Source organism: Enterobacter cloacae complex sp. IR5459, assembly GCF_049238005.1.
Classification (GTDB): domain Bacteria; phylum Pseudomonadota; class Gammaproteobacteria; order Enterobacterales; family Enterobacteriaceae; genus Enterobacter; species Enterobacter hormaechei_C.
In genome coordinates this window covers 56,064-145,566 of record NZ_JBMKIG010000012.1, presented here as the reverse complement: position 1 = coordinate 145,566, position 89,503 = coordinate 56,064, and the positions used below count along the sequence as shown (strand labels likewise).

Below are 89,503 nucleotides of genomic sequence, written 5' to 3'. Positions count from 1 at the left end.
ACCTGACCCCATGCCGAACTCAGAAGTGAAACGCCGTAGCGCCGATGGTAGTGTGGGGTCTCCCCATGTGAGAGTAGGGAACTGCCAGGCATCAATTAAAGAAACCCCGTACCGTAAGGTGCGGGGTTTTTTGCTTTTGTTTTTCTCCCTCTCCCTGTGGGAGAGGGCCGGGGTGAGGGCATCAAACCGCACCGTCCCCTCCTTGAAACTTTCTCACCTTATGCTTGCAGGCTCGACATTAACCCCGTTTCTGGGTATCGTTAGCTGTCTGGATGTCTAAACGTTTATACGTATGCTGTGAGGATTTAAGGTTATGCCGATTCGGGTGCAGGACGAGCTACCAGCCGTCAATTTCTTGCGTGAAGAGAATGTCTTCGTAATGACTACTTCGCGTGCTTCTGGTCAGGAAATTCGCCCGCTGAAGGTGCTGATCCTTAATTTGATGCCAAAGAAGATCGAAACAGAGAACCAGTTCTTGCGTTTGCTCTCCAACTCTCCGCTTCAGGTTGATATCCAGTTGCTGCGCATTGACGCGCGTGAGTCACGCAACACGCCTGCTGAGCATCTGAATAACTTCTACTGTAATTTTGAAGATATTCGCGATGAGAATTTCGATGGGCTGATCGTCACCGGCGCACCGCTGGGTCTGGTGGAATTTAATGACGTTGCCTACTGGCCACAGATCAGGCAGGTGCTGGAGTGGGCAAAAGATCACGTCACGTCCACCTTGTTTGTCTGTTGGGCGGTACAGGCCGCATTGAATATCCTGTATGGTATTCCCAAGCAAACCCGCAGCGACAAACTTTCTGGCGTATACGAACACCACATCCTTCACCCGCATGCGCTGCTGACGCGTGGTTTCGATGACACTTTCCTGGCCCCGCATTCTCGCTACGCCGATTTTCCGGCACAGCTGATCCGAGATTACACCGACCTGGAAATCCTGGCCGAAACGGAAGACGGCGATGCCTACCTGTTCGCCAGTAAAGACAAACGCATCGCGTTCGTTACCGGCCATCCTGAGTACGATCCGCATACCCTCGCGGCAGAGTATTTTCGTGACGTTGAAGCGGGTCTGAATCCGGATGTCCCGTACAACTATTTCCCGAAAAACGATCCACAAAACACGCCTCGGGCAACCTGGCGTAGTCATGGAAATTTGCTGTTTACCAACTGGCTCAACTATTACGTCTACCAGATTACGCCGTACGATCTTCGCCACATGAATCCGACGCTGGAGTAATCGTCTGCATTAAACGATCCTAAAGCGTTTCAGCTATTCAGATCAGGCACCTTCGGGTGCCTTTTTTATTTCCGAAATCCTGTTCAACATACCAGGAAACTTTAACTCTATAGTAATCATGAAGTTGCGTTGCAATTAAAATTAAAATGGAAATTGTTTTTGATTTTGGAAAAATTATAGATAGTCTTAATTCTGCTGAGCGAAAACTACACAACGATCTTTCGCTCGCGTCGGGGGCGTGATTTGGATCTTTGATGAGGAGCAGAACGATGACTCAACAGGCAACAACGGTCGATGAACTGACCTTTACCCAGCCGAATGGTGAGCAAGAACAGCAAGTTTTGACGGCAGAAGCGGTAGAGTTTCTGACTGAACTGGTGACTCGCTTTACGCCACAGCGTAATAAACTGCTGGCGGCGCGCATTCACCAACAGCAGGGGATCGATAACGGCAAGTTGCCAGGATTTATTTCGGAAACTGCTTCCATTCGTCATGGTGATTGGAAAATCCGCGGAATCCCTGAAGATTTACAGGATCGTCGTGTGGAGATCACCGGCCCGGTAGAGCGCAAAATGGTGATCAACGCCATGAATGCCAACGTCAAAGTCTTTATGGCCGATTTTGAAGACTCGCTGGCACCGGACTGGCAGAAAGTTATCGACGGGCAGATCAACCTGCGCGACGCCGTCAATGGCACCATCAGCTATACCAACGAAGCCGGTAAAATTTACCAGCTCAAACCGAATCCGGCGGTGCTGATCTGTCGCGTACGCGGTCTGCATTTGCCAGAAAAACACGTCACCTGGCGCGGAGAAGCGATTCCGGGCAGCCTGTTCGACTTTGCGCTGTACTTCTTCCACAACCATAAGAACCTGCTGGCGAAAGGCAGCGGCCCCTATTTCTATCTGCCGAAAACCCAGTCCTGGCAGGAAGCGGCGTGGTGGAGTGAAGTTTTCAGCTACGCAGAAGACCGCTTCAGCCTGCCGCGCGGCACCATTAAGGCCACGCTGCTGATTGAAACCCTGCCTGCCGTATTCCAGATGCATGAGATCCTCCATGCGCTGCGTGACCATATTGTGGGCCTGAACTGCGGCCGTTGGGATTACATCTTCAGCTACATCAAAACCCTGAAAAACCATGCCGACCGGGTATTGCCGGATCGTCAGGTTGTCACCATGGATAAACCGTTCCTCAGCGCCTACTCGCGCCTGCTGATTAAGACCTGCCACAAACGCGGCGCCTTTGCGATGGGCGGTATGGCGGCGTTTATCCCGAGCAAAGACGCAGAGCGTAACAATCAGGTGCTCAACAAGGTGAAAGCCGATAAAGAGCTGGAAGCCCGTAATGGCCACGACGGGACGTGGATTGCCCATCCTGGTCTGGCCGATACGGCGATGGAAGTCTTTAACCGCGTACTCGGCGACAACAAAAACCAGCTGTTTGTCACCCGTGAAGACGATGCGCCAATCGCAGAAGAACAGTTGCTGGCGCCGTGTGCGGGCGAACGCACGGAAGAGGGGATGCGCGCCAACATTCGCGTCGCCGTGCAGTACATCGAGGCATGGATCTCAGGCAACGGCTGCGTGCCGATCTACGGCCTGATGGAAGATGCCGCCACGGCGGAAATTTCACGTACCTCCATCTGGCAGTGGATCCACCATCAAAAAACGCTCAGCAACGGCAAACCGGTAACCAAAGCCCTGTTCCGTCAGATGCTGGCCGAAGAGATGCGGGTCATCCAGGACGAACTGGGCGAGCACCGCTTCAGCAGTGGGCGTTTTGACGATGCTGCACGTCTGATGGAGCAAATCACCACCTCTGATGACTTAATCGACTTCCTGACCCTGCCGGGCTACCGCTTCCTGGCGTAATTCACCACATAACAATATGGAGCATCTGCACATGAAAACCCGTACCCAACAGATCGAAGAGTTACAAAAAGAGTGGACCCAACCGCGCTGGGAAGGCATTCGCCGTCCGTACAGCGCAGAAGAAGTGGTGAAGTTACGCGGCTCGGTTAATCCGGAATGTACGCTGGCGCAGAACGGCGCGGCGAAAATGTGGGATCTGCTGCATGGGGGAGCTAAAAAAGGCTATATCAACAGCCTCGGCGCACTGACTGGCGGTCAGGCATTGCAGCAGGCGAAGGCCGGCATTGAAGCTATCTATCTTTCCGGCTGGCAGGTCGCGGCGGATGCTAACCTTGCCTCCAGCATGTATCCGGATCAATCTCTTTATCCGGCGAACTCGGTGCCGTCAGTGGTGGATCGGATCAACAATACCTTCCGCCGTGCGGATCAGATCCAGTGGGCCGCGGGTATCGAACCCCACGATCCGCGTTTTATAGACTATTTCCTGCCGATCGTCGCCGATGCGGAAGCCGGTTTCGGCGGCGTGCTGAACGCCTTTGAGCTGATGAAATCCATGATTGAGGCCGGTGCAGCGGCCGTTCACTTTGAAGATCAACTGGCGTCGGTCAAGAAGTGCGGGCATATGGGCGGGAAAGTGCTGGTACCAACCCAGGAAGCGATCCAAAAGCTGGTTGCCGCGCGTCTGGCTGCTGACGTGCTCGGCGTGCCGACGCTGGTGATTGCCCGTACCGATGCTGATGCGGCGGACCTGATCACCTCTGACTGCGATCCGTACGACAGCGAATTTATTACCGGCGAGCGCACCAGCGAGGGGTTCTATCGCACGCATGCCGGTATCGAACAGGCCATCAGCCGCGGTCTGGCCTATGCCCCTTACGCTGACCTGGTCTGGTGTGAAACCTCCACGCCGGATCTGGCGCTGGCGAAGCGTTTTGCCGATGCGATTCATGCGAAGTATCCGGGCAAGCTGCTGGCCTATAACTGTTCGCCGTCCTTCAACTGGCAAAAGAATCTGGACGATACCACCATCGCCAGCTTCCAGCAGCAGCTGTCGGATATGGGCTACAAGTACCAGTTCATCACCCTGGCGGGTATCCACAGCATGTGGTTCAACATGTTCGACCTGGCGCACGCCTACGCGCAGGGCGAAGGCATGAAGCACTATGTTGAGAAGGTGCAGCAGCCAGAATTTGCGGCAGGCAAAGAGGGATATACCTTCGTTTCGCACCAGCAGGAAGTGGGAACCGGCTACTTCGATAATGTGACCACGATTATTCAGGGCGGGGCCTCCTCCGTCACGGCATTAACGGGCTCAACGGAAGAAGCACAGTTCTAATCTTTTCCCCCTCTCCCCCCTCGGGGAGAGGGTTGGGGTGAGGGGGAATATATGTCGCGTGGTCTGGAATTACTGATTGCCCAAACTATTTTGCAGGGCTTCGATGCCCAATATGGCCGCTTTCTGGAAGTCACCTCCGGCGCGCAACAGCGTTTTGAGCACGCCGACTGGCATGCGGTTCAGCAGGCCATGAAGCAGCGTATCCATCTTTATGATCACCATGTAGGTCTGGTGGTGGAGCAACTGCGCTGTATCACCGACGGTAAAAGCCCGGATGCGGATTTTTTACTGCGCGTGAAAGAGCATTACACCCATCTGTTACCCGACTACCCGCGCTTCGAGATTGCGGAGAGCTTTTTCAACTCCGTCTATTGCCGGTTATTTGACCACCGCTCATTATCTCCTGAGCGGTTATTTATCTTCAGCTCCCAGCCGGAGCGCCGCTTCCGTACCATTCCGCGTCCGCTGGCGAAAGATTTCTTTCCCGATCGCGGCTGGGAAAAGCTCCTGCACCGTGTCTTAACGGATTTGCCGCTGCGCCTGCCGTGGGAGAATAAACCCCGGGATATCGGCTATATCCACGCGTATCTCAGTGAAACCTTCGGCGAGGAGGTGCTCAGCCGCAGCCATTTGCAGGTTGCCAACGAGCTTTTCTACCGGAATAAGGCCGCCTGGCTGGTGGGCAAACTGGTTACGCCGACAGCCATCGTGCCGTTTCTGCTGCCCATTCACCGTACCGACGACGGCGAACTGTTTGTCGATACCTGCCTGACTACCAGCGCTGAGGCCAGTATCGTATTTGGCTTCGCCCGTTCCTATTTTATGGTGTACGCTCCGCTGCCTGCCGCCCTGGTGGAGTGGCTGCGCGAGATCCTGCCGGGCAAAACCACCGCCGAGCTGTACATGGCGATTGGCTGTCAGAAGCATGCCAAAACGGAAAGTTATCGGGAATACCTGCGTTATGTCACCACGGCTGATGAGCAGTTTATCGAAGCGCCGGGGATCCGCGGCATGGTGATGCTGGTTTTCACACTGCCGGGCTTCGACCGCGTGTTTAAGGTGATTAAGGATAAATTCGCCCCGCAGAAGGAGATGAGCGCCGCGCACGTTCGCGCCTGCTATCAGCTGGTTAAAGAGCACGATCGTGTCGGGCGAATGGCCGATACCCAGGAGTTTGAAAACTTTGTGCTGGATAAGCAGCAGATCGATCCGTCGCTGATGTCGCTGCTAATGCAGGAAGCGCCGACGAAAATTACCGATCTTGGCGATAAGATTGCGATTAGCCATCTCTATATCGAACGCCGGATGGTGCCGCTAAATATCTGGCTGGAGCAGTCCGAAGGCCAGGCTTTACGAGACGCCATTGAAGAGTACGGCAATGCGATTCGCCAGCTTGCCGCCGCCAATATCTTCCCGGGCGATATGCTGTTTAAAAACTTCGGCGTCACCCGTCACGGGCGGGTGGTGTTCTACGATTACGACGAAATTTGCTACATGACCGAGGTGAACTTCCGCGATATCCCACCGCCCCGCTACCCGGAAGATGAGCTTTCCAGCGAGCCGTGGTACAGCGTTTCGCCGGGCGATGTGTTTCCCGAAGAGTTTCGACACTGGCTGTGCGCCGATCCGCGCATCGGGCCGCTATTCGAAGAGATGCATGCTGATCTGTTCCGCGCCAGCTACTGGCGGGGACTGCAAACGCGGATCAAAAACGGGCACGTGGAAGATGTGTACGCTTACCGCCGTAAGCAGCGGTTTTGCATCCGGTTTTCAGAGGGCATCATGTAGGCCGGGTAAGGCGAAGCCGCCACCCGGCAATGCATGCTTAACGAATCCCACCGTACGCCAGCGTCACCTCTTTCGCCGCCTTAATCACCAGCGCACCCAACTCAGTGACCCGATCGTCGGTCATACGTGAAATCGGCCCGGAGATAGAGATGGCGGCAAACGGCTCGCGGTGCTCGTCAAAAATGCAGGCTGCGATACAGCGCAGGCCGAGGGCGTGCTCCTCGTCGTCAAACGAATAGCCGCGCTTGCGGGTCAGGGCCAAATCTTCTTTCAGATGCACCGGCGAAACCAGCGTGGCGTGGGTATAGGCATGCAGTCCTTTACGGTGCAGCAGCCCCGTCACCTGCTCCTCGGTCAGCTGCGAGAGGAACGCTTTACCCGCCCCTGAGGCATGCATCGGCAGCTTGCCGCCAATCGGCGCGGACATGCGCATCAGCTGCGTGCATTGCACCTGGTCGATGATAATCGCCTGATGGTCGCTCTGGTCGAGCACGGCCAGATTCACGGTCTCGCCCGACTCTTCCATCAATTTGCGCAGAATCGGGTGCACAATCGCCAGCAGGTTACGGCTCTGCAGGAAGCTGCTGCCCACGATAAACGCATGCGCGCCCACCGCCCAGTGCCCCAGCTCGCCTACCTGGCGGACAAAGCCCAGCTGCTGCATGGTGGTCAGCAGGCGGTGCGTCGTGGAGTTCGGCAGGCCAGCCTGCTGGGCCAGCTCCGTCAGGGCCACGCTGCTGTGCGACTCGGCTATCCACTCCAGCAGCTTCAGACCGCGCGTGAGCGATTGAACCTGTCCACCCTGTTGTGCGGCAGCGGTGGTGGCAGCAGGTTTTCTGCCGCGTTTAGCGGGAACGGTCGCGACCATGACGATCTCCTTTTTCTGTATCGTGGAAATCATTTTCGTTTTATTTGGTGAATTTGCAACCGTTATCCTGACTGATCGGAGGAGTAATAGTGAACATGTCTCATGTTACCGCTGAGCGACTTTTCCACCCTGCGAGATTGTGCCAGTATGGAACGCAGCCTTTTGGCCTTGTTGAGCGTTGTCGGGAGCAAGTGTGAGCAGCAAAGTAGAGCAACTGCGTGCGCAGTTAAATGAACGAATTCTGGTGCTGGACGGCGGCATGGGCACCATGATCCAGGGTTATCGCCTGAGCGAAGACGATTTCCGCGGCGAGCGCTTTGCCGACTGGCCTTGTGACCTGAAAGGGAACAACGACCTGCTGGTGCTCAGCAAGCCGTCCGTGATCAAGGATATCCACAACGCCTACTTCGAAGCGGGTGCGGATATCGTTGAAACCAACACCTTTAACTCGACAACCATCGCCATGGCGGATTACCAGATGGAATCCCTGTCGGCGGAGATCAACTTTGAAGCCGCAAAGCTTGCGCGCGCCTGCGCCGACGAGTGGACGGCCCGCACGCCGGACAAGCCGCGCTACGTTGCCGGGGTGCTTGGCCCAACCAACCGCACCGCGTCGATTTCACCGGACGTCAACGACCCGGCGTTTCGTAATATCACCTTTGACCAGCTGGTTGTTGCCTACCGTGAATCGACCAGAGCGCTGGTGGAAGGCGGTTCCGATCTGATCCTGATTGAAACGGTATTCGACACTCTCAACGCCAAGGCCGCGGTTTACGCGGTGAAAGAGGAGTTCGAGGCGCTGGGCGTCGACCTGCCGATCATGATTTCCGGTACCATCACCGATGCCTCGGGGCGCACGCTTTCCGGCCAGACAACCGAAGCGTTTTATAACTCTCTGCGCCATGCCGAAGCGCTCTGCTTCGGCCTGAACTGCGCGCTGGGGCCGGACGAGCTGCGCCAGTACGTGCAGGAGCTTTCGCGCATCGCAGAGTGCTACGTCACCGCCCACCCGAACGCCGGTCTGCCGAACGCGTTCGGTGAGTATGATCTGGATGCCGACACCATGGCGGCGCAAATCCGCGAGTGGGCCGAATCTGGCTTCCTCAACATCGTCGGCGGCTGCTGCGGCACCACGCCGGAGCATATCGCCGCCATGAGCCGCGCCGTCGCCGGGCTTCCACCGCGCAAGCTACCCGAGCTTCCGGTAGCCTGTCGTCTGTCCGGCCTGGAGCCGTTGACCATCGGCGACGACAGCCTGTTTGTGAACGTGGGTGAGCGTACAAACGTCACCGGCTCCGCGAAGTTCAAGCGTCTGATCAAAGAAGAGAAGTACAGCGAAGCGCTGGACGTTGCCCGCCAGCAGGTGGAAAGCGGCGCGCAGATTATCGATATCAACATGGACGAGGGGATGCTCGACGCCGAAGCGGCGATGGTGCGTTTCCTCAACCTGATTGCCGGTGAGCCGGATATCGCCCGCGTGCCGATCATGATTGACTCTTCTAAATGGGACGTCATCGAAAAAGGGCTGAAATGCATTCAGGGCAAAGGCATCGTTAACTCCATCTCGATGAAAGAGGGGGTCGATACCTTTATCCACCACGCGAAGCTGGTGCGTCGCTACGGGGCCGCCGTGGTGGTGATGGCCTTCGATGAAGTGGGTCAGGCCGATACCCGCGAGCGCAAGATTGAGATTTGCCGCCGCGCGTACAAAATTTTGACCGAAGAGGTGGGCTTCCCGCCGGAAGACATCATCTTCGACCCGAACATCTTCGCCGTCGCGACCGGCATCGAAGAGCACAACAACTACGCCCAGGACTTCATCGGCGCGTGTGAAGACATTAAACGCGAACTGCCGCATGCGCTGATCTCCGGCGGCGTGTCAAACGTCTCGTTCTCGTTCCGCGGCAACGACCCGGTTCGTGAGGCGATCCACGCCGTGTTCCTCTACTATGCCATCCGCAACGGGATGGACATGGGGATCGTCAACGCCGGCCAGCTGGCAATTTACGACGATCTGCCAGCCGAGCTGCGCGACGCCGTAGAAGACGTGATCCTCAATCGTCGTGACGACGCCACCGAACGCATGCTGGATCTGGCGGAAAAATACCGCGGCAGTAAATCTGACGAATCAGCCAACGTTCAACAGGCCGAATGGCGCTCCTGGGATGTGAATAAGCGTCTGGAATACTCGCTGGTAAAAGGCATTACCGAGTTTATCGAGCAGGATACTGAGGAAGCGCGTCAGCAGGCCGCCCGTCCGATTGAAGTGATCGAAGGGCCGCTGATGGACGGCATGAACGTGGTCGGCGATCTGTTTGGCGAGGGCAAAATGTTCCTGCCGCAGGTGGTGAAATCCGCCCGCGTCATGAAACAGGCGGTGGCGTATCTGGAACCCTTTATCGAAGCCAGCAAAGAGAAGGGCTCCAGTAACGGTAAAATGGTCATCGCCACCGTGAAGGGCGACGTACACGACATCGGCAAAAACATCGTTGGCGTGGTGTTGCAGTGTAATAACTACGAAATTATCGATCTTGGCGTGATGGTCCCGGCGGATAAAATCCTCAGGACCGCGCGCGAAGTGAATGCGGATTTGATTGGTCTTTCCGGGCTGATTACGCCGTCGCTGGACGAAATGGTCAACGTGGCAAAAGAGATGGAGCGCCAGGGCTTCACCATTCCACTGCTGATTGGCGGGGCAACCACCTCGAAAGCCCACACGGCGGTGAAAATCGAGCAGAACTACAGCGGGCCGACGGTGTATGTCCAAAACGCCTCGCGCACCGTGGGCGTGGTCTCCGCGCTGCTGTCCGACACCCAGCGCGATGACTTTGTCGCCCGCACCCGCAAAGAGTATGAAACCGTCCGCATTCAGCATGGACGTAAGAAACCGCGCACGCCGCCGGTTTCGCTTCAGGCGGCGCGCGAAAACGATCTGGCGTTCGACTGGTCCAGCTATACGCCGCCGGTCGCACACCGTCTGGGCGTGCAGGACGTGACGGCCAGCATCGAAACGCTGCGTAACTACATCGACTGGACGCCGTTCTTCATGACCTGGTCGCTGGCGGGCAAATATCCGCGCATTCTTGAAGATGAGGTGGTGGGCGAAGAGGCGAAGCGCCTGTTTAAAGATGCTAACGACATGCTCGACAGGCTGAGCGCAGAGAAAGCCCTCAACCCGCGCGGCGTGGTGGGGCTGTTCCCGGCGAACCGCGTGGGCGACGACGTGGAAATCTACCGCGATGAAACCCGCACCCATGTGCTGGCCGTGAGCCACCATCTGCGCCAGCAAACCGAGAAAGTGGGCTTTGCCAACTACTGCCTGGCGGATTTCGTCGCACCGAAACTCTCCGGTAAAGCCGACTATATCGGCGCCTTTGCCGTAACCGGCGGTCTGGAAGAAGACGCGCTGGCGGATGCGTACGACGGGCAGCACGATGATTACAACAAAATCATGGTGAAAGCGATTGCCGATCGCCTGGCGGAAGCCTTTGCCGAGTATCTGCACGAGCGCGTACGTAAGGTGCACTGGGGCTACGCGGCGAATGAGAACCTCAGCAACGAGGAGCTGATCCGCGAAAACTACCAGGGCATTCGTCCGGCACCGGGGTATCCGGCGTGTCCGGAACATACCGAGAAGGGCACTATCTGGAAACTGCTGGACGTAGAAGCGCATACGGGCATGAAGCTCACCGAGTCATTTGCCATGTGGCCGGGCGCGTCCGTTTCCGGCTGGTACTTCAGCCATCCGGACAGCAAGTACTTCGCCGTGGCACAGCTTCAGCGCGATCAGATTGAGGATTACGCTCTGCGTAAAGGCATGAGCGTGTCAGAGGTGGAACGCTGGCTGGCGCCGAATTTAGGCTACGACGCAGACTAACGTCACTTTTCCTTACAACAAACAGGGCACCGCTATGGTGCCTTGTCTCTTTCTTACGTTTAAACCCTTATACTGAACCTCAGGAAAACGAATAACGATAAGGAGGAATGCCTACCGTGTTGACGTTGTTACACCTGCTCTCCGCAGTCGCACTGCTGGTATGGGGCACCCATATCGTTCGTACCGGCGTGATGCGTGTGTTTGGCGCACGTTTACGTACCGTTCTCAGCGGCAGCGTTGAGAAGAAGCCGCTCGCCTTCTGCGCGGGTATTGGCGTCACGGCGCTGGTGCAAAGCAGCAACGCCACCACCATGCTCGTCACCTCGTTCGTGGCGCAGGATCTGGTGGCGCTCGCCCCGGCGCTGGTGATTGTCCTGGGCGCCGACGTCGGTACCGCGCTGATGGCGCGTATCCTGACGTTCGATCTCTCCTGGCTGTCGCCGCTGCTGATTTTTATCGGCGTCATTTTCTTCCTCGGCCGTAAGCAAAGCCGTGCCGGGCAGCTTGGCCGCGTCGGTATTGGCCTCGGGCTGATCCTGCTGGCGCTGGAGTTGATTGTGCAGGCTGTCACGCCGATCACCCAGGCCAACGGTGTACAGGTCATCTTCGCCTCGTTAACCGGCGATATTATGCTGGATGCGCTGATCGGCGCAGTATTCGCCATCGTCAGCTACTCCAGCCTGGCAGCGGTCCTGCTGACGGCGACCTTAACCGCCGCAGGGGTCATTTCCTTCCCGGTGGCGCTGTGCCTGGTGATCGGTGCCAACCTCGGCTCTGGCCTGCTGGCGATGCTCAACAACAGCGCCGCCAACGCGGCCGCCCGCCGGGTGGCGCTGGGGAGTTTGCTCTTCAAGCTGGTGGGCAGCCTGATCATTCTGCCGTTTGTACACCCGCTGGCGAACCTGATGGACAATCTCTCTCTGCCGAAAGCGGAACTGGTGATCTACTTCCACGTCTTCTACAACCTGGTGCGCTGTCTGGCGATGGTGCCGTTTGCCGCGCCGATGGCCCGCTTCTGCGAGCGGCTAATTCGTGATGAACCGGAGCTGGACGCGCGCCTTAAACCGAAGCATCTGGACACCTCTGTGCTGGACACGCCCGCACTGGCCATCGCCAATGCCGCCCGCGAAACGCTGCGCATGGGTGACGCGATGGAAACCATGCTGGAAGGGTTGCAAAAGGTGATGCACGGCGAGCCGCGCGAAGAAAAAGAGCTGCGCAGGCTGGCGGACGATATCAACGTGCTGTATACCGCCATCAAGCTCTATCTGGCGCGGATCCCCCAGGACGAGCTGGCGGAAGAGGAATCCCGCCGCTGGGCGGAAATTATTGAGATGTCGCTTAACCTGGAGCAGGCTTCGGATATTGTCGAGCGTATGGGCAGTGAAATCGCGGATAAATCCCTGGCCGCACGTCGGGCGTTTTCTGTGGAAGGGCTGAAAGAGCTGGAAGCGCTGCACGAACAGCTGGTCAGCAACCTGAAGCTGGCGATGTCGGTCTTCTTCTCCAGCGACGTGCCGAGCGCGCGCCGCCTGCGCCGCAACAAGCATCGTTTCCGCATCCTTAATCGCCGCTACTCGCACGCCCACGTTGAGCGTCTGCATCAGCAGAACGTGCAGAGTATCGAAACCAGCTCGCTCCATCTGGGGCTGCTGGGCGATATGAAACGTCTCAACTCGTTGTTCTGCGCGGTGGCGTACAGCGTGATGGAGCAACCGGATGAAGATGACGAGCGGGATGAGTATTAATCCCCAGAGGGTTTGATTGTTAACCCAAGGCCCAATGCTTTCATGACCGCCAGCGTGGTTTTGAGCGTTGGGTTCCCCTTATCACTGAATGATCGATACAGTTGTTCTCGTGACAGGCCCGTTTGCTGGGAAATGGTCGACATCCCTTTCGCTCGGGCGATGACGCCCAGCGCTTTAGCAATGTACGCTGAGTCACCCGTCTCTAATGCATCAGCCATAAACACAGCGATTTCCTCGTCATCCACCAGTGCGTTGGCTGGATCGTAGGGTGTTAATTTATGCATGCTCATTCACTCCTGCCATTGGGATACATTGCTCAGCATTTTTGCCATAAGTATGTCTCTGGCCTGGCTGCTTTTGTCACCACCACATAACAGCACGATGATGCAATTGCCCTGGTCCTTAAAATAGACTCTGTAGCCCGGGCCCAAGTGGATCCTCAGTTCACTGATACCTTCCCCCACGGGTCTAATGTCGCCCGCTAATCCATTTGCCAGCCTAAAGAGGCGGGAAGCGATAATCGTCTTTGCCCGCCTGTCCTTTAAATTTTGCTCCCAGCGTCGGAAGGATTCTGTCTGAACGATCTCCTTCATATTACTCCCTGTGATTTATAAACTACAAGCAATTGTCTCTGGAGAGTAAAGCTAAAAGGAGTTAGCTCAAGGATAAATAGCCTGACGCTAAATCCTGAAAGCGTCTCGCAAACTAAAAAACCCGTCTCAGTAACCGTCGGCTAATCTTTTTTTCCAGCCCAAACCTAAGGTATATTTCGCCCTTCACAGGAGAAACTATGCTGCCAACTCAATCAACCCGATTAAACAAATACATTAGCGAGAGCGGGATCTGCTCACGTCGCGAGGCTGACCGTTACATTGAACAGGGTAACGTGTTTCTTAACGGCAAACGCGCCACCATTGGTGATCAGGTGGTACCTGGCGATGTGGTGAAAGTGAATGGTCAGGTCATCGAACCGCGTGATGCCGAAGACCTGGTGTTTATCGCGTTGAACAAACCGGTTGGGATTGTCAGCACCACGGAAGATGGCGAGCGGGACAACATTGTTGATTTCGTGAACCACAGTAGCCGCATTTTCCCGATTGGCCGTCTGGATAAAGACTCTCAGGGGCTGATTTTCCTCACCAACCACGGCGATCTGGTGAACAAAATTCTGCGTGCCGGTAACGACCACGAGAAAGAGTACATCGTGACGGTGAACAAGCCGGTGACGGACGAGTTCATTCGCGGGATGGGCGCAGGCGTGCCGATTCTGGGTACCGTGACGAAGAAGTGTAAAGTCAGAAAAGAGGCGCCGTTTGCGTTTCGTATCACGCTGGTGCAGGGCCTGAACCGCCAGATCCGCCGCATGTGCGAGTACTTCGGTTACGAAGTGACGAAGCTGGAACGCACGCGCATCATGAACGTCAGCCTGTCCGGGATCCCGTTGGGCGAGTGGCGTGACTTAACGGACGACGAGCTGATCGAGCTGTTCAAACTTATCGAAAACTCCTCGTCCGAAGCGAAGCCGAAAGCCAAAGCCAAACCGAAAACGCAGGCGATTAAACGTCCGGTGGTGAAGGCACCGCAGGCAGAAGAGAAAGGGCGGGGCAAGCCGGGTAACGGAAAACGCTTTACCCAGCCGGGGCGCAAAAAGAAAGGGCGCTAATTAGCGCCTTCCACGGGTTGATGTATTGGCGGACCAGGAAAAGGTCGCCTCTGCATCCGGCTTATAAGCCTGCTCTTTTTTCAGCTTGCGGGCTTTTTTCGCCGCAGCTTCACGTTGCGCCATCAGCTTGTCGATGTACTCTTTTTTAACCTGATTGGTTTCGGCGTTCGTCAGCGTGCGGCCATGCGCGATGCGGGCGCGGTCGAGAAGCGTTTTAAGTTCGCGCTGCTCGGCTTCGGTCATGTCTTTCTGGGTCAAACGTGGTGTAGCCATTGCTGAAGCCTCCTGATGGGGAGGCTTCAGTGTAAAGCAAGCCGGGACAATTAACCCTGTTTCACCGCATCTTTTTTCGGTTGGTCATCAATCGGCTTACCGGACCAGTACCCTGCTAACAGCGAACCGGACAGATTATGCCAGACGGAGAACAGCGCCCCCGGTAGCGCTGCCAGCGGTGAGAAGTAAATTTTACCCAGCGCCGCCGCCAGGCCGGAGTTCTGCATCCCCACTTCGATCGCCAGCGTGCGGCAGGTGGATTCGTCAAAGCCAAACAGCTTCCCGCCCCAGTAACCGCCCAGCAGACCAATAGTGTTATGCAGCACAACCGCGACGATCACCACAAAGCCCACCGAAGCAATGTGCGATGCGGAACCGGCTACCACGGCGCTGATAATGGCCAGTATGCAGATCATCGAAAACGCGGGCAGATACGGCTCAACCGCTTTTACCACCCGCGGGAAGAGATGGTGGATCACCAGCCCCAGCGCAATCGGGATCACCACGATTTGCAGGATGCTGAGCAGCATGCCCATCACGTCCACCTGGATATGTGCGTCCACGTACAGGCGGGTTAACAGCGGCGTGGCAATCACGCCCACCAGCGTGGAAACCGACGAGATGGTGACGGAGAGCGCCACGTCGCCTTTCGCCAGATAGATCATGACGTTAGATGCCGTGCCGCTGGCGACGCTCCCCACCAGCACCATCCCGGCGGAAAGGTCGGGCGGCATCTTAAAGGCCATCGCCAGCAGCCAGGCCGCGAGCGGCATCACCAGGTAGTGCAGAAAAATCCCTGCGGCAACCGGCGCCGGGCGAGACAGCACGCGTTTGAAATCGTCAATTTTCAGATGCACGCCCATGCCGAACATAATCAGCATCAGCAGCGTGGTGACCCACGGACCAATGCCCGTGAACGTGGTGGGAGTGTAATACGCGAGTACAGAGAGCAGCAGCGCCCATAACGGGAACAGCCGGGTGATAGCGGAGAGCATAGTGAATTCCTTGCAGTATTGTCGTGTTGTTTTGTTATAAAAAAGCCGGGTCTGTGCCCGGCTTATTGATATTGTTTATCGTGCTAACGAATTTTATTCAAACAAATTCTGATGAAGTTTCTGCACGACCTGCTCGGCCTGATCGGCAGGGACCAGGAAGCAGAGGTTGTAGCTGGACGCGCCGTAGCAAATCATGCGGATATTGAACGGGTCGAGCACGCCGAACACCTCTTTACCCACGCCACAGGCGCGCGACAGCTTGTTGCCGATGATGGCCACCAGCGCCAGGTCTTCTTCCACTTCCACACGGCACAACTCGGAAAGCTCAATCAGCAGCGACTGCGTCAGCAGGGTATCACCCGTTGAGGTTGAACCGGTGGTGTCCAGCGTCAGCGCAATACTCACTTCGGAAGTGGTAATCAAATCTACAGAGATATTGTGGCGCGCCAGGATGCCAAACACTTCTGCCAGGAAGCCGCGGGAATGCAGCATATTATGGCTGTGCAGGGTAACCAGCGTCTGCTTACGACGCAGGGCCAGCGCGCGGAACAGCGGCGGGTTCTCGGTTTTCTTGCAGACCAGCGTCCCGCCCGCCTTTGGATCTTTACTTGAGCCAACGAAGACCGGAATGTCGCTGCGCACGGCGGGCAGCAGCGTGGCCGGGTGCAGCACTTTCGCGCCGAAAGTCGCCATTTCAGCCGCTTCTTCAAAGGCGATCACGTCAATACGTTTTGCCGCAGAGACCACGCGCGGGTCGGTGGTGTAGATTCCCGGCACGTCCGTCCAGATATCCACGCGGGTGGCGTGCAGGGCTTCACCCAGCAGGGCGGCGGTGTAGTCGCTACCGCCACGGCCCAGCGTGGTTGTGCGCCCTTTGGCTTCGCTGCCGATAAAGCCCTGGGTGATCACTATGCCTTCATTCAGGCGCGGGGCAAGCTGCTGGTTAGTCAGCTCAGCCAGGACTTCCACGTCCGGCTCGGCGCGGCCAAAGCGGTCGCTGGTGCGCATGACTTTACGCACGTCGAACCACTGCGCCTGAATATTGCGCTCGCGCATGATCTCAACGAACAGCAGGGTAGACATTAGTTCACCGTGGCTGACCAGCTCATCGGTCAGGGCGGTAGAGGTTGCCAGCGACGCGGCTTCGGCCAGAGTGGTGATATTTTCCAGCAGGCGTTCCACTTCCTCACGAATGACGTTCGGGTTTTGCAGACGCTCGAGAATGTCGAACTGAATTTTGCGCAGTGCATCCAGCTTCACGAAACGCTCGGTCGCTTCCAGTCCTTCAGACAGAGAAACCAGCAGGTTCGTCACGCCGGCTGAGGCGGAAAGTACCACCAGGCGGGTATTCGGATCGGCCAGCACCACATCGGCGCTGCGGTTCATGGCATCGTAGTCTGCCACACTGGTGCCGCCAAACTTGGCGACCACAAAACTCGTCATAACAACCTCGTGTCAGGGAATGAATAGAGCGACCTTGGCACAAGAATGAAGCGAGAACAGGTGCAGGCGCAAAATACGGCCCTATAAATAAAATGCGGGGGAGGTCCTGTCAATGCTGGGATTATGCGGATTTTTCATGGGGGGGTACCCCTCAGAAACAGGACTTATAACAGGCCCATATTTTATGCTCCTTTTTACCCCTTTTTGACCAACATTTCGCCACGCCGGAAGGGCGCGACAGCAGCTATACTTTTCGGGTCTTTTCACCTGCGTTTGATGCAGACCAGGGCAATGGCATAAAAACCATCACAATTTTTATTTGCAGGCGCTACAATCGACCGCAGTCACAATTCTCAAATCAGAAGAGTATTGCTATGAAAAACATCAACCCAACGCAGACCGCTGCATGGCAGGCACTACAGAAACATTTTGATGAAATGAAAGACGTCACCATCGCGGATCTGTTCGCGAAAGATGCCGATCGTTTCAGCAAGTTTTCCGCCACCTTCGATGACCTGATGCTGGTGGATTTCTCCAAGAACCGTATCACCGAAGAGACGCTGGCGAAGCTGCAAGATCTGGCGAAAGAGACTGAACTGGCAGATGCCATCAAATCCATGTTCTCCGGTGAGAAGATCAACCGCACCGAAGACCGTGCCGTGCTGCACGTGGCGCTGCGCAACCGTAGCAATACTCCAATTATCGTTGACGGCAAAGATGTGATGCCGGAAGTGAACGCGGTGCTGGAAAAGATGAAAACCTTCTCCGAAGCGATCATCTCAGGTAGCTGGAAAGGCTACACCGGCAAAGCGATCACCGACGTCGTAAACATCGGTATCGGCGGCTCTGACCTCGGCCCGTTCATGGTGACCGAGGCGCTGCGCCCGTACAAAAACCACCTCAACATGCACTTCGTGTCCAACGTCGATGGGACCCACATCGCTGAAGTGCTGAAAAAGGTGAACCCGGAAACCACGCTGTTCCTGGTGGCGTCTAAAACCTTCACCACTCAGGAAACCATGACCAACGCCCACAGCGCGCGCGACTGGTTCCTGAAAACCGCGGGCGACGAAAAGCACGTGGCGAAACACTTTGCGGCGCTGTCCACCAACGGTAAAGCGGTAGGCGAGTTCGGCATTGATACGGCGAACATGTTCGAGTTCTGGGACTGGGTTGGCGGCCGCTACTCTCTGTGGTCTGCAATCGGCCTGTCCATCATTCTGTCCGTCGGCTTCGACAACTTCGTTGAGCTGCTCTCCGGTGCGCACGCGATGGACAAACACTTCTCCACCACCGCGCCTGAGAAAAACCTGCCGGTGCTGCTGGCGCTGATCGGGATCTGGTACAACAACTTCTTCGGCGCTGAAACCGAAGCGATTCTGCCGTACGACCAGTACATGCACCGCTTTGCGGCCTACTTCCAGCAGGGCAACATGGAATCCAACGGCAAGTACGTTGACCGTAACGGCAACGCGGTGGATTACCAGACTGGCCCAATCATCTGGGGCGAGCCGGGCACCAACGGTCAGCACGCGTTCTACCAGCTGATCCACCAGGGCACCAAAATGGTACCGTGCGATTTCATTGCCCCGGCGATTACGCACAACCCACTGTCCGACCACCATCCGAAGCTGCTGTCTAACTTCTTCGCCCAGACCGAAGCGCTGGCGTTCGGTAAATCCCGCGAGGTGGTTGAGCAGGAGTACCGTGATCAGGGTAAAGATCCGGCAACGCTGGAGCACGTGGTGCCGTTTAAAGTGTTCGAAGGCAACCGTCCAACTAACTCCATCCTGCTGCGCGAAATCACGCCGTTCAGCCTGGGGGCGCTGATTGCCCTCTACGAGCACAAAATCTTCACTCAGGGCGCTATTCTGAACATCTTCACCTTTGACCAGTGGGGCGTAGAGCTGGGCAAACAGCTGGCAAACCGCATTCTGCCAGAGCTGGGTGACGATAAAGCGATCGACAGCCACGACAGCTCCACCAATGGTCTGATTAACCGTTATAAAGCCTGGCGTGCGTAATAAATATGTCATGAACAATGCCGGCGATATGCCGGCATTTTTTATCGGATAATTCCTGATGTCTGTTAGTTATCTCAAATTCTGAATCTGAGTTTAATCCGAAAAAGACAGTAACCCCGTTAATTGCTGAGGTTTATTTTAAGAAAATACGGAGTGATGCTTTAATGTTCTTATATTATAAATTATTGATTTATATTGATTATATATTTACTTGATTCTTTTCTCCTTCCATTTTTAACCATTAGTCTGAAAACCTCATCCCTATTTACCCCCACGGTAAACCCACTGCTTTAGTTGTGTATACTCGAATCCGCCTGAATTTCTTTTCGGGCAAATCTCCATTCATTCATTGAAGGGAAATTGTTATGAAGAAAGTACTGTATGGCATTTTTGCCATATCTGCGCTTGCGGCGACGTCTGTCTATGCAGCTCCGGTCCAGGTCGGGGAAGCAGCAGGGTCGGCAGCGACGTCTGCGTCTGCGGGGAGTTCTACCGCAGCCAGCACCAGCGCCGTAAGTTCAGCCGTGGGTGTCGCGCTGGCGGCAACCGGTGGCGGTGATGGCTCCAATACCGGAACCACGACCACTACGACGACCAGCACCCAGTAATACCGGGTGTTTTAATCATAACCACACTTCGGTGTGGTTATTTCGCCCCTTCGGAGAAGAGTCGTGAAGCGACCTGCAATCATCCTGATTTGCCTGCTGTTGCAGGCGTGCTCAGCTACCACCAAAGGGCTGGGCCACTCACTGTGGGACAGCATGTTCGGCACGCCGGGCGTGCATCTGACCGATGACGAACTTCAGAACATGCCGTATGCCAGCCAGTACATGCAGCTAAACGATGGTCCGCAACTGTTTGTGGTGCTCGCTTTCGATGAAAACGGGCAGCAGAAATGGGTGACGCAGGATCAGGCCACCATCGTGACGCAGCATTCCCGCATCGTGAAAACGTTGCTCGGCGGCGACAACCTGCTTGAGGTGAACAACCTGGCTGAAGATCCGCTCATCAAGCCGAATCAGATTGTCGATGGCGCAAGCTGGACGCGCACGATGGGCTGGACCGAGCACAAACAGGTGCGCTACGCCACGGCCCGCTCCACCTTCCGCTGGGACGGTACGGATAGTGTCAAAGTGGGCAGCGACGAAACGCAGGTGCGCGTGCTGGATGAAGAGGTGACAACCGATCAGGCCACCTGGCATAACCGCTTCTGGGTGGACGAAGAGGGGCAAATCCGCCAGTCCTTACAGTATCTCGGTGCCGGATTCTTCCCGGTGAAGACCACCCTGATCAAGGCGGCGAAATCATGAAAATGTTCATCCACATTGCGTTTCTCGCCAGCCTGGCCTCGCCGCTGGCGTGGTCTGCGGGAACGGTACAGGTCTACACCCCGGACAGCGAAAAACCTAAAACCTTAACCAATGCCGGGCATCTGCTCGATCTGGTGGGGCAGCCGAGGCTGGCGAAAAGCTGGTGGACCGGGGCGGTTATCAGCGAGCGTCAGGCGACGATTGTAGCGGAACAAAAACATCAGGCGCTGCTCGCCCGACTGAGCGGGCTGGCACAACAGGAAGATGCCGACGATGCCGCGGCTATTACTAGCCTGCGTCAGCAGCTTCAGGCGGTTAAGGTGACGGGGCGCCAGAAGGTGAATCTCGATCCCGACGAAGTGCGTGTCGCGGAAAACGGCAATCCGTCGCTGGAAGGGGACTATACCCTGTGGCTTCCGGCTCAGCCTTCCACCGTCACCGTGATGGGGCTTCTCAGCAGCCCTGGCAAAAAGCCGTTTACGCCGGGCCGGGACGTGGCGAGCTATCTCGACGAGCAAAGTCTGCTCAGCGGAGCGGATAAAAGCTATGCCTGGGTGGTCTATCCGGACGGGCATACGCAGAAAGCGCCGGTGGCTTACTGGAATAAACGCCATATCGAACCTATGCCGGGCAGCATCATTTTTGTCGGTTTTGCCGACCATTTCTGGACGAAAGCGTATGACGGGCTTAATGCCGATATCCTTCGCTCCCTGATACAGCGGATACCGGAATAATGAAAAAAACCTATCTCTACAGCATGCTTGCACTGTGCGTGAGTGCCGCCTGTCATGCAGAAACGTATCCGGCACCCATCGGCCCGTCGCAGTCCGATTTTGGCGGCGTGGGCTTACTGCAAACCCCAACCGCGCGTATGGCCCGCGAGGGGGAAATCAGCCTTAACTATCGCGATAACGATCAGTACCGTTACTACTCTGCGTCCGTGCAGCTGTTCCCCTGGCTGGAGACCACGCTGCGCTACACCGACGTGCGTACAAAACAGTACAGCAGCGTAGACGCTTTCTCCGGCGATCAGACCTACAAAGACAAAGCCTTCGACGTGAAGCTGCGTCTGTGGGAAGAGAGTTACTGGATGCCGCAGGTCTCCGTTGGTGCGAAAGACATTGGCGGGACCGGCCTGTTTGACGCGGAATACATCGTGGCCAGCAAAGCCTGGGGACCGTTTGATTTCTCACTCGGTCTGGGATGGGGCTATCTGGGTACCAGCGGCAACGTCAAAAATCCGTTCTGCTCCTACAGTGATAAATACTGCTACCGTGATAACAGCTACCAGAAAGCGGGCTCCATCAACGGCGACCAGATGTTCCACGGCCCGGCCTCGCTGTTTGGTGGTGTAGAGTATCAAACGCCATGGCAGCCGCTGCGCCTGAAGCTGGAGTACGAAGGTAATAACTACAGCGAAGATTTTGCCGGCAAAATTGAGCAGAAGAGCAAGTTTAACGTCGGCGCCATTTACCGCATCACCGACTGGGCCGACGTTAACCTCAGCTATGAGCGCGGTAATACCCTGATGTTTGGCTTTACCCTGCGCACTAACTTTAACGACATGCGGCCGCACTATAATGACAACCCGCGGCCAAAATATCAGCCGGAGCCGCAGGATGCGATCATTCAGCACTCCGTGGTAGCGAACCAGCTGACGCTGCTGAAATATAACGCGGGCCTGGCGGATCCGAAGATCCAGACCAAAGGCGATACGCTGTATGTTACCGGCGAGCAGGTGAAATACCGCGACTCCCGCGAAGGGATCGAGCGCGCCAACCGGATCGTCATGAACGATCTGCCGGAGGGGATCCGCACGATCCGCGTGACGGAGAACCGCCTGAATCTGCCGCAGGTCACCACCGAAACCGATGTTGCCAGCCTTAAGCGTCATCTTGAAGGCGAACCGCTCGGGCATGAAACCGAGCTGGTGCAAAAACGCGTTGAGCCGGTGGTGCCGGAAACCACCGAGCAGGGCTGGTATATCGATAAATCGCGCTTCGATTTCCATATCGATCCGGTGCTGAACCAGTCCGTGGGTGGGCCGGAAAACTTCTATATGTATCAGCTGGGCGCGATGGCGACGGCGGATCTGTGGGTGACCGACCACCTGTTGACCACCGGTAGTCTGTTCGGCAACATTGCCAACAACTACGACAAATTTAACTACACCAACCCGCCGAACGATTCAAAACTGCCGCGCGTGCGTACCCGCGTTCGTGAATACGTGCAGAACGATATCTACGTGAATAACCTCCAGGCCAACTACTTCCAGTACTTCGGCAATGGCTTCTACGGCCAGGTTTACGGTGGCTATCTGGAAACCATGTTCGGCGGCGCCGGGGCAGAAGTGCTTTATCGTCCTGTCGACAGCAACTGGGCGTTTGGGGTTGATGCCAACTACGTGAAACAGCGTGACTGGCGCAGCGCGCAGGACATGATGAAGTTCACCGACTACAGCGTCAAAACCGGCCACCTGACCGCCTACTGGACGCCGTCATTCGCGCAGGACGTGCTGGTAAAAGCCAGCGTCGGCCAGTATCTGGCGGGCGATAAGGGCGGTACGCTGGATATCTCCAAACACTTTGACAGCGGCGTTGTGGTGGGCGGCTATGCCACCATCACCAACGTTTCGCCAGACGAGTACGGGGAAGGGGACTTCACCAAAGGGGTGTACGTGTCGATTCCGCTGGATCTGTTCTCATCAGGCCCAACCCGCAGCCGTGCGGCAGTGGGCTGGACGCCGCTGACGCGCGACGGCGGTCAGCAGCTTGGACGTAAATTCCAGCTGTATGATATGACCAGCGATAAGAACATTAACTTCCGCTGATGCTTCACGCCGGGCGGCACTGCGTTTGCCCGGCCTACGGTTTTTGTAGGCCCGGTAAGCGCAGCGCCACCGGGCGAATGCGCCAAACATAAACAAAAAATATAGATCCCCGTCACATTTTTGCGTTATACAGGAACCTCGCCCTGGAGAATGAGGTGCTGTATGACATCCCTGACTCGTCCGCGCGTTGAGTTTATCTCAACGATACTCCAGACCGTACTGAACCTCGGTCTGCTGAGCCTTGGCCTGATCCTGGTCGTTTTTCTGGGTAAAGAGACGGTGCATCTGGCGGATGTGCTCTTCGCTCCTGAGCAAACCAGCAAATACGCACTGGTGGAAGGCCTGGTGGTCTACTTTCTCTACTTTGAATTTATCGCCCTGATTGTGAAGTACTTTCAGTCCGGCTTTCACTTCCCGCTGCGCTATTTTGTCTACATTGGCATCACCGCCATTGTGCGGCTGATCATCGTCGATCATAAATCCCCGCTCGACGTGCTGATCTACTCGGCGGCGATCCTGCTGCTGGTGATCACCCTCTGGCTGTGCAACTCAAAGCGGCTAAAACGCGAATAAAAAAAGGGCGCTCCGAAGAGCGCCTAACAACAGTCACAAGTTGGTTCAATACAATACGTCTAAAGTTGAGGGTTGCAGTGGCATAACAAATGAAACTTAACCTTTCACACCGCCCGCCGTCAGGCCGTTGACCAGCCAGCGCTGGGCCAGCAGGAACACCACGGTAATCGGGATGGCAGAGAGGACGGCCGCCGCGGCAAAGTCGCCCCACAGGTAGTTTTGCGGGTTGAGATACTGCTGCATACCGACGGCCAGGGTGTAGCTGTTTACATCGCGCAGTAACAGAGAGGCGACCGGTACTTCGGTGATCGCCGCGATAAACGACAGAATAAACACCACCGCCAGAATCGGCACCGACAACGGCAGCAGCACCAGGCGGAACGCCTGCCACGGTGTCGCGCCATCCAGTGCCGCCGCTTCTTCCAGCGAGCCGTCGATGGTTTCGAAATAGCCTTTAATGGTCCACACGTGCAGGGCGATACCGCCGAGATAGGCGAAGATCACGCCGCCGTGAGTGTTCAGGCCGATGAACGGCACGTACTGGCCCAGACGGTCAAACAAGGCATATAACGCCACCAGCGACAGTACGGCCGGGAACATCTGGAAAATCAGCATCCCTTTCAGCAGGGTCGCTTTGCCCGGAAAACGCATACGGGCGAAGGCGTAAGCACAGGTGGTGGAGAGCGTCACGATGCCGATGGCTGTGATGGTTGCCACCTTCACCGAGTTCCACAGCCACAGCAGCACCGGGAACGGCGGCGGCGTGACGCGGCCATCCGCGTGTTCCACGCTGAAGCCCAGCGCGAGCTTCCAGTGCTCCCAGGAGATTTCGTCCGGGATCAGGCTCCCGGTGGCGAAGTTCCCCGAACGCAGGGAGATGGCGATAACCATCAGCAGCGGGAACATGATCGCCGCGATGAAAATCAGCAGGCCTAAGTGCGTCGCGAGGAGGCGCAGTTTCTGAGATTTGGGTTGTACCATTGCCATGTTCAGTGCCCTCCTTAGTCAAATTTCATACGTGTGGCTTTCAGGTTCACAATCGCCAGGGCGCCCACCAGCAGGAAGATCAGGGTGGCAATCGCCGCCGCCAGGCCGAAGTCCTGACCGCCGCCGCCCTCGAAGGCGATGCGGTAGGTGTAGCTCACGAGCAGGTCGGTATAGCCTGCCGGCGTGGTGGTGCCGAGACGGTCCGGGCCACCGTTAGTCAACAGCTGAATCAGCACGAAGTTGTTAAAGTTAAAGGCGAAGCTGGCGATCATCAGCGGCGTCAGCGGCTTAATGAGCAGCGGCAGGGTAATTTTGAAGAAGTTCTGGAACGGACCCGCGCCGTCCATCGCCGAGGCTTCGTAAAGGTCGTCCGGGATGGCCTTCAGCAGCCCCATGCACAGGATCATCATGTACGGATAGCCCAGCCAGGTGTTCACGATGATAATCATCGAGCGAGCGGTGGTCGGGTCGCTGAACCAGGCCGGTTTAATGCCGAACAGCGCGCTCAGCATCATGTTGATTTCACCGAAGCTCTGGTTAAACAGCCCTTTGAAAATCAGAATCGAGATGAACGACGGCACGGCGTACGGCAGAATCAGCAGCACGCGGTAAATCGCTTTGCCCTTCAGGGACTCCCACTGCACGAGGCAGGCCAGCACCATGCCCACGGCCACGGTCAGGATCACGGTCAGCACCGAGAAGACCACCGTCCAGACGAAGATGGCGAAGAACGGTTTCTGGATGCCTTCGTCGGTAAACACGCGGGTAAAGTTGTCCCAGCCGATGGTGACGGTATAGCCCGGGCTGAGTTTGTCATCCCCCCAGCTGCCGTCGGCATTCACAGACTGATAGAAACCGATATCGTTGTTCGGGCGGTACTTCACGCCGCTCTGGTTGTTGGTCAGCGTGCCGTCATCCGCCAGGGTATAGAGCGGTTGGGTGCCGGAGAACTGGCGCAGCGAGCTCATGATCACTTTGCTTTCGTCTGGCAGTACGGCGGTGAGCTGAGTCAGTGCCTGGCGATTCTGGGTGATGATACGCAGGTTGGCACGTTCACCTTCCGGCAGGGCCGCAGCCTCTTTTAAGGTCAGCTTCTGCTCACCGCCAAATTTGAACGCGTCGGAAAGATAGGTTTTGCCGCTCTCACCGTCAGTGAGCGCTAACTTCCACTCATCACCCGCAGGATACAGGCCGAAGTTAAAGGTTTTACCCGCCTGATAAGAACGGTCCAGAAGCACCTGGGTGGCACGCTCCTGCGCGAGCTGGTTGGTGCTGCTGTAGTTGGTAAAGGCAATCGCGATGGTGCAGATCAGCGGAAAGAGGACAAACAGCCCCATCCCGGCAACGCCCGGGTAAACATAGCGCCAGGCATACGCTTTACGGTTGGCGAAAATATACAGGCCAACCGAGCTTAAAATCAGCGTCATGATGGCGAATAGGTATTCCCCTTGCACGTACATTAAAACAACAAGGTAACCCACCAGCAGACACAGCAGACCTATCACTGACCACTTCAGTGCGTCGCTTTGCCACCAGTGTTTCTTTTTAATGACATCCATGGGGTTCTTCCTCTACAACGGTGGAAACTTATCGTCAGGTGGCGCTGCGCTTACCTGACCTACGGATCGTGCCGTAGTCGTAGGGCGGGTAAGCGCATGCGCCACCCGCCGTTTTTCAGACTTACTTAGTAATACGACCCTGAGCATCTTTCAGCGCGGCATCGACAGTCTGGCGACCGCTTGCAGCGTTGATGACGGCGGTACGGGTGGCGTACCAGAATGCAGCCATCTGAGGGATGTTCGGCATGATTTCGCCTTTCTGGGCGTTATCCATGGTGGCCGCAATACGTGGATCTTTCGCCAGCTGATCCTGGAAGGATTTCAGCGCAACGGCGCCCAGCGGTTTGTCCTTGTTCACTTCATCCAGACCCTGATCGGTCAGCAGGTAGTTTTCGAGGAACTCTTTCGCCAGCTCTTTGTTCGGGCTGGCGGCGTTGATGCCTGCGCTCAGCACGCCCACGAACGGTTTAGACGGTTTGCCGTTGAAGGTTGGCAGCAGGGTCACGCCGTAGTTGATTTTGCTCTTGTCGATGTTGGTCCAGGCCCACGGACCGTTGATGGTCATCGCGGTTTCGCCTTTGTTGAACGCCGCTTCCGCGATGGAGTAGTCAGTATCCGCGTTCATGTGTTTGTTCTTAATCAGGTCAACCAGGAAGGTCAGACCTTTTTTCGCGCCCGCACTGTCCACCCCCACGTCTTTCACGTCATATTTGCCGTTTTCAAACTTGAACGCGTAGCCGCCGTCGGCAGCAATCAGCGGCCAGGTGAAATACGGTTCTTGCAGGTTGAACATCAGAGCGGATTTACCCTTCGCCTTCAGCTCTTTATCCAGAGCAGGGATCTCTTCCCAGGTTTTCGGTGGGTTTGGCACCAGGTCTTTGTTGTAAATCAGTGACAGGGCTTCAACCGCGATTGGGTAAGCGATCAGCTTGCCGTTATAGCGAACGGCGTCCCAGGTGAACGGGAACAGTTTGTCCTGGAAGGCTTTGTCTGGCGTAACTTCTGCCAGCAGGCCAGACTGCGCGTAGCCCCCGAAACGGTCATGCGCCCAGAAGATAATGTCCGGACCATCGCCCGTTGCCGCAACCTGCGGGAACTTCTCTTCCAGTTTGTCCGGGTGCTCTACGGTGACTTTGATACCGGTGTCTTTCTCGAATTTTTTGCCCACTTCGGCCAGACCGTTATAGCCCTTGTCGCCGTTAATCCAGATAACCAGCTTACCTTCTTCAATTTTGGCGAGAGCCGGTGCGGAAATCATCATTGCTGCGAGGGCGGACAATGCGAAAACGCGTGCGCCAGTCTTGATCTTCATATCTGCCATCCTTTATTGGTGATGTGCTCGTGGATACATAAGGTGGTTCAACGTGACTCAGTCTCCTTATTTGACATCCTCTTTCCATCCTCCCAGTCCCTACGCCCCACCCCCTGTTTGTGTGATCCCTGTAACATAAATTTAAGTTATGAGTGCTGGCGCACATAAAAACCCACTGAATTTTGCAGGCCGCTTCACGATTTTCGCCTCGGCCCCTCAGCTGCGGTCGCAGAGCCTGCTCTCTCATCCTCCCGCCTCCTCCCCCATAAAAAAGCCGGGGGGTGGAGGATTCACGAAAGTAATGGAACACGCATAGTGAACTTATCTTGAATGTTTCTGTCGGTGACAGGTTGTAACGAAGGGAGAAGGGCATGGCGAGCGTACAGCTGCGTAATGTAACGAAAGCCTGGGGCGACGTAGTGGTGTCAAAAGACATCAATCTGGACATCCACGAAGGTGAATTTGTGGTGTTCGTGGGTCCATCAGGCTGTGGTAAATCGACTCTGCTGCGTATGATTGCCGGTCTTGAAACCATCACCAGTGGCGATTTATTTATTGGTGATACCCGAATGAACGACATCCCGCCAGCAGAACGCGGCGTGGGCATGGTGTTCCAGTCTTATGCGCTTTATCCGCATCTTTCCGTTGCCGAGAACATGTCCTTTGGCCTGAAGCTGGCCGGCGCGAAAAAAGAGACCATTAACCAGCGCGTCACCCAGGTGGCGGAAGTGCTTCAGCTGGCACATCTGCTGGAGCGTAAACCGAAGGCGCTCTCCGGCGGTCAGCGTCAGCGTGTGGCGATCGGCCGTACGCTGGTGGCCGAGCCGCGCGTGTTCCTGCTCGATGAACCTCTCTCTAACCTGGATGCCGCCCTGCGCGTCCAGATGCGTATCGAAATCTCCCGTCTGCACAAACGCCTTGGACGCACGATGATTTACGTCACCCACGATCAGGTCGAAGCGATGACGCTGGCCGACAAAATCGTGGTGCTGGATGCCGGTCGCGTGGCGCAGGTGGGCAAACCGCTGGAGCTGTATCACTACCCGGCAGACCGCTTTGTTGCGGGCTTTATTGGCTCGCCAAAGATGAACTTCCTGCCCGTAAAAGTGACCGCGACGGCAATCGAACAGGTACAGGTGGAGCTGCCAAACCGTCAGCAAGTCTGGCTGCCGGTCGACAGCGCCAACGTACAGGTGGGGGCCAATATGTCCCTCGGTATCCGCCCTGAGCATTTACTGCCGAGCCACATCGCTGATGTGACGCTGGAAGGTGAAGTTCAGGTCGTCGAACAGCTTGGTCACGAAACACAGATTCATATCCAGATCCCCGCCATCCGTCAGAACCTGGTCTACCGCCAGAATGACGTGGTGTTGGTAGAAGAGGGTGCCACATTCGCTATCGGTTTGCCGCCAGAGCGTTGCCATCTGTTCCGTGAGGATGGCACTGCATGTCGTCGGTTGCACAAAGAGCCAGGCGTTTAAGCATTCCAATTACAAAGAAAAGCAATGATCTCAGGAGATAGAATAATGATTACTCTGCGCAAAGTCCCTCTGGCTGTCGCCATTGCGGCAGGCATCCTGTCTGCCCAGGCGGGCGCCGTAGACTTTAAAGGTTATGCTCGTTCCGGCATTGGCTGGACCGGAAGTGGCGGTGAACAACAATGTTTCCAGGCAACAGGCGCACAAAGTAAATACCGTCTCGGTAACGAATGTGAAACCTACGCCGAACTGAAACTGGGCCAGGAAGTGTGGAAAGAAGGCGACAAGAGCTTCTATTTCGACACCAACGTAGCGTACTCCGTTTCTCAACAGAATGACTGGGAATCCACCAGCCCGGCCTTCCGTGAAGCTAACGTGCAGGGTAAAAACCTGATTGAATGGCTGCCAGGCTCTACCATCTGGGCCGGTAAGCGCTTCTATCAGCGTCATGACGTACACATGATCGACTTCTACTACTGGGATATCTCTGGTCCTGGTGCCGGTATTGAAAACATCGATCTGGGCTTTGGTAAACTCTCTCTGGCAGCGACCCGTTCTTCTGAGTCCGGCGGTTCTGCAACCTTCGCCGATCGTGATGCGAACGGCGACCGTATTTATGACAACGTGGTACCAAACGATGTCTTCGACGTCCGTTTAGCCGGTCTGGAAACCAACCCGGGCGGTACGCTGGAGCTGGGCGTTGACTACGGTCATACCAACATTCCTGACGACTACTATCTGCAACCTGGCGCCTCTAAAGATGGCTGGCTGTTCACCGCTGAACACACCCAGAGCATGATGAAAGGATTCAACAAGTTCGTACTGCAATACGGTACGGATTCCATGACCTCTAACGGTAAAGGTATTCCACAGGGCGGCAGCATCGATAACGACGGCTCTATGTGGCGCGTGCTGGACCACGGTGCAATCACCCTGGCAGACCGTTGGGACCTGATGTACGTCGGTATGTACCAGAACATCGATCGTGACAACAACAACGGTACCGAGTGGTGGACCGTGGGTGTTCGTCCAATGTTCAAATGGACGCCGATCATGAGCACCTTGCTGGAAGTGGGCTACGACAACGTTAAGTCTCAGAAAACTGACGACAAAAACAGCCAGTACAAAATCACCCTGGCACAGCAATGGCAGGCAGGCGACAGCATCTGGTCCCGTCCGGCTATCCGTGTCTTCGCAACCTACGCGAAGTGGGATGAGAAATGGGGCTATGCAAACAACGACTCAGGTGCAGGTTACACCTCTGGCGTAGCGTATAGCGACACCTCCGCGAAAACCTTCAGCCGTGGCGACAACGATGAGTGGACCTTCGGCGCCCAGATGGAAATCTGGTGGTAATTCGTCGAGCCTGACGTAATGACCTGAAAAGAGGGGCGTAAGCCCCTCTCTCCTTAGGGTGCTGCGCGCTATTGCCTGGCCACCGCAGTGCTCACGCTATCAGAGGTAATAACAATGAAAATGAAGAAAAGTCTCGTCGCGCTGTGCCTCTCTGCGGGGCTGTTGGCCTGTGCGCCTGCGCTCACCTATGCAGATGTGAATTTTGTTCCTCAAAATACCAGTGCTGCGCCAGCTATTCCGGCTGCGGCTCTTCAGCAACTGGTGTGGACGCCAGTTGATCAGTCGAAAACTCAAACCACGCAGCTTGCCGCTGGCGGTCAGTCGCTGAACGTGCCGGGTATCAGCGGTCCGGTTGCGGCTTTCAGCGTGCCGGCGAATATCGGCGAGCTGACCCTGACGTTAACCAGTGAAGTCAATAAACAGACCAGCGTCTTCGCGCCTAACGTGCTGATCCTCGATCAGAGCATGACGCCATCCGCATTCTTCCCAAGCGACTATTTCAGCTATCAGGAGCCTGGCGTCATGAGTGCCGATCGGCTGGAAGGCGTTATGCGCCTGACGCCAGCCCTGGGTCAGCAGAAGATTTATGTCCTGGTGTTCACGACTGAAAAAGATCTGCAACAGACAACGAAGCTGATTGATCCGGCGAAAGCCTACGCAAAAGGCACCGGTAACGCTGTCCCGGATATCCCGGATCCGCATGCTCGCCATACTACCGACGGCCTGATCAAGCTGAAAGTCTCCACCAACAGCGCCTCCAGCGTACTCGTAGGCCCGCTGTTTGGCTCATCTGGCCCGGGGCCGGTAACGGTGGGTAATACTGCCGCGCCTGTGTATGCCGCGCCAGCCGCAACACCGGCCGCGGCTCCGGCCCCGGCGAAAAAAGCCGAGCCGGTGCTTAACGATACTGAAACGTACTTTAACAACGCCATCAAGCAGGCAGTTAAAAACGGCGATGTCGATAAAGCGCTGAAACTGCTTGATGAAGCCGAGCGTTTAGGTTCAACCACTGCCCGTTCCACCTTTATCAGCAGTGTAAAAGGCAAGGGGTAACCGTCTCCCCACAGTGCTGATTTTGTTAGTCGTTTGGTGCGCCTTCACGGGCGCACTTTTTTTGGCTAAGTTGCACCATTGTTGCGATAGTGATCGTTAAATTCTGTTTGTCCGTCCTCATTTTGCCAATCTGCGATACAATGCTTTTACGTTATGTATCGGAGAGTCTGGCATGTCACACCCCGCGCTCACGCAGCTGCGTGCGCTACGCTATTTCGACCACATCCCTGCGCTTGACCCGGAACAGCTGGACTGGCTGCTGCTGGAAGATTCCATGACAAAACGTTTTGAGCAACAGGGTAAAACGGTCACGGTGACGATGATTCAGGAAGGGTTTGTCTCGCCTGCGGAGATTGCCAGCGAGCTGCCGCTGCTGCCGCAGGAAGAACGCTACTGGCTGCGTGAAATTTTACTGTGTGCAGATGGCGAGCCGTGGCTTGCCGGGCGGACGGTGGTTCCTGAGTCTACACTTTCCGGGCCGGAGCTGGCATTGCAACGCCTCGGCAAAACGCCCCTGGGGCGCTATCTGTTCACCTCGTCTGAACTGACCCGTGATTTTATTGAAATTGGTTGCGATGCCGATTTGTGGGGGCGCCGTTCCCGCCTTCGTTTGAGTGGCAAGCCGTTAATACTGACGGAACTCTTTTTGCCTGCATCGCCGTTGTACTAAGAGGGAGAGAAAATGGAGTGGAGTCTGACGCAGAATAAGCTGCTGGCCTATCACCGCCTGATGCGTACTGATAAACCCATTGGCGCGCTGCTGCTGCTGTGGCCGACCTTATGGGCGCTGTGGGTTGCCACGCCGGGCGTGCCGCCGCTGTGGATCCTGGCGGTATTTGTGGCGGGCGTCTGGCTGATGCGCGCTGCGGGCTGTGTGGTCAACGACTATGCTGACCGGAAATTTGATGGACATGTTAAGCGCACCGCGAATCGTCCTCTGCCGAGCGGTCAGGTGACCGGGAAAGAGGCGCGCATTCTGTTTGTGGTGCTGGTGCTTCTCTCTTTCATGCTGGTGTTAACCCTTAACACCATGACCATTCTACTGTCCGTTGCGGCTCTGGCGCTGGCCTGGGTTTACCCGTTCATGAAGCGATACACCCATCTGCCGCAGGTGGTATTGGGTGCGGCATTTGGCTGGTCGATTCCCATGGCGTTTGCCGCGGTCAGCGAGTCCGTTCCGCTCAGCTGCTGGCTGATGTTCCTGGCGAATATTCTCTGGGCCGTTGCGTACGATACCCAATACGCGATGGTCGATCGCGATGACGATCTCAAGATTGGCATCAAATCGACGGCGATCCTGTTTGGTCGTCACGACAAGCTGATCATCGGCATATTACAGGTGGCGGTGCTGGCGCTGATGGTGGCGATTGGTCGCCTGAACGGGCTGAACTGGGAGTTTTACTGGTCCGTACTGGTGGCGGGGCTGCTGTTTGCGTATCAGCAGAAGCTGATCGCGAAGCGCGAGCGTGAAGCCTGCTTTAAAGCGTTTCTGAATAATAACTACGTCGGGCTGGTGCTGTTTCTGGGCCTGGCGATGAGTTACTGGTCATAAAAAAGCCGGGTGGCGGCTTCGCCTTACCCGGCCTACGATTTAGCGGAACATGTAGGCCGGGTAAGCGTTAGCGTCACCCGGCTTTAGCATCATTCGCCCTGCGTCGAACTCTCAATCGTTAAACGCACATCCGCGGTAATCAGCTCTGCCAGCATCTGGTAAACCTTCATCGTCTCTTCCGGCTCGGCATCGCCCGTATCGCTAATGTACCCTTCGTCGCGCAGCGTCAGCACCAGGGAGCTGAATACCGCTTTGTCGAAGAATTCCGGGGCGTTAATGCCATGCAGAACGGAGAGGCGCTGGGCCAGCGTCCGGCTCTCTTTTTCCAGCGTACCGCGGTTGATGGACGGATTTGCACTCAGCAACCAGAAGGTAATGGCGTAGCGCTGCAACGTCTCACGCGCACCGGAAGCCAGGAGCTGCAAGGTACGTGAACGTGACGGATTGATATGCAGTTCATCATCACTGATGGTAATCAGCCCCTGACGATGCATCTCTGCCGTCATTTTATCGAGCTCTGCCGCCAGTTCATCCTTACTCCAGCGCAGGAACAGCTCCGCTTTCAGCATCGGGTAGATGGCCTGAATATGGCGCAGCAGCTCCTGACGCGAAATACGGCGGTGCTGGGTAATAATGGCCGCCATCAGCGACGGCAGCATCAGCATGTGCGTGATGTTATTACGGTAGTAGGTCATCAGCACGGCCTGCTCGCGCGGCAGAATGATGATGTCACCAATCGTATCTTTCTCGACTTCGAACTTGTTCATCTGCAACGCGTGATCGATCAGCTCGCTGGCGGTGGCAGACGGCACGGTCGAATCCACGGAATACGGCACGTTGCGCATGATATCCAGGTAGCAGTCAATCTGCTCGGTCAGCTGTTCGCGGGTCAGTGAACGCTGGCGAGAGGCCAGAAGCGCAGTACAACACAGGTTCATGGCGTTTGCCGCACCAGCATTGTTGATGCGTACCATCAGCTCGGATGCAATGCCGTTGACCGTTGGCGTCAGCCAGGCCGGACGTACCGCTTCGATAGGATCGATAGACTCGCGCCACTCCGGAACATGATGGTTCAGATATGTCATCAGCGGCAGGGGCTCGCCAAAGTTCACGTATCCCTGGCCGAGGTTGCGCAATTTACTCAGCCCACGCAGCATCTGCGGCAGACTCTCTTTCTCTTTAGTCGCACCGCGCAGCTCTTTCGCGTAGGTGCCAACTTCCATCACGTGTTCATAACCGATGTAAATCGGCACCAGCGTGATAGGACGGGTACCGCCACGCAGCATGGCCTGAATGGTCATCGACAGCGTGCCGGTCTTTGGATCGAGCAGACGACCGGTACGCGAGCGACCGCCTTCAACAAAGTACTCCACAGAATAACCGCGGCTGAACAGCTCGCCCAGATACTCCCTGAAGACGGTGGAGTAAAGCTTGTTACCTTTAAAGGTACGACGAATGAAGAACGCACCCAGACGGCGGAAAATCGGGCCTGCTGGCCAGAAGTTCAGGTTGATACCGGCAGCAATATGCGGTGGCACCAACCCCTGGTGATAGAGCACGTAAGAGAGCAACAAGTAGTCCATGTGGCTGCGGTGGCAGGGCACATAGACAATCTCGTGGCCGTCGTGCGCTAACTGACGCACGCGTTCGGCGTTGTGGACGTTAATCCCCTGATAGAGGCGGTTCCACGTGAAGCCGAGGATACGGTCAGAGAGGCGAATCATCTCGTAGGAGAAGTTCGCGGCGATCTCTTCCATCAGCGCGATTGCGTTCTGCTGCGCTTTCTCGTGCGAAATTTTCTTGCTGCGCGCTTCGTCTTCTACGGCACGGGCAATCGCTTTGGAAGCCAGCAGCTTGTTGAACAGATCCTGACGTGCCGGGAGACGTGGTCCAACGGCCGCCAGACGCTGACGTGCAAAGTGCATACGCGCAACGCGCGCCAGCTTTTGCGCAATGATTTTGTCAGTGCCGTGTTCATCCGCCATGCGGCGCAGTGAAACGGAAGGTGAGAAGCGGACAAAACTGTCGCGTCCCAGCCAGGAGACGGCGAAAAACTTCTGAATGCCGTTGAGCATACGCAGCGGCGGGTTCTCTTCCCCTTTTTCGCGCCCCGGACGACGGCCAAACATCACCGACACCGGCACCATCTGCACGTCCAGATCGGGGTTGCTGCGGTGAAGATCGAGGTAATCATGGAACAGCTTAATGGACTCTTCTTTCGGCGTGTAATAGGTGAACACGCGCGGCCCGCCATGGATGAACACGTAGCGTGGCAGCAGCGTACCGTCGACTTCCAGCGGTTCAAGTGGGTCAGGTAAATCGTGCGCCAGACATTGAGCGCGAAGCGTCAGCAGGTCTGCCTTCGAGTTATAAGGCAAAACGTACATAATAGGGCGCGACGTATCGAGCCCTAATTCCAGCGCAGGTTCTGCTGGGATAGACTTACTTTTTACCAGGACGCTTAATGGTAAATTAAGTAATTTGTAGTAAATTCGTGGCCAGCCGGACATAAACGATGTAAAGCCTCTGGTTAATAATGCAATTGCGGCGCAAGGATAACAGAAAGCGCGCAAAATTTCTGTTGTTACCCGTCATACTTCAGGTTGCAGCAAAACGCGCTGCGGCTTTAGTTACAGACGCTATTTATCATAAAAGGTTCTTTTAATGGCCAATAATACCACTGGGTTAACTCGAATCATTAAAGCTGCCGGTTATTCATGGAAAGGTTTCCGCGCTGCATGGGTTAATGAAGCCGCTTTCCGCCAGGAGGCGGTTGCTGCAATCGTTGCCGTTGTCATCGCCTGCTTCCTTGATGTTGATGCTATCACCCGCGTACTGCTCATCGGATCTGTCCTTCTGGTGATGATAGTGGAAATTCTTAATAGCGCTATTGAGGCCGTTGTTGACCGAATCGGGTCGGAATTCCATGAATTGTCTGGCCGGGCGAAAGACATGGGTTCCGCTGCCGTACTGCTGGCGATTATCACTGCGGCGATCACCTGGGTCACGCTGCTTTGGTCGCATTTCCGATGAGCCTCGAGGAATAATTAAGTCCCTGGTTTTTTGTGCAGTTTTTGGTTCCAAAATCGCCTTTGACTGTATATACTCACAGCATAACTGTATATACACCCAGGGGGCGGTATGAAAGCGTTAACGACCAGGCAGCAAGAGGTGTTTGATCTCATTCGGGATCATATCGGCCAGACGGGTATGCCACCCACGCGTGCAGAAATTGCGCAGCGTCTGGGCTTCCGTTCTCCTAATGCTGCCGAAGAGCACCTTAAAGCGCTGGCGCGTAAGGGCGTGATTGAGATTGTTTCCGGCGCCTCACGCGGTATTCGTCTGCTGGTGGAAGAAGAGAGCGGTATTCCGCTGGTGGGTCGCGTAGCGGCAGGTGAACCTCTGCTGGCGCAGCAGCACATCGAAGGGCACTATCAGGTTGATCCAGGCATGTTCAAGCCGAGCGCCGATTTCCTGCTGCGCGTTAGCGGAATGTCCATGAAAGATATCGGTATTCTGGATGGCGATCTGCTGGCGGTACACAAAACGCAGGACGTGCGTAACGGGCAAGTCGTGGTGGCGCGCATTGATGATGAAGTGACGGTTAAGCGCCTGAAAAAACAAGGCAATACTGTGCAGCTTCTGCCTGAAAACAATGAATTCTCCCCGATTGTGGTGGATCTCCGCGAGCAGAGCTTCTCTATTGAAGGACTGGCGGTCGGCGTTATCCGCAACGGTGAATGGCTGTAATCTCTTCCTGACAGGCTGTAGTTCCTCTACAGCCTGGCCTGTTTTCTGATTCCGGTAATTTCCATGGCATTGCTAACTTCTGCCGATAAGGCGTTGTGGCGTCTTGCGCTACCGATGATTTTTTCTAATATTACCGTTCCTCTGCTGGGGCTGGTGGATACGGCGGTTATCGGGCATCTCGATTCGCCGATTTATCTCGGCGGCGTCGCGATCGGCGCAACGGCGACCAGCTTCCTCTTTATGCTGCTGCTTTTTCTGCGCATGAGTACGACAGGCCTGACTGCTCAGGCGTATGGTGCAAAAGATCCCCTGCGTCTGGCGCGTGCGCTGGTTCAGCCGCTTATTCTGGCATTCGGTGCTGGCGCGTTAATTGTTCTGTTGCGTACACCGCTGATTGATCTTGCGCTCCATATTGTGGGCGGCAGCGATGCCGTACTGGAACAGGCCCGGCGGTTCCTCGAAATTCGCTGGCTCAGCGCGCCCGCTTCACTGGCAAACCTGGTCCTGCTGGGCTGGCTGTTGGGCGTGCAGTACGCCCGCGCGCCGGTGATCCTGCTGGTGGTGGGCAACCTGCTTAACATTGTGCTCGATCTGTGGCTGGTGATGGGGCTGCACATGAACGTCCGGGGCGCGGCGCTGGCCACGGCAATTGCCGAGTACGGTACGCTGCTGATCGGTTTGGGGATGGTCTGGCGCGTGCTGGCGATGCGCGGTATCCCCCTGGATCTGCTGAAATCGGCCTGGCGCGGCAACATTCGTAAGCTGCTGGCGCTTAATCGCGACATCATGCTCCGTTCTCTCCTGCTGCAACTCTGCTTTGGCGCCTTAACCGTTTTTGGTGCGCGTCTTGGGCCTGAGATCGTTGCCGTCAACGCAGTGCTCATGACGTTACTGACCTTTACCGCTTACGCGCTGGATGGTTTTGCTTACGCCGTCGAGGCGCATTCAGGGCAGGCCTATGGCGCGCGTGAAAGCGGCCAGTTACGTGAAGTCTGGCGTGCTGCCTGTCGTCAGGCGGGTCTGGTGGCGCTGGCCTTTGCTCTGGTATACGCCTGTTTTGGTGGGCATATTGTCGCACTACTCACCTCGTTGCCCGCGCTACGTGAGCTGGCCGATCGCTACATCCTCTGGCAGGTAGTATTACCGGTGGTGGGTGTGTGGTGCTATTTGCTGGACGGCATGTTTATTGGTGCGACGCGAGGGGCGGAGATGCGCAACAGCATGGCGGTCGCGGCGGCGGGGTTTGGCCTGACGCTGCTGACCCTGCCGTATCTCGGCAATCATGGTCTGTGGCTGGCGCTAGCGGTGTTTCTCTCACTGCGTGGCCTTTCGTTGGCCGTTATCTGGCATCGTCACTGGCGAAACAATACCTGGTTTCCAGCCCCGCACGATATATCGTAACGGTTAAAGATTCCGAATATAAAAACAACTACCGAATCCTTAACTACAATAATAATCACGTCCAGCAGAAAAGAACGTAGCGGGCGATACTCATAGACGCTTAACACGAGGACACGATTATGAATAAAGACGAAATCGGCGGCAACTGGAAGCAATTCAAAGGTAAAGCGAAAGAACAGTGGGGTAAGCTGACAGATGACGATATGACCGTCATTGAAGGTAAGCGCGATCAGCTGGTAGGTAAAATCCAGGAGCGCTACGGTTACGAAAAAGATCAGGCGGAAAACGAAGTCAAAGACTGGGAAACCCGTAACGACTACCGCTGGTAACCGGTACTATCCCCAAGGGCGGCCCTGAGCCGCCTTTTTCTTTGGCTTTAACGCGGCTTTTTCTTCACCAGGATAGAGTGATCGTGCTGACAGTCATCCTGATGACGGCATGACTCCACCTCCACGCAGGCAGAACATAAGCCGTGGGCTTCAATCACGTTATGTCGCAGCGCAAAGCCCATTCTGGCTGCCAGCGTATGCATAATATCTTCCACACCTTCCGCACACTCTTCCTTCACCACACCACAGCGATCGCAGATAAACATGGCGGACGTGTGAGTTGGCTGGTCAAAAAGATGGCACAGCACATAGCTGTTTGTTGATTCCACTTTATGCACAAATCCTTGCTCCAGCAGAAAATCCAGCGCCCGATAAACGGTCGGCGGTTTTGCCTGCGGCTCGCTTTCACGCAGCAGATCGAGCAGATCGTAGGCGCTGATGGCGCCCTGTTGCAGGCTCATCAGACGCAGTACCTCAAGGCGCTGCGGGGTCAGGCGCACATTGCGTTGCGCGCACAGCTTTTCAGCTTGCGCTAACAGCTCTTTTGTGGACTTGTCCATCGGGCACCTCGGATGTGGTAAGGGGTCAAAACTCTCACTTTATCATGTTCTGCTAAAAACACCGAGATCCGCCAGGCTGTGCTATACCTGACGCATCGCAAATCAGGAGATCGCAAAATGAAAAGACCTGACTGTATTCGGCACTGGCGGGACGTGGAAGGCGCTGATGACGCAACGTATCCTGACAGCAACGAACGTTTTTCTATTGGCGCGCCGCTGGCCCGCAAACTGGGTCTCGGCCGCATTGGTATTCACCATGAACGGCTGCCGCCCGGACGCCGCACATCTTATCCGCATGCGGAAAGCGACGAAGAGGAGTTTGTTTACGTTCTGGAGGGTTACCCTGAGGCCTGGATCAATGGCTATTTATGGAAGCTCGAACCCGGAGACAGCGTGGGATTTCCAGCCGGGACGGGCGTGTGTCACACCTTTATCAACAATACCGATGAAGAGGTGCGCTTACTGGTGGTGGGTGAGGCCAATAAAAAACATAACCGTATCTACTATCCGCTCAATCCGGTGTATGCCGCGACGCGCGAAGACCGCTGGGTCGACCATCCGCCTCAGTTTTTTGGGCCGCACGATGGAAAACCTGGGCGAAAATAATTTCCTCTTCTATAAATATTGATGGTCGTCACATATTACAACAGGCCGGGATGGAATTTAACTTAAGGAAATAGCGGGTCTTTTTGCACTTATTCACAGCAATAGTTCGTTCCTGTTTGGGTGATAACAGACAGGGTTAACTAATAACAAACTATTTACGAGCACACTGTGAAAAAACATTTTAAATTTTCGATGGTTAGCATCGCTGTCTCCTTTTTTATGGCAAATCAGGCGGGAGCAGCCAATACCTGGACGGAAGCGCGTAGCGACGCAATGGGCGGAACGGGTGTCGCGGCAGGGAGCTATGGCAGCGGGGCGTTAATCAACCCCGCGTTGCTGGCAAAATCTAAGCCCGAGGATGATGTGACGGTTATTTTGCCGTCCGTTGGCGTGCAGGTGACCGATGAAGACAATCTTCAGGACGAGATTGATACCATTAACGACAAAATCAATCATTACAAGGATGTGGTTGATAGTCTGACCCCCATTGAAGTTATCACCAATCCATTAGGTTCGATCAATCAGTTCCAGGGCGCAGCGAAAGATCTCGCTGATGAACTGGACTACCTGAAAGGCAAGACCGCACACGCCACCGCAGGGGCGGGGATTGCCGTCAGTATCCCTAACGATGTTCTTTCCGTGGCCTTTATGGCAAAAGGCTATGCCCATGGCCGGGTCAGCTCTTCAATCGATCAGCAGGACATTGATTATCTGCGCGGTATACAACGAAGCGATGCGGTGGCTGCCGGTGTGGCGCTGGATGCCGCGCTAAACGGTACCGATCAGATCACCAAAAACCTTAACTCTACGGCGTCTGGTCGGGCGGCGATTGTGTCCGACTACGGTATTGCGGTGGCCCGTCAGTTCGATCTTGGCGGCGTTCCGGTTTCCGTTGGCGTCACGCCGAAGTTGCAAAAAACCTGGCTCTATAACTACACCACCTCAATCTACGATTACGACAGTAATAAGTGGAACGACAGCCGCTACCGTACCGACGACACTGGCTTCAACGTCGATGCCGGTATTGCGGCTGATTTCGGTGAAAACTGGACGGTCGGTGTGAGCGGACAAAACCTGATGTCGCGCGATATCGATACCAAAGATATCCGCATTCGCAACGGACGCACGGGAGAGGTAGTGAGTTATAAAGACACCTATCAGATCCGTCCGCTGGTCACTGCCGGGGCCGCCTGGCATAACGATCTGGTCACGCTTACCGCAGACGGCGATCTGACCGAAACCAAGGGCTTTAAAAGCGAAGACACCTCCCAGTACGTTGGCGTCGGTGCCGAAGTCACGCCGCTGAGCTGGCTGGCAGTACGCGCCGGTTATCGTGCGGATATGAAAGGGAACGACAGCAACGTCTTTACCGGCGGTGTCGGTTTCGCGCCGTTCAACGCCGTCCACGTTGACCTGATGGGGCTTTATGGCGAAGACGAGACCTGGGGCGCAGGGGCACAGTTGAGCATGACGTTCTAAAGTCCACCGGAGGCGCTGCGCCTCCGGCTTTTCTTTATGCTATAGTAGCGCCCCTTTTCCACCAGATGCTTAAAACTTCGCCATGTCGTCAGAATTCCAGACCGCTTTCCCTGCACACCGTTTCTCCATTGCGCCAATGCTCGATAGGACGGATAGTTCAGTTAAATCGGTGGATTTGGTGTGTCATGGGGTTCTATTGGGAACCTGTTGTCTTAACTTTTCTATTCATATCTATTCATTGAGCATCATTTGCTCAGGTATTAAATTGACCGGATATGCCCACAGGTATTAAAATCACTTAAAACAACTGCGGTTGTTAGGTTTTAAAGTCACATTTGATGAAGGATAACTTGATGCTAAATATTAGATTCGATTCAGAAAAGGCTTTAGAGGCCATTCTGTACGTCGCCTCTAAAGCACCAATTCCTGACATCTACCATGTTGGTAAGATTTTGTATTATGCCGACCGGTTTCATCTGGAGGCGTTTGGTCGTCTTATCACTGGCGATCAGTATAACGCCATGAAAGATGGCCCGGTTGCCAGCAATACATACGACATCATTAAGATAGCCAGAGGTGACGGTCGCTACATTCCAAATGGATGTGATACTGACTCAGTGCGTAAGGCATTCTGTATCGCTGGTATGAATGTGGTTCCTCGTCGTAAACCAGATGAAGATTTTCTGAGTGAGTCCGATTTAGAGTGTATCGATAAGTCAATCGAGATGCTCGGTGAAATGTCTTTCGAAGAAATCAAAAACATGAGCCATGATGCTGCATGGGAAGCTGCTGATAGAAATGGTGAGATGCCACTTGAATCCATCATCGGTCAGCTTCAAAATAGCGAAATGATTTTGGATTATCTTCATAACGGATATTGATACTTATGCTGGGTGATAGCTTTCCTCCTGAATTTATGGCTAGTTTTAGTCGAGATAGAGGCATATCACCTGGCGATGTTTTGTATCTTCACTGCGAGTTTACTACTCCTCCCAAAGTGAAGTTTATGGTAGTAGTTTGCTGTGAGCCTCTTCTAGTTCTCTTGATAAACTCTGAAGTTAACCCATTCATCCAGAGAAATGCGTCAATGATGGCGTGTCAGGTAGCTGTTAACCAAAAAGACCATGATTTCCTTGACTGGGATTCTTTTGTGAATTGCATTGAAGCGCATGCAGCGTTCGATCTGGAGGTTATAAAAGAGCAAATAGCCACAGATTATGGTGGGATTTTGAAGGGGCGAATTACGGACCCTTGCATGCAACAGGTTCGAAATGCAGTTAATGTTTCTAAAACCATGGTTACGCGTCACAAAAAAGCGATCCTTTCTGCTCTTCAGGAATATGAATAAACCCGCTTTCAACGGGTTTGTTATCTTTTGCCCTTTAACTATTTTTCGGTTTAGCTGTTCTAACTCTCTCCCACTCAACTCGTCCCTCTTCCCTTCTCTTGTCGATATACTCTGCAAGATCCTGAATATTAATACAGCGCTTTGCTTTCTGAGAGGTTCCCACACGATAGGTTGGGATAGGCAACAGGCAGGCATTAGCTTTTGCCTCTGCTGTTGCCGGACTCATGCCGAAATACTTCTGGCATACCACTGAAAGTTCAATATTTGGGGTGTTGAACTCAGCCATAAGAAAAAAAAGAGTATTCATGGATTCTCCATAGCCCGGCTGCACCCGGGCGTTTAGGTTTATTCTTCTGTCAGGTGGGCAGCAGGCGCTGCCAAATTGCTGACACATATTTCGCCTGGTGGCGGGCATCGGCTAGTGCGTTGTGGGCTACACCATCAAATGACATATTGCGCTTTGGGTCGAAACCAAGTTCTTTGCCAAGCAGTACCATGGTGCGCACATCGCTATCGTTCCAGAATTGCCATGGGCAGATGTGGCCGGCGCGCTCATACGCAGAACGTAAAATCACGTTGTCGAAATTGGCACCATTGCCCCAGACTTTCAGATGACGTGGGTTGTCAGAGTTGCGGCTGACGAACGCGCTCAGTTCGGAGAGAGCTTTAGTGATGTGCCTGGTATCGTCGGTACAAATCGCGGCGCGAGCCTCTGACGATTGCTTTAGCCACCACAGAATGGTGTCACCATCAGGAGCAGCCCCTTGCTCCATAGCGCTGGTGAGATCCACAGCAGCATAGAACTCTGCGCCCATATATCCGCTTTGCGGATCAAAGAATACCGCGCCGATCGCGACAATGGGGGCTGTGGGCTTCTTACCCATTGTTTCTAAATCGATCATTAAATGGTTCATATTTAGCTCTCAAATTTCCAGGAATGGTTTATTACTTCCGTCACATCGCCACGACACGGGTTATCTAATTTCTGGCTACCACACTGGCCGTACTCAACGTCTACCCAATCTGAAATATCTTTATCTGTTGCCTGATCCGGAACATCTATTTCTGCGGTTACGATGATTGTCTTAGTCATCAATCATCATCCTCAACGTGGTCAGATGAGGCCAAAAGGGGATTTATCCTTTTACTTACCTGTCTGGCGTAGCCGGTTCGACCGAGATTGTGTAGCACACCGTAGATGGCGAACATTTCGGTTCGCTCGTCGCCAATATCAAGCTCACAGGCTAGCGTGTGGCATTCAGTAGCGAGTGCCGATATCTTCTTAAGCAATTCGACCTTATTCATCTTTCACCTCCTGCTGCACCGCCTTTGCGAAGTTGGTTAATTTCTGCGTCGAGGCTCATACGCTGATCCAGCGACTCAGTTAAAGCTGCAAATGTCACGTCTAGACGCGTTGCCAGCTCACAAATAAGCTGGGCTTTTTCAGGTGGCAGTTCGGATAAGCTGGCGTATGCCGCTGCAACCAGTTCTTTAATTTTCATGCGTTGCATTTACGGACCTCCATCAACTCGTTGAACCGAGTCATGAAAAGCCCGTAAGCCTGGCCTGGGCGAAGAGGAATGACCTGGATAATATCGCTGGTGGGGATTCCTTTGAGGCACGGCCATTCGGTGCCGTCGTCAATCTCCAGATCGCGGCGTTCGGTCGCTAACATTGTGAGGTCTGCATACTTCACAACAGACGACATTTCTGCCGGTAATCCAAAGACAGTACGAATCAGACCATCAACGCGGGCTTCAATACGGCGATAATCAGGAAGCAGGGCTTTAAGCGGTGCCGGTACATCCTGGCAATACGCTTCAGCCGCATCATGCATCAGGGCTTCAAATGCAAACTCTGGCGGTACAATTTGGCTCGCTAAGACAGAATGCTGGGCAACGCTGTAGAACTCTGGAAGATGGCCAGCAAAGCGACAAATGTTGGACAGAGCGTTTGCGATATCTTCAATATCAACGTCGGCGGCAGTTGGGTTAATGAAATTAAACTTTTTGCCGGAAAGCGTTTGTATATAACTCATAATCGAATCTTCTCCATTTTTTTGCAGCTGCACCTGCGGCGATTTTTAGTTGTACGAATCCCTCGCCGGATGGCGATATTTAAAGGAATTACGCTTCACTAATAACCCCGTAGCCGGGGTTATTAAGGCTGAGCAATTACGCTTTAAAGTTACCGATGAAGGTTTCAACTGTGTCGCCGTCGAATTTCTCGATCAGCAGATCACGGAACTCATTGGCAATAGCTTCTTCCTGCGCTTCAAGCTGGACAATGCGCAGAACAAAACATGGTTCATCATTTGTCAGTAAGCTGTTACGCAGGCTGAAACGGCGTTCGCCAAGACCTTCATACGGTACGCATTTAAATTCAAACGCCACTGGCATAACGTCTTTGCTATTGGCTTCAACGCTCTGCATGAGGGATTTTTTACCGCTGAAATCACCGTCTTCGTGATCCTGCTGCGTTGCCTGCTGGATAGTGATACGGCGGACCGCCTGAGCAGCCTGGGAAATTTGCATGGTCCCGCCTTCCGCATCGAATGCCAAAAGGTAATCGCTCCAGTCTTCCAGCCATTCAGCGATCTGCTTCTGTTTCAGTCGTTGACCGTTGATCTGTAGCAGTGCGCGGAATGGAGCTGTTTGTTTCAGGCTGATTGAAGCAATGTTGTCAGCATGACCAGGATTATCCAGCGTGCCGATATTGAAGATGGAACGGGCGGTCATCTTGTCAGCATCAATAAAGCAGCGAGCTTTCTCGGTTGAGCTGGCGTATCCCTTTGAGTAACGGACAAAGTCTTCAATGCTGGTTGTGCCCATGGCGCCACGGAAGCGGAAGCGCTCCAAAGAGAAGCGCTCAAGGCTTTCGACGTTTGTCCCGTCCGGAAGCAATGCAGTCGGGCAAGCCAGACCATGGATATCATTCAGATGATAGCCGGAGAGAACCAGGTCTTTAACCTGTTTGATGGCGCTGCTGTCTAATTGCTGAGACATAAAATTCCTTATTTGCTAATGATCGAAGTGGTTGCAGTGAATTGGTTGAGGCGGTTCACTGAGCCGCTTTAAGCTTTCCGTCAACGCCGCCGTTGATGCCGAACAACTGTCCCTGATCTTCCTGGAGGATGGTCAGCTTGCCGCCTTTGTTAACCCACATTGGTGTTTCGGTGGTGTCTTCTTCGGAGGCTTTACCGCGCGGGGTTGGGGTGACGTAGTTCAGCTTGTGCTTGATCTTGACGCGCTTCTCTTCGACGGAATTACCCATACGCTCAATATCAAAGGTGAGAACTACTTTGCCTTTGGTACCGTTGTTCAGAACGCCAAGCGCGGTAGTGTTTAAAGCTGCCGAGATCTTGTTCATGAACACGCCGGCATCCAGTTCGCCCAGGAAATCGGGCACTACGGTCATGCGGTCATTACTCATGGTTTTACCCTCTGTGAGGCGGCTGCCACCGCCAGTGGAACTTCTCCATACACAACAGAAAAGGGCACCTGCGCTTCGGCTATGGGTAGGAGGTCCATTTCCATAGCGCCCGGGTGGATTGGGGAATGAGCCCGTCGCCCGGCGATGCCCTTGTCTGTTGTGTAAAAAGGGCGGTACCAGGGACTTCTAAGGTTGGTACTGGTACCGCCAAGACTACACACAGCAATTCACATATTGTGGCGGTGGTGCCTCCACCTGCCGGACCGGCCAGAACCGGCGACGCTACACCTCAAGAAACGTATTCATTTCAAATGTTGAAATAAAAACTTGTCGGCCTCGTCACGTGCGCAGAGCCGCATTACCACAACTGGAAGCGCACTCCGCCTGTTTGCTTACCTGTCATCCACAACCGATAGTTGATGGAGTGCGCTTTCATGTTGTGCGCCTGTCTTTTCACCACTTCAGGCTCGGTGGTACTCTGGTCGCTCTCACACAGCCAGAAGGAAAATTTCATGCGCGGAGTCGTCGTACATAATGAGCACCGCATTGGTTACATCGTTATCCGTGACCAGTTCGGAGAATTCACGGTTGCTGAGCTTTCCGGCGGGTATGAAGTTGTAAAAGGTGACATCATCGAAGGAAATATTCATTCTGAAGGCGATGAAACCCTTTATAACTTGACCCAAGCAGAGCACCAAAAAGTCTACGTACAGGGACACGGAATGTCCGAGCAGGCATCTATTCTGATGATCCGAAGCACTCGTTGATCCATTCCCGGAACAGAGCGCAGTGCTTTAACGTTGTGTTGCAGTATTCGACTGAGACAATGTGGCCTTGTGTTAAATGAGGCTTAATCTCTTCGTTGAACTGCAACCCTCGTTTGGCTGCCAGCTCCAGACGAGCAATTTTTTCTAAAAGCGCTTCTAACTTCTCATCCATTGGCTTTCTCCACTTCACACTGGCGAATCATCCCGGCCTTCAAATGCCCCGGGCGGCTACTTCGTGGGCGTCCTGCCTGTTCGCTGTTGGTAATCAAAATCTAACTTAACTTAGTTTTATGGTCAAGTGGAAACATCAAACTAAACTTAGCCTGATGTTTGGGGGCGGGAGGAGTTTATGGATTAGAGTTCGTACTGAACGCCTTTAACGACGCCAATGATAAGGCAGTTTCCGTTGATCGGAATGTTAGGATAACGTGGGTTTAAAGGGACTAAAAACTTCTGAGAGCCATCTATAACTAGCTTTTTTACCGTCGCTTCGTTTGTGCCATCTACTCTCGCGACCACTATCTTCCCATGAAGTGGCTCAGCATCTGGATCTACAATGACGGTTGCACCCTCAGGTATTGTGGGAAGGCCGTTAGGGTTAGTCATTGAATCCCCTTTAACCTCTAAAGCAAACGAGTTATCTCCGATACGAAGTGATGTTTCTACCCATTTATCCACATCGCTTAAAAGATCTGCTGCTTTACACTCAGTAAATTGTCCGGCTTGAACCCACGAAATTACAGGAACGCGCCGCATTTTTGTAATGAGGGTTCCTTCGAATTCTGTTCCGTAGAGTATGTAATCTATTGATGTATTGAAGAATTTAGCCAATCTTATCAGCGATTCCCCACCGGGAACATTAACATCTTTCTCCCAATACCCAACTGCAACGTCACTCACCCCGCAGAACTTACCCAGTTCTTTTTGTGAGGTTTTTGTAATTCTGCGTAGGGCTTTAATGCGCTGTCCAACCGTTTCCATGAAAGCACCAATGTTTTAAAAGACTAAGTAATCTTAGTTTTTATTGACCAAAGTTGGATTGGTAATTAATATCTAACCAAACTTAGTAAAAGGGGGCGCCATGACAACCGACGAAATTGAAAAGTACTTCGGCAGCATTGAAAAAGTTGCCGAGTTTTTTTGCATTACAAGCGAGGCAGTTTACCAATGGCGCAATAGGCCTGGCCGCCTCATTCCTAAGGGCCGAGCAGCTGAAGCTGCTTACCGTACTGAAGGAGGGCTGATTTTCCATCCAGACCTTTACGAAAAGCCTAATTCCAATGAAGTGACAAAGTAACCACAGAAGTAAGGGGTTAACCGTGGGTAAAGAGCCTGAATGGAAAGTAGATAAGCAGCCTGCCTGGCTGGTGGCCGCAATTAAAAAGACGATCACCGAACTTCCCGGCGGGTATTCCGAAGCAGCTGAATGGTTGGGAGTGACAGAGAACGCGCTGTTTAACCGCCTGCGTGCTGAAGGTGATCAGATATTCCCGCTTGGCTGGGCGATGGTGTTGCAGAGTGCTGGTGGGTCAAACCATATCGCTGACGCGGTAGCACGGCATTCGCACGGGGTGTTCGTGCCGCTGGCAGAAGTGGAAGAGATCGATAACGGTGATATTCACCAGCGCTTAATGGAATCCATTGAGTGGATCGGCAAGCACTCACATTACATCCGTAAAGCTACGGCAGACGGAATTATCGATGCATCTGAACGGGCACAGATAGAGGAGAACAGCTACCAGGTTATGACGAAGTGGCAGGAACATTTGACGCTACTTTTCCGTGTGTTTTGTACACCAGAAAAGAGTGACGCCCGCGAGTGTGCAGCTCCGGGCGTCGTGGCAGATAAATCATTGTGTATGGAGAAATCCGCATGAGCAATTTAACCGCAATTCCTCATTTACCGCAACTTCGGTCAATTCCGCTCCCGGAAGCACCGTCGTTCAGGTATGAGCGAATGGTAGCAGGGCGCTGGGTTCCATGTAACCACAGTCGCGCGGCTCTCATTGTGGGGGTATTCAACCGGAGGGCTGCGGCATGGTACGGCAAATGAACCAAACAGGCGCGCCGGCGTCACTACCAGTTTTTAGTTCCAGCCCTATGACCATGGGAAGCCGTGAGATCGCCAGGCTGACAGAAAAGCGTCACTCAGATGTGATTCGCGACATTGAACGAATGTTTGAACAACTGGGAGAGGATGTAAGAGGGTATGCGCAAAACTTCGTACACCCCCAAAATGGACAAACTTACCGCGAGTATCGCTTAGACCGCGAGCATACCGAATGCCTCGTTGCAGGTTATAGCGCTCCTTTGCGTATGAAGATCATCCGTCGCCTGCGTGAGCTTGAGGGTGAGGCACCGTCAGTTCCTCAGACCTTGCCTGAAGCGTTACGCCTGGCAGCTGATATGGCAGAGCAGAATGCCGCGCTGGTGAATAAAGTGCAGCAGGACGCGCCGAAAGTTGCATTCGTCGAACATTACGTTGAAGCCGGTGGTGCAAAAAGTCTCCGCGAAACGGCGAAAATCCTCAATATGCCGGAAAAGGCAATGATCGACGCTCTCCTGCGAGACAAGGTGCTGTTTCGTCAGTCCGGCAATCTCCTGCCGCATGCACTGCGTCAGCGCGAAGGCCTATTCACTGTCAAAACGGGCACTTCTGACTTCGGCCATGCCTACACCCAGACACGTGTGACACCTCGTGGCGTTGAGTGGATTGCCCAGCGTTACGCCTCAGAGCTGATGGGAGGGTGATGTGAGCAACAATCATCAGATTCTTGATCGGCTTTACCGCGATAACCATGGCATCGTCGTCAACGTTATCAGATACGAGCCAGACAGTCAGAAGGTTGTCTATAAGCGCCCAGGGTACGAGTGGGAGTGCGCGGCGCCGTTACTTATTTTCCGTGCACGATTCAGGAGGATCGACAAGTGAGTGTGAAATTATCCTCCTACGTCTGGGATGGTTGTGCTGCCGTAGGAATGAAGCTGTCCAGCGTGGTCATTATGGCGCGCCTGGCTGATTTCAGCAGCGATGAGGGGGTGTGCTGGCCGTCTATAGCGACAATTGCCCGCCAGATTGGCGCTGGGGAAAGTACTGTCAGGACTGCGATAGCGAAGCTTGAGAAGGAAGGTTGGCTAACACGCAAACAGCGTCGCCAGGGCAACCGCAATGCCTCGAACGTCTATCAACTGAATGTCGTGAAACTTCAGGCTGCTGCTCTTTCTCACCTGTCAGAATCTGACACCTCAAATTCTGACGCGTCAAATTCTGCCCCCTCAAAATTTGAGGCATCAAAATCCGATAAAAACAACGGTTTTGACCCGTCAGAAACTGGCGGGGATCCGTCAGTAAAATCAACTACAGATCCATCAGATAAAAAACCTTCTTGTCCGGTTGCGTCGCAACCCGACCCTGAGGTAGTGATCACCGATAACGCCATTCTGGTCCTGAATCATCTGAACCTGGTTAGCGGCTCACGATATCAAAAATCAAAAACCTCTCTGGAAAACATCCGTGCTCGTTTGCGTGAAGGTTACACCGTTAGCGACTTACAGCTGGTGATTGACCTTAAGCATGAGCACTGGAACGGCAATGACGTGCAGTACCAGTACATGCGCCCTGAAACGTTGTTCGGCCCGAAAAAATTTGAAGGTTATCTGCAAAGCGGGATCCGCTGGGACAAGAAGGGGAGGCCACCGCGTGACAGCTGGGGCGAAAAGAAACATGACCCGATGAAGTTCGGTCCGGTTGATAACAAGATTCCAGAGGGGTTCAGAGGATGATGGAAAATAAATACTGCCGTGCACTGGCTGAACTCCGTTCAAAACCAGAGCACGAATTGAAAGAGGTTGGTGATCAGTGGCGTACACCAGATCTACTATTTTGGGGCATCAATTCGATATTTGGCCCGTTGGTTCTGGATCTGTTCGCAGACGACAGTAATGCAAAATGCCCTGCCTGGTATACCGCCGAAGATAACGCGCTGATGCAGGATTGGTCTGAGCGTCTGGCTGAACTCGGTGGCGCCGCGTTTGCTAACCCGCCATACAGCCGCTCTCAGTACCACGAAAAGCAGGCGATCACCGGGATGACCCACATCATTAACCATGCCATGGAAATGCGAGAAAAGGGCGGTCGGTACGTTTTTCTCATTAAGTCTGCGACGAGTGAGACGTGGTGGCCTGAAGAGGCAGATCACGTCACATTTATCCGTGGCCGAATTGGTTTCGATCTTCCTCAATGGTTCGTGCCGAAAGACGAAAAGCAGCAGCCCACCAGCGCATTTTTTGCTGGCGCTATCGTGGTCTTCGACAAGACCTGGCGAGGGGAGCGTTTCAGTTACATCAACCGAACTGACCTGGAGGCCAAAGGTCGTGCTTCGATCTCCCTGGCGCAATTTGCTGTGGAAAGAACGCAATATGCTGCTGCACCAGAGCTGAAAGCCGAGGCAGAACCGGAGAAACCAGAGGTTGAGCTGCCATTAACCCAAAAAGCCATTCTGGAAATCAGTGGTGCAGAGGCGTGGGCCTGTGTTGTGGCGGCGTTCGGCGAGAAACAGGAGTACACCTTCAGCGAGTCAAAGTTTGGACATACCTGGGCGGCTGACTCACTGGAAAACCCTGAGTTTACCAACGTTTCACCGCTGACGATCGACAGAGCGAAGAAGCTGATCAGCGAGAGCGTTCTGGTGGGTGTTAATGCCTGGCTGGAAACATTGCCCTTTGATAGCGATGACGTGAAACAAGACATGTCAGAGCGGCTTCGCACGGTTGCCGTTGAATCTGCAAAAGAATACGGCATCAACCACAGTGAATTCATTGCAATCATGGAAAGCCTGGATAAAGCCAAATGGTCGAATATTCGAGGGATCCGCGCCCATATACGTGAAACGCAGGAAACAAAGGAGAAGGAATTAAACGAATCGCGCGTTTGGCCTCTTGAGGTTGGACTGGTGTTTAACCAGATTGAGGGGGCTGATGCTCTACCTGTTTCACAGCAGAACAAGCTTAAAGCAAACATCAATCAGCTCTGGCTTGAGCGCATGTCCACCAGCGAAATCATCACTGTAGCTGGCGGCCTGGTCAATAGCATGCAGGGGGCCGTCAATGCGTGAAATTATCGTTGATAACTTTGCTGGTGGAGGCGGGGCGAGTACAGGAATTGAGCTGGCGATCGGGCGTAGCGTGGATATCGCTATCAACCACGACGAAAACGCTATTGCGATGCATAAGACGAATCACCCGGACACGCTGCATTATTGCGAGTCGGTGTTTGACGTTGATCCAATCGCAGCCACCAGCGGTAAACCTGTCGGCCTGGCATGGTTTAGCCCTGACTGCCGCCACTTTTCCAAAGCGAAGGGCTCTAAGCCAGTTAAGAAAGAGATTCGCGGTCTGGCGTGGATTGTCCTGCGCTGGGCGCTGGCGGTACGTCCCCGCGTCATGATGCTGGAGAACGTCGAAGAATTTAAGACATGGGGCCCGCTGCTGGATGAGGAATTACGCCCGGATCCAGCGCGTGCAGGTGAGACATTCGCGGCATTTGTCGGCATGCTGTCGACGGGGATCTCGGCGAATCACCCTGCACTGACAGAGGTTTGTGAATTCCTTGCTATTGAGCCGCACGGCCAGCAGGCGCAACAGCTGATCACCGGGCTTGGTTATGAGGTTGATTATCGCGAGCTACGCGCGTGCGATTTCGGCGCGCCGACGATCAGAAAGCGTTTCTTCATGGTCATGCGCTGTGACGGCCGCCAGATTCAGTGGCCTGAAGCGACCCATGGTGATCCGAAATCACTGGAGGTCCAGAGCGGCAAGCTGGCGCCATGGCGTACCGCTGCGGAGTGCATTGACTGGAATATCCCGGCTTTATCCATCTTCGACCGCAAAAAGCCGCTGGCGGAAAATACGCTGAAGAGGATCGCGCGGGGAATCCAGCGTTTCGTGATCGTGAGCGCTTCGCCGTTTATTGTAAAGTGCAACCACACCACATCACGCGGCAAGTATGACTGTTTCCGAGGGCAGGATCTGGAGGCTCCTTTACAGACCATCACGAAAACCCATGGCTATGCGCTGGCGGTACCGCATCTGACTAAGTTCCGCACCGGCGCCACCGGGCAGGCAGTAAACGAGCCGGTACCAACTGTTACTGCTGGCACATCGGCGCGCCCGGGCGGGAATGGGCATGCACTCGGCGTTGTTGAGGCCGCACTGACTCCTTTTCTGGCTGGCAACGGCGGTAGTGAGTATCAGGCAAAGCCGCGTCCGCTGGATAAACCCGCTCATACCATTCTTAAGCAGTCACGTGCGTGCGTGGTCGCGCCGGTGATTGCCCGCCAGTTTGGCGCCAGCATCGGTCATCGGGCTGACGAGCCGAGCGCAACGATCACTGCTGGTGGTGGTGGCAAATCGCAGCTGGTTACGCCAACATTGATACAGATGGGCTATGGGGAGCGCCCAGGGCAAGAACCTCGCGTTCTGCAACTGAATAACCCGCTCGGTACTGTCACCGCTGGTGGCAATAAGTTTGCGACAGTGGGCGCTTTCCTGGCGAAACACTATGGTGGGAATTATACGGGCCCGGGCGTCAGTTTGGATGAACCGGCGCATTCGGTCACTACGGTTGATCATCATGCGGTAGTAGCGTCCCACCTGGTGAAGTTACGCGGAACCTGCCGCGACGGTCAGACGATGGATACACCTATGCCGACTATTACCGCTGGCGGCCAGCACGTTGGCGAGGTCCGGACATTCCTCGAAACCTATTGTGGTGAAAGCGAGGATGAATGGCTGGTGACGATCGAGGGCGTTAAGTATCAGATCGTCGATATCGGAATGCGTATGCTGCAACCGCATGAGCTTTATAAGGCGCAGGGATTCCCAGAGGGGTACATCATTGATCAGGACTACCGTGGAAAACGCTATGCAAAAGACAAGCAGGTTGCACGCTGCGGTAATGCAGTTCCACCGCCTTTTGCAGAGGCGCTCGTGCGCGCAAATCTTCCTGAAATATGCTCACAGCAGCGGGAGGTAGCGTGAGAGCGTTGCTTAAGCCGGACATCGCCCGCGGCTTGGGCGTCGTCTTACTGAAGCCTGGTAGTGAACTGATGAGCCTCTTTCACCAGGGACGCATTCTTGTCGAGCCAGAACCAAAATCAATGTCACACCTGCCTTCTGGCAGGGTGCCTGATGCCCGACAGCCACTTGCAGAAGATAAATCCCTCGAGTCTTTTTTCACTGATACGCGAGTGATCAAAGCTGCCGGTGGAATGCCTGCTCTGGAGGCATGGTTACGCCGCAGGTATCAGCATTGTCAGTGGGCACACTCCGATTACCATCATGCAGAACTGGTCACAATGCCATATCAGCCTGGCGCAATGCTGCTGTGCTGGCATTGTGATAATGAGTTGCGTGATCAGTCAACGGAGCGGCTTTCGGCCCTGGCACGTAAGAACGTTGTCGAGTGGGTTGTGGATTCGATATTGATGTCGCTCCACGCTGGTAAAGATCGTGAGCTTTCCATCGCAGAACTGTGCTGGTGGGCCGTGTATGCCGGTGCGGCAGACGCAATACCGGAAGGTCTTGCCGCCAGAGCACTTAAGTTACCGTATGAGCCATTCCCTACCGTCTACAAAGAAAGCAGCATTATGGCAGTAGACAACAGGCCAACCGTTGTCCTGCAAGGGAAGATAAAAGCAGCAGGGGCATTGAAAAGATGCAGGCCGGAAACAAACCAGCAGGAGGCTCAGGGACAACAGCCTAAGGTATTAGCGCTGGGGGCGGATCCAGAGTCACCGGAATCTTTTATGCTCCGGCCAAAGCGTCGGCGCTGGACCTGCGAGGATTACACCCGATGGGTTAAAGCTCAGCCTTGCTCTGGATGCAGAAGGCCTGCCGACGATCCCCACCACATAATCGGGAATGGAATGGGTGGCACCGCCACCAAGGCCCACGACCTCTTCGTGTTCCCTCTGTGCAGAGAGTGTCACGACGAGCTTCATGCCGATGTAGCGGCGTTCGAGAAGAAGCACGGCACGCAGCTGGAGCTGCTGTTCCGTTTTCTGGATTGGGCGCTGGCAATCGGCGTAATAATAAATAAGTAAGTGTATGGAGTTGAGAATGACACCGCAGCAACGACGCAAGCATTTTAACGCTCTTAACGCAGTGGCGAATGCCACGCATAAGCGCTATCTGGGGAAATCCGTATTACTTACTGGTATCCAGGCTGGCTGGATCAAATCACTCCTTTGCGTTTGGGGTGAAGGTGTTAGAGGTGATGTTGCACCCCGAAGACCAACCGGACATTCATGCTGGAATGTAATCCGTGGGAAAAATTGGTCTGACAAAGCGATCGAGCGCTTCACTACTGCGCTGAATCAGGCGAGGGAAGAGGGCTTTCGTGGAGAACAGGCCATGAGGCGTGCGCGTTCAATTCTTTGGCCCGAACCACAAGTCAGCGTGATCGATGAGGCTATGAGCAATGACGACGTAGAATTTGTCGAGGAAGCGGTTCTTCAGGCATTCGAGTTGACAGATCCGGTTTACGTGGTCGGGTGCCAGTATTACACCACCCGCAAAAAAATCTCAGATATCTCCAGAGAACTCCAGCGCTTAGCTCCATGGTTGACAGATAGAGAGGCCAGAGAACGTGTGCGTTGGTGTCTTGAGATATTCCGGGCAAAGGTATTTCTTTCGGTGCGAAGAGGTCTTGAGAAAGTTTCCTGAGAACACTTTTTAGCAAAAAATGCTATTTGTGTTATTAAACGTTGAAAACGCGTCAAGAAATTAGATAATTCTTCCATGCTTGGCAGAGCTGCGCCGCGATGGCAGCGAATCTAAGCGACAATTTGATTATAACGAAAGCCCCGCGAGTCGGGGCTTTCGCTTTCCGGCGATACGACAGGGGTATTCGCGAAGGTGTATAGCACCAGTACCCCTGTCATATCGTCGATCTCACCTGATTTACCAATCCAAATATCTTTCAGAAGGCTGCCATCCGGTGGCCTTTTTTCTTTCCCCTCAATTTTTCTGAGAGGATCCACAGCAAGAAGAGGGGGCTAAATGTCCGCAGAACCAATATCTGCAACGGTAACGGCAGGCGTGGCCGCCGGTACTACCGGAATTACTTTCGCCACGCTGTTTCCTGAAGCCACACCTGCGGTAATGGTTTGCTCACTCGCTGGGGCGGCGCTGTACATCCTCAGTTCTGAGGACCATAAAATCTGGAAGCAGATTATTTTTGCGCTGATTTCTTTCATCGGTGGTGTTTACTGTGCCGGTACTGCTTCAGAAATTATCGCCGCCCTTATCAACGCCGGACTAAATCAGCTTAGCCCGCCTGTCAGCATAAAAGTTTCACCTGCGATTGGCGCACTGGCGGCATCCACTGTTTCAGTGACTGTCCTGCTCAGGGTGCTCAAGCGTTCACGGACCGGAAACTTACCCGGTCTGAAGGGGGAAGAATGACGTGGCTAATGCAGAACTTACCATGGCTGCTGCTTCACCTTAACGCAGTGGCCTGCATCATGATCCCGATACGTCTGATGTTCTTCAGGAAACGGGGTATGCGGCGTCGGCGGCTAATGGAGCTCCTCGCTTACGCCCTCATTCTGGCACCAGCCTATACAGCCTTTCGAATCTGGCATGGTGACTACGTTCAGGTCGATTACGGTGAAATCCTCATCAATGTTGTTGTCTGCGTTGCTGTCTGGCGTGCGGGCGGCAATATCGCTCGTATTACTGGAGAGAGCACAACGTGAATCAAACACAATTTCAAAAGGCGGCAGGTATAAGCGCCGGGTTAGCTGCGCGCTGGTTTCCGCATATCGACGCTGCTATGAGGGAATACGGCATCACCGCACCGCTAGATCAGGCCATGTTTATTGCCCAGATGGGGCATGAAAGCACCAGATTTACCCGGCTGGTAGAAAATCTTAATTATGCGGCTGAAAACCTGGTCCCTACGTTCGGCAGCCACCGCATCACTTCACAGCAGGCCGCTGCACTTGGCAGAACGGCAACGCAACCGGCAAACCAGAAAGCGATCGCCAATCTGGTATACGGTGGTGAGTGGGGAAAAGATCACCTGGGCAATCAGGTTGCCGGTGATGGCTGGAAATATCGTGGTCGTGGTCTGAAACAGGTTACCGGCCTGAGCAACTACCGCAGTTGTGGCCAGGCGTTGAAACTGGACCTTGTTACCCACCCGGAGCTGCTTGAACAGGATGAATACGCCGCGCGCTCAGCTGCATGGTTCTATTCGTCTCGCGGTTGCCTGCTTCATTCCGGGGACGTGGAGCGCGTGACACTGCTAATCAATGGCGGCCGCAACGGGCTGGATAAACGCCGCGCGCTGTTTAATCTGGCGAAATCAGTTCTGGTGTGAGGTGAATGTGGGTATCGAGACAATAATCGGGCTGGTCGCGTTGGTGATTTCAGCTATAGCTGGAGCTTTTGGCATGGGCCATATTCGCGGCACCAGCAAAGCGGAAGCAAAAGCTGACCAGCAGCGCAACGAAGATAACACAGCTGCAATGGTCACAGCAGCCGAACGCCGGGTAGAGGCAACAAAAGAGGGCAGCAATGTACAGCAGACTGTTAACCATATGCCTGGCGACGATGTTGATCACGAGTTGCGGGACAACTGGACCCGTAAGGGTTGAGGTAGTGGACACGGCTTGCGACTGGGTTAAACCCATCTACGGTACAGCGCACGACTGGGATGTACTGGACAGGCAGACGAAGCGCGACATCTTGGCGCATAACAAAGTGTGGCAGGTAAACTGTCATCCAAGATAGAAACTCGTCCGTGAAGCTCTGACACAGTATCTCCTCTGGATTTTAAACGTAGCAAATTCATTTAGTCTTGCAACGGCAGGTATTTGTTAAGCACGTATGGTATAAAATAACCTCCTAATTTGAAGGAGGTTCAAATGTTTCAAGAAATCTGCACTTGGTCATGGTCAACTATATGGTCGGCGGTATCTGCGATATTTACAGCAGCAACTGTCGGCGTAGCGTGGTGGGCAATGCGTATTTGGCGTCAACAGGAAGCTTTGAAAGCTAAAATGTCTCTTAAAATGGCAGTAGCTGAATATTCAAATGCATTATCTCAGCTACCTGTAAACCTTGCATCCCCGCAAATCCGCATTGAAAAAAGACCTGAATTAAGAGATTTAAGAATTAAATTAAATGCCGTAATGAATTCATTTCTTGTATGTGAGCACATGCTGGAGAGATATCCTCGAGTAGTAAGTTGTTGCCGTTCTTTGCCTGATACCCATAAGGAATACGTTAGAGGTAGGGATAACAATATTCAGGCGAAATACCTCTGCCACCTTCTTCTTTCTCAACCATTTGTTTTTAAATAAAAGAGCTATTATTTGGCTCTACCAAATAAATCGTTTGGTTCATCAAGTGTTATAACAACATCAAACCGTTTTGCCATTGAACTAGCAGCCCAGATGAATCCTTGGATAAAAAGCTAGGCGCCGCTTATGGCGTGGGCCAGAACAAATCTCGAAGGCAGTGAAATATCGACTATAAAGTACGAAATTTAAAAGGTACTCCTGGCGATTCTTAATACCGAGGGGGCGAGGACACGCGGGAAACGGCTAGTTTTTTGCATTTTATAGGTTTCATCATCATCTGTTTAACCTTTTGATATTTCAGTCCTGATCTTTTGCAGGATGTCGAAATGACTATTTTTTGTTCACCATCATGGATAACGAACTGAAAAATTTCCGGCTGAATATCACGCAGCTGGCAGCCATTAGCGATCTGCACCGCCAGACGGTCGCGAGCAAGCTTGCAAATGTTCAGCCGGCACCGGGCAGCAATCCGAAACTTAAGCTTTATGCCATCACCGATATCCTCAGGGAGTTGCTGACGAGTACCACACCGTCGGAGCTGGTGGACGTCGACAAAATGCTTCCCCCCGATCGTAAAGCCTGGTTTCAGTCTGAGCGTGAAAGGCTCAAGTTTCAGCAGGAAACAGGGGAACTGATCCCGGCGTCAGAAGTCACCAGAGAATTTTCCTCCATGGCAAAAGCAATGGTTCAGGTGCTGGAGACGTTACCCGACATTCTTGAACGAGACTGCGCCATGACCCCTTCCGCAGTTGTCAGGGTGCAGCAGGTTATTGACGATCTGCGCGACCAGATAGCCCTCAAAGTTGAGCAGGCCGACTCATCAGAACAGGAGGATATGCCAGAAGAGGAGTAAATCATGCGACAGGCCACGGCAGCGGAAGTCAGGCGTAACGCTTCCGCCATTCTCAAAGCCCCGCGCCGTATGCCTGTGGCTGAGGCGGTTCAAAAATTTATGCGCGTACCTATGGGAGCCGGTAACTCGGTACCGTGGGACCCTGCTGTCGCTCCCTATGTGATAGAGCCGATGAACTGCCTCGCGATGCGTGAATACGATGCGGTGGTGTTTGTTGGACCGGCACGAACGGGGAAAACGATCGGCCTGGTGGATGGCTGGGTTGTATACAACATTGTCTGTGACCCGTCCGATATGCTCGTCGTTCAGATGACCGAAGAGAAAGCGCGTGAGCACTCTAAAAAACGTCTGGCGAGAACGTTTCGTGTCAGTCCTGAAGTGGCGAAACGCCTGAGCCCGTTGCGAAACGACAACAACGTGCATGATCGTACTTTTCTGGCGGGCAACTATCTCAAGATTGGCTGGCCTTCCATCAACATCATGTCCTCGTCAGATTTCAAATGTGTAGCGCTCACCGATTATGACCGCTTCCCTGAGGACATCGATGGCGAGGGTGACGGTTTTACCCTGGCTTCCAAGCGTACCACCACCTTTATGTCCGCCGGGATGACTCTGGTGGAGTGTTCGCCAGGCCGGGACATTCGCGACAGCAAATGGCGCCGAAAGTCTCCCCATGAAGCACCACCAACGACAGGCGCGCTTTCTCTGTACAACCGTGGGGATCGCCGTCGCTGGTACTGGCCGTGCCCGCATTGTGGTGAATATTTTCAGCCTGCGATGGAGGCGATGACCGGATACCGCGATGAACCTGATCCGGTAAAAGCCAGTGAGTCGGCTCATCTGCTTTGTCCGCATTGCAGCACCATTATCACCGCAGATAAAAAGCGCGAGCTTAACGGGGTGGGTGTCTGGTTGCGTGAAGGTCAGAGTATTGACCGGGACGGCAAGATTTCCGGTGAGGCGCGACGCTCGCGCATAGCGTCGTTCTGGATGGAGGGGCCCGCAGCCGCGTACCAGACCTGGGCGCAGCTGGTGTACAAACTGCTTACGGCTGAGCAGGAGTATGAGGCTACCGGCAGCGAAGAAACCCTCAAGGCGGTTATCAACACCGACTGGGGGCTGCCGTACCTGCCGCGCTCGGCCAGCGAACAGCGACGCGCCGATGTGCTGATGCAGCGTGCGGAGGATTACGGTAAACGCCAGGTTCCGCCGAAGGTGCGTTTCCTGCTGGCAGCCGTCGACGTTCAGGGCGGGAAAAAGCGCCGTTTCGTCGTGCAGATAATTGGTTATGGCGAAAACGGTGAACGCTGGCTTGTGGATCGCTACAACATCCGCCAGTCCCTGCGCTGCAATGAACATGGCGAGGCGGAGCCAGTCCATCCCGGCGCGTATCCGGAGGACTGGCAGCTGCTGGTATCCGATGTGCTGGAAAAAACTTACGCACTTCAGTCTGACCCGACGCGGCGTATGCCGGTGCTGGCCATGGCCGTCGACAGCGGCGGTGAGGAAGGGGTGACAGATAATGCCTATAAATTCTGGCGCCAGTGTCGCCGGGATGGTCTGGGTAAGCGTGTCTATCTGATCAAGGGCGACAGCACAAAACGCCAGAAAATTATTACCAAAACTCACCCGAATAACACCGAACGCAGTGACCGTCGCGCTGATGCGCGTGGCGAGGTGCCGGTCTATCTGCTGCAAACCGACCTGCTCAAGGATCAGCTCAGCAATAACCTTGATCGTGAGACTCCCGGAGCAGGCTATATCCATTTTCCCGACTGGCTGGGGGAGTGGTTCTACGAGGAACTGACCTACGAAGAGCGCGGCGTGGATGGCAAATGGCGTAAGCCAGGCAAGGGCGCCAACGAAGCCTTTGACCTGTTCTGCTATGCCCACGCCGTCGCGGTTCTGCGCGGCTACGAAAAAATTCGCGACTGGGAAAAACCTCCTGCATGGGCTGAGCCGCAGGATCTCAACCCAAATATTCATGAAGGGGAACGCCCCAGGGAGATAACCGTGAAAAAAAACAAAACCGTTCAGCCACAAGTCAGGGCTGAGCCTGAGAAAGAAAACACGCTTTCCGGCAGCTGGCTGGGATCTTCCGATAGGGGAGGAGGCTGGCTGTGAAGAAAGACGACATCTGGAGAACGCTGGTGATGGTGCGTCAGGCCTACCAGGACTCGCTGGACGGCAAGAGTATCTCTTTCACCGGCGTAAACGGTCGCGCCATTACCAACCACGATCCGAAGGCGCTGCGCGATGAGCTCGAATACTGGGAGCGTCGCTGGCGCGCGGTCAACAGCCGTGGTGGTTCGTACAAACTCGCTAACTTTCTGTAAGGCGTTCTATGGGCATTCTTGAAAGAACACTGAGGGCAATTTCCCCCGGGTGGGCCGCGGCACGAGAGCGGGATCGTCTCCGGCTTAATGCTTATGAAGCGGCAAATCCGTCACGGCTGCACAAGGCGAAAAAGCAAAGCCAGTCGGCGGACACCGCTGTGTTTGCAGCAGGTCAGTCCCTGCGGGAACAGGCCCGGTGGCTTGATGAAAACCATGATCTGGTGATCGGCCTGTTCGACAAAATGGAAGACCGGGTGATTGGTGCCCACGGGATCCATGTTGAGCCTCAGCCCCTCGATCTGGAGGGGAATCTTCATTCCGATTTCGCCGGGAAACTTTCGGCGCTCTGGGCTGAATGGTCCGTGCGTCCTGAGGTGACTGGCATGTTCACCCGCCCGGAAGCCGAACGCCTACTGCTGCGTTCAGCACTGCGTGACGGGGAAGTGTTCACGCAACTGGTCAGGGGGAAGGTGCCGGGTCTGCAACATTCCACCTCCGTACCGTTCTCGCTGGAAATGCTGGAGGCGGATTTTGTTCCGTTCAACCTTAACAGCACCGCCGGCCAGCAGGTTCGCCAGGGCATCATCGTGAACGACTGGGGGCGTCCCGTCGGCTACCGCGTTTACAAGTACCACCCGGCAAATATGACGCGGTTCAGCGCTGAACTTAAAACCGTCTCAGCTGAAAACATGCTTCACCTTGCGCAGCGCAAGCGTCTGCACCAGCTGCGCGGTATCAGCCTGATCCACGGAGTCATTACCCGTCTTTCTGACATTAAGGATTATGAAGAGAGTGAACGCGTCGCCGCCCGTATTGCCGCCGCGCTGGGGTTCTATATCAAGCGCGGTGATGCGCAGTCTCTTGGTGACGACGGGGAGTTTTCACCTCCCGGCGGCCAGCGTCATTACGATATCGCCCCGGGCATGATTTACGACGATCTGCGCCCGGGTGAAGACCTGGGCATGGTGGAATCAAATCGCCCGAATGTTCACCTCTATGAATTCCGAAACGGACAGATGCGGGCCGTGGCCGCAGGCACGCGCGGCAGCTATTCCAGCATTGCCCGGGACTATAACGGCACCTACAGCTCCCAGCGTCAGGAGCTGGTGGAGAGCTTCGAAGGGTACAACGTCCTGCAACAGTGGTTTGTCGGCCAGCACAGCCGGCCCGTTTACCGCGCATGGCTGGCGATGGCGTTGCTGAGTGGCGTTGAAGTGCCGCCGGATGTGGATCCAAATTCTCTCTATAACGCGCTTTATCTCGGCCCGGTGATGCCGTGGATTGATCCGGGGAAAGAGGCTAATGCCTGGAAAGCCATTGTTCGTGGCGGTGCTGGTACCGAAGCGGAATGGGCACGGGCGCGGGGTAAAAACCCGCAGGAGGTTAAACGCCAGCGACTGCGTGAAACCGAATTTAACCGTCAACACGGGCTGGTGTTTGATTCCGACGCCGCCAACGACAAAGGAGCGATGCCAGATGCAACGGCAAAACCAAAAGACGATCGGCGCGAGCCGGACGATGATGATTAACCCCCGCGCCAGCCTGGCGGGTGTCGATGCGGCAAACGGTCAGTGCTGGTACGAAATCCGCGCGCTGTCTGCCGGGCGCGTCGAAATCTTCCTCTATGACGTGATCGGCGGCTGGGGCATCACAGCCCAGCAGTTCGTCGCGGACTGTAAAGACGCCGGGGTGTTTGACGCCAGCGCGGTGGATTTACATATCCACAGCCCCGGCGGCGATGTCATGCAGGGATTTGCCATCTACAACACCCTGTCGCGGCTGAAAGCGAAAGTGGATATCTGGGTGGACGGGGTGGCGGCCAGCATGGCCTCGATGATTGTCTGCCTGCCCGGCGCCACGGTGCACATGCCGGAAAACGCCTGGATCATGGTCCACAAACCGTGGGGCGGTATCGCCGGGGATTCTGATGACATGCGCGATTATGCCGCGTGGCTTGATCGTAACGAAGCCCTGATGCTCAGCGCCTATATGAATAAAACCGGACTGGGGCAGGAGGAGCTGGAAGCGATGCTGAAAGCGGAGACCTGGCTTAACGGGGCCGAGGCAGTGGAGAAAGGTTTCGCTGACACGCTTGAACCTGAACTACAGGCTGCGGCCTGTGTGAATGAAAATAAACTTAAGGATTATCAGAACATGCCAGAACAGATTAAATCTCTTTTTGCGCCGCGCGCTGAAGCTCCGGTGAATCAGCCACAGCAGCCCGCGCCGGTACAGGCGAACCTGAACCCGCCAGCGCCACAACAGCCCGCGCAGCAGATGACTAATATCGATATCACTGCGCTGGCCCAGCAGCTGCAACAGCAGATGCAGACGGCAAACGCGGAACGCGTGGACACGGTTTCCGCTGTTTTTGAGGCGTTCCCGACTTTCGCGACGCTGAAGGCAGAATGTCTGGCCGACTTCTCCTGCACGGCGGAAAAAGCCCGTGACAGACTCCTCCAGGCGCTGGCGGCAGGAACTACGCCGAGTGCCGGTCCTGGCGCTATTCATCTTTATGCCGGAAACGGCAATCTGGTCGGTGACTCCATCCGTGCTGCGGTAATGAGCCGCGCGGGCTATGCGCAGGCTGAAAAAGATAACGCCTACAACGGTTATACCCTGCGTGAACTGGCGCGAGCTTCCCTTGTGGATCGCGGGATCGGTATTTCAGGTGCGGGGACAGCACAGGCGATGGTCGGCCTTGCGTTTACCCACAGCAGCAGCGATTTCGGCAATATCCTGATGGATGTGGCGCACAAGGCGGCACTGATGGGCTGGGACGAGGCCACTGAATCATTCGAACAGTGGACCCGTAAAGGAACCCTGACTGATTTCAAAACCGCGCACCGCGTCGGTCTGGAATCACTTGCATCGCTTCGCAAGGTCCGCGCCGGGGCGGAATATAAATATGTCACCATCAAAGATCGCGGCGAGCCGATTGCGCTTGCAACCTACGGCGAACTTTTCAGCATTGACCGCCAGACTATCATCAATGATGACCTGGACATGCTGACCCGTATCCCGCAGGCAATGGGCCTTGCAGCGCGTGCCACCGTGGGCGATCTGGTGTGGGCAGTTCTGACCAGCAACCCAAAAATGTCCGACGGCAAGCCGCTGTTCCACGCCGATCATGGCAACCTGGTCTCCGCCGATCTGAGTATCGAAGGCCTCGATACGGCGCGTAAGGCGATGCTGCTGCAAAAATCAGGCGACCGCCGTCTGAACATTCGCCCGGCCTACATGCTGACGCCAGTGGCCATCGAGTCCCGCGCTAACCAGCTGATCAAATCTGCAAGCGTACCGGGCGCGGACGCGAACAGCGGTATCGTTAACCCGATCCAGAACTTTGTGACGGTGTCCTCTGAGGCTCGCCTCGATGACAGCAGCCCGACGGATTACTACCTGACCGCTGCACAGGGACGCGACACCATTGAGGTGGCATATCTGGACGGTATTGATACCCCATACCTTGAGCAGCAGCAGGGCTTCACCGTTGACGGTGCCGCGTTCAAGGTACGTATCGATGCAGGTGTGGCACCGCTTGACTGGCGCGGCATGGTTAAAGTCACCAAAAAATAACGACCGTCATCTGACGGTTTTTTTATTACGGGGCAGCGCGGGCTGCTCCTTTTTTGTCTGGAGAGAAAAATGGCGAAAAATTATCAGCAGGATGGCAACACCCTTGATTTTCAGAATACCGGTGCGACCGATATTCATTCGGGTGACGCCGTGCTTTCAGGTGCGCTGGTGGGCGTTGCTCACGACGACATTCCGGCTGGGTTGTGGGGTGTGCTGCATACCACTGGGGTGTTCGTCCTGCCAAAAGCAGCGGAAGCGGTCACTGTTGGCCAGAAGCTCTATCTGGCAGACGGTAAGCTGACTGCGGAAGCGGGTGAGGAGGCAGCTCCGAATCCTCTGGCGGGCACGGCCTGGGCTGAGGCGGCGGCTGATGCGGATTCTGTTCCGGTCCGGCTTGGTTACTGATGAACCGCTTTCGGCAACGCCTGTTAAAAGCGGATGCCCGGATATCCCGGGCATTTGCCGAAGAGGTGCCTGCTGTCCTTTCCGTCGGCGCTGAGTTGCGTCCTGTTACCGTGATTTTCGAGACGCCTGATGTCCCGGTTGACGTGCCCGGCGGGGGGCAAATCCAGGATCGCTCTCCGGCCTTCAGCGCGATGACCGCTGATATCGTGGGGCTTGAGAAGCACCACGGCGTGGAGATCAACGGCACGGCTTATCGTGTGACGCACATTGGCGCTGATGAAGAAGGCCGCACCCGCGTCACGCTGGCGTATGGCGCACCGGGTAAGGTGCAGCCGGACATCAATAAGTGGAGCTGATATGGCGCGTGAATCCAGACTGCGGCGGGATTTGCCCGTCGATATTGATGTGGATGCCATCTGGCGGATAGCGGAGCACATCGGTGCCACCCATAAACAGTTTCGGGCAGCGTATTCCCGTGCGCTGAAACGTACCGCCGCCACCTTGCGTAAAAAAGCGATGGCTGACCTGAAAGACGGGCTGGCGCCGCGCAGCCTGGATCTGGTGCGCCGGCGTCTGCTTTCCTTTCGTCTTGATCGCGCTTCTCAGTCACAACTGGATAATTTTCGTCTCTGGTTTGGTCTCAACGCCATCAAGGTAAAAGACCTGAAAGGCAGGATTAACGGGCGGGTCAGGCCTCACCATACCCGGCGGGATAAATCCACCGGGCGGTATATAAAGGCGCGGCGCCAGGCAGAAAACGCCGGATTCACCCCAAAGGGCAGCCTGCTATCCCCGCGCACATTTGAAAACGGGGAAGTGGCGCGCTCCCGCCGTGAAAACCGCCGGACGGTGGTTATTCGCGATCCGGATACCCGTCGTACCCGCGAAGCGGAAGTCGATATTTATGAGCCGATGCTGAACTACATCGAGGATAACGCCTTTGCGGAGGCGATGGAGATTTTTATGCATCACTTTGAAACCGATCTGCGCGGGCGTGTGAAAGCCCGTATTTCTGTCTGAGGTGGACTATGGCTGAGCCATTACTGCTGGGGCAGTATCACGATGCTGTCACCGGCGCGCTGAAAAAAATTGCGTGGGTGCGTGACGCCGATGCCTACCCGGAAAAAAACGTGCCCCGCTTTACCGGACTGGCCACCCCAGCGGTCTATTTCTCCATTAACGGCTGGGAGCAGGGCGGCGGCAACGAGGGACAGCTTAATGTGAATCTGTCCTGCGATTTGTTCGTTGTGGTGGACGCGGCAGGCGCTGGCGTCAGCCGACCCGAAATTTTCCTGCGCACGGCCGCGGCGGATATCACTCAGTGGATTGACGGCCAGCAGTTCGGCCTGACCAGTCTTGAGCCAGCCGTCTTTATCGATGCGTCACGCGATGAGTTTGATCCGCGCATGGATGATTACCTGGTCTGGCGGATCTCCTTCACACAATCAGCAGCCTTTGGTGCGGATCCGTTTGCGCAGATTAATTCTCCGCTGAACGGCGTCTGGCTTGGTAAGGCTCCGGATATCGGGCGCGCGCATGTGGACGATTATCAGCTGATTTACGAGGCGAAACCCGATGAGTGATATCGAGGGCGATTTACAGCGTCGCCTGGCGAATATTGTGCGGCGCGGGGTTATTCATTCCGTTAAGCATGACGGTATACCGAAGTGCCGGGTGGATCTGGGCGACATCACCACTACCTGGCTGCCGCTTTGCCAGGGCTTTTCCGGGGCAAACCGGGCTGACTCCAATCCGTATGCGGTCGGGGATGCGGTCACTGTGCTGTCGGAGGCGGGCGAGCTTAATAATGGCCGGGTGTTTCCCGGCTGGAATACCGGCGGTCTGCCGGTACCGGAGGGCAGCGACAGCGAACATATCACCCGCTACGGTGACGGTACTGAGATCCGGTATGACCGCGCCGCGCATGCCCTGACCATCACGCTGGCGGAGGGCGGGACCTACAAAATTATCGGAAAGGGAACGCTCGATGGTCCGGTGGAAATCACCGACACCCTCACAGTTCAGGGCGTTACGCAAATCAATTCCGACACGAATGTGAAGGGAAACATCGGTGCAACACAGGAAATTTCGGACGGTACCGGGAAAATGAGCGGGATCCGCGAAACCTACAACGGCCATGACCATAAAGAAAATGGTGATGGCGGCGGAACCACGAATCCCCCCAATCAAAAAATGTGACCTGCCGCGGCAGGTTTTTTTATGCCTGGAGAAAATAAATGGCGAATTTACATGGTGTGGAAACGATCGAACTGACATCCGGTACGGTCGCGGTCACGACGATCCAGACGGCCATTATCGGCCTGGTGGGTACTGCGCCTGATGCCTCTGCCGGAACGCCGGCCAGTGCCAGCACAGGAACCCCGATTCTGGATAACGTTGTGGAGTTTGCCGCGACAGTTGCTGGCAGGGCAGGAAACGTGGTGGTGGTTGAGGCTGTAGCCAGTATCCCTGATGAAGAAAATCCCGCAGCGATTGAGACTTCTGCCGTCTGGAATACGGAGGCATTAACGCTGACTATCACGCTTGGCTGCGATGAAACGGGTAAGCTGACGGCAACCCCTTCAGCCGTGGCCACTGCCGTAAGCGCGGTGGATGATGTGGAAGTCACCGCAACGGGAAGCGGCAGTGGCGTGGTCACACCGTTCCGGTTGCAGCTGACAGGCGGCGAAGATGAACCTTTCCCGCTGAATACTCCTGTGGCGATTGTCGGTACCTCGATGCTTTCCCGGCTCGGTGAAAAAGGCACGCTGAAGCAGGCCCTGATGGAAATCAATGACCAGCGAAATGCCCTGACGGTGCTGGTACGCGTGGCTGAAGTTAACGATACAGCTAAACAGCGTGCGGCGGTGCTGACCGGGATCGGCGCGCTGTCATCTGCCCGCTCCGTGACAACGTACCAGCCCCGTATCGTCATCGCGCCGGGGTTCAGTGAGGATGATGCCGTGGGCAAGGCTCTGGAAACCGTTGCCGGCAAGCTGCGGGCGGTGGCGTATGTTGACTGTGCCGCTGGCGCTAAGCTGCAAGAAGTGGTCCAGCGCAGGCAGTCCTATGGTACCCGCACCGAACTGCTGCGCCCGCGCGTACAGGTCAGCAATGCCGACGGCCAGCTGATCTATCGTCCTTACTCTGCGTTTGCGGCGGGGTTGCGTGCCCGAATCGACTTTGAGAAGGGCTGGTGGTGGAGTAAATCCAACCAGGACATCAATAACATCCTCGGGGTGGAACAGATCGACGAGTTCATTCTCGGCGATGAAAACTGCGACGCAAACCTGCTCAACATGCAGAACGTCTCTACCATCATCCGCCGGGCAGGGTTTAAGCACTGGGGTAACCGTCTGTGCGGTACCGATCCACAGTGGCGCTTTGAATCGGTTCGCCGAACCGCAGACGTCATCGAGGACAGTATTCAGGAAACGATGCTGGAATACGTTGATCGTCCGCTGGACCGGGAGAATGCCGACGACATTATCGGCACCATCAACGCCTATATGCGCCAGCTGGTCGGCCTCGGCGCCATTTTCGGTGGTCGCGCCTGGCTGGATGAAGAACTTAACACCGCTGAGAGCATGGCGGCGGGCGTGCTGTACATCAACTATGACTTTGGTCCGAAATCGCCGACTGAGCTTATCAGCCTGCGCGTCCGGGTGAATAACAACTATGCGCTTGAGGAGATGCTGGCAGCATGAGCGAAAAAAACACATTACGCGTCTGGACCTTCTTCCGGCAGGGGATCCGCATACAGGGGGCGCATGAATTTACTCCGCCGGCATTGTCCATTGTCAAAACGGATTTGCGTACCGGCGCACAGGATGCGCCGTCCCCCGTTGATGACGGTATGGAAGCACTCACCTGTCAGCTGAAGTTTTACGGTGTGGACGTGGATATGCTGACCGCCTTCGGTTTTGTCAGCGGCAGCCGTCCGCGCTTTACGGCCTATCAGGGATATCTGGCTAACGGTACCGCGCTGGGTACCATCGAGGAGATCGAAGGCTTTGTGCAGACCGTCACTCCCGACGCGCGTGGCAAGGAAAGCCTGTCCGAAAATGCCGTCACGGTGGAAATCGCCGTGAGCTATTACCGTCAGACCAAAGACGGTCGCGAGCTATTTGAGATAGATACTGAGCGCTTCTCGCGCCGGGTGAATGGCGTGGATGTTCTGTCCGGCCTGGCGGCAAAAGTGCGGCTTTAACTTCAAACAATCTTACAACGGCCTGCGGGCCGTTTTTTTATGGAGATCAACATGTCTTTTCCTGGTGAAACACGCGTTATCAAACTGTATTCCCCTGTTTCCTTTGAGAACGGTGGCCTGCTCGAACAGGTGACGCTGCGCGAGCCGCTGGTCCGTGACCGCATTGCCTTTTCCAAAGACCGCGGCAGTGAAGAAGAAAAAGAGGCGCGCATGATTGCGCTGCTGTGCAACCTCAGCGAACAGGATATCTGGCAACTGACTGCGGCAGATTATGCCCAGCTGCTGGATGCGTTTAATGTTTTTATGCTCCCGCCCGAGAAGCGACCGAAAGAGGGCTGATGCGGGCGATACGTTTTCTGGGACGGCGCCTGCATTTTCCCATGACGGAATACCTGGATATGCCGTTCAGTGTGTTTTCTGATTTTCTCACCGACGAAGTGGAGGCGGTAAATCGTGGCCGGATTAAGCCAGAACCTTAAGGCCGTCATTACCTTTGGCGGCAGTATCGACAGCTCCTGGAGCCGTTCAGCGAACAGCCTGCAAAAAAGCCTGAAGGACGTCGGAAAGCAGTCAGAAAAACTGACGAAAGACCAGGCTAAGCTGGCGGCAGAGATTAAGCGCGCGAAGCTGGCCGGGCAAAGTCTTGGCGATCTTAAACGGCGCTACAGCGACGTCTCCCGTGAAATCCGCAAAACGGAGGCCGAACAGCAGAAGCTGAATCAGCAGATGCAGAAGGCACAACGGCTGGCAGCCTTCAAGGGGGCAGGGAAAGGGCTGTTTCGCCGTGGCCTTGGTATGGCCGGTCAGCTGGGCGGTATGGTGGCGCCAGGGCTGGCGATCGGCGGCGGTGGCGTGGTGGCTTCCGCGCTGGGCACCCTGATTGCCCCGGCGGCCACCAACGCGGAGACGGCCCGACGGGCTGGTGTGGCGAAAAGTTATGGCGTCGATATCCCGACGTTTGATGCCTGGGACACGCTCGCGAAGCAGTACGACATGAACGGGGAGAACATCGGCGACCTGTTCGAGGAGTATCTTCACAAGGCAGGAGAGTACAAGCAGAACGGCAAGCAGGGTTCCCTTCAGGATGCGTTTGAAACGCTGGGATTTAAGGCGGGGGATTTTGCGGGCCTCAGCGATATGGCGCAGTTCGAAAAAATCGTCGAGCGTGCGCTCAGCATGCAGGACGAGTCGAAAGCGTCGTTTGCACTGGATTCGTTGTTTGGCGGCGAGGCCAGCAAGCTGTTGATGCTGCTGAAGCAGTCCGGAAAAAGCTACCGTGACCTGATGGACGAGCAGCGGCGTTATAACCTCGTCACGAAAGAGGGGGCTGAAGGGGCGATGGAGGGCAACCGCGCCATCACCAGCCTGCGCACGGTCTTCTCCTCCGCTGTAGCGGAAATCTCAGGGCAGCTGGGAAACGAGCTGGCACCGGATATCCGCCGGCTGACGGATGATATGGCGGAGTGGTTTAAGGGGGGCGGGATCAAACGCATTGTCAGTTTCCTGCGTAATGATCTTTACCCCGGTGTGCTGACGTTCGGCCAGGGCATTGTGTTCGTCGGGAAAGTGGCCTACGCGCTGGCGAAAAAACTGTCCTGGCTTTTACCGGATGAGAGAAGCGATCAGCGGGACGTGCTCAAATCGCTGGCCATGACCGGCTCGGTTGATATTGCACGTATGACGGCGCAACGCAATGGTCAGGGCGAATGGTTTGAGCAGCAACTGAAGGAAAAGCCGGACCTGCCTGATGATGTGAAAAAATCGTACCGGGACACCCGGGGATTTTTCCGCGACGACGATGATACCTTTAACAGTACGCTCGATAAATACGTGACGCCGGAAAGCAGCGGCGCGCCGTTCTCCTGGGAATCAGCACTCAACCAGAACCAGGAGACGTCTGTGCAACCGGGACATGAAACATCTGACAGGGCTGCCGGCGCCTGGAATAACTACAGACTTCCTTCCTTTCCCTCGTTTGAAAAAAGTAGCGTCTGGCCCGCAGCGGAAAAACAGAAGGGATCCGCAGACAACATCTCACCGGATAAGCCGGTGGTCAATGTCGATGTTTATCCTTCCCTTAACTGGACAGCAGCAGAGGAAGGATCTGAGGGGAATTCAAAATACCCGGCACAGCCTATCCCGGATGTGAATGTTGATGTCGATTCGTTACCGGGTACTGGCAAAGCGCAGGGTTCATTCAGGGGTAACGAACGTTACAGGGATAAAAGCGCAGACGTCCTGCACTTACCGCCTGAGATTAACTCCCGACAGTCTCCTGATCCTGTTTCAGACAGACCGGCAGAACTGTCAGATGAAGTGGAAAGCAGTTACTGGGAAACATTACTTCAGAAGCTGGATTTTGCGGACAAAGCGCCGCCTCCCCGACAACTGACCGACAACCGTCGTTTCGAATTTCATTATGAAATACATGGCGCACCTGGCCAGGACGAAAGGGCGATCGGGGATGAAGTTGTCGCGGTGACTAAAACCAGTCCGGTATTTAACGGTGACAGCAGCATGCTGGACGGAGGACAAATCTGGTGAGTGAAATCATTCCTGTCTTTGAAGACTTCGGGCAGCTTCAGTCCAGCGCTGCTCGGGGGGCTCAGGCCGCCCGGGTGATGATGATGCTGGGCGATTTTGCCTTTTCGATCGACACCACGGCATACAACCAGCTGACCCGCGAGGCCAGCTGGCGATGGAGCGAACAGGAGCGGATCGGGAAGCAGGATTTATTGCAGTATACCGGCAAGCCCGGGCGAACCGTCCGGCTTGAAGGAGAATCGCATGCTTTCTTTCGCAAGGGTGTGGATGCTGTTAACGATCTCTTCGACCTGGCAGACCAGAATAAGCCTCAGCAACTGGTCAGCGGTGAAGGAGATGTCCTGGGCTGGTGGGTGGTAATCGACTTCTCAGATACGACCAGCCGATTCCTGCCTGGCGGCGGCCACCGAAACAAAAACTGGACGATGACGCTGAAACATTATGCCGACGACATATCAAACCCGTGACGGTGATGTTCTGGATGCGATCTGCGCGACGCATTACGGCACGGAGAACCTCTCTTATATTGTGACGCAGGTTCTTGAAGCGAATCCTGGACTGGCTGACCGTGGGGCCGTTTATCCGTCAGGTTTGTATATCACTTTACCGGATCTGGCTCCGCCGGTTCAGGCTTCTGCTTACAGCCTGTGGGATTAAAAATGGCAGATCAGATTGTTAAACCGGAATATGCTCCCGCTTTCAGCGTCAGCGCTGAAGGAAAAGATATTACCCGTGCGCTGCAACAATGCCTGGCAGAGCTGACGCTGACTGATTACGGCGGTGCCACGGCAAAAGCAGATGAACTGAAAATCACCCTTCTCTCGGAAACGCTCTCCCTTCCGACTAAAGGCGCTCGTCTTCGCGTGGCGCTGGGTTTTAATGATCAGCTGGTGGATAAGGGCTGGTTTGTGGTTTCCGGCGTGGCCAGCAGCGGCCCGCCACGTCGTATCGAGATTTATGCCACCGCTGCGCCAATGAACGCGCAAAAACAACCGGGTGATGTGATCAGCCAGAAAACACGCAGCTGGGATAATCTGCGACTGGCGGATCTGGTTAAAACGGTAGCGACTGAAAACGGTCTGGTACCGAAAGTGGCCGCAGAGCTCGCCGATATCCATATCGACCACGTTGACCAGGTGGCAGAATCGGACGCCAATCTGCTGACGCGCCTGGCCCGAACATGGAATGCTGTCAGTAAACCGTCGGGCGGATACTGGCTGTTTCTGCGTCAGGGAGCCACGGCAAATGCATCCGGCGAACAGACCGCAGCTCTGATTATCACACCAGAAGAGGTGTCAAACTGGTCTTACAGCGAAGGAGAGCGGGGCAGTTCGACAGGGAAGGCCACCGCCAGCAGTGGTAAGTCTTCAGGCAAAATCGGCGTACGTTATTACGATGAGGCTGACGGGAAGACCAAAACCACCACGGTTGATCATGATGGCCCCTCAATGGCTAACCCGTATACCCAGCCTGTAAAAGCTACTGCCGATCAGCAGGCCAAAGCGAAAAAAACGCAGGCCCGCCGCAATGAACAAAAAATGACAGTAACGGGGCCCTGCCGACCCAGGCACGTTCCTCTCACGGCAGAGTCTGGCGTATCCACGTCCGGCTTTGGCGAACGGGAAGATCGCGCCTGGGTGGTTGAGTCGCTGGTGTTTTCCCTGACACCTGCGGGTTTCAGCTTCACATACAACCTGGTGGTTGATATTCGCAAGCCTGCGAAATCCTCAAAAAGATCCGGTAGTTCGGATAAAACCGGCCCGGATTACTTCGGCTAACACGCCGCCGCCCGGCGACCCTGATACGGAAAAAAATTATGAACGGTGTAAACAGCCGGACCGGGAAACGCCTGTCCGGTAGCGACCATTTGCGCCAGTCCGTCAGCGATATTCTCTCCACGCCTGTCGGCAGCCGCGTACTGGTCCGTGATTATGGCAGCGATCTGTTTTCGCTGGTGGACAATCCGCGTGATGACCTGACACGGCTACGCATTATCGCCGCGACTGCCACAGCGCTCGCACGCTGGGAACCCCGGCTTAAGGTCACACGAGTGCTCGTCTCCTTCCCGGCAGATAAAACGGGGTGTGTGGTGGATATCGAAGGGATCAATAAAGAGAACAATCTTCCTGTCAGTACCGGAGGTATACCGATTTATGGCAAGCAGCTATGACGTAATTAACCTGTCCGCCCTGGCGGTGCCGGATGCCATCGTGGTACCGGATGCCGCTGACATTTTTACCCGCTGGCTGGCGCGCCTGCGCGAACTGGATCCGGAATTTGATGCGCTGGTGGAATCTGACCCGGCGTATAAACAGGGGGAAATCAACGCCTACCAGCTCACCCTGGCGTTCCAGCGGGTTAACGACGCAGTACGTGCAGTTTTCCTTGCCAGTGCAAGAGGGGCCGATCTCGACCAGCTGGGCGCAGCCTTTAACGTTTCCCGTCTGGTGATTAATCCTGGCGATCCGGATGCGGTTCCCCCTGTCGATCCTGTTTATGAAGACGACGACGCTTTCCGGGAACGTATACAGCTTTCGTGGGCGCAGCTGAATACGGCCGGCGCGCGTAACGCTTATCGCTTTCATGCCAAATCTGCGGATAACGATGTGCTGGATGCGGACGCCTACGGGCCTGAAACCCATAACCGGCCCGGCGAGGTGGATGTGTACGTGCTCTCGCGAACCGGCAACGGCGAGGCCGGGGGTATCCTGATCGAAAAAGTGATGAATAAACTGAGCGCGGATGAAGTCAGGCCGCTCACCGATTTTGTCAGTGTGAAGAGTGCCAGTATCGCCAGCTATACCGTTAAGGCTGAACTTGAAATACCAGACGGTCCGGATGCACAGACGGTGCTGGAAAACGCGATCAGTACGCTGACGAGCTATACACAGCTTTCCCATCGTATTAATGCCATCGTACCGCTTTCCGCGATTTACTCGGCGCTTCAGCAGCCCGGTGTGGCCCGGGTCAGGTTGATCAGCCCGACGGCAGATCTGGAAGCGGCCGCAGGACAGGCTCCATGGTGCAGCGCGATAAACGTCACCCGTAAAGGAGGTGTGAGTGGATAATTTTCGTTCTCTGCTACCACCTTCAGCCATTCACCCGGAACGGGCGCAGGAACAGGCAAGCACAGAGCTGATCACGGCGCTGGATACTGACATGGTACGTAAGGTGAAAAATCCTGATACCTGTCCCGCACATTTGCTGCCCTGGCTGGCCTGGGAATTCGCGGTGGATTCATGGGAGGAGGCCTGGACCGAGGAAGAAAAAAGGCAGGTGATCAGGGATGCCGCTTATGTTCATCAGCACCGGGGCACCGCCGGGGCGGTCAGGCGGTCGCTGAGCGCCGTCAGCCTCCCGACCACCGTGATTGAGTGGTGGGAGGATACACCGCGCAAAGATCCCTACACCTTCCGGGTTGAAGTTTACAGCTTACAGGCTGTTGACGAAGCGCTTTACCAGCGCATACGGCGCCAGGTCGATAAAGCCAAAAACCTCCGCAGCCTGTTGACCACTATCGATGTGATCGCCGATCTGGGTGCGAAGGGAACTTATTATGCCGGCGGTGCTGTTACCGCCTGGATTGACGTTGTTATTGAGGCCGGAGAATAACCATGGCTGAGAAGTATTACAGCATTCTGACAAACCGGGGCAAGGAGCTGGAGACGCAATCCTCTGCAACCGGGAAGCCCGTCATCATCAAAGATTTTGTTGTGGGGGACGGGAACGGGCAGGCCGTTAAACCGGATCCTGCGCAGACGAAGCTGGTGCGTGAGGTCTATCGCAGCGCAATTTCTGCACTACAGATTTCTCCGGATCAGGCGAACCAGTTTATTGCTCAGCTGGTCCTTCCGGTTAACGTTGGTGGCTTCGTAGTCAGGGAAGTTGGCCTGCTGACAGATGCTGGCGAACTGTATTCTGTTGCAAATTGTGCCGCCATTGAAAAGCCTGAAAACGGTGTCAGTGTAAATCTACAATACCGACTTGCGGTATCAGAGACGGCGGCCGTTGAATTAAAAGTGGCTACGGGCGATGGTCTTTTCCTGCGGCTCGACCGAAATCTCGGGGAGATCGCTGAGAATGGCCCAAGTGCACAAAAAAGCGCGCGGGAAGCGATAGACGTCGTTGATGCGACTACATCCCGTAAGGGGCTGGTGCAGCTCAGTAATGCTACCGACACTACGTCGGAGGAGATGGCGGCCACACCAAAGGCAGTTAAGGCAGCATACGATCTTGCGGACGGTAAATACACGGCACAGGATGCTACCACAGCAAGAAAAGGTATCGTCCAGCTCAGTAGTGCAACCGACAGTACTTCGGAGGCGCTGGCGGCAACGCCGAAAGCCGTTAAGGCCGTGAATGACAACGCTAACGGGCGCGTACCATCAGCGCGTAAGGTAAACGGCAGGGCGCTGGCTTCGGATATCAGCATTACGGCGCAGGATATTTTCAACGGGCAGGCCGTGGCAATTGGCAACGCCGCCGACCTGAACGCCTACACCACGCCGGGACTGTATTACCAGCCAGCGAACGCGCAGGCTCAAACCGGCAGGAATTATCCAGAAGCCAACGCCGGTTCGCTGGAAGTTTATAAGCATGCCGGTATCACGCAGATTTACCGGATTTATAACAGCTCCCGCTCGTACATTCGCACGCTTTACAGCGGGACGTGGTCAGCCTGGGTTAAACAGTATGATGCGGCCAATAAACCCTCCCCGGCTGATATTAATGCCGTGAATAAGGGCGGCGATACAATGACCGGGGGGCTTAAGATTCGCGCTGCTGATGCGTTGCGCATTTACGATGCGGCATACGGTATGATTTTTCGCCGTTCAGAAAATAATTTTTACCTTATCCCGACCGCAAAAGACCAGGGCGAAGATGGCGGTATAAGTGGACTACGCCCGCTTTATATCGACCTCACCAACGGCAGAGTGACGCTGGGTAACGGAGCGGTTGTTAACGGCGGTCTTGGGCTGGGTGTAGTCAGCGGCCTTGGGGGGAACTCTATTGCCCTGGGGGATAATGACACCGGCTTCAAACAGAACGGAGATGGTGTGCTGGATGTTTATGCTAACAGCAAGCAGGTAATGCGATTCCTGAACAGTGGCATAACGAGTTATATGCTCTTCAACATGAATGCAGGCGCATCAGTAAGCAGCACTCTCACCTTTAAAAACGGTAGCGGTATCACTTCAGAGAAAACTGGTGCCAACCCCCGAAACGGCCGAATTTACTGGGGCGGTGATGCGAGTCGCGGCAACAGGATAGAGTTTGCAGATGATGCCGGCTGGAAAGCTTACATTGAGCGTCATCCCTCAAACGGTGTTCAGTTAGTCGTAAATGGGCGAATCAATGGAAGTATTGTTTATTCCAGTGGTGAAGTACTGGCAGGAGGAGGGAGCGCACGCTTTGCTGCTGATGGAAATATATTTGGCTCAAAATGGGGCAATCAATGGCTTGATGCCTATTTAAAAAATACCTATCAGCCAAAGGGCAATTATACCCCGGCAGGTCAGGCTTATACAAAAGTAGAGTCTGACGGACGTTTTCAGCCTAAAGGGAGTTATACCCCCGCGGGGCAGGCTTACACGAAGGCGGAAAGCGATGCGCGGTATAACCTCAAAAATACCGCAACCAAATCAGCCAATGCCATGACGCATAAAGATGCTTCAACAGGTGTTATGGAAGTCGTTATGAGTAATATCAACGTTCCAAGCAAAACAAATGTTAACGTGACATTTCCTGCGGCTTTTCCAAATGCATGTGTAGGGGTTGTAATTACATATAATGGGGCAGGGCATGGGTCTGGCGATGATTCGGCAATTTATGTTCCGTCTTATTCACGTACTGGATGCACATTATATGCTCATAACGCCGATGGCAAATTTATGCTAATTGCTAAAGGATATTGAAATGAGGATTTATTTTAGCCCTAGCGAAATTGGTTTTTATCATGAATCAGATAAACAAGCTTATTTACTAGCGGGTACTTGGCCGAATGATTTACTTGAAATTTCGGAGAAGTGGTTCCTGTATCTGTTGGAAGGTCAACAGAAAGGTAAGGTAATCACTGTAAATGATTACGATCAGCCTGTTCTTGTAGACCCGCCAACCGCCACTAAAGAGCAGCTCCTTGCCGAGGCTGATGCTCAGAAGGAAGCGCTCATGAACTCTGCCAGTGCCGTAATTGAGCCATTGAAAGATGCCGTTGAGTTGGGTATGTCAACAGATGAAGAGGAAGGTTTACTGTTGGCATGGCAGCAATATAGGGTGCTGTTGATGCGGGTTGATACATCGCATGCACCAGATATCGAGTGGCCTGTATTGCCAGCATGATAATCAGGAATGCTTAAATTTTAATATTAACTTCTTCTCATTGTAGGCAACAGTGTTATCTGGAATGTCTTTATTAACAAAAGTCATTGCGCCTATCGTGACATTGTTGCCTATAGTGAGATTGTTACCGATAATCGAGGTCCCAACTCCCAGATCAACGTTATCACCTATTGTTATCCTTGGGCTTGAGTTTTCATTCTTCACCCCTCCACCAATGCCAATAGTACAGTTATGTCTTATTTTGAAATTTCGTCCGATAATCACACATCCATTTATAACAACTGATGTGAAGTGAGTTATATGAAGACCAGGTGCAATTGTAGCTGGCAGCTGTATCTCAGTGTTGTACTTTTGGACAAGCTTCCTGTTAATTCTTCTGGCCAACTGTTTTTTCCATTTGGCATCAGAACTATAAAGATAAGAAGCAATTCGCCACCAAAAATTAAAGCGTCTCTCAGGGCACTTTAATGCTTTATGAAAAACGCGCGTCCATGAGAATTTCTTGTCGCTTTTCATTACTTCAGCTTGTAAGCACTCACGTAAATGGCGTTTCGATAGTTGATTACTCATTTTGAAATTCTCGTTTTCACTTTTACTGACTGGATCCGCGAATGCATAGTGGGCGCTTTCGCTAAAAGCCTCTTTCGAGGCTTATCGTTTTTCTCGTCCAATTACTTTATCTGCCGCGACACGAGACAGGAAGCCAGACCGGCTACCGTATTCAGGATGGGCGGCCACAAACTGATCGATACGTCGGATCAGCAGTGAAGGAAGCGTCACATTGATTTTTTCCGCTTTTCCCATCAGACGAGTTATATCCACGTCAACCAGGGCCCATACCGCACCGGCGTACTCTGGATCAGAAAGCCAGTTTTCGACGGTCGTTGCTTCTGGAACGCTCTCGCCATCTTCAACCAGTAATTCGATGTGTGCCTCGATCGCTTCACGTACGCTTTCAATCGCGTCCTGATAATCATCACCGCCAGAGAAGCAGCCAGGAATATCAGGTACGCGAACGCCGAAGGATGAATCGCCTTTATCAATAGCAACAGGGTACAACATTTAAACCTCCAGTAGGGGGGCTTAGAGCCCCGCCTGTTTTTTGATGCTTTTCAGTGTTGGTAACGGTATGTCTTTCTGTGGATGCTTTACCGTTACCAGCCCCTTTTTCGTTGGGTGTTTGAACTGATGATGACTGCCTTTAACTCTCACCAGATACCACCCATCGGCTTCTATCATTGCTATTGCATTCCTGCTATCCATCCTCCGGCTCTCTGTGTCGTCTTGGTGGGGTTATAATAACCCCTTAAGGGTTGGTCGTCAATGCTTTTAGGGTTATAGGAGTTATGAATGCAGAGGAAGTAAGAACCGCCCGCTGTATGAAAGAGCGGGCGGCTGTGGCTGGTGATCGTCCGATAGTGCGAGTATTGAATGGTTACCAGCCAGCGAAGATGTTACCAGTGATCACTCAGCAGGTAACGTTCGGGAAACGACTGCTTGCAATTTTGGTTGCAGTGGTAATGGCATGGGCCGCTTCTTTGAAAAAACGGGGTGAGGCAAGCCCCCATTGGCCATCTTTATGAACGAAAAGCAAATAATCTGGAATGGTGTCTGGATCACGGACAACAGCAAAGGTGAGCATATCACCTGAGGCATTCGGCAACCGATTGTCAGGTGGGAAGTAGATGCGAACTCCTGCGATAATAATATTGTCAATATTAGAAGAACCAGTCATCAGCGGACTCCCATGTTTCTTTCAGGACATTTTCAACATTCTTCTTAGCTGAGTCTTTATCGACCGTCCGAAGAACCGACAGGCCATCGCTTCCGGCTGGTTTGACGATAACCTCAACATCCTGGTATTCCTTGCTTAAGCGCCTTTCCATTTCAGCCTGAAGCGCAGCGGGAGCTTTGCTGGGAAGCTTCGAGAACTTCTCTTTTGCAATACTGATTTCGACACGCATAAAACCTCCTTTTACTGGTTGGATATACAGTTAATATTTAACTGGTTATACATACAGTGTCAAGGTTTTGCATGTCGGCGTAACACCCCAATTATTCCCCAGTTTTTCCCCGTCCAAATTTCACGTATAAAAAAACCAACCGTAATAGGTTGGTTTTAAAGAGTATTTTGGGTCGGCACGAGAGGATTTGAACCTCCGACCCCCGACACCCCATGACAGCGCCGGTATCCACGTTATAATCGTGGAAAAAAAGTGGGGATCCAGATGAATAAGAATTTATTACAGCTTTGCTATGAAGGCGAAGGTGGTGAAAGCTACATACGCAGTATCAATGAGAAAGGGCAGTTTTACGTATCTTTAGCTGATGTTTTGAAAACGCTTTCTATTGAAAACAGAAAGATGGATGGTAAGTCGCCAAAAAGCTTGCTTCCGGTAATTAAGGCAGTCATCCAAACACTGGATCCTGATGAAATCAAGAACATCCCTATGATTGAGAATGGCCAGGCTACGAGTGAAGCGTTCTTGACGGAACCAGGTCTCTATCGAGTCCTAGCTCAAGATACATCCTCCGCTGGCAAGAAATTCCAGCGATGGTTGTTCCATAAAGTACTACCCTCTATTCGTGAATTTGGACAATTTCCTCCTCCGCTGAAAAAAGAACAGTCTGAGATAAGTGCTTTTGCTGCAAGTCTTCAACAGACTGTCAATGCTTTGGTAATGGAAATTGCAAAACGCGAGGAACTGGAAAGCAGAGTCAATGACGTTGAACTCAAAGTTAACTCATTAGAGAGCTTGCGAGACCTGTCTCAATTTCGGAGTGTTCCACAGCGTTTAATGGAGTTGAGTCTTGAGGTAATGTCCATAGATGAGCTTTGGCATTGGTGTGAAAAATTACGCAGCGAAAGAGGGGCGGAAAAGATTAAATGCCCGTCAGGGATCGGAGTAAACACTATGTATCCATTAGCGCTGGTGGATGAAGCCATCGCAATCTACCAGAAAAATGTTGAAGCAAGATCGAGAGGCTCAAACATATAAAAAAGCCCGCTTAAGCGGGCATTTTTAATCGCTCAGGAGCTACGGCTCCTTTACGTATCTTTTTTGCCTCATCACCGTATGGCCGGTACCTTGGCGAGACTGCTAACTTACTGTTTTTACTGATGCTATCCTTGCAAAGTCCAATCATGATTGGTGGGCTGGTCGGAGTTGAACCCGCAGCGCAGCATTTCGTTTAGTCGCTGCTTCTGGATTTCTGTAGTTGTTCAAGTCTAGCGTGCAGCGATTTAGGGAATAGCTCTGTATAAACCTGCCACAGAACATTCAATGATCTATGCCCCGTCACTTGGGCAACTTCCTCAATACTGAATCCGGCTTCAAAAAGTCGGCTCGCACCTTCCCGCCTCATATCGTGATAACGCAGATCCTCGATTCCAAGCGCGCTCCTTACCCTCTGAAAACCAGCAGTTACTGAGCCGCTAATGTAGGGGAAGATCAGCTCTGATTTGCGCGGTTGCCGCTGAACGATATCCCACGCCTCTCCGAGCAAAGCGACATTCATATGATTGCCTTCCTTCTTCCGTGGATCCTTCCTGTCCCTCACAAGCACAGATTTTTGCTTTTCGTCGATATCATCCCACCGTAGGCGGCAAACTTCGCCAATACGCATGCACGATAAAACTGAAAACATCAGAATGTCTACAAACGGGATTTTTGAGACTCTGTGTTCTGAACGTTGCTTTAATCCTTCGATCAGCATGTCCAGTTCTTCAGATGCTGGCCGGCGACTACGGCGATTTGATTTCCCAATCAGCCCAAGTTTGAGAAGGTGAGGGCGGGCCTCTTTTGCCGGGTTGCTGGTATAGTTAATGCCATACACAGGCTTTGCACAATCTAGCACGCTTCCAAGGTAGCTGACATCATGACTCACGGTCGCCGGGCCCGCTCCTGCATTATTCCGCAGTCGGCAATGCTCTATCACATCATTTGCGGTCAGTGAGAGCAAGGGGATGGCTGCTATATCACAGTCGACGAGCATATTCAGGACGTAGCTTTTTGTTCTCCCGGATTTGCCACCAGCGTTTGGATCGTTGATGTATTTTTGCAGCAGATCACGAACGGTGATTCCTGTTGCGTCGTCGGATGATGGGAGCCCGTGAAGATCCAGTTCCTGCACGCGCTGATTTCCCCAGGTTTTTGCGTGCGCCTGCTTTGGAAATGTTTTGCTCTCTCTGTGTGTAACAACGCCTTTTTCTTTGATCAGGACGGTGCAACGATAGCGGGGAGTGCCGTCGGCTTTAAGTCGTTTCTCTATGTTATAATAGGCCATTCGCTCATCTCGTTATGACAGGTTCCCATGCGCATGGGAGCCTGAGTGGGGACCCAATGAGAGAAAAATATACGTAAATGTCAAAAAATGCACGGTAATCTTGAAATGATAAAAACCAACCAAACCAGCGCGGCATCTGATAATTATGGCATTCACTGGAGTGGTCGGTTTAGCGTGGCTCCTATGCTCGACTGGACGGACAGACACTGCCGCTATTTCCTGCGCCAGCTCTCCCGCCATACGCTGCTGTACACCGAAATGGTCACTACCGGCGCAATTATTCATGGCAAGGGCGATTATCTGGCGTACAGCGAAGAGGAGCATCCGGTTGCGCTGCAACTGGGTGGCAGCGATCCGGCTGCGCTGGCGCAGTGCGCGAAGCTGGCTGAAGAACGCGGCTATGACGAGATTAACCTCAACGTCGGTTGCCCGTCCGACCGTGTGCAAAACGGTATGTTCGGCGCGTGTCTGATGGGTAATGCACACCTGGTGGCGGACTGCATCAAAGCGATGCGCGACGTCGTCTCTATCCCGGTCACGGTCAAAACCCGTATCGGCATAGACGACCAGGACAGCTACGAATTCCTGTGCGATTTCATCAATACGGTCTCCGGCAAGGGCGAATGCGAGATGTTCATCATCCATGCGCGAAAAGCCTGGCTCTCTGGCCTCAGCCCGAAAGAGAACCGTGAGATCCCGCCGCTGGACTACCCGCGCGTGTATCAGCTGAAGCGTGACTTCCCGCACCTGACGATGTCCATTAACGGCGGCATCAAGTCGCTGGAAGAGGCCAAAGCGCATCTTGAACATATGGATGGGGTGATGGTCGGGCGCGAGGCGTATCAGAACCCGGGCATTCTGGCGACGGTCGATCGCGAAATCTTTGGCGTTGACGGTGCTGACTCCGATCCCGTGGCCGTAGTGCGCGCCATGTATCCGTACATTGAGCGCGAGCTGAGTCATGGTACGTATCTGGGCCACATTACCCGCCATATGCTTGGCCTGTTCCAGGGCATTCCTGGTGCGCGCCAGTGGCGTCGTTATCTCAGCGAGAACGCGCATAAAGCCGGTGCGGATATTGAGGTACTGGAACACGCGCTGCGTCTGGTTGCGGATAAACGTTAAATTTCGCTAAAAGATGGTCAAATACGCCACGCCCTGCAACACATTGCGGGGCGTTTTGCTTTCAGAACAACAACTTATTTTTGGCATGATTCTTGTAACGATCGCAGCATCATTCGGAAACTCGTGGGAGAGCACCATGCTTGAACTACTTTTTGTGATTGGTTTCTTTATCATGCTGATGGTCACGGGCGTGTCGCTGCTCGGTATCCTGGCCGCGCTCGTTGTGGCCACGGTGGTGATGTTTGTCGGCGGTTTATTTGCCCTGACGATTAAACTCTTGCCGTGGTTACTTCTGGCGATTGCGGTGGTATGGGCGATACGGGCGATTAAATCGCCAAAACTGCCCAGTTATCAGCGTAATAACCGCTTCCGTTACTAAGGTATTGAGGGGTACGTCACATACCTGCAACTTTTCCGGCAGCAATCCTTAGAACAGAATAGGATTTACTTATCGAATCTGTCACTATGGCTGCCGCTAAAGAATTCATCGAGCTGTACCCTACATACAGCCGAACTAAAAAAAGAAAGGGCTTCCCACGGGAAGCCCAATTTCTTTTTATGGCTCAGGGAATTAACAGACTCGACCCCTGCGTTGCCCGGCTCTCCAGCACCTCATGCGCACGTTGCGCATCGGTCAGCGGATATTTCTGCGCCTCTGCCACATCCACTTTAATCACCCCGCTGGCGATCAGCGAGAACAGCTCGTTGCTGGCTTCCTCGAGTTCTTCCCGGTTGGTGATGTAACCTTGCAGGGAAGGGCGAGTGACGTACAGTGATCCTTTCTGATTCAGAATGCCCAGGTTCACCCCGGTGACAGCCCCGGAGGCGTTACCGAAGCTCACCATCAGCCCGCGACGTTGCAGGCAGTCCAGCGAAGATTCCCAGGTGTCTTTCCCCACCGAGTCATACACCACGCGGACCTTTTTGCCGCCAGTGATCTCTTTTAGCCGCTCAACGATGCTCTCTTCCCGGTAGTTGATCACCTGCCATGCGCCCGCGTCCAGCGCACGCTGCGCTTTTTGCGCGCTGCCTGTGGTGCCGATCAGCTTCGCGCCCAGGGCTTTCGCCCACTGGCAGGCAATCAGCCCCACGCCACCTGCGGCTGCGTGAAACAGGAATTGCTCGTCAGGCTTAATTTCGTAGGTTTTACGCAGCAGATAATAGACCGTCAGCCCTTTCAGGAATGAGGCGGCAGCCTGCTCGAAGCCGATCGCATTTGGCAGAAGCGCCGCTTTCTCGGCCGGAACGTTATGGATGGAGCTGTAAGCGCCCAGCGCCGACTGCGCGTACACCACGCGATCGCCTTCCTTAATGTGCTTAACCGCGCTGCCCACTTTGCTGACGATGCCGGCCGCCTCTGTGCCCAGCCCGCTCGGCATCGACGGAGGCGGATAGAGGCCGCCGCGAATATAGGTATCGATGTAGTTAATGCCGATAGCTTTGTTTTCCACCTGGATTTCGTTCTCGCCAGGCGCAGCGGGGGTAAATTCCACCGCTTTGAGTACGTCAGGGCCACCATGCTTGTGAAATTCAATACGTGTTGCCATGCTTCCTCCAGAATGTGGTAATCTTTCGACCCACTCTTTATCTCGGTAACTCCATTCACTATGGCAGGAAACAAACCCTTCAACAAACAGACTGAACCTCGTGAGCGTGATTATCAGGTCGCCGGGTTAAAAGTCCCGCCGCACTCGATTGAAGCGGAACAGTCGGTGTTGGGCGGTTTAATGCTGGATAACGAACGCTGGGACGACGTCGCCGAGCGCGTTGTCGCGGAAGACTTCTATACCCGCCCGCACCGCCACATCTTTACGGAAATGGCGCGTTTGCAGGAGTCGGGCAGCCCGATCGACCTGATTACGCTCGCAGAATCGCTGGAGCGTCTGGGACAGCTCGACAGCGTCGGCGGATTTGCCTATCTGGCAGAACTGTCAAAAAACACGCCAAGTGCCGCGAACATCAGCGCTTACGCTGATATAGTTCGTGAACGTGCCGTTGTCCGCGAGATGATCTCGGTGGCGAATGAGATCGCCGAGGCCGGTTTCGATCCCCAGGGGCGCACCAGCGAAGATCTGCTCGACCTGGCGGAATCCCGCGTCTTTAAAATCGCCGAAAGCCGTGCGAATAAAGACGAAGGCCCGAAAAACATCGCCGATGTGCTCGACGCCACCGTCGCACGTATTGAGCAGCTTTTCCAGCAGCCGCACGATGGCGTGACGGGGGTGAACACCGGTTATGACGATCTCAACAAGAAAACGGCAGGTCTTCAGCCGTCGGATTTGATTATCGTGGCCGCACGTCCGTCGATGGGTAAAACGACATTTGCAATGAACCTCGTCGAAAACGCGGCGATGTTGCAGGATAAGCCGGTGCTTATCTTCAGTCTGGAGATGCCCTCTGAACAGATCATGATGCGTTCTCTGGCGTCCCTGTCGCGCGTGGATCAGACCCGCATCCGTACCGGTCAGCTGGACGATGAGGACTGGGCGCGGATCTCCGGCACCATGGGGATTTTGCTGGAAAAACGGAACATCTATATTGATGACTCCTCCGGCCTGACGCCGACGGAAGTGCGCTCCCGCGCACGCCGTATCGCCCGTGAACACGGTGGCATCGGTCTCATCATGATCGACTACCTTCAGCTGATGCGCGTTCCGTCGCTTTCCGACAACCGTACGCTGGAGATTGCCGAGATTTCGCGCTCGCTCAAGGCGTTAGCCAAAGAGCTGCACGTGCCGGTGGTGGCGCTGTCGCAGCTTAACCGCTCTCTGGAACAACGTGCAGACAAGCGCCCGGTCAACTCCGACCTGCGTGAATCCGGCTCCATCGAGCAGGATGCCGACTTAATCATGTTCATCTACCGTGATGAGGTTTATCACGAGAACAGCGACCTGAAAGGGATCGCCGAAATTATTATTGGTAAGCAACGTAACGGCCCCATCGGTACGGTACGTCTGACCTTTAACGGCCAGTGGTCGCGTTTCGACAACTATGCCGGTCCTCAATATGATGATGAGTAATTTCTAAGGAATTCAAATGCAAGCGGCAACTGTTGTTATTAACCGCCGCGCTCTGCGACACAACCTGCAACGTCTGCGAGAACTGGCGCCCGCCAGTAAGCTCGTTGCAGTCGTGAAAGCGAACGCTTACGGACACGGTCTTCTTGAGACCGCGCGAACGCTCCCCGATGCCGACGCTTTTGGCGTCGCCCGTCTCGAAGAAGCTCTCCGCCTGCGCGCAGGTGGAATTACGCAACCGATTCTGCTCCTCGAAGGCTTTTTTGAAGCCTCGGACCTGCCGACCATTGCCGATCAGCACCTGCACACGGCGGTGCATAACGAAGAACAGCTGGCCGCGCTGGAAACGGCCGAACTGAGCGAGCCGGTCACCGTCTGGATGAAGCTCGACACGGGCATGCACCGTCTGGGCGTGCGGCCGGAAAGCGCGGAGGCGTTTTATCAGCGTCTGTGTCAGTGCAAAAATGTGCGTCAGCCGGTAAACATCGTCAGCCACTTTGCCCGCGCCGATGAGCCTGAATGCGGCGCAACGGAACAGCAGCTTGATATCTTCAATACCTTCTGCGAAGGCAAACCGGGGATGCGCTCGATCGCGGCATCCGGCGGTATTCTGCTGTGGCCGCAGTCGCACTTCGACTGGGCGCGTCCGGGCATCATTCTTTACGGCGTATCGCCACTGGAGCACAAACCCTGGGGGCCGGACTTTGGCTTTAAGCCGGTGATGTCGCTGGTTTCAAATCTGATTGCCGTGCGTGAGCACAAAGCGGGAGAGCCGGTAGGTTACGGCGGCACCTGGATCAGCGAGCGCGATACCCGTCTTGGCGTGGTGGCGATGGGCTACGGTGACGGCTATCCCCGCGCCGCACCAACGGGCACGCCGGTGCTGGTCAACGGTCGTGAAGTGAAGATTGTCGGCCGCGTGGCGATGGACATGATTTGTGTTGATCTGGGGCCCGACGCGCAGGATAAAGCGGGGGACGATGCGGTGATGTGGGGCGAAGGCCTGCCGGTAGAACGTATTGCTGAAATAACAAAAGTGAGTGCTTACGAACTTATCACGCGTCTTACCTCAAGGGTCGCGATGAAATATGTCGACTAAGCATGAGCGGGATGCGGTGCATCCCGCTTCTGTTAACATCCCCTCGATCTTCTTCCGCTTCCGGTTTATTGTTGAATTCCCTGCCTCATAATAATCCGGAGAACATCGCGTGTTTCAGAAAGTAGACGCCTACGCCGGCGACCCTATCCTCTCCTTGATGGAGCGTTTCAAAGAAGATCCTCGCAGCGACAAAGTGAACCTCAGCATTGGTCTTTACTACAACGAAGACGGCATCATTCCTCAGTTGAAAGCCGTTGCCGAAGCTGAAGCGCGTCTTAACGCAACCCCGCACGGTGCTTCGCTTTATCTGCCGATGGAAGGATTAAACACCTACCGCAACACTATCGCGCCGCTGCTGTTTGGTGCGGACCACGCGGTGCTCGCGCAAAAGCGCGTGGCGACTATCCAGACGCTGGGTGGCTCGGGTGCGCTGAAGGTAGGCGCAGATTTCCTGAAAAAGTACTTCCCGGATTCCGGCGTGTGGGTCAGCGACCCGACGTGGGAAAACCACGTTGCGATCTTCGAGGGCGCGGGCTTTAAGGTTGAAACCTATCCGTGGTTCGACAGCGAAACGAACGGCGTGCGCGTTGATGCGCTGCTGGAAAAACTGAACACCCTGCCGGAGCGCAGTATCGTATTGCTGCATCCGTGCTGCCATAACCCGACGGGTGCGGACCTCACCAATGCCCAGTGGGATGCGGTGATCGAGGTACTGAAGGCGCGTAACCTGATCCCGTTCCTCGACATCGCCTATCAGGGCTTTGGCGCGGGCATGGAGGAAAACGCCTACGCCATTCGCGCGATTGCCAGCGCGGGGCTTCCCGCTCTGGTCAGCAACTCCTTCTCAAAAATCTTCTCCCTGTACGGCGAGCGCGTTGGCGGTCTGTCCGTGGTGTGTGAAGACGCCGAAGCCGCGGGACGCGTACTCGGCCAGCTGAAAGCGACGGTCCGCCGGATCTACTCCAGCCCGCCGAACTTTGGTGCGCAGGTGGTGGCGACAGTTCTCGGTGACGAAACACTGAAAGCCACCTGGCTTGCGGAAGTGGAAGCGATGCGTAAGCGCATCCTGTCGATGCGTCAGGAGCTGGTTAACGTCCTGAAAGAGGCCGTGCCTGGGCATAACTTTGATTATCTTCTCAAGCAGCGCGGGATGTTCAGCTACACCGGACTGAGCGCAGCGCAGGTCGATCGCCTGCGTGAAGAGTTCGGTGTCTACCTGATCGCCAGCGGCCGTATGTGCGTGGCGGGTCTGAATGCCAGCAACGTCCAGCGCGTGGCGCAGGCGTTTGCAGCTGTGATGTAAGTACTCACTACTTATTATCTCCCTCTCCCTGTGGGAGAGGGCTGGGGTGAGGGCATCAGACCGCAGAAAATCTTGCCCGGTGGCGGCTGCGCCTTACCGGGCCTACATCACTCATCCACACTTTGTGATCGTCTTCTTTTTATTAAGCGCCATAAGTAAAAACTCCTTTCCTTCCCCTCCCGCTGGGGTTATGGTCGGATAGTTTTTTGACCATCCGCTCAAAATA

The 89,503-nt window shown here is 54.5% G+C and carries 98 protein-coding genes and 1 rRNA gene; 70 read left to right on the top strand and 29 right to left on the bottom strand.

All coding sequences use genetic code 11. The features are described from left to right. The 5 genes from rrf to aceK form a co-directional block, all read left to right on the top strand. Nucleotides 1-90 (top strand): 5S ribosomal RNA (gene rrf / locus ACOTX4_RS21460); the annotation flags it as partial. 223 nt (nucleotides 91-313) lie between these two features. Continuing rightward, a complete protein-coding gene (gene metA, locus ACOTX4_RS21455; RefSeq protein WP_003860360.1) occupies nucleotides 314-1,243 on the top strand; it encodes a homoserine O-acetyltransferase MetA in 930 nt (309 codons plus the stop codon). 269 nt (nucleotides 1,244-1,512) lie between these two features. Then, the gene (gene aceB / locus ACOTX4_RS21450) at nucleotides 1,513-3,114 is read left to right on the top strand and encodes a malate synthase A (protein ID WP_045331332.1); all 1,602 of its coding nucleotides are present in this window, start codon (nucleotides 1,513-1,515) and stop codon (nucleotides 3,112-3,114) included. 31 nt (nucleotides 3,115-3,145) lie between these two features. Beyond that, the gene (gene aceA / locus ACOTX4_RS21445) at nucleotides 3,146-4,450 is read left to right on the top strand and encodes an isocitrate lyase (protein WP_003860356.1); all 1,305 of its coding nucleotides are present in this window, start codon (nucleotides 3,146-3,148) and stop codon (nucleotides 4,448-4,450) included. Between the two features lie 51 nt (nucleotides 4,451-4,501). After that, entirely contained in the window at nucleotides 4,502-6,238 is a 1,737-nt protein-coding gene (gene aceK / locus ACOTX4_RS21440; protein ID WP_045331335.1) for a bifunctional isocitrate dehydrogenase kinase/phosphatase, read from the top strand. Between the two features lie 37 nt (nucleotides 6,239-6,275). On the opposite strand, the gene iclR is transcribed toward aceK, so the two are convergent. After that, entirely contained in the window at nucleotides 6,276-7,106 is an 831-nt protein-coding gene (gene iclR, locus ACOTX4_RS21435; protein ID WP_023293555.1) for a glyoxylate bypass operon transcriptional repressor IclR, read from the bottom strand. A gap of 193 nt (nucleotides 7,107-7,299) precedes the next feature. On the opposite strand from iclR, the gene metH reads away from it, so the two are divergent. Further along, entirely contained in the window at nucleotides 7,300-10,983 is a 3,684-nt protein-coding gene (gene metH / locus ACOTX4_RS21430; RefSeq protein ID WP_045331340.1) for a methionine synthase, read from the top strand. A gap of 116 nt (nucleotides 10,984-11,099) precedes the next feature. Further along, a complete protein-coding gene (locus tag ACOTX4_RS21425; RefSeq protein WP_003860350.1) occupies nucleotides 11,100-12,731 on the top strand; it encodes a Na/Pi cotransporter family protein in 1,632 nt (543 codons plus the stop codon). Here ACOTX4_RS21425 and ACOTX4_RS21420 read toward each other — a convergent pair. Beyond that, nucleotides 12,728-13,015 carry an addiction module antidote protein gene (locus ACOTX4_RS21420; RefSeq protein WP_022650216.1) on the bottom strand — a complete coding sequence of 96 codons (288 nt, stop codon included), beginning with the start codon at nucleotides 13,013-13,015 and terminating at the stop codon, nucleotides 12,728-12,730. The two genes, ACOTX4_RS21425 and ACOTX4_RS21420, sit on opposite strands and share 4 nt — an antisense overlap. A gap of 6 nt (nucleotides 13,016-13,021) precedes the next feature. Further along, nucleotides 13,022-13,324, bottom strand: coding sequence for a type II toxin-antitoxin system RelE/ParE family toxin (locus tag ACOTX4_RS21415; protein ID WP_003860348.1), 303 nt, complete (start codon nucleotides 13,322-13,324; stop codon nucleotides 13,022-13,024). Between the two features lie 197 nt (nucleotides 13,325-13,521). Here ACOTX4_RS21415 and rluF point away from each other — a divergent pair, with 197 nt between their 5' ends. Continuing rightward, complete coding sequence (rluF, locus tag ACOTX4_RS21410) at nucleotides 13,522-14,394, top strand: 23S rRNA pseudouridine(2604) synthase RluF (RefSeq protein WP_003860347.1); 873 nt, start codon at nucleotides 13,522-13,524, stop codon at nucleotides 14,392-14,394. Here rluF and ACOTX4_RS21405 read toward each other — a convergent pair whose 3' ends face one another. The 3 genes from ACOTX4_RS21405 to lysC all read right to left on the bottom strand — a co-directional run bounded on the left by ACOTX4_RS21405 (nucleotide 14,395) and on the right by lysC (nucleotide 17,105). Further along, nucleotides 14,395-14,667 (bottom strand): DUF3811 domain-containing protein, encoded by a 273-nt coding sequence (locus ACOTX4_RS21405; RefSeq protein ID WP_003860346.1) that lies wholly within the window; start codon nucleotides 14,665-14,667, stop codon nucleotides 14,395-14,397. Nucleotides 14,668-14,717: 50 nt separating this feature from the next. Then, a complete protein-coding gene (gene panS, locus ACOTX4_RS21400) occupies nucleotides 14,718-15,662 on the bottom strand; it encodes a ketopantoate/pantoate/pantothenate transporter PanS (protein WP_032627014.1) in 945 nt (314 codons plus the stop codon). A 93-nt stretch (nucleotides 15,663-15,755) separates the two neighbouring features. After that, nucleotides 15,756-17,105 (bottom strand): lysine-sensitive aspartokinase 3, encoded by a 1,350-nt coding sequence (gene lysC, locus ACOTX4_RS21395; protein ID WP_032608241.1) that lies wholly within the window; start codon nucleotides 17,103-17,105, stop codon nucleotides 15,756-15,758. Nucleotides 17,106-17,479: 374 nt separating this feature from the next. Between lysC and pgi the strand changes: the two genes are divergently transcribed. From pgi to psiE, 6 genes are all read left to right on the top strand, one after another. After that, nucleotides 17,480-19,129, top strand: a complete 1,650-nt coding sequence (pgi, locus tag ACOTX4_RS21390) for a glucose-6-phosphate isomerase (RefSeq protein WP_003860343.1) — start codon at nucleotides 17,480-17,482, stop codon at nucleotides 19,127-19,129. Nucleotides 19,130-19,494: 365 nt separating this feature from the next. Continuing rightward, a complete protein-coding gene (gene yjbE, locus ACOTX4_RS21385; protein WP_003860341.1) occupies nucleotides 19,495-19,737 on the top strand; it encodes an exopolysaccharide production protein YjbE in 243 nt (80 codons plus the stop codon). A gap of 63 nt (nucleotides 19,738-19,800) precedes the next feature. Next, nucleotides 19,801-20,439, top strand: coding sequence for a YjbF family lipoprotein (locus tag ACOTX4_RS21380; RefSeq protein WP_003860339.1), 639 nt, complete (start codon nucleotides 19,801-19,803; stop codon nucleotides 20,437-20,439). Continuing rightward, nucleotides 20,436-21,173 (top strand): capsule biosynthesis GfcC D2 domain-containing protein, encoded by a 738-nt coding sequence (locus tag ACOTX4_RS21375; RefSeq protein WP_003860336.1) that lies wholly within the window; start codon nucleotides 20,436-20,438, stop codon nucleotides 21,171-21,173. The genes ACOTX4_RS21380 and ACOTX4_RS21375 overlap by 4 nt, the downstream gene beginning before the upstream one ends. Continuing rightward, nucleotides 21,173-23,269 (top strand): YjbH domain-containing protein, encoded by a 2,097-nt coding sequence (locus ACOTX4_RS21370; RefSeq protein WP_045331343.1) that lies wholly within the window; start codon nucleotides 21,173-21,175, stop codon nucleotides 23,267-23,269. The genes ACOTX4_RS21375 and ACOTX4_RS21370 overlap by 1 nt, the downstream gene beginning before the upstream one ends. A gap of 162 nt (nucleotides 23,270-23,431) precedes the next feature. Further along, on the top strand, nucleotides 23,432-23,842 hold the full coding sequence (gene psiE, locus ACOTX4_RS21365) for a phosphate-starvation-inducible protein PsiE (protein WP_000202963.1): 411 nt from the start codon (nucleotides 23,432-23,434) through the stop codon (nucleotides 23,840-23,842). Nucleotides 23,843-23,938: 96 nt separating this feature from the next. Here the strand turns inward: psiE and malG are convergent, their stop codons facing one another. The 3 genes from malG to malE form a co-directional block, all read right to left on the bottom strand. Continuing rightward, nucleotides 23,939-24,829 (bottom strand): maltose ABC transporter permease MalG, encoded by an 891-nt coding sequence (gene malG, locus ACOTX4_RS21360; RefSeq protein WP_003860332.1) that lies wholly within the window; start codon nucleotides 24,827-24,829, stop codon nucleotides 23,939-23,941. A gap of 14 nt (nucleotides 24,830-24,843) precedes the next feature. Beyond that, nucleotides 24,844-26,388 carry a maltose ABC transporter permease MalF gene (gene malF, locus ACOTX4_RS21355; protein WP_003860331.1) on the bottom strand — a complete coding sequence of 515 codons (1,545 nt, stop codon included), beginning with the start codon at nucleotides 26,386-26,388 and terminating at the stop codon, nucleotides 24,844-24,846. Nucleotides 26,389-26,509: 121 nt separating this feature from the next. Next, the gene (malE, locus tag ACOTX4_RS21350) at nucleotides 26,510-27,700 is read right to left on the bottom strand and encodes a maltose/maltodextrin ABC transporter substrate-binding protein MalE (protein ID WP_003860330.1); all 1,191 of its coding nucleotides are present in this window, start codon (nucleotides 27,698-27,700) and stop codon (nucleotides 26,510-26,512) included. 371 nt (nucleotides 27,701-28,071) lie between these two features. Between malE and malK the strand changes: the two genes are divergently transcribed. From malK to ubiA, 5 genes are all read left to right on the top strand, one after another. Next, complete coding sequence (malK, locus tag ACOTX4_RS21345) at nucleotides 28,072-29,181, top strand: maltose/maltodextrin ABC transporter ATP-binding protein MalK (RefSeq protein ID WP_003860329.1); 1,110 nt, start codon at nucleotides 28,072-28,074, stop codon at nucleotides 29,179-29,181. A 42-nt stretch (nucleotides 29,182-29,223) separates the two neighbouring features. After that, nucleotides 29,224-30,534 (top strand): maltoporin, encoded by a 1,311-nt coding sequence (locus ACOTX4_RS21340; RefSeq protein ID WP_026080558.1) that lies wholly within the window; start codon nucleotides 29,224-29,226, stop codon nucleotides 30,532-30,534. Nucleotides 30,535-30,648: 114 nt separating this feature from the next. Beyond that, nucleotides 30,649-31,587, top strand: a complete 939-nt coding sequence (gene malM, locus ACOTX4_RS21335; protein WP_045331346.1) for a maltose operon protein MalM — start codon at nucleotides 30,649-30,651, stop codon at nucleotides 31,585-31,587. A gap of 172 nt (nucleotides 31,588-31,759) precedes the next feature. After that, nucleotides 31,760-32,257, top strand: coding sequence for a chorismate lyase (ubiC, locus tag ACOTX4_RS21330; protein WP_022646736.1), 498 nt, complete (start codon nucleotides 31,760-31,762; stop codon nucleotides 32,255-32,257). A gap of 12 nt (nucleotides 32,258-32,269) precedes the next feature. After that, nucleotides 32,270-33,139, top strand: a complete 870-nt coding sequence (gene ubiA / locus ACOTX4_RS21325) for a 4-hydroxybenzoate octaprenyltransferase (RefSeq protein WP_023315219.1) — start codon at nucleotides 32,270-32,272, stop codon at nucleotides 33,137-33,139. Between the two features lie 89 nt (nucleotides 33,140-33,228). Here the strand turns inward: ubiA and plsB are convergent, their stop codons facing one another. Beyond that, nucleotides 33,229-35,649 carry a glycerol-3-phosphate 1-O-acyltransferase PlsB gene (plsB, locus tag ACOTX4_RS21320; RefSeq protein WP_003860322.1) on the bottom strand — a complete coding sequence of 807 codons (2,421 nt, stop codon included), beginning with the start codon at nucleotides 35,647-35,649 and terminating at the stop codon, nucleotides 33,229-33,231. 154 nt (nucleotides 35,650-35,803) lie between these two features. Between plsB and ACOTX4_RS21315 the strand changes: the two genes are divergently transcribed. The 4 genes from ACOTX4_RS21315 (at nucleotide 35,804) to ACOTX4_RS21300 (ending at nucleotide 38,619) form a co-directional block, all read left to right on the top strand. After that, nucleotides 35,804-36,172: a diacylglycerol kinase gene (locus tag ACOTX4_RS21315; protein WP_017382619.1), complete on the top strand. Its 369-nt coding sequence runs from the start codon at nucleotides 35,804-35,806 to the stop codon at nucleotides 36,170-36,172. Nucleotides 36,173-36,280: 108 nt separating this feature from the next. After that, nucleotides 36,281-36,889: a transcriptional repressor LexA gene (lexA, locus tag ACOTX4_RS21310; RefSeq protein WP_003860318.1), complete on the top strand. Its 609-nt coding sequence runs from the start codon at nucleotides 36,281-36,283 to the stop codon at nucleotides 36,887-36,889. A 63-nt stretch (nucleotides 36,890-36,952) separates the two neighbouring features. After that, nucleotides 36,953-38,290 (top strand): MATE family efflux transporter DinF, encoded by a 1,338-nt coding sequence (gene dinF, locus ACOTX4_RS21305; RefSeq protein ID WP_045331350.1) that lies wholly within the window; start codon nucleotides 36,953-36,955, stop codon nucleotides 38,288-38,290. Nucleotides 38,291-38,409: 119 nt separating this feature from the next. After that, nucleotides 38,410-38,619 (top strand): CsbD family protein, encoded by a 210-nt coding sequence (locus tag ACOTX4_RS21300; RefSeq protein WP_003860314.1) that lies wholly within the window; start codon nucleotides 38,410-38,412, stop codon nucleotides 38,617-38,619. 47 nt (nucleotides 38,620-38,666) lie between these two features. On the opposite strand, the gene zur is transcribed toward ACOTX4_RS21300, so the two are convergent. After that, on the bottom strand, nucleotides 38,667-39,179 hold the full coding sequence (zur, locus tag ACOTX4_RS21295) for a zinc uptake transcriptional repressor Zur (RefSeq protein ID WP_003860309.1): 513 nt from the start codon (nucleotides 39,177-39,179) through the stop codon (nucleotides 38,667-38,669). 117 nt (nucleotides 39,180-39,296) lie between these two features. On the opposite strand from zur, the gene ACOTX4_RS21290 reads away from it, so the two are divergent. The 4 genes from ACOTX4_RS21290 (at nucleotide 39,297) to ACOTX4_RS21275 (ending at nucleotide 42,612) form a co-directional block, all read left to right on the top strand. Further along, nucleotides 39,297-39,785: a cupin domain-containing protein gene (locus tag ACOTX4_RS21290; RefSeq protein ID WP_003860307.1), complete on the top strand. Its 489-nt coding sequence runs from the start codon at nucleotides 39,297-39,299 to the stop codon at nucleotides 39,783-39,785. A gap of 192 nt (nucleotides 39,786-39,977) precedes the next feature. Next, on the top strand, nucleotides 39,978-41,264 hold the full coding sequence (gene traF, locus ACOTX4_RS21285; protein WP_153647855.1) for a conjugal transfer protein TraF: 1,287 nt from the start codon (nucleotides 39,978-39,980) through the stop codon (nucleotides 41,262-41,264). Nucleotides 41,265-41,617: 353 nt separating this feature from the next. Continuing rightward, on the top strand, nucleotides 41,618-42,145 hold the full coding sequence (locus ACOTX4_RS21280; RefSeq protein ID WP_223862365.1) for a Panacea domain-containing protein: 528 nt from the start codon (nucleotides 41,618-41,620) through the stop codon (nucleotides 42,143-42,145). A 5-nt stretch (nucleotides 42,146-42,150) separates the two neighbouring features. After that, on the top strand, nucleotides 42,151-42,612 hold the full coding sequence (locus ACOTX4_RS21275) for a hypothetical protein (RefSeq protein ID WP_032634262.1): 462 nt from the start codon (nucleotides 42,151-42,153) through the stop codon (nucleotides 42,610-42,612). A 34-nt stretch (nucleotides 42,613-42,646) separates the two neighbouring features. On the opposite strand, the gene ACOTX4_RS21270 is transcribed toward ACOTX4_RS21275, so the two are convergent. The 9 genes from ACOTX4_RS21270 to ACOTX4_RS21230 all read right to left on the bottom strand — a co-directional run bounded on the left by ACOTX4_RS21270 (nucleotide 42,647) and on the right by ACOTX4_RS21230 (nucleotide 46,558). After that, complete coding sequence (locus tag ACOTX4_RS21270; RefSeq protein ID WP_032634264.1) at nucleotides 42,647-42,919, bottom strand: pyocin activator PrtN family protein; 273 nt, start codon at nucleotides 42,917-42,919, stop codon at nucleotides 42,647-42,649. A gap of 49 nt (nucleotides 42,920-42,968) precedes the next feature. Continuing rightward, the gene (locus tag ACOTX4_RS21265) at nucleotides 42,969-43,526 is read right to left on the bottom strand and encodes a 3'-5' exonuclease (RefSeq protein ID WP_045911479.1); all 558 of its coding nucleotides are present in this window, start codon (nucleotides 43,524-43,526) and stop codon (nucleotides 42,969-42,971) included. 2 nt (nucleotides 43,527-43,528) lie between these two features. Next, a complete protein-coding gene (locus tag ACOTX4_RS21260) occupies nucleotides 43,529-43,705 on the bottom strand; it encodes a hypothetical protein (RefSeq protein WP_164474154.1) in 177 nt (58 codons plus the stop codon). Then, nucleotides 43,705-43,917, bottom strand: a complete 213-nt coding sequence (locus ACOTX4_RS21255; protein WP_045339460.1) for a hypothetical protein — start codon at nucleotides 43,915-43,917, stop codon at nucleotides 43,705-43,707. Before ACOTX4_RS21255 ends, ACOTX4_RS21260 begins: the two co-directional genes overlap by 1 nt. Beyond that, the gene (locus ACOTX4_RS21250; RefSeq protein ID WP_045339458.1) at nucleotides 43,914-44,123 is read right to left on the bottom strand and encodes a hypothetical protein; all 210 of its coding nucleotides are present in this window, start codon (nucleotides 44,121-44,123) and stop codon (nucleotides 43,914-43,916) included. The genes ACOTX4_RS21255 and ACOTX4_RS21250 overlap by 4 nt, the downstream gene beginning before the upstream one ends. Further along, nucleotides 44,111-44,650, bottom strand: coding sequence for a hypothetical protein (locus ACOTX4_RS21245; protein ID WP_045339479.1), 540 nt, complete (start codon nucleotides 44,648-44,650; stop codon nucleotides 44,111-44,113). The genes ACOTX4_RS21250 and ACOTX4_RS21245 overlap by 13 nt, the downstream gene beginning before the upstream one ends. A gap of 136 nt (nucleotides 44,651-44,786) precedes the next feature. Then, on the bottom strand, nucleotides 44,787-45,617 hold the full coding sequence (locus ACOTX4_RS21240; RefSeq protein ID WP_045339456.1) for a YfdQ family protein: 831 nt from the start codon (nucleotides 45,615-45,617) through the stop codon (nucleotides 44,787-44,789). 55 nt (nucleotides 45,618-45,672) lie between these two features. Beyond that, complete coding sequence (locus tag ACOTX4_RS21235) at nucleotides 45,673-46,044, bottom strand: hypothetical protein (protein WP_032620624.1); 372 nt, start codon at nucleotides 46,042-46,044, stop codon at nucleotides 45,673-45,675. 358 nt (nucleotides 46,045-46,402) lie between these two features. Next, a complete protein-coding gene (locus ACOTX4_RS21230) occupies nucleotides 46,403-46,558 on the bottom strand; it encodes a hypothetical protein (RefSeq protein ID WP_154232880.1) in 156 nt (51 codons plus the stop codon). On the opposite strand from ACOTX4_RS21230, the gene ACOTX4_RS21225 reads away from it, so the two are divergent. After that, a complete protein-coding gene (locus ACOTX4_RS21225) occupies nucleotides 46,557-46,811 on the top strand; it encodes a hypothetical protein (protein WP_032665243.1) in 255 nt (84 codons plus the stop codon). The two genes, ACOTX4_RS21230 and ACOTX4_RS21225, sit on opposite strands and share 2 nt — an antisense overlap. Here ACOTX4_RS21225 and ACOTX4_RS21220 read toward each other — a convergent pair. Together ACOTX4_RS21220 and ACOTX4_RS21215 are read right to left on the bottom strand one after the other, a co-directional pair. After that, a complete protein-coding gene (locus ACOTX4_RS21220; protein ID WP_032620621.1) occupies nucleotides 46,783-46,983 on the bottom strand; it encodes a hypothetical protein in 201 nt (66 codons plus the stop codon). The genes ACOTX4_RS21225 and ACOTX4_RS21220 overlap by 29 nt on opposite strands. A 182-nt stretch (nucleotides 46,984-47,165) precedes the next feature. Next, nucleotides 47,166-47,792, bottom strand: a complete 627-nt coding sequence (locus ACOTX4_RS21215) for a LexA family protein (RefSeq protein WP_032620617.1) — start codon at nucleotides 47,790-47,792, stop codon at nucleotides 47,166-47,168. Between the two features lie 100 nt (nucleotides 47,793-47,892). Here ACOTX4_RS21215 and ACOTX4_RS21210 point away from each other — a divergent pair, with 100 nt between their 5' ends. From ACOTX4_RS21210 to ACOTX4_RS21035, 36 genes are all read left to right on the top strand, one after another. Further along, complete coding sequence (locus ACOTX4_RS21210; protein ID WP_032620614.1) at nucleotides 47,893-48,108, top strand: Cro/CI family transcriptional regulator; 216 nt, start codon at nucleotides 47,893-47,895, stop codon at nucleotides 48,106-48,108. A gap of 22 nt (nucleotides 48,109-48,130) precedes the next feature. Continuing rightward, nucleotides 48,131-48,688 (top strand): YmfL family putative regulatory protein, encoded by a 558-nt coding sequence (locus ACOTX4_RS21205; protein ID WP_032620612.1) that lies wholly within the window; start codon nucleotides 48,131-48,133, stop codon nucleotides 48,686-48,688. Nucleotides 48,689-48,860: 172 nt separating this feature from the next. After that, complete coding sequence (locus ACOTX4_RS21200) at nucleotides 48,861-49,562, top strand: phage antirepressor KilAC domain-containing protein (RefSeq protein ID WP_198422325.1); 702 nt, start codon at nucleotides 48,861-48,863, stop codon at nucleotides 49,560-49,562. Between the two features lies 1 nt (nucleotide 49,563). Continuing rightward, nucleotides 49,564-49,743: a DUF4222 domain-containing protein gene (locus ACOTX4_RS21195; protein WP_032620611.1), complete on the top strand. Its 180-nt coding sequence runs from the start codon at nucleotides 49,564-49,566 to the stop codon at nucleotides 49,741-49,743. Next, nucleotides 49,740-50,594, top strand: coding sequence for a conserved phage C-terminal domain-containing protein (locus tag ACOTX4_RS21190; RefSeq protein WP_032620610.1), 855 nt, complete (start codon nucleotides 49,740-49,742; stop codon nucleotides 50,592-50,594). The genes ACOTX4_RS21195 and ACOTX4_RS21190 overlap by 4 nt, the downstream gene beginning before the upstream one ends. Continuing rightward, the gene (locus ACOTX4_RS21185; protein ID WP_032620608.1) at nucleotides 50,591-51,925 is read left to right on the top strand and encodes a phage N-6-adenine-methyltransferase; all 1,335 of its coding nucleotides are present in this window, start codon (nucleotides 50,591-50,593) and stop codon (nucleotides 51,923-51,925) included. Before ACOTX4_RS21190 ends, ACOTX4_RS21185 begins: the two co-directional genes overlap by 4 nt. Then, nucleotides 51,918-53,849, top strand: coding sequence for a DNA cytosine methyltransferase (locus tag ACOTX4_RS21180; protein WP_045911478.1), 1,932 nt, complete (start codon nucleotides 51,918-51,920; stop codon nucleotides 53,847-53,849). The genes ACOTX4_RS21185 and ACOTX4_RS21180 overlap by 8 nt, the downstream gene beginning before the upstream one ends. Beyond that, entirely contained in the window at nucleotides 53,846-54,913 is a 1,068-nt protein-coding gene (locus ACOTX4_RS21175; RefSeq protein ID WP_045339476.1) for a DUF968 domain-containing protein, read from the top strand. The genes ACOTX4_RS21180 and ACOTX4_RS21175 overlap by 4 nt, the downstream gene beginning before the upstream one ends. Before the next feature lie 16 nt (nucleotides 54,914-54,929). Beyond that, nucleotides 54,930-55,535, top strand: a complete 606-nt coding sequence (locus tag ACOTX4_RS21170) for a hypothetical protein (RefSeq protein WP_045339444.1) — start codon at nucleotides 54,930-54,932, stop codon at nucleotides 55,533-55,535. A 336-nt stretch (nucleotides 55,536-55,871) separates the two neighbouring features. Further along, a complete protein-coding gene (locus ACOTX4_RS21165; protein WP_032619483.1) occupies nucleotides 55,872-56,276 on the top strand; it encodes a putative holin in 405 nt (134 codons plus the stop codon). Nucleotides 56,277-56,284: 8 nt separating this feature from the next. After that, nucleotides 56,285-56,569 carry a phage holin family protein gene (locus ACOTX4_RS21160; RefSeq protein WP_226882807.1) on the top strand — a complete coding sequence of 95 codons (285 nt, stop codon included), beginning with the start codon at nucleotides 56,285-56,287 and terminating at the stop codon, nucleotides 56,567-56,569. Further along, complete coding sequence (locus ACOTX4_RS21155; RefSeq protein WP_045339442.1) at nucleotides 56,566-57,195, top strand: glycoside hydrolase family 19 protein; 630 nt, start codon at nucleotides 56,566-56,568, stop codon at nucleotides 57,193-57,195. Before ACOTX4_RS21160 ends, ACOTX4_RS21155 begins: the two co-directional genes overlap by 4 nt. A 1-nt stretch (nucleotide 57,196) precedes the next feature. After that, nucleotides 57,197-57,472, top strand: coding sequence for a hypothetical protein (locus ACOTX4_RS21150; protein ID WP_080339014.1), 276 nt, complete (start codon nucleotides 57,197-57,199; stop codon nucleotides 57,470-57,472). 270 nt (nucleotides 57,473-57,742) lie between these two features. Continuing rightward, on the top strand, nucleotides 57,743-58,180 hold the full coding sequence (locus tag ACOTX4_RS21145) for a hypothetical protein (RefSeq protein ID WP_072050704.1): 438 nt from the start codon (nucleotides 57,743-57,745) through the stop codon (nucleotides 58,178-58,180). Nucleotides 58,181-58,529: 349 nt separating this feature from the next. Continuing rightward, nucleotides 58,530-59,033 carry a DUF1441 family protein gene (locus tag ACOTX4_RS21140; RefSeq protein ID WP_045911477.1) on the top strand — a complete coding sequence of 168 codons (504 nt, stop codon included), beginning with the start codon at nucleotides 58,530-58,532 and terminating at the stop codon, nucleotides 59,031-59,033. A 3-nt stretch (nucleotides 59,034-59,036) separates the two neighbouring features. Next, the gene (locus ACOTX4_RS21135) at nucleotides 59,037-61,157 is read left to right on the top strand and encodes a phage terminase large subunit family protein (RefSeq protein ID WP_080340105.1); all 2,121 of its coding nucleotides are present in this window, start codon (nucleotides 59,037-59,039) and stop codon (nucleotides 61,155-61,157) included. Then, nucleotides 61,154-61,369 carry a hypothetical protein gene (locus ACOTX4_RS21130; protein WP_023299859.1) on the top strand — a complete coding sequence of 72 codons (216 nt, stop codon included), beginning with the start codon at nucleotides 61,154-61,156 and terminating at the stop codon, nucleotides 61,367-61,369. Before ACOTX4_RS21135 ends, ACOTX4_RS21130 begins: the two co-directional genes overlap by 4 nt. 8 nt (nucleotides 61,370-61,377) lie before the next feature. Beyond that, nucleotides 61,378-62,898 (top strand): phage portal protein, encoded by a 1,521-nt coding sequence (locus tag ACOTX4_RS21125; protein WP_045911475.1) that lies wholly within the window; start codon nucleotides 61,378-61,380, stop codon nucleotides 62,896-62,898. Continuing rightward, complete coding sequence (locus tag ACOTX4_RS21120; RefSeq protein WP_373418810.1) at nucleotides 62,846-64,948, top strand: ClpP-like prohead protease/major capsid protein fusion protein; 2,103 nt, start codon at nucleotides 62,846-62,848, stop codon at nucleotides 64,946-64,948. Before ACOTX4_RS21125 ends, ACOTX4_RS21120 begins: the two co-directional genes overlap by 53 nt. A gap of 69 nt (nucleotides 64,949-65,017) precedes the next feature. Beyond that, nucleotides 65,018-65,353: a DUF2190 family protein gene (locus tag ACOTX4_RS21115; protein ID WP_032658106.1), complete on the top strand. Its 336-nt coding sequence runs from the start codon at nucleotides 65,018-65,020 to the stop codon at nucleotides 65,351-65,353. After that, nucleotides 65,353-65,709 carry a head-tail joining protein gene (locus ACOTX4_RS21110; protein WP_023303463.1) on the top strand — a complete coding sequence of 119 codons (357 nt, stop codon included), beginning with the start codon at nucleotides 65,353-65,355 and terminating at the stop codon, nucleotides 65,707-65,709. Before ACOTX4_RS21115 ends, ACOTX4_RS21110 begins: the two co-directional genes overlap by 1 nt. Nucleotide 65,710: 1 nt before the next feature. Further along, nucleotides 65,711-66,373, top strand: a complete 663-nt coding sequence (locus tag ACOTX4_RS21105) for a hypothetical protein (protein WP_023299864.1) — start codon at nucleotides 65,711-65,713, stop codon at nucleotides 66,371-66,373. A gap of 8 nt (nucleotides 66,374-66,381) precedes the next feature. Further along, nucleotides 66,382-66,936, top strand: coding sequence for a hypothetical protein (locus ACOTX4_RS21100; protein ID WP_023303465.1), 555 nt, complete (start codon nucleotides 66,382-66,384; stop codon nucleotides 66,934-66,936). Beyond that, on the top strand, nucleotides 66,929-67,552 hold the full coding sequence (locus ACOTX4_RS21095; protein WP_032619493.1) for a phage baseplate assembly protein V: 624 nt from the start codon (nucleotides 66,929-66,931) through the stop codon (nucleotides 67,550-67,552). The genes ACOTX4_RS21100 and ACOTX4_RS21095 overlap by 8 nt, the downstream gene beginning before the upstream one ends. 38 nt (nucleotides 67,553-67,590) lie before the next feature. Continuing rightward, nucleotides 67,591-69,060, top strand: a complete 1,470-nt coding sequence (locus ACOTX4_RS21090; protein ID WP_045911473.1) for a phage tail sheath family protein — start codon at nucleotides 67,591-67,593, stop codon at nucleotides 69,058-69,060. Continuing rightward, the gene (locus tag ACOTX4_RS21085; protein WP_045911472.1) at nucleotides 69,057-69,563 is read left to right on the top strand and encodes a phage major tail tube protein; all 507 of its coding nucleotides are present in this window, start codon (nucleotides 69,057-69,059) and stop codon (nucleotides 69,561-69,563) included. Before ACOTX4_RS21090 ends, ACOTX4_RS21085 begins: the two co-directional genes overlap by 4 nt. A 51-nt stretch (nucleotides 69,564-69,614) precedes the next feature. After that, the gene (locus ACOTX4_RS21080; RefSeq protein ID WP_023299869.1) at nucleotides 69,615-69,902 is read left to right on the top strand and encodes a phage tail assembly protein; all 288 of its coding nucleotides are present in this window, start codon (nucleotides 69,615-69,617) and stop codon (nucleotides 69,900-69,902) included. 114 nt (nucleotides 69,903-70,016) lie between these two features. After that, nucleotides 70,017-72,107, top strand: coding sequence for a hypothetical protein (locus ACOTX4_RS21075; RefSeq protein WP_045911471.1), 2,091 nt, complete (start codon nucleotides 70,017-70,019; stop codon nucleotides 72,105-72,107). A gap of 5 nt (nucleotides 72,108-72,112) precedes the next feature. After that, entirely contained in the window at nucleotides 72,113-72,574 is a 462-nt protein-coding gene (locus ACOTX4_RS21070; protein ID WP_373418811.1) for a phage tail protein, read from the top strand. Beyond that, nucleotides 72,549-72,764: a tail protein X gene (locus tag ACOTX4_RS21065; RefSeq protein WP_045899104.1), complete on the top strand. Its 216-nt coding sequence runs from the start codon at nucleotides 72,549-72,551 to the stop codon at nucleotides 72,762-72,764. Before ACOTX4_RS21070 ends, ACOTX4_RS21065 begins: the two co-directional genes overlap by 26 nt. A 2-nt stretch (nucleotides 72,765-72,766) precedes the next feature. Next, complete coding sequence (locus tag ACOTX4_RS21060) at nucleotides 72,767-73,885, top strand: contractile injection system protein, VgrG/Pvc8 family (RefSeq protein WP_045911470.1); 1,119 nt, start codon at nucleotides 72,767-72,769, stop codon at nucleotides 73,883-73,885. Nucleotides 73,886-73,923: 38 nt separating this feature from the next. Beyond that, nucleotides 73,924-74,277: a GPW/gp25 family protein gene (locus ACOTX4_RS21055; RefSeq protein WP_045325028.1), complete on the top strand. Its 354-nt coding sequence runs from the start codon at nucleotides 73,924-73,926 to the stop codon at nucleotides 74,275-74,277. Further along, entirely contained in the window at nucleotides 74,261-75,175 is a 915-nt protein-coding gene (locus ACOTX4_RS21050) for a baseplate assembly protein (protein ID WP_045911469.1), read from the top strand. The genes ACOTX4_RS21055 and ACOTX4_RS21050 overlap by 17 nt, the downstream gene beginning before the upstream one ends. Further along, nucleotides 75,168-75,719, top strand: coding sequence for a phage tail protein I (locus ACOTX4_RS21045; RefSeq protein ID WP_045899434.1), 552 nt, complete (start codon nucleotides 75,168-75,170; stop codon nucleotides 75,717-75,719). Before ACOTX4_RS21050 ends, ACOTX4_RS21045 begins: the two co-directional genes overlap by 8 nt. A 2-nt stretch (nucleotides 75,720-75,721) precedes the next feature. Further along, nucleotides 75,722-78,022: a phage tail protein gene (locus ACOTX4_RS21040; protein ID WP_045911468.1), complete on the top strand. Its 2,301-nt coding sequence runs from the start codon at nucleotides 75,722-75,724 to the stop codon at nucleotides 78,020-78,022. Nucleotide 78,023: 1 nt separating this feature from the next. Further along, complete coding sequence (locus tag ACOTX4_RS21035; RefSeq protein ID WP_045340310.1) at nucleotides 78,024-78,446, top strand: tail fiber assembly protein; 423 nt, start codon at nucleotides 78,024-78,026, stop codon at nucleotides 78,444-78,446. 3 nt (nucleotides 78,447-78,449) lie between these two features. On the opposite strand, the gene ACOTX4_RS21030 is transcribed toward ACOTX4_RS21035, so the two are convergent. From ACOTX4_RS21030 to ACOTX4_RS21010, 5 genes are all read right to left on the bottom strand, one after another. Next, complete coding sequence (locus ACOTX4_RS21030) at nucleotides 78,450-79,016, bottom strand: serine acetyltransferase (protein ID WP_045911467.1); 567 nt, start codon at nucleotides 79,014-79,016, stop codon at nucleotides 78,450-78,452. 81 nt (nucleotides 79,017-79,097) lie between these two features. Next, complete coding sequence (locus ACOTX4_RS21025) at nucleotides 79,098-79,508, bottom strand: type II toxin-antitoxin system HicB family antitoxin (protein ID WP_045339414.1); 411 nt, start codon at nucleotides 79,506-79,508, stop codon at nucleotides 79,098-79,100. 21 nt (nucleotides 79,509-79,529) lie between these two features. Next, nucleotides 79,530-79,709, bottom strand: coding sequence for a type II toxin-antitoxin system HicA family toxin (locus ACOTX4_RS21020; protein WP_012906750.1), 180 nt, complete (start codon nucleotides 79,707-79,709; stop codon nucleotides 79,530-79,532). A gap of 205 nt (nucleotides 79,710-79,914) precedes the next feature. Next, complete coding sequence (locus ACOTX4_RS21015) at nucleotides 79,915-80,181, bottom strand: hypothetical protein (RefSeq protein WP_126527285.1); 267 nt, start codon at nucleotides 80,179-80,181, stop codon at nucleotides 79,915-79,917. Next, a complete protein-coding gene (locus tag ACOTX4_RS21010; RefSeq protein ID WP_045339410.1) occupies nucleotides 80,165-80,410 on the bottom strand; it encodes a DinI-like family protein in 246 nt (81 codons plus the stop codon). The genes ACOTX4_RS21015 and ACOTX4_RS21010 overlap by 17 nt, the downstream gene beginning before the upstream one ends. Before the next feature lie 264 nt (nucleotides 80,411-80,674). Here ACOTX4_RS21010 and ACOTX4_RS21005 point away from each other — a divergent pair, with 264 nt between their 5' ends. Further along, nucleotides 80,675-81,445: a Bro-N domain-containing protein gene (locus ACOTX4_RS21005; RefSeq protein ID WP_421635426.1), complete on the top strand. Its 771-nt coding sequence runs from the start codon at nucleotides 80,675-80,677 to the stop codon at nucleotides 81,443-81,445. A 193-nt stretch (nucleotides 81,446-81,638) separates the two neighbouring features. Here the strand turns inward: ACOTX4_RS21005 and ACOTX4_RS21000 are convergent, their stop codons facing one another. Beyond that, on the bottom strand, nucleotides 81,639-82,733 hold the full coding sequence (locus ACOTX4_RS21000) for a tyrosine-type recombinase/integrase (RefSeq protein ID WP_045339409.1): 1,095 nt from the start codon (nucleotides 82,731-82,733) through the stop codon (nucleotides 81,639-81,641). An 87-nt stretch (nucleotides 82,734-82,820) separates the two neighbouring features. On the opposite strand from ACOTX4_RS21000, the gene dusA reads away from it, so the two are divergent. Beyond that, nucleotides 82,821-83,858: a tRNA dihydrouridine(20/20a) synthase DusA gene (gene dusA, locus ACOTX4_RS20995; RefSeq protein ID WP_152039157.1), complete on the top strand. Its 1,038-nt coding sequence runs from the start codon at nucleotides 82,821-82,823 to the stop codon at nucleotides 83,856-83,858. A 136-nt stretch (nucleotides 83,859-83,994) separates the two neighbouring features. Continuing rightward, the gene (pspG, locus tag ACOTX4_RS20990) at nucleotides 83,995-84,237 is read left to right on the top strand and encodes an envelope stress response protein PspG (RefSeq protein ID WP_003860302.1); all 243 of its coding nucleotides are present in this window, start codon (nucleotides 83,995-83,997) and stop codon (nucleotides 84,235-84,237) included. Between the two features lie 184 nt (nucleotides 84,238-84,421). Here pspG and ACOTX4_RS20985 read toward each other — a convergent pair whose 3' ends face one another. Further along, entirely contained in the window at nucleotides 84,422-85,405 is a 984-nt protein-coding gene (locus ACOTX4_RS20985) for a quinone oxidoreductase (protein ID WP_003860300.1), read from the bottom strand. 60 nt (nucleotides 85,406-85,465) lie between these two features. On the opposite strand from ACOTX4_RS20985, the gene dnaB reads away from it, so the two are divergent. From dnaB to tyrB, 3 genes are all read left to right on the top strand, one after another. Then, nucleotides 85,466-86,878, top strand: coding sequence for a replicative DNA helicase (gene dnaB, locus ACOTX4_RS20980; RefSeq protein ID WP_003860298.1), 1,413 nt, complete (start codon nucleotides 85,466-85,468; stop codon nucleotides 86,876-86,878). 16 nt (nucleotides 86,879-86,894) lie between these two features. Beyond that, a complete protein-coding gene (gene alr / locus ACOTX4_RS20975; protein WP_045331354.1) occupies nucleotides 86,895-87,974 on the top strand; it encodes an alanine racemase in 1,080 nt (359 codons plus the stop codon). Nucleotides 87,975-88,083: 109 nt separating this feature from the next. Continuing rightward, complete coding sequence (gene tyrB, locus ACOTX4_RS20970; RefSeq protein ID WP_421635425.1) at nucleotides 88,084-89,277, top strand: aromatic amino acid transaminase; 1,194 nt, start codon at nucleotides 88,084-88,086, stop codon at nucleotides 89,275-89,277. The last annotated feature ends 226 nt before the right edge of the window (nucleotides 89,278-89,503 follow it).

Coding starts and splice junctions, on each gene's coding strand:
- metA (WP_003860360.1), top strand. CDS start 314: ATGCCGATTCGGGTGCAGGACGAGCTACCAGCCGTCAATTTCTTGCGT.
- aceB (WP_045331332.1), top strand. CDS start 1,513: ATGACTCAACAGGCAACAACGGTCGATGAACTGACCTTTACCCAGCCG.
- aceA (WP_003860356.1), top strand. CDS start 3,146: ATGAAAACCCGTACCCAACAGATCGAAGAGTTACAAAAAGAGTGGACC.
- aceK (WP_045331335.1), top strand. CDS start 4,502: ATGTCGCGTGGTCTGGAATTACTGATTGCCCAAACTATTTTGCAGGGC.
- iclR (WP_023293555.1), bottom strand. CDS start 7,106: ATGGTCGCGACCGTTCCCGCTAAACGCGGCAGAAAACCTGCTGCCACC.
- ACOTX4_RS21420 (WP_022650216.1), bottom strand. CDS start 13,015: ATGCATAAATTAACACCCTACGATCCAGCCAACGCACTGGTGGATGAC.
- ACOTX4_RS21415 (WP_003860348.1), bottom strand. CDS start 13,324: ATGAAGGAGATCGTTCAGACAGAATCCTTCCGACGCTGGGAGCAAAAT.
- rluF (WP_003860347.1), top strand. CDS start 13,522: ATGCTGCCAACTCAATCAACCCGATTAAACAAATACATTAGCGAGAGC.
- ACOTX4_RS21405 (WP_003860346.1), bottom strand. CDS start 14,667: ATGGCTACACCACGTTTGACCCAGAAAGACATGACCGAAGCCGAGCAG.
- panS (WP_032627014.1), bottom strand. CDS start 15,662: ATGCTCTCCGCTATCACCCGGCTGTTCCCGTTATGGGCGCTGCTGCTC.
- lysC (WP_032608241.1), bottom strand. CDS start 17,105: ATGACGAGTTTTGTGGTCGCCAAGTTTGGCGGCACCAGTGTGGCAGAC.
- pgi (WP_003860343.1), top strand. CDS start 17,480: ATGAAAAACATCAACCCAACGCAGACCGCTGCATGGCAGGCACTACAG.
- yjbE (WP_003860341.1), top strand. CDS start 19,495: ATGAAGAAAGTACTGTATGGCATTTTTGCCATATCTGCGCTTGCGGCG.
- ACOTX4_RS21375 (WP_003860336.1), top strand. CDS start 20,436: ATGAAAATGTTCATCCACATTGCGTTTCTCGCCAGCCTGGCCTCGCCG.
- ACOTX4_RS21370 (WP_045331343.1), top strand. CDS start 21,173: ATGAAAAAAACCTATCTCTACAGCATGCTTGCACTGTGCGTGAGTGCC.
- psiE (WP_000202963.1), top strand. CDS start 23,432: ATGACATCCCTGACTCGTCCGCGCGTTGAGTTTATCTCAACGATACTC.
- malG (WP_003860332.1), bottom strand. CDS start 24,829: ATGGCAATGGTACAACCCAAATCTCAGAAACTGCGCCTCCTCGCGACG.
- malF (WP_003860331.1), bottom strand. CDS start 26,388: ATGGATGTCATTAAAAAGAAACACTGGTGGCAAAGCGACGCACTGAAG.
- malE (WP_003860330.1), bottom strand. CDS start 27,700: ATGAAGATCAAGACTGGCGCACGCGTTTTCGCATTGTCCGCCCTCGCA.
- malK (WP_003860329.1), top strand. CDS start 28,072: ATGGCGAGCGTACAGCTGCGTAATGTAACGAAAGCCTGGGGCGACGTA.
- malM (WP_045331346.1), top strand. CDS start 30,649: ATGAAAATGAAGAAAAGTCTCGTCGCGCTGTGCCTCTCTGCGGGGCTG.
- ubiC (WP_022646736.1), top strand. CDS start 31,760: ATGTCACACCCCGCGCTCACGCAGCTGCGTGCGCTACGCTATTTCGAC.
- ubiA (WP_023315219.1), top strand. CDS start 32,270: ATGGAGTGGAGTCTGACGCAGAATAAGCTGCTGGCCTATCACCGCCTG.
- plsB (WP_003860322.1), bottom strand. CDS start 35,649: ATGTCCGGCTGGCCACGAATTTACTACAAATTACTTAATTTACCATTA.
- ACOTX4_RS21315 (WP_017382619.1), top strand. CDS start 35,804: ATGGCCAATAATACCACTGGGTTAACTCGAATCATTAAAGCTGCCGGT.
- lexA (WP_003860318.1), top strand. CDS start 36,281: ATGAAAGCGTTAACGACCAGGCAGCAAGAGGTGTTTGATCTCATTCGG.
- dinF (WP_045331350.1), top strand. CDS start 36,953: ATGGCATTGCTAACTTCTGCCGATAAGGCGTTGTGGCGTCTTGCGCTA.
- ACOTX4_RS21300 (WP_003860314.1), top strand. CDS start 38,410: ATGAATAAAGACGAAATCGGCGGCAACTGGAAGCAATTCAAAGGTAAA.
- zur (WP_003860309.1), bottom strand. CDS start 39,179: ATGGACAAGTCCACAAAAGAGCTGTTAGCGCAAGCTGAAAAGCTGTGC.
- ACOTX4_RS21290 (WP_003860307.1), top strand. CDS start 39,297: ATGAAAAGACCTGACTGTATTCGGCACTGGCGGGACGTGGAAGGCGCT.
- traF (WP_153647855.1), top strand. CDS start 39,978: ATGGTTAGCATCGCTGTCTCCTTTTTTATGGCAAATCAGGCGGGAGCA.
- ACOTX4_RS21280 (WP_223862365.1), top strand. CDS start 41,618: ATGCTAAATATTAGATTCGATTCAGAAAAGGCTTTAGAGGCCATTCTG.
- ACOTX4_RS21275 (WP_032634262.1), top strand. CDS start 42,151: ATGCTGGGTGATAGCTTTCCTCCTGAATTTATGGCTAGTTTTAGTCGA.
- ACOTX4_RS21270 (WP_032634264.1), bottom strand. CDS start 42,919: ATGAATACTCTTTTTTTTCTTATGGCTGAGTTCAACACCCCAAATATT.
- ACOTX4_RS21265 (WP_045911479.1), bottom strand. CDS start 43,526: ATGAACCATTTAATGATCGATTTAGAAACAATGGGTAAGAAGCCCACA.
- ACOTX4_RS21260 (WP_164474154.1), bottom strand. CDS start 43,705: ATGACTAAGACAATCATCGTAACCGCAGAAATAGATGTTCCGGATCAG.
- ACOTX4_RS21255 (WP_045339460.1), bottom strand. CDS start 43,917: ATGAATAAGGTCGAATTGCTTAAGAAGATATCGGCACTCGCTACTGAA.
- ACOTX4_RS21250 (WP_045339458.1), bottom strand. CDS start 44,123: ATGCAACGCATGAAAATTAAAGAACTGGTTGCAGCGGCATACGCCAGC.
- ACOTX4_RS21245 (WP_045339479.1), bottom strand. CDS start 44,650: ATGAGTTATATACAAACGCTTTCCGGCAAAAAGTTTAATTTCATTAAC.
- ACOTX4_RS21240 (WP_045339456.1), bottom strand. CDS start 45,617: ATGTCTCAGCAATTAGACAGCAGCGCCATCAAACAGGTTAAAGACCTG.
- ACOTX4_RS21235 (WP_032620624.1), bottom strand. CDS start 46,044: ATGAGTAATGACCGCATGACCGTAGTGCCCGATTTCCTGGGCGAACTG.
- ACOTX4_RS21225 (WP_032665243.1), top strand. CDS start 46,557: ATGCGCGGAGTCGTCGTACATAATGAGCACCGCATTGGTTACATCGTT.
- ACOTX4_RS21230 (WP_154232880.1), bottom strand. CDS start 46,558: ATGAAATTTTCCTTCTGGCTGTGTGAGAGCGACCAGAGTACCACCGAG.
- ACOTX4_RS21220 (WP_032620621.1), bottom strand. CDS start 46,983: ATGGATGAGAAGTTAGAAGCGCTTTTAGAAAAAATTGCTCGTCTGGAG.
- ACOTX4_RS21215 (WP_032620617.1), bottom strand. CDS start 47,792: ATGGAAACGGTTGGACAGCGCATTAAAGCCCTACGCAGAATTACAAAA.
- ACOTX4_RS21210 (WP_032620614.1), top strand. CDS start 47,893: ATGACAACCGACGAAATTGAAAAGTACTTCGGCAGCATTGAAAAAGTT.
- ACOTX4_RS21200 (WP_198422325.1), top strand. CDS start 48,861: ATGAACCAAACAGGCGCGCCGGCGTCACTACCAGTTTTTAGTTCCAGC.
- ACOTX4_RS21185 (WP_032620608.1), top strand. CDS start 50,591: ATGATGGAAAATAAATACTGCCGTGCACTGGCTGAACTCCGTTCAAAA.
- ACOTX4_RS21180 (WP_045911478.1), top strand. CDS start 51,918: ATGCGTGAAATTATCGTTGATAACTTTGCTGGTGGAGGCGGGGCGAGT.
- ACOTX4_RS21170 (WP_045339444.1), top strand. CDS start 54,930: ATGACACCGCAGCAACGACGCAAGCATTTTAACGCTCTTAACGCAGTG.
- ACOTX4_RS21165 (WP_032619483.1), top strand. CDS start 55,872: ATGTCCGCAGAACCAATATCTGCAACGGTAACGGCAGGCGTGGCCGCC.
- ACOTX4_RS21160 (WP_226882807.1), top strand. CDS start 56,285: ATGCAGAACTTACCATGGCTGCTGCTTCACCTTAACGCAGTGGCCTGC.
- ACOTX4_RS21145 (WP_072050704.1), top strand. CDS start 57,743: ATGTTTCAAGAAATCTGCACTTGGTCATGGTCAACTATATGGTCGGCG.
- ACOTX4_RS21140 (WP_045911477.1), top strand. CDS start 58,530: ATGGATAACGAACTGAAAAATTTCCGGCTGAATATCACGCAGCTGGCA.
- ACOTX4_RS21135 (WP_080340105.1), top strand. CDS start 59,037: ATGCGACAGGCCACGGCAGCGGAAGTCAGGCGTAACGCTTCCGCCATT.
- ACOTX4_RS21125 (WP_045911475.1), top strand. CDS start 61,378: ATGGGCATTCTTGAAAGAACACTGAGGGCAATTTCCCCCGGGTGGGCC.
- ACOTX4_RS21120 (WP_373418810.1), top strand. CDS start 62,846: ATGCAACGGCAAAACCAAAAGACGATCGGCGCGAGCCGGACGATGATG.
- ACOTX4_RS21115 (WP_032658106.1), top strand. CDS start 65,018: ATGGCGAAAAATTATCAGCAGGATGGCAACACCCTTGATTTTCAGAAT.
- ACOTX4_RS21110 (WP_023303463.1), top strand. CDS start 65,353: ATGAACCGCTTTCGGCAACGCCTGTTAAAAGCGGATGCCCGGATATCC.
- ACOTX4_RS21105 (WP_023299864.1), top strand. CDS start 65,711: ATGGCGCGTGAATCCAGACTGCGGCGGGATTTGCCCGTCGATATTGAT.
- ACOTX4_RS21100 (WP_023303465.1), top strand. CDS start 66,382: ATGGCTGAGCCATTACTGCTGGGGCAGTATCACGATGCTGTCACCGGC.
- ACOTX4_RS21095 (WP_032619493.1), top strand. CDS start 66,929: ATGAGTGATATCGAGGGCGATTTACAGCGTCGCCTGGCGAATATTGTG.
- ACOTX4_RS21090 (WP_045911473.1), top strand. CDS start 67,591: ATGGCGAATTTACATGGTGTGGAAACGATCGAACTGACATCCGGTACG.
- ACOTX4_RS21085 (WP_045911472.1), top strand. CDS start 69,057: ATGAGCGAAAAAAACACATTACGCGTCTGGACCTTCTTCCGGCAGGGG.
- ACOTX4_RS21080 (WP_023299869.1), top strand. CDS start 69,615: ATGTCTTTTCCTGGTGAAACACGCGTTATCAAACTGTATTCCCCTGTT.
- ACOTX4_RS21065 (WP_045899104.1), top strand. CDS start 72,549: ATGCCGACGACATATCAAACCCGTGACGGTGATGTTCTGGATGCGATC.
- ACOTX4_RS21060 (WP_045911470.1), top strand. CDS start 72,767: ATGGCAGATCAGATTGTTAAACCGGAATATGCTCCCGCTTTCAGCGTC.
- ACOTX4_RS21055 (WP_045325028.1), top strand. CDS start 73,924: ATGAACGGTGTAAACAGCCGGACCGGGAAACGCCTGTCCGGTAGCGAC.
- ACOTX4_RS21050 (WP_045911469.1), top strand. CDS start 74,261: ATGGCAAGCAGCTATGACGTAATTAACCTGTCCGCCCTGGCGGTGCCG.
- ACOTX4_RS21040 (WP_045911468.1), top strand. CDS start 75,722: ATGGCTGAGAAGTATTACAGCATTCTGACAAACCGGGGCAAGGAGCTG.
- ACOTX4_RS21035 (WP_045340310.1), top strand. CDS start 78,024: ATGAGGATTTATTTTAGCCCTAGCGAAATTGGTTTTTATCATGAATCA.
- ACOTX4_RS21030 (WP_045911467.1), bottom strand. CDS start 79,016: ATGAGTAATCAACTATCGAAACGCCATTTACGTGAGTGCTTACAAGCT.
- ACOTX4_RS21025 (WP_045339414.1), bottom strand. CDS start 79,508: ATGTTGTACCCTGTTGCTATTGATAAAGGCGATTCATCCTTCGGCGTT.
- ACOTX4_RS21020 (WP_012906750.1), bottom strand. CDS start 79,709: ATGGATAGCAGGAATGCAATAGCAATGATAGAAGCCGATGGGTGGTAT.
- ACOTX4_RS21015 (WP_126527285.1), bottom strand. CDS start 80,181: ATGACTGGTTCTTCTAATATTGACAATATTATTATCGCAGGAGTTCGC.
- ACOTX4_RS21010 (WP_045339410.1), bottom strand. CDS start 80,410: ATGCGTGTCGAAATCAGTATTGCAAAAGAGAAGTTCTCGAAGCTTCCC.
- ACOTX4_RS21005 (WP_421635426.1), top strand. CDS start 80,675: ATGAATAAGAATTTATTACAGCTTTGCTATGAAGGCGAAGGTGGTGAA.
- ACOTX4_RS21000 (WP_045339409.1), bottom strand. CDS start 82,733: ATGGCCTATTATAACATAGAGAAACGACTTAAAGCCGACGGCACTCCC.
- dusA (WP_152039157.1), top strand. CDS start 82,821: ATGCACGGTAATCTTGAAATGATAAAAACCAACCAAACCAGCGCGGCA.
- pspG (WP_003860302.1), top strand. CDS start 83,995: ATGCTTGAACTACTTTTTGTGATTGGTTTCTTTATCATGCTGATGGTC.
- ACOTX4_RS20985 (WP_003860300.1), bottom strand. CDS start 85,405: ATGGCAACACGTATTGAATTTCACAAGCATGGTGGCCCTGACGTACTC.
- dnaB (WP_003860298.1), top strand. CDS start 85,466: ATGGCAGGAAACAAACCCTTCAACAAACAGACTGAACCTCGTGAGCGT.
- alr (WP_045331354.1), top strand. CDS start 86,895: ATGCAAGCGGCAACTGTTGTTATTAACCGCCGCGCTCTGCGACACAAC.